Source organism: Bacillus sp. XF8, assembly GCF_017498755.1.
Classification (GTDB): Bacteria; Bacillota; Bacilli; order Bacillales; family Bacillaceae_G; genus Bacillus_A; species Bacillus_A bingmayongensis.
Genome location: NZ_JAGDQK010000019.1, coordinates 57672 through 173014 on the forward strand (window position 1 = coordinate 57672; position 115343 = coordinate 173014).

The 115343-nt window shown below is 34.0% G+C and carries 114 protein-coding genes, 7 pseudogenes and 3 other annotated features (1 of these 124 only partly in view); of the genes and pseudogenes, 86 read left to right on the top strand and 35 right to left on the bottom strand.

All coding sequences use genetic code 11. The annotated features are described in order from the left end of the window. Nucleotides 1-66: the 5' end (the start) of a sulfite exporter TauE/SafE family protein gene (locus tag J4P91_RS12490; RefSeq protein WP_207994378.1), read on the bottom strand. 834 nt of this gene lie to the left of the window's left edge; only the first 66 of its 900 coding nucleotides appear in the window; its start codon is at nucleotides 64-66; its stop codon lies off the left edge, out of view. Between the two features lie 212 nt (nucleotides 67-278). On the opposite strand from J4P91_RS12490, the gene J4P91_RS12495 reads away from it, so the two are divergent. The 5 genes from J4P91_RS12495 (at nucleotide 279) to J4P91_RS12515 (ending at nucleotide 3415) form a co-directional block, all read left to right on the top strand. Further along, nucleotides 279-1082 carry a VOC family protein gene (locus J4P91_RS12495; protein WP_207994379.1) on the top strand — a complete coding sequence of 268 codons (804 nt, stop codon included), beginning with the start codon at nucleotides 279-281 and terminating at the stop codon, nucleotides 1080-1082. 14 nt (nucleotides 1083-1096) lie between these two features. Further along, a complete protein-coding gene (locus J4P91_RS12500) occupies nucleotides 1097-2038 on the top strand; it encodes an aminoglycoside phosphotransferase family protein (protein WP_207994380.1) in 942 nt (313 codons plus the stop codon). Between the two features lie 14 nt (nucleotides 2039-2052). Continuing rightward, on the top strand, nucleotides 2053-2793 hold the full coding sequence (locus tag J4P91_RS12505) for a metallophosphoesterase family protein (RefSeq protein ID WP_207994381.1): 741 nt from the start codon (nucleotides 2053-2055) through the stop codon (nucleotides 2791-2793). 71 nt (nucleotides 2794-2864) lie between these two features. Continuing rightward, on the top strand, nucleotides 2865-3125 hold the full coding sequence (locus J4P91_RS12510; RefSeq protein ID WP_207994382.1) for a hypothetical protein: 261 nt from the start codon (nucleotides 2865-2867) through the stop codon (nucleotides 3123-3125). 92 nt (nucleotides 3126-3217) lie between these two features. Then, entirely contained in the window at nucleotides 3218-3415 is a 198-nt protein-coding gene (locus tag J4P91_RS12515; protein ID WP_207994383.1) for a hypothetical protein, read from the top strand. Between the two features lie 137 nt (nucleotides 3416-3552). On the opposite strand, the gene pdxR is transcribed toward J4P91_RS12515, so the two are convergent. Next, complete coding sequence (pdxR, locus tag J4P91_RS12520) at nucleotides 3553-4995, bottom strand: MocR-like pyridoxine biosynthesis transcription factor PdxR (protein ID WP_207994384.1); 1443 nt, start codon at nucleotides 4993-4995, stop codon at nucleotides 3553-3555. A gap of 127 nt (nucleotides 4996-5122) precedes the next feature. Here pdxR and J4P91_RS12525 point away from each other — a divergent pair, with 127 nt between their 5' ends. Next, entirely contained in the window at nucleotides 5123-6034 is a 912-nt protein-coding gene (locus J4P91_RS12525; protein WP_207994385.1) for a DMT family transporter, read from the top strand. Nucleotides 6035-6343: 309 nt separating this feature from the next. Here the strand turns inward: J4P91_RS12525 and J4P91_RS12530 are convergent, their stop codons facing one another. Together J4P91_RS12530 and J4P91_RS12535 are read right to left on the bottom strand one after the other, a co-directional pair. Then, nucleotides 6344-7321, bottom strand: coding sequence for an ornithine cyclodeaminase family protein (locus J4P91_RS12530; protein WP_207994386.1), 978 nt, complete (start codon nucleotides 7319-7321; stop codon nucleotides 6344-6346). A 54-nt stretch (nucleotides 7322-7375) separates the two neighbouring features. Further along, nucleotides 7376-8677 (bottom strand): annotated as a pseudogene (locus J4P91_RS12535) (MFS transporter). A 234-nt stretch (nucleotides 8678-8911) separates the two neighbouring features. On the opposite strand from J4P91_RS12535, the gene J4P91_RS12540 reads away from it, so the two are divergent. The 13 genes and pseudogenes from J4P91_RS12540 (at nucleotide 8912) to J4P91_RS12600 (ending at nucleotide 20265) form a co-directional block, all read left to right on the top strand. Beyond that, on the top strand, nucleotides 8912-9382 hold the full coding sequence (locus J4P91_RS12540; protein WP_207994387.1) for a GNAT family N-acetyltransferase: 471 nt from the start codon (nucleotides 8912-8914) through the stop codon (nucleotides 9380-9382). 31 nt (nucleotides 9383-9413) lie between these two features. Next, entirely contained in the window at nucleotides 9414-9986 is a 573-nt protein-coding gene (locus J4P91_RS12545) for a histidine phosphatase family protein (protein WP_207994388.1), read from the top strand. 254 nt (nucleotides 9987-10240) lie between these two features. Beyond that, complete coding sequence (locus J4P91_RS12550; protein WP_207994389.1) at nucleotides 10241-10546, top strand: hypothetical protein; 306 nt, start codon at nucleotides 10241-10243, stop codon at nucleotides 10544-10546. A 492-nt stretch (nucleotides 10547-11038) separates the two neighbouring features. Further along, nucleotides 11039-12076: an SDR family oxidoreductase gene (locus J4P91_RS12555; RefSeq protein ID WP_207994390.1), complete on the top strand. Its 1038-nt coding sequence runs from the start codon at nucleotides 11039-11041 to the stop codon at nucleotides 12074-12076. Nucleotides 12077-12223: 147 nt separating this feature from the next. After that, nucleotides 12224-12381 (top strand): annotated as a pseudogene (locus J4P91_RS28870) (tyrosine-type recombinase/integrase); the annotation flags it as partial. 239 nt (nucleotides 12382-12620) lie between these two features. After that, a complete protein-coding gene (locus tag J4P91_RS12560) occupies nucleotides 12621-13400 on the top strand; it encodes an alpha/beta fold hydrolase (protein WP_207994391.1) in 780 nt (259 codons plus the stop codon). Nucleotides 13401-14173: 773 nt separating this feature from the next. Next, complete coding sequence (locus tag J4P91_RS12565; RefSeq protein ID WP_207994392.1) at nucleotides 14174-14515, top strand: PadR family transcriptional regulator; 342 nt, start codon at nucleotides 14174-14176, stop codon at nucleotides 14513-14515. Continuing rightward, nucleotides 14512-15024: a hypothetical protein gene (locus tag J4P91_RS12570; protein ID WP_207994393.1), complete on the top strand. Its 513-nt coding sequence runs from the start codon at nucleotides 14512-14514 to the stop codon at nucleotides 15022-15024. The genes J4P91_RS12565 and J4P91_RS12570 overlap by 4 nt, the downstream gene beginning before the upstream one ends. 8 nt (nucleotides 15025-15032) lie before the next feature. Next, nucleotides 15033-16502, top strand: coding sequence for a serine hydrolase domain-containing protein (locus J4P91_RS12575; protein WP_207994394.1), 1470 nt, complete (start codon nucleotides 15033-15035; stop codon nucleotides 16500-16502). A 31-nt stretch (nucleotides 16503-16533) separates the two neighbouring features. Then, nucleotides 16534-17001, top strand: coding sequence for an NUDIX hydrolase (locus tag J4P91_RS12580; RefSeq protein ID WP_207994395.1), 468 nt, complete (start codon nucleotides 16534-16536; stop codon nucleotides 16999-17001). A gap of 163 nt (nucleotides 17002-17164) precedes the next feature. Then, nucleotides 17165-18148, top strand: a complete 984-nt coding sequence (locus tag J4P91_RS12585) for a DUF4003 domain-containing protein (RefSeq protein WP_207994396.1) — start codon at nucleotides 17165-17167, stop codon at nucleotides 18146-18148. Between the two features lie 220 nt (nucleotides 18149-18368). Then, on the top strand, nucleotides 18369-19826 hold the full coding sequence (gene tnpA, locus J4P91_RS12595) for an IS66 family insertion sequence element accessory protein TnpA (protein WP_243763831.1): 1458 nt from the start codon (nucleotides 18369-18371) through the stop codon (nucleotides 19824-19826). Between the two features lie 259 nt (nucleotides 19827-20085). Then, nucleotides 20086-20265 (top strand): hypothetical protein, encoded by a 180-nt coding sequence (locus J4P91_RS12600; protein ID WP_207994397.1) that lies wholly within the window; start codon nucleotides 20086-20088, stop codon nucleotides 20263-20265. A gap of 225 nt (nucleotides 20266-20490) precedes the next feature. Here J4P91_RS12600 and tet read toward each other — a convergent pair whose 3' ends face one another. Further along, complete coding sequence (tet, locus tag J4P91_RS12605; protein WP_207994398.1) at nucleotides 20491-22464, bottom strand: tetracycline resistance ribosomal protection protein; 1974 nt, start codon at nucleotides 22462-22464, stop codon at nucleotides 20491-20493. A gap of 573 nt (nucleotides 22465-23037) precedes the next feature. Here tet and J4P91_RS12610 point away from each other — a divergent pair. From J4P91_RS12610 to J4P91_RS12620, 3 genes are read left to right on the top strand one after another with little or no spacing between them, the layout of a single operon-like run. Further along, complete coding sequence (locus J4P91_RS12610; RefSeq protein ID WP_017151870.1) at nucleotides 23038-23466, top strand: MarR family winged helix-turn-helix transcriptional regulator; 429 nt, start codon at nucleotides 23038-23040, stop codon at nucleotides 23464-23466. A 29-nt stretch (nucleotides 23467-23495) separates the two neighbouring features. After that, entirely contained in the window at nucleotides 23496-24134 is a 639-nt protein-coding gene (locus J4P91_RS12615; protein WP_017151871.1) for a nitroreductase family protein, read from the top strand. Nucleotides 24135-24172: 38 nt separating this feature from the next. Further along, nucleotides 24173-24472 (top strand): putative quinol monooxygenase, encoded by a 300-nt coding sequence (locus J4P91_RS12620; protein ID WP_207994399.1) that lies wholly within the window; start codon nucleotides 24173-24175, stop codon nucleotides 24470-24472. Between the two features lie 61 nt (nucleotides 24473-24533). On the opposite strand, the gene J4P91_RS12625 is transcribed toward J4P91_RS12620, so the two are convergent. The 3 genes from J4P91_RS12625 to J4P91_RS12635 are packed head-to-tail and all read right to left on the bottom strand — an operon-like array spanning nucleotide 24534 to nucleotide 27698. Next, nucleotides 24534-25634, bottom strand: coding sequence for a DUF4018 domain-containing protein (locus tag J4P91_RS12625; protein ID WP_207994400.1), 1101 nt, complete (start codon nucleotides 25632-25634; stop codon nucleotides 24534-24536). Then, nucleotides 25609-26772, bottom strand: a complete 1164-nt coding sequence (locus J4P91_RS12630) for a DUF58 domain-containing protein (protein ID WP_207994401.1) — start codon at nucleotides 26770-26772, stop codon at nucleotides 25609-25611. Before J4P91_RS12630 ends, J4P91_RS12625 begins: the two co-directional genes overlap by 26 nt. Next, nucleotides 26769-27698 carry an AAA family ATPase gene (locus J4P91_RS12635; RefSeq protein WP_207994402.1) on the bottom strand — a complete coding sequence of 310 codons (930 nt, stop codon included), beginning with the start codon at nucleotides 27696-27698 and terminating at the stop codon, nucleotides 26769-26771. Before J4P91_RS12635 ends, J4P91_RS12630 begins: the two co-directional genes overlap by 4 nt. A gap of 215 nt (nucleotides 27699-27913) precedes the next feature. On the opposite strand from J4P91_RS12635, the gene J4P91_RS12640 reads away from it, so the two are divergent. Beyond that, entirely contained in the window at nucleotides 27914-28231 is a 318-nt protein-coding gene (locus J4P91_RS12640; protein WP_017151876.1) for a PadR family transcriptional regulator, read from the top strand. 7 nt (nucleotides 28232-28238) lie between these two features. After that, entirely contained in the window at nucleotides 28239-28772 is a 534-nt protein-coding gene (locus tag J4P91_RS12645) for a DUF2812 domain-containing protein (RefSeq protein ID WP_207994403.1), read from the top strand. A gap of 279 nt (nucleotides 28773-29051) precedes the next feature. Here the strand turns inward: J4P91_RS12645 and J4P91_RS12650 are convergent, their stop codons facing one another. Next, the gene (locus tag J4P91_RS12650; RefSeq protein WP_207994404.1) at nucleotides 29052-29297 is read right to left on the bottom strand and encodes a DNA alkylation repair protein; all 246 of its coding nucleotides are present in this window, start codon (nucleotides 29295-29297) and stop codon (nucleotides 29052-29054) included. Nucleotides 29298-29588: 291 nt separating this feature from the next. Here J4P91_RS12650 and J4P91_RS12655 point away from each other — a divergent pair, with 291 nt between their 5' ends. From J4P91_RS12655 to J4P91_RS12670, 5 genes are all read left to right on the top strand, one after another. After that, nucleotides 29589-29972 carry a VOC family protein gene (locus tag J4P91_RS12655; RefSeq protein ID WP_207994405.1) on the top strand — a complete coding sequence of 128 codons (384 nt, stop codon included), beginning with the start codon at nucleotides 29589-29591 and terminating at the stop codon, nucleotides 29970-29972. A gap of 14 nt (nucleotides 29973-29986) precedes the next feature. Then, the gene (locus J4P91_RS12660; protein ID WP_207994406.1) at nucleotides 29987-30529 is read left to right on the top strand and encodes a GNAT family N-acetyltransferase; all 543 of its coding nucleotides are present in this window, start codon (nucleotides 29987-29989) and stop codon (nucleotides 30527-30529) included. A gap of 4 nt (nucleotides 30530-30533) precedes the next feature. Then, nucleotides 30534-31112, top strand: a complete 579-nt coding sequence (locus J4P91_RS12665) for a kinase (RefSeq protein WP_207994407.1) — start codon at nucleotides 30534-30536, stop codon at nucleotides 31110-31112. A gap of 206 nt (nucleotides 31113-31318) precedes the next feature. Continuing rightward, complete coding sequence (locus J4P91_RS29410; protein WP_279538608.1) at nucleotides 31319-31441, top strand: hypothetical protein; 123 nt, start codon at nucleotides 31319-31321, stop codon at nucleotides 31439-31441. Nucleotides 31442-31448: 7 nt separating this feature from the next. Then, the gene (locus J4P91_RS12670; RefSeq protein ID WP_207994408.1) at nucleotides 31449-32012 is read left to right on the top strand and encodes a class I SAM-dependent methyltransferase; all 564 of its coding nucleotides are present in this window, start codon (nucleotides 31449-31451) and stop codon (nucleotides 32010-32012) included. 741 nt (nucleotides 32013-32753) lie between these two features. On the opposite strand, the gene J4P91_RS12675 is transcribed toward J4P91_RS12670, so the two are convergent. Beyond that, on the bottom strand, nucleotides 32754-33398 hold the full coding sequence (locus J4P91_RS12675) for an alpha/beta family hydrolase (protein ID WP_207994494.1): 645 nt from the start codon (nucleotides 33396-33398) through the stop codon (nucleotides 32754-32756). A 162-nt stretch (nucleotides 33399-33560) separates the two neighbouring features. Between J4P91_RS12675 and J4P91_RS12680 the strand changes: the two genes are divergently transcribed. The 5 genes and pseudogenes from J4P91_RS12680 to J4P91_RS12700 all read left to right on the top strand — a co-directional run bounded on the left by J4P91_RS12680 (nucleotide 33561) and on the right by J4P91_RS12700 (nucleotide 38233). Then, nucleotides 33561-34604, top strand: a complete 1044-nt coding sequence (locus J4P91_RS12680; protein WP_207994409.1) for an ArsR/SmtB family transcription factor — start codon at nucleotides 33561-33563, stop codon at nucleotides 34602-34604. A 57-nt stretch (nucleotides 34605-34661) separates the two neighbouring features. Beyond that, nucleotides 34662-35903, top strand: a pseudogene (locus J4P91_RS12685) (MFS transporter); the annotation flags it as partial. An 82-nt stretch (nucleotides 35904-35985) separates the two neighbouring features. Further along, the gene (locus J4P91_RS12690) at nucleotides 35986-36312 is read left to right on the top strand and encodes an antibiotic biosynthesis monooxygenase family protein (protein WP_207994411.1); all 327 of its coding nucleotides are present in this window, start codon (nucleotides 35986-35988) and stop codon (nucleotides 36310-36312) included. A 572-nt stretch (nucleotides 36313-36884) separates the two neighbouring features. Then, entirely contained in the window at nucleotides 36885-37409 is a 525-nt protein-coding gene (locus J4P91_RS12695) for an RNA polymerase sigma factor (protein ID WP_207994412.1), read from the top strand. Beyond that, complete coding sequence (locus J4P91_RS12700; protein WP_207994413.1) at nucleotides 37406-38233, top strand: SH3 domain-containing protein; 828 nt, start codon at nucleotides 37406-37408, stop codon at nucleotides 38231-38233. Before J4P91_RS12695 ends, J4P91_RS12700 begins: the two co-directional genes overlap by 4 nt. A gap of 33 nt (nucleotides 38234-38266) precedes the next feature. On the opposite strand, the gene J4P91_RS12705 is transcribed toward J4P91_RS12700, so the two are convergent. Next, on the bottom strand, nucleotides 38267-40024 hold the full coding sequence (locus J4P91_RS12705) for a peptidoglycan D,D-transpeptidase FtsI family protein (protein WP_207994414.1): 1758 nt from the start codon (nucleotides 40022-40024) through the stop codon (nucleotides 38267-38269). A gap of 134 nt (nucleotides 40025-40158) precedes the next feature. On the opposite strand from J4P91_RS12705, the gene bla reads away from it, so the two are divergent. From bla to J4P91_RS12720, 3 genes are all read left to right on the top strand, one after another. Next, a complete protein-coding gene (gene bla / locus J4P91_RS12710; protein WP_207994415.1) occupies nucleotides 40159-40947 on the top strand; it encodes a subclass B1 metallo-beta-lactamase in 789 nt (262 codons plus the stop codon). A 269-nt stretch (nucleotides 40948-41216) separates the two neighbouring features. Next, a complete protein-coding gene (locus J4P91_RS12715) occupies nucleotides 41217-43349 on the top strand; it encodes a peptidoglycan D,D-transpeptidase FtsI family protein (RefSeq protein WP_207994416.1) in 2133 nt (710 codons plus the stop codon). A 424-nt stretch (nucleotides 43350-43773) separates the two neighbouring features. After that, the gene (locus J4P91_RS12720) at nucleotides 43774-45753 is read left to right on the top strand and encodes a penicillin-binding transpeptidase domain-containing protein (RefSeq protein WP_207994417.1); all 1980 of its coding nucleotides are present in this window, start codon (nucleotides 43774-43776) and stop codon (nucleotides 45751-45753) included. A 220-nt stretch (nucleotides 45754-45973) separates the two neighbouring features. On the opposite strand, the gene J4P91_RS12725 is transcribed toward J4P91_RS12720, so the two are convergent. Further along, nucleotides 45974-46222, bottom strand: a complete 249-nt coding sequence (locus J4P91_RS12725) for a hypothetical protein (protein WP_207994418.1) — start codon at nucleotides 46220-46222, stop codon at nucleotides 45974-45976. A gap of 179 nt (nucleotides 46223-46401) precedes the next feature. Here J4P91_RS12725 and J4P91_RS12730 point away from each other — a divergent pair, with 179 nt between their 5' ends. The 3 genes from J4P91_RS12730 to J4P91_RS12740 all read left to right on the top strand — a co-directional run bounded on the left by J4P91_RS12730 (nucleotide 46402) and on the right by J4P91_RS12740 (nucleotide 49654). Beyond that, the gene (locus tag J4P91_RS12730; protein WP_207994419.1) at nucleotides 46402-46782 is read left to right on the top strand and encodes a GtrA family protein; all 381 of its coding nucleotides are present in this window, start codon (nucleotides 46402-46404) and stop codon (nucleotides 46780-46782) included. A gap of 38 nt (nucleotides 46783-46820) precedes the next feature. Further along, a complete protein-coding gene (locus J4P91_RS12735) occupies nucleotides 46821-47798 on the top strand; it encodes a glycosyltransferase family 2 protein (RefSeq protein WP_207994420.1) in 978 nt (325 codons plus the stop codon). Between the two features lie 176 nt (nucleotides 47799-47974). Continuing rightward, nucleotides 47975-49654 carry a DUF6044 family protein gene (locus J4P91_RS12740; RefSeq protein WP_207994421.1) on the top strand — a complete coding sequence of 560 codons (1680 nt, stop codon included), beginning with the start codon at nucleotides 47975-47977 and terminating at the stop codon, nucleotides 49652-49654. A gap of 269 nt (nucleotides 49655-49923) precedes the next feature. Here the strand turns inward: J4P91_RS12740 and lsrF are convergent, their stop codons facing one another. The 4 genes from lsrF to J4P91_RS12760 are packed head-to-tail and all read right to left on the bottom strand — an operon-like array spanning nucleotide 49924 to nucleotide 53613. Beyond that, nucleotides 49924-50706 (bottom strand): 3-hydroxy-5-phosphonooxypentane-2,4-dione thiolase, encoded by a 783-nt coding sequence (gene lsrF / locus J4P91_RS12745; RefSeq protein WP_207994422.1) that lies wholly within the window; start codon nucleotides 50704-50706, stop codon nucleotides 49924-49926. A gap of 6 nt (nucleotides 50707-50712) precedes the next feature. Further along, the gene (locus J4P91_RS12750) at nucleotides 50713-51075 is read right to left on the bottom strand and encodes a cupin domain-containing protein (RefSeq protein WP_207994423.1); all 363 of its coding nucleotides are present in this window, start codon (nucleotides 51073-51075) and stop codon (nucleotides 50713-50715) included. Between the two features lie 25 nt (nucleotides 51076-51100). After that, the gene (lsrK, locus tag J4P91_RS12755) at nucleotides 51101-52663 is read right to left on the bottom strand and encodes an autoinducer-2 kinase (protein WP_207994424.1); all 1563 of its coding nucleotides are present in this window, start codon (nucleotides 52661-52663) and stop codon (nucleotides 51101-51103) included. Further along, nucleotides 52663-53613: a sugar-binding transcriptional regulator gene (locus J4P91_RS12760; RefSeq protein ID WP_207994425.1), complete on the bottom strand. Its 951-nt coding sequence runs from the start codon at nucleotides 53611-53613 to the stop codon at nucleotides 52663-52665. The genes lsrK and J4P91_RS12760 overlap by 1 nt, the downstream gene beginning before the upstream one ends. Before the next feature lie 179 nt (nucleotides 53614-53792). On the opposite strand from J4P91_RS12760, the gene J4P91_RS12765 reads away from it, so the two are divergent. The 8 genes from J4P91_RS12765 (at nucleotide 53793) to J4P91_RS12800 (ending at nucleotide 62199) form a co-directional block, all read left to right on the top strand. Then, nucleotides 53793-55286: a sugar ABC transporter ATP-binding protein gene (locus J4P91_RS12765; protein WP_207994426.1), complete on the top strand. Its 1494-nt coding sequence runs from the start codon at nucleotides 53793-53795 to the stop codon at nucleotides 55284-55286. Then, nucleotides 55283-56260 (top strand): ABC transporter permease subunit, encoded by a 978-nt coding sequence (locus tag J4P91_RS12770; protein ID WP_207994427.1) that lies wholly within the window; start codon nucleotides 55283-55285, stop codon nucleotides 56258-56260. Before J4P91_RS12765 ends, J4P91_RS12770 begins: the two co-directional genes overlap by 4 nt. Continuing rightward, nucleotides 56257-57255, top strand: coding sequence for an ABC transporter permease (locus J4P91_RS12775; RefSeq protein ID WP_207994428.1), 999 nt, complete (start codon nucleotides 56257-56259; stop codon nucleotides 57253-57255). The genes J4P91_RS12770 and J4P91_RS12775 overlap by 4 nt, the downstream gene beginning before the upstream one ends. Next, entirely contained in the window at nucleotides 57252-58295 is a 1044-nt protein-coding gene (gene lsrB / locus J4P91_RS12780) for an autoinducer 2 ABC transporter substrate-binding protein LsrB (protein ID WP_207994429.1), read from the top strand. Before J4P91_RS12775 ends, lsrB begins: the two co-directional genes overlap by 4 nt. A gap of 332 nt (nucleotides 58296-58627) precedes the next feature. Beyond that, on the top strand, nucleotides 58628-59227 hold the full coding sequence (locus J4P91_RS12785) for a VOC family protein (RefSeq protein WP_207994430.1): 600 nt from the start codon (nucleotides 58628-58630) through the stop codon (nucleotides 59225-59227). Nucleotides 59228-59333: 106 nt separating this feature from the next. Continuing rightward, nucleotides 59334-60380: a DUF2332 domain-containing protein gene (locus tag J4P91_RS12790; RefSeq protein WP_207994431.1), complete on the top strand. Its 1047-nt coding sequence runs from the start codon at nucleotides 59334-59336 to the stop codon at nucleotides 60378-60380. 508 nt (nucleotides 60381-60888) lie between these two features. Next, on the top strand, nucleotides 60889-61269 hold the full coding sequence (locus tag J4P91_RS12795; protein WP_207994495.1) for a VOC family protein: 381 nt from the start codon (nucleotides 60889-60891) through the stop codon (nucleotides 61267-61269). A 177-nt stretch (nucleotides 61270-61446) separates the two neighbouring features. Beyond that, nucleotides 61447-62199 carry a phosphotransferase family protein gene (locus J4P91_RS12800; protein WP_207994432.1) on the top strand — a complete coding sequence of 251 codons (753 nt, stop codon included), beginning with the start codon at nucleotides 61447-61449 and terminating at the stop codon, nucleotides 62197-62199. A 148-nt stretch (nucleotides 62200-62347) separates the two neighbouring features. Here J4P91_RS12800 and J4P91_RS12805 read toward each other — a convergent pair whose 3' ends face one another. Beyond that, entirely contained in the window at nucleotides 62348-62728 is a 381-nt protein-coding gene (locus J4P91_RS12805) for a VOC family protein (RefSeq protein WP_207994433.1), read from the bottom strand. 312 nt (nucleotides 62729-63040) lie between these two features. Here J4P91_RS12805 and J4P91_RS12810 point away from each other — a divergent pair, with 312 nt between their 5' ends. Together J4P91_RS12810 and J4P91_RS12815 are read left to right on the top strand one after the other, a co-directional pair. Further along, nucleotides 63041-63532, top strand: a complete 492-nt coding sequence (locus J4P91_RS12810) for a nitroreductase (protein ID WP_207994434.1) — start codon at nucleotides 63041-63043, stop codon at nucleotides 63530-63532. 39 nt (nucleotides 63533-63571) lie between these two features. After that, a complete protein-coding gene (locus J4P91_RS12815) occupies nucleotides 63572-64138 on the top strand; it encodes a GNAT family N-acetyltransferase (protein WP_207994435.1) in 567 nt (188 codons plus the stop codon). Between the two features lie 167 nt (nucleotides 64139-64305). Here the strand turns inward: J4P91_RS12815 and J4P91_RS12820 are convergent, their stop codons facing one another. From J4P91_RS12820 to J4P91_RS12830, 3 genes are read right to left on the bottom strand one after another with little or no spacing between them, the layout of a single operon-like run. After that, on the bottom strand, nucleotides 64306-64767 hold the full coding sequence (locus J4P91_RS12820; protein ID WP_207994436.1) for a VOC family protein: 462 nt from the start codon (nucleotides 64765-64767) through the stop codon (nucleotides 64306-64308). Next, nucleotides 64764-65246 carry a GNAT family N-acetyltransferase gene (locus J4P91_RS12825; protein WP_207994496.1) on the bottom strand — a complete coding sequence of 161 codons (483 nt, stop codon included), beginning with the start codon at nucleotides 65244-65246 and terminating at the stop codon, nucleotides 64764-64766. The genes J4P91_RS12820 and J4P91_RS12825 overlap by 4 nt, the downstream gene beginning before the upstream one ends. Before the next feature lie 40 nt (nucleotides 65247-65286). Beyond that, the gene (locus tag J4P91_RS12830) at nucleotides 65287-65706 is read right to left on the bottom strand and encodes an SgcJ/EcaC family oxidoreductase (protein ID WP_207994437.1); all 420 of its coding nucleotides are present in this window, start codon (nucleotides 65704-65706) and stop codon (nucleotides 65287-65289) included. Between the two features lie 227 nt (nucleotides 65707-65933). Here J4P91_RS12830 and J4P91_RS12835 point away from each other — a divergent pair, with 227 nt between their 5' ends. Then, nucleotides 65934-66470, top strand: coding sequence for a GNAT family N-acetyltransferase (locus tag J4P91_RS12835; RefSeq protein WP_207994438.1), 537 nt, complete (start codon nucleotides 65934-65936; stop codon nucleotides 66468-66470). Nucleotides 66471-66490: 20 nt separating this feature from the next. Continuing rightward, nucleotides 66491-67015: a cysteine hydrolase family protein gene (locus J4P91_RS12840; RefSeq protein ID WP_207994497.1), complete on the top strand. Its 525-nt coding sequence runs from the start codon at nucleotides 66491-66493 to the stop codon at nucleotides 67013-67015. 131 nt (nucleotides 67016-67146) lie between these two features. On the opposite strand, the gene J4P91_RS12845 is transcribed toward J4P91_RS12840, so the two are convergent. After that, nucleotides 67147-67584: a YndM family protein gene (locus J4P91_RS12845; protein ID WP_207994439.1), complete on the bottom strand. Its 438-nt coding sequence runs from the start codon at nucleotides 67582-67584 to the stop codon at nucleotides 67147-67149. A gap of 186 nt (nucleotides 67585-67770) precedes the next feature. Between J4P91_RS12845 and J4P91_RS12850 the strand changes: the two genes are divergently transcribed. The 6 genes from J4P91_RS12850 to aroA all read left to right on the top strand — a co-directional run bounded on the left by J4P91_RS12850 (nucleotide 67771) and on the right by aroA (nucleotide 78121). Further along, a complete protein-coding gene (locus J4P91_RS12850) occupies nucleotides 67771-71259 on the top strand; it encodes a DUF4020 domain-containing protein (protein ID WP_207994440.1) in 3489 nt (1162 codons plus the stop codon). A gap of 121 nt (nucleotides 71260-71380) precedes the next feature. Continuing rightward, nucleotides 71381-71613 (top strand) — a binding site (T-box leader). Nucleotides 71614-71668: 55 nt separating this feature from the next. Next, nucleotides 71669-71902 (top strand) — a binding site (T-box leader). A gap of 139 nt (nucleotides 71903-72041) precedes the next feature. After that, on the top strand, nucleotides 72042-73118 hold the full coding sequence (locus J4P91_RS12855; RefSeq protein WP_017151923.1) for a bifunctional 3-deoxy-7-phosphoheptulonate synthase/chorismate mutase: 1077 nt from the start codon (nucleotides 72042-72044) through the stop codon (nucleotides 73116-73118). A gap of 9 nt (nucleotides 73119-73127) precedes the next feature. Then, nucleotides 73128-73363 (top strand) — a binding site (T-box leader). Between the two features lie 53 nt (nucleotides 73364-73416). After that, nucleotides 73417-74589 carry a chorismate synthase gene (aroC, locus tag J4P91_RS12860; protein ID WP_207994441.1) on the top strand — a complete coding sequence of 391 codons (1173 nt, stop codon included), beginning with the start codon at nucleotides 73417-73419 and terminating at the stop codon, nucleotides 74587-74589. A 15-nt stretch (nucleotides 74590-74604) separates the two neighbouring features. Then, nucleotides 74605-75705 carry a histidinol-phosphate transaminase gene (gene hisC, locus J4P91_RS12865; protein WP_207994442.1) on the top strand — a complete coding sequence of 367 codons (1101 nt, stop codon included), beginning with the start codon at nucleotides 74605-74607 and terminating at the stop codon, nucleotides 75703-75705. Continuing rightward, nucleotides 75698-76798 (top strand): prephenate dehydrogenase, encoded by a 1101-nt coding sequence (gene tyrA, locus J4P91_RS12870; RefSeq protein WP_207994443.1) that lies wholly within the window; start codon nucleotides 75698-75700, stop codon nucleotides 76796-76798. The genes hisC and tyrA overlap by 8 nt, the downstream gene beginning before the upstream one ends. An 18-nt stretch (nucleotides 76799-76816) precedes the next feature. Further along, a complete protein-coding gene (gene aroA / locus J4P91_RS12875; RefSeq protein WP_207994444.1) occupies nucleotides 76817-78121 on the top strand; it encodes a 3-phosphoshikimate 1-carboxyvinyltransferase in 1305 nt (434 codons plus the stop codon). 50 nt (nucleotides 78122-78171) lie between these two features. Here aroA and J4P91_RS12880 read toward each other — a convergent pair whose 3' ends face one another. Further along, on the bottom strand, nucleotides 78172-78579 hold the full coding sequence (locus tag J4P91_RS12880; protein WP_243763832.1) for a hypothetical protein: 408 nt from the start codon (nucleotides 78577-78579) through the stop codon (nucleotides 78172-78174). 466 nt (nucleotides 78580-79045) lie between these two features. Here J4P91_RS12880 and J4P91_RS12885 point away from each other — a divergent pair, with 466 nt between their 5' ends. The 3 genes from J4P91_RS12885 to ltaS all read left to right on the top strand — a co-directional run bounded on the left by J4P91_RS12885 (nucleotide 79046) and on the right by ltaS (nucleotide 84378). Further along, complete coding sequence (locus J4P91_RS12885; protein ID WP_207994446.1) at nucleotides 79046-80218, top strand: GNAT family N-acetyltransferase; 1173 nt, start codon at nucleotides 79046-79048, stop codon at nucleotides 80216-80218. 160 nt (nucleotides 80219-80378) lie between these two features. Further along, a complete protein-coding gene (locus J4P91_RS12890; protein ID WP_017151930.1) occupies nucleotides 80379-82004 on the top strand; it encodes an ABC-F family ATP-binding cassette domain-containing protein in 1626 nt (541 codons plus the stop codon). Nucleotides 82005-82413: 409 nt separating this feature from the next. After that, the gene (gene ltaS, locus J4P91_RS12895) at nucleotides 82414-84378 is read left to right on the top strand and encodes a lipoteichoic acid synthase (RefSeq protein ID WP_207994447.1); all 1965 of its coding nucleotides are present in this window, start codon (nucleotides 82414-82416) and stop codon (nucleotides 84376-84378) included. A 307-nt stretch (nucleotides 84379-84685) separates the two neighbouring features. Here ltaS and J4P91_RS12900 read toward each other — a convergent pair whose 3' ends face one another. Then, a complete protein-coding gene (locus J4P91_RS12900) occupies nucleotides 84686-85513 on the bottom strand; it encodes a peptidoglycan-N-acetylglucosamine deacetylase (RefSeq protein WP_207994448.1) in 828 nt (275 codons plus the stop codon). Between the two features lie 260 nt (nucleotides 85514-85773). Between J4P91_RS12900 and J4P91_RS12905 the strand changes: the two genes are divergently transcribed. From J4P91_RS12905 to J4P91_RS12950, 11 genes and pseudogenes are all read left to right on the top strand, one after another. Further along, complete coding sequence (locus J4P91_RS12905; protein WP_207994449.1) at nucleotides 85774-86448, top strand: hypothetical protein; 675 nt, start codon at nucleotides 85774-85776, stop codon at nucleotides 86446-86448. Between the two features lie 169 nt (nucleotides 86449-86617). Further along, nucleotides 86618-86802 (top strand): annotated as a pseudogene (locus J4P91_RS28875) (DNA alkylation repair protein); the annotation flags it as partial. Next, nucleotides 86799-87500 (top strand): nucleotidyltransferase domain-containing protein, encoded by a 702-nt coding sequence (locus J4P91_RS12910; protein WP_207994450.1) that lies wholly within the window; start codon nucleotides 86799-86801, stop codon nucleotides 87498-87500. The pseudogene J4P91_RS28875 and the gene J4P91_RS12910, both read left to right, overlap by 4 nt. Nucleotides 87501-87515: 15 nt before the next feature. Continuing rightward, nucleotides 87516-88064: a GNAT family N-acetyltransferase gene (locus tag J4P91_RS12915; protein WP_207994451.1), complete on the top strand. Its 549-nt coding sequence runs from the start codon at nucleotides 87516-87518 to the stop codon at nucleotides 88062-88064. Between the two features lie 77 nt (nucleotides 88065-88141). Continuing rightward, nucleotides 88142-89194 carry a DUF5105 domain-containing protein gene (locus J4P91_RS12920; RefSeq protein ID WP_207994452.1) on the top strand — a complete coding sequence of 351 codons (1053 nt, stop codon included), beginning with the start codon at nucleotides 88142-88144 and terminating at the stop codon, nucleotides 89192-89194. A 136-nt stretch (nucleotides 89195-89330) separates the two neighbouring features. Further along, a complete protein-coding gene (locus tag J4P91_RS12925) occupies nucleotides 89331-89831 on the top strand; it encodes a GNAT family N-acetyltransferase (protein WP_207994453.1) in 501 nt (166 codons plus the stop codon). A gap of 24 nt (nucleotides 89832-89855) precedes the next feature. Beyond that, nucleotides 89856-90800 carry an alpha/beta fold hydrolase gene (locus J4P91_RS12930; RefSeq protein WP_207994454.1) on the top strand — a complete coding sequence of 315 codons (945 nt, stop codon included), beginning with the start codon at nucleotides 89856-89858 and terminating at the stop codon, nucleotides 90798-90800. Beyond that, on the top strand, nucleotides 90797-91312 hold the full coding sequence (locus J4P91_RS12935) for a DinB family protein (protein WP_207994455.1): 516 nt from the start codon (nucleotides 90797-90799) through the stop codon (nucleotides 91310-91312). Before J4P91_RS12930 ends, J4P91_RS12935 begins: the two co-directional genes overlap by 4 nt. A gap of 102 nt (nucleotides 91313-91414) precedes the next feature. Then, nucleotides 91415-92353, top strand: coding sequence for a DMT family transporter (locus J4P91_RS12940; RefSeq protein WP_207994456.1), 939 nt, complete (start codon nucleotides 91415-91417; stop codon nucleotides 92351-92353). Between the two features lie 49 nt (nucleotides 92354-92402). Further along, nucleotides 92403-92804: a GNAT family N-acetyltransferase gene (locus tag J4P91_RS12945; RefSeq protein ID WP_207994457.1), complete on the top strand. Its 402-nt coding sequence runs from the start codon at nucleotides 92403-92405 to the stop codon at nucleotides 92802-92804. 129 nt (nucleotides 92805-92933) lie between these two features. Next, on the top strand, nucleotides 92934-94148 hold the full coding sequence (locus tag J4P91_RS12950; RefSeq protein ID WP_207994458.1) for a GNAT family N-acetyltransferase: 1215 nt from the start codon (nucleotides 92934-92936) through the stop codon (nucleotides 94146-94148). Nucleotides 94149-94237: 89 nt separating this feature from the next. On the opposite strand, the gene J4P91_RS12955 is transcribed toward J4P91_RS12950, so the two are convergent. Next, nucleotides 94238-94696 (bottom strand): hypothetical protein, encoded by a 459-nt coding sequence (locus tag J4P91_RS12955; protein WP_207994459.1) that lies wholly within the window; start codon nucleotides 94694-94696, stop codon nucleotides 94238-94240. Between the two features lie 501 nt (nucleotides 94697-95197). Here J4P91_RS12955 and J4P91_RS12965 point away from each other — a divergent pair. The 7 genes and pseudogenes from J4P91_RS12965 (at nucleotide 95198) to J4P91_RS28880 (ending at nucleotide 99131) form a co-directional block, all read left to right on the top strand. Continuing rightward, nucleotides 95198-96004 (top strand): AAC(3) family N-acetyltransferase, encoded by an 807-nt coding sequence (locus J4P91_RS12965; RefSeq protein WP_243763834.1) that lies wholly within the window; start codon nucleotides 95198-95200, stop codon nucleotides 96002-96004. Nucleotides 96005-96007: 3 nt separating this feature from the next. Beyond that, a complete protein-coding gene (locus tag J4P91_RS12970) occupies nucleotides 96008-96721 on the top strand; it encodes a phosphopantothenoylcysteine decarboxylase domain-containing protein (protein ID WP_207994460.1) in 714 nt (237 codons plus the stop codon). Nucleotides 96722-96731: 10 nt separating this feature from the next. Further along, complete coding sequence (locus J4P91_RS12975) at nucleotides 96732-97010, top strand: HAD family hydrolase (protein ID WP_207994461.1); 279 nt, start codon at nucleotides 96732-96734, stop codon at nucleotides 97008-97010. Then, on the top strand, nucleotides 96970-97443 hold the full coding sequence (locus J4P91_RS12980) for a tetratricopeptide repeat protein (protein ID WP_207994462.1): 474 nt from the start codon (nucleotides 96970-96972) through the stop codon (nucleotides 97441-97443). The genes J4P91_RS12975 and J4P91_RS12980 overlap by 41 nt, the downstream gene beginning before the upstream one ends. Before the next feature lie 14 nt (nucleotides 97444-97457). Further along, complete coding sequence (locus J4P91_RS12985; protein ID WP_207994463.1) at nucleotides 97458-98516, top strand: hypothetical protein; 1059 nt, start codon at nucleotides 97458-97460, stop codon at nucleotides 98514-98516. A 115-nt stretch (nucleotides 98517-98631) separates the two neighbouring features. Continuing rightward, nucleotides 98632-98895, top strand: a pseudogene (locus tag J4P91_RS12990) (alkanesulfonate monooxygenase); the annotation flags it as partial. A 143-nt stretch (nucleotides 98896-99038) separates the two neighbouring features. Next, nucleotides 99039-99131, top strand: a complete 93-nt coding sequence (locus J4P91_RS28880; RefSeq protein ID WP_001289320.1) for a putative holin-like toxin — start codon at nucleotides 99039-99041, stop codon at nucleotides 99129-99131. 249 nt (nucleotides 99132-99380) lie between these two features. Here the strand turns inward: J4P91_RS28880 and J4P91_RS12995 are convergent, their stop codons facing one another. After that, nucleotides 99381-100211 (bottom strand): HNH endonuclease, encoded by an 831-nt coding sequence (locus J4P91_RS12995; RefSeq protein ID WP_017151951.1) that lies wholly within the window; start codon nucleotides 100209-100211, stop codon nucleotides 99381-99383. 150 nt (nucleotides 100212-100361) lie between these two features. Between J4P91_RS12995 and J4P91_RS13000 the strand changes: the two genes are divergently transcribed. Then, the gene (locus tag J4P91_RS13000; protein ID WP_207994464.1) at nucleotides 100362-101447 is read left to right on the top strand and encodes an AI-2E family transporter; all 1086 of its coding nucleotides are present in this window, start codon (nucleotides 100362-100364) and stop codon (nucleotides 101445-101447) included. A 455-nt stretch (nucleotides 101448-101902) separates the two neighbouring features. Here J4P91_RS13000 and J4P91_RS13005 read toward each other — a convergent pair. From J4P91_RS13005 to J4P91_RS13025, 5 genes and pseudogenes are all read right to left on the bottom strand, one after another. After that, nucleotides 101903-102044, bottom strand: a pseudogene (locus J4P91_RS13005) (YrzI family small protein). A gap of 27 nt (nucleotides 102045-102071) precedes the next feature. After that, nucleotides 102072-102212, bottom strand: a complete 141-nt coding sequence (locus tag J4P91_RS13010; protein ID WP_017151953.1) for a YrzI family small protein — start codon at nucleotides 102210-102212, stop codon at nucleotides 102072-102074. A 29-nt stretch (nucleotides 102213-102241) separates the two neighbouring features. Then, on the bottom strand, nucleotides 102242-102385 hold the full coding sequence (locus J4P91_RS13015) for a YrzI family small protein (protein WP_207994465.1): 144 nt from the start codon (nucleotides 102383-102385) through the stop codon (nucleotides 102242-102244). A 30-nt stretch (nucleotides 102386-102415) separates the two neighbouring features. After that, a complete protein-coding gene (locus J4P91_RS13020) occupies nucleotides 102416-102559 on the bottom strand; it encodes a YrzI family small protein (RefSeq protein WP_016131497.1) in 144 nt (47 codons plus the stop codon). 27 nt (nucleotides 102560-102586) lie between these two features. Further along, the gene (locus J4P91_RS13025) at nucleotides 102587-102727 is read right to left on the bottom strand and encodes a YrzI family small protein (protein WP_017151955.1); all 141 of its coding nucleotides are present in this window, start codon (nucleotides 102725-102727) and stop codon (nucleotides 102587-102589) included. A gap of 473 nt (nucleotides 102728-103200) precedes the next feature. Here J4P91_RS13025 and J4P91_RS13030 point away from each other — a divergent pair, with 473 nt between their 5' ends. The 5 genes and pseudogenes from J4P91_RS13030 to helD all read left to right on the top strand — a co-directional run bounded on the left by J4P91_RS13030 (nucleotide 103201) and on the right by helD (nucleotide 108717). Next, complete coding sequence (locus J4P91_RS13030; RefSeq protein WP_207994499.1) at nucleotides 103201-103692, top strand: hypothetical protein; 492 nt, start codon at nucleotides 103201-103203, stop codon at nucleotides 103690-103692. 177 nt (nucleotides 103693-103869) lie between these two features. Then, nucleotides 103870-104074, top strand: a pseudogene (locus tag J4P91_RS13035) (GntR family transcriptional regulator); the annotation flags it as partial. A 204-nt stretch (nucleotides 104075-104278) separates the two neighbouring features. Beyond that, complete coding sequence (locus J4P91_RS13040; RefSeq protein ID WP_207994466.1) at nucleotides 104279-105466, top strand: RtcB family protein; 1188 nt, start codon at nucleotides 104279-104281, stop codon at nucleotides 105464-105466. Between the two features lie 175 nt (nucleotides 105467-105641). After that, nucleotides 105642-106148 carry a 2'-5' RNA ligase family protein gene (locus J4P91_RS13045; RefSeq protein WP_207994467.1) on the top strand — a complete coding sequence of 169 codons (507 nt, stop codon included), beginning with the start codon at nucleotides 105642-105644 and terminating at the stop codon, nucleotides 106146-106148. Between the two features lie 214 nt (nucleotides 106149-106362). After that, on the top strand, nucleotides 106363-108717 hold the full coding sequence (gene helD, locus J4P91_RS13050) for an RNA polymerase recycling motor HelD (RefSeq protein ID WP_207994468.1): 2355 nt from the start codon (nucleotides 106363-106365) through the stop codon (nucleotides 108715-108717). Between the two features lie 273 nt (nucleotides 108718-108990). On the opposite strand, the gene J4P91_RS13055 is transcribed toward helD, so the two are convergent. The 4 genes from J4P91_RS13055 to J4P91_RS13070 form a co-directional block, all read right to left on the bottom strand. Beyond that, complete coding sequence (locus tag J4P91_RS13055) at nucleotides 108991-109482, bottom strand: hypothetical protein (protein WP_207994469.1); 492 nt, start codon at nucleotides 109480-109482, stop codon at nucleotides 108991-108993. Nucleotides 109483-110045: 563 nt separating this feature from the next. Continuing rightward, nucleotides 110046-110867, bottom strand: a complete 822-nt coding sequence (gene coaW, locus J4P91_RS13060) for a type II pantothenate kinase (RefSeq protein WP_207994470.1) — start codon at nucleotides 110865-110867, stop codon at nucleotides 110046-110048. A 200-nt stretch (nucleotides 110868-111067) separates the two neighbouring features. Beyond that, nucleotides 111068-111475 (bottom strand): 3-hydroxyacyl-ACP dehydratase FabZ family protein, encoded by a 408-nt coding sequence (locus J4P91_RS13065; protein WP_207994471.1) that lies wholly within the window; start codon nucleotides 111473-111475, stop codon nucleotides 111068-111070. A 434-nt stretch (nucleotides 111476-111909) separates the two neighbouring features. Continuing rightward, the gene (locus J4P91_RS13070; protein WP_207994472.1) at nucleotides 111910-113109 is read right to left on the bottom strand and encodes an LL-diaminopimelate aminotransferase; all 1200 of its coding nucleotides are present in this window, start codon (nucleotides 113107-113109) and stop codon (nucleotides 111910-111912) included. Between the two features lie 221 nt (nucleotides 113110-113330). On the opposite strand from J4P91_RS13070, the gene pduL reads away from it, so the two are divergent. Beyond that, nucleotides 113331-113900 carry a phosphate propanoyltransferase gene (pduL, locus tag J4P91_RS13075; RefSeq protein ID WP_207994473.1) on the top strand — a complete coding sequence of 190 codons (570 nt, stop codon included), beginning with the start codon at nucleotides 113331-113333 and terminating at the stop codon, nucleotides 113898-113900. Nucleotides 113901-113932: 32 nt separating this feature from the next. Here the strand turns inward: pduL and J4P91_RS13080 are convergent, their stop codons facing one another. After that, nucleotides 113933-115135 carry an MFS transporter gene (locus J4P91_RS13080; protein WP_207994474.1) on the bottom strand — a complete coding sequence of 401 codons (1203 nt, stop codon included), beginning with the start codon at nucleotides 115133-115135 and terminating at the stop codon, nucleotides 113933-113935. Nucleotides 115136-115343 lie beyond the last annotated feature (208 nt).

Consider the following 115343-nt stretch of genomic DNA (forward strand, 5'->3'; position numbering starts at 1 on the left):
CCCAAGTGCCCCGTCAATGAGTTGAGCAAAAAAACCAATAATAGCAAAGACAATTAATTTCTGCATGTATAATCCCCCTGTAATAATAAATAAAAAAGGCTCTTTTCCCTAATGAGAAAAGAGCCTTTGGTTTTTCCAATCAGCTTTAATGTTAATTTTTTATTATTATAATGCATATTAATCTTATAAAGCAACTAGGTTTTAAAAGTTTTTTAATTGAATGAAATAACAGAACAATTATATAATAATAAGATGTAATGAAGAGGAGGGGGAAAACCATGTTAGCATTTGATCATCTCGTTCATGCTGTTAGATGTACACCACAAGAAGTTGAAAAACAAATGAGGGAACTTGGGTTTCATACTGTACAGGGCGGGGAACATACGAACTGGGGAACATGGAATAGTTTATGTTATTTTGACTTATCGTATATTGAATTTTTAGCAGTGCAACATGAGGATAAAGCAAAACAAGCGGATAATCCACTAGTCCGGGAAACGGTAGAGAAATTACAAGATGGAGAAGGCATGCTTCAAATTGCTCTTCGTACAGATTATATTGAAGAACTAGCTGTAAAACTCGTAGAAAAAGGATTACAAGTCAAAGGCCCATTTGAAGGAAAACGAATGAGAAATGACGGCCATCTTATAAAATGGAAAATGTTATTTGTGGAACAGGAAGAGAGTAGTCCGAAACTCCCTTTTTTTATACAGTGGGAAGAATCTGATGAGAGTAGAAGGTTAGATTTACAAGAGGTAGGCGTTATTGCCCCGCATAGCAACGAGGTAAAAGAAATTCAGACCATATACTATGCTGTGAAAAATGTACGTGAAACAGTAGAAAGATGGAAAGAGATACTCGAAGTACAAGTGACTTTACCTGAAAATCATAAAGAATGGAATGCGCTTTGTCAAAGTGTATTGCTTGAAAATATTAATGTGCAGTTTTGTGAACCTATTGGTGAAGGGCTGGTACAAAATCATTTAATAAACTATGGAGAACTTCCTTTTGCGGTTGAATTTCAAGGAGGGAATAAACAGAAGAATAGACAAGAAATTTTAGGAAGCCTGTACATATATTAATTGGGGTGATCTAGATGAAAGAGCTGTTAAGGGAGTTAGAACAACAATTGGATTGGCCTCCTATAGTAAAATGTACTCTTATTCCAAAAGGTTTTTCGTTTGATCAAAAGTATAAAATTGAATTAGAAAATGATGAACGTTATTTTATTAAAGTGTGTGATATTGCAACTCGTGAACGTAAACATGAAGAATATGAATATATGTGTCATTTCGAATCATTAAGTATACCAATGCCAAAACTACTTGATTTCGTAAATCTTGGTAAATTGAATCAATGTGTACAAGTGTTTGAATGGATTAGCGGAGAAAACGGTGAAGACATACTTGGCAAGTTGACTGAGAAAGAGCAATATACGGCTGGAAAAAGGGCAGGAGAAGTATTAAAGACCATTCATACAATGAAAAAAGATGATGTAGAAGAACCTTGGGAAGTGTATAGATGGAATAAATACGAGAGATACTTGCAAGCACTAGCAGAATATAAAGTGGATTTTATTGATTTGAACGCTGTTTTAGCTTTTGTGGAAAATCATAAGAGTTTACTACATAATCGTCCGACTGTCTTTTTGCATGATGATTTTCACCCAGCAAATATTATGATTCATCAAAATAAGTTTTGTTCAGTAATCGATTTTGCGAGATTTGATTTTGGGGATCCTATTCATGATTTTTATAAAATGGCTTTATTTACAACTGATATAAGTATACCGTTTGCAGTTGGACAAGTTCATGGGTATTGTGAAGGGAAGCCATCACTTCATTTTTGGAAATTATATGCATTGTATGCAGCGATGATTTTTCCAGCGGATATTGTGTGGGCAAATCGAGTCACACCTAATTTGCTAGATGGAATGAAAATGAGGTTAAGAAGGATTTTAGAAGAACATAATAGTTTTACATCCTATATCCCAAGTTGGTATAAATCTTTTAATGAAGATATAATAAATATAGAATAATTGGAGGTGCTCATATGGATAAAATAGCAGTTATTTCAGATATTCATGGTAATATTCCTGCGCTAGAGGCAGTTCTTGAAGATATTAAATTAAGAGGAATAGAACGGATTTTTTGCTTAGGTGATTTAGTAGGAAAAGGACCACAGTCTAGTGACGTAATTGAGAGAGTGCGGGAAGAATGTGAGCAGGTTGTCATGGGGAATTGGGATGATTTTATAACAAAACCTACTGAATTCGAGACATTACAGTGGCATCAAAGACAGCTCTCAGAAGAACATGCGGACTATTTAAGAGGGTTACCGTTTTCAATTGATTTTATCATGAGCGGGAAATTCATTAGAATGTTTCATGCTTCGCCTAGAAGTCTATATGAAAGAGTTCAACCGTATGCTTCAAGAGAAGAGCGCATAAGCATGTTTGAAAATAGTAATCTGACAGAAAATATGGAAGGTGAAAGAACACCGGATGTTGTCTGTTATGGAGATGTTCATCAAGCTTATGTCCAAAATTTTAGAGGAAAAACATTATGTAACGCAGGGAGCGTAGGAAATCCGCTCGAGATTACACAAGCTTCTTATTTAATTTTTGAAGGGCTATATAATCAAAAAGAAACAGCTAGTTTCTCGATTCAACTTGTTCGGGTTCCGTATGACATTGAACTGGCGATAAAGTTAGCGAAAGAAGCAGAAATGCCAGAGCTTGATGCTTATATCCAAGAGCTGACTACAGCTAAGTATCGTGGATTAAAAAAATAGACTGATGTATTTAGGATAGTGTGAAAAGCGCTACTAAGATAATGAATAATTTACAAGAGAGGTGAGTTTCTTTGTGGGAAGAAACAAATGCAGAAATTCTTGAAGTTATATTTTCAAGGTATGTTTTCGGCAATGAATTCACACAAGGAAATTATAGGAGAAGAGTAAAATTAACAATTCAATTTACCTTAAAAAACGGAGAAAAAGTGATTGCTACAAGGAAAGTAGGGACATTTGTAAAAAATAGATGGATGTTTGAAAGAGGAAAGTGGGTATCCATTTTATATAAAATGGATAATCCTAAAAAATTCAAATTAAAATATCATATTTAAAAGTGGGAATTACCATTCATTTGTATATGGTGTATGATTATTATATACATAGGGTTCTCCAGAAACTCCCTAGATAAATAGGAGGGAATAGTATGAATAAAAGGTTTAGAACATTAATGAAAATTACGCCTCCCCTAAGTGTGTTTTTTATCTTAATTGGCTTAACGATGGGAATATTAGGTGCGTTAGATCATGATTTAAAAACAATAACTGCATCACTATTTATCATTACGCAATCTGTACTTGCTATCATATATACGAAGTCTTTTAAAAAAATATGGGGGCAATAAGCTCAAAATGAAAAAGTGCAAGGAAATTCCTTGCACTTTTTCATTTTAATATTTTGTTCGTAATCCATTACGCTGAGAAGAGGGGAGATTTGTCGATCCATTACCCGTTCGAGAATAAGAAAGATTGTAAAAGGGATTTATTTTTCACAAACTTTAATAGCAGCGTGTAAACGAGAGATTCCCTCATCTATTTGATTGATATCTACTTTTCCGTATGATAAACGAATATAGCCATCCTTTGCTCCAAAAATACTACCGGGCATAAAGGCTACTTGCTGTTTTAAACTTTGCATAATAAGCTGTTTTTCGTTTATAGGCTCCTTTAATTTCCCCCAAATGTAAATCCCGCCACTTGGGTTTGAAAAAGAAATTTTATCCTGAAGATAGCAGTTTAAGGAATCGACAAGAATATCTCTTTTTTGTACTAGCTGTTTTCGTAATTGTGTCATATGCGTATCGAAAGAAACAGTCTCAAAAAATTGTTGCATAAGCCACTGAGGGAATATGCTCATTCCTAATTCCATTTGATGCCTTGCATCTGATAATCGCTCCACTACGGACTGCGGAGCAACAAGCCAACCAATCCGAAGACCTGGCGCAATCATTTTGGATAACGAATGAACATAAATGACAGTTCCGTTCTCATCAATGGATTTTAAAGTTGGACAAGGCTGTTTATTTTCTAATGTTAGTAGACTCGATGGGTCATCCTCAACAATTGGAATTCGCAGGTCTGCACATAGTGATAACAGTTTCTTTCTCCGATTTGGATGAAGCATTGTACCGGTTGGGTTTTGGAAATTCGGATTTAAAAAAATCATTTTAATCCGGTGCTTTCGATATAGTTCATGTACATCTTCCGGGTTAATTCCATACTCATCAACAGGCAATGGGAAAATTCGAATACCTGCAGATTGGAAGAGAGGTAAAGAGTAACAATGTGATGGACTTTCAAAAGCAACTGCATCACCTGGGTTTAATAAACATTGAACAATGAGGTGAAGCGCTTGCTGAGCGCCGGAAGTAATCATAATAGATTGCTCAGTTGCATCAATGTGTAAATGTTCCTTCATATACTTTGCTACAGCTTGTCGTAGTGGTAGATAGCCTTGCGGATGATCATAGCTAAGTGATTGTGTTAAAGGCTGTTTATGTAAAATTTCTTGCAACTGCTCATGGGGAAACAGATTACAACCAAGTTCTCCATTTGCGAAATCAATGATATTTTCATTTTGCTGTACTTGTTCTCGAATATGGCGAAGTAGTGGTAAATTCGGCAAAAAAGTACCACCTTCTATGAAACCTCTCCAATTTGGTGTGAATGTTGGAGAAACGCCCCACATATGTGTACTTACACGTGTGCCCTTTCCAGTTGTACTTTCCACAATTCCCATAGCACGTAGTTCATTATAAGCAGTTGTAACAGTACTTCGGTTTACAGTGAGTTGTAGAGCTAATTTTCGCTCTGAAGGGAGAAAACTACCAGGTGGAAGTTCTCCGTACATAATACGTCTTTCAATAAAATCAACAACTTGTTGGTAAATTGGAATCTTGCTATCAGTATCTAACTTCCATTCCATTTATAACGTCTCCTTATTCCTTATCTAGTTTTATTATAGCAAATTGGCTGGGTGAAAAAACAGCCAATTGGACGGTGTGATATCCAGCCAATTTTACTATGCTAAGGTAGTGGAAGGGGAGATTCGGATGAAACGATGGCAAATGGAATGGCTCCTAATATCAGTTGCTTTAGTATGGGGAGCAAATTATACAATTGGAAAATATGGAGTGGCGTATATGTCATCCATTCAATTTAATAGCTTACGATTTTTAGTTGCATCTCCGGTATTATTATTAATTACATTTTTAATAGAACGATCGTTACGTATTGAGAGAAAAGATTGGCTTAGATTAGTGGTCGTTGGGATTGTTGGAACTACATTATATCAAACGTTATTTATGTTATCTGTGAAATATACATCAGCTACAAATGCTTCACTATTAATTGCAATGTCACCAATTTTTACAGGGATTTTAGCAGTATTACACAAACAAGAACGCTTTTCGATGAAGATTCAAATTGGTTCTTTATTATCGTTTAGCGGGGCAGCACTTGTGTTATTAACAGGGCATACGAATCAATCTACATATGAGTATGCTTGGCTTGGAAATCTAATTGGATTAGTAGCTGCGATTGCTTGGGGCTGGTATCCAATACTTGCTCAGCCGCTTATTACAAAATATTCAGCGATGCGAGTGACATCTTGGTCTACATTAATTGGGATTGTACCACTCGTTATATATTGTTTATTCAACGTACATACATTAACATGGCCGACAGATTCACTAAGCTGGGGATCATTAGGGTACTCTATTATATTTGCTACAGTCTTTGGACTAGCGATGTGGTATGTTGGTATTAGTAAACTTGGTTCCACAAAAGTAATGGTGTATATGTATCTTGTCCCATTGTTTGCGGTTATTTTTGCGGCAGTAACTATTGGAGAAAGAATAAATATGACGCAATTGCTTGGCGGACTTGTTATATTTATCGGTTTATACGTTGTGAAAAAGGGAGCGGTAAAAAAGCCAGCTCTCAATTTGGAAAAAGTGAGTTAATGGTGAATGACCTCTTTCTACGCAAGAGGTCATTTTTATTTATGTAACAGTAGGGCTTGTTTCACAGCCCATTGTTGATGTTTGTGTATAAGTAGCTTTTGTGCTTGAGAATGAGAGAGCCATGATTGTATCATTATTTCTATACTGATTACAGAGCCAATACATCTACAGGTGTTTTTCAATAAATTTTAGTGAGAGTAATGTACTAAATTATTTGATGAGAATAAATGGAGTTAATATCGTGAAATAAAACCGCCTGGAAGGGCGGTTTTATTTCGTTATTTACAATCGATTAGAGCATAATACGAGTCACTTTACAGATAACTTTTCTGTATATTTTTGATAAATCGAACCAGCCACTACTGTATCTAAAAAGGCAACCCCTACAGATTTAAATAAAGTAATTTCATCAGAATGTGTCCGTCCTTGTTTATGCCCTAAAATAATGTCACCAAGCTCACTATATACATTAGAAAAATCCCATTCGTTTTGTTCACTCGCTATCAAGAAATCTCCAGCTTCGTGTTGAACACCTTCTAGTGTGTCTACAATAATTTTATCGCTGCGCTCTAATGTGGTGAAATCGAGTTCTTGCATATGAGGTTGATAAGAGCCAATTCCATTAATGTGAGTCCCGCGTTTTAAGTGTTTTCCGTTAAATACAGGAGTAGTGGAAGTTGTACTACAAATTACAATGTCCGCCATTGCAACAGCATCGTCGGCTGATTCTATAATCTCAATTGTTCCGTTCCAATTTGGATATAAGGAGAGTAAATGATTCTTAAATTCAAATGCTTTTTGTATTGTACGATTTACGAGAAGAATACGAGTTAAAGAACGAACTTCCATAACAGCTTGTATTTGCCCCAGTGCCTGGGCACCACAGCCAATGACAACGCAGACGCTAGAATCTTGGCGAGCGAAATGCTTTGTCGCAATACCGCTCATTGCTCCTGTACGAAGTGTTGTTAAATAAGATGCTTCAATTGTCGCAACATGATCACCAGTATTTGTTTCTGTTAAAACGATCAAGCTTTGTAATGCTTTTTTTCCTTTTCGGGTATTTTGAGGAAAGATACTAACGATTTTCGTAGATGCAAATTCGATTGGAGCTACATAAGAGGGCATATAAAGAGAGTTTGCCTCTTCTTGAGAGTGTTGTATATTCAGCCTTACGGGTGTTGTGATTTCATTGTTCTTATAATATTGAAATGCTTTTTCTACATCTTGCAAGCAATCTTTCATTTTATAAATGTCTTTTACCATTTTTTCTGTAATATGAATCATTTAGATTATCCTCCTTTTTAATAGAAAAGGGGGAGTTGAAAATCCCCCGATTGACTAGGCTTGTATATCTTGATTTTGTACATTCTCTGCAATCTGCTTCGTTGAAACTGCAGCGATAGCAATTAAAGAGATGCAGCAAGTTAGTACAATATATAAGGCGACTGGAATCCATGAATTGTTATACACATTCATTAAATAAGCAGCAATCATTGGAGCTGTCCCGCCAGCTAGTGCAGCGCCTAATTGATACCCTAACGTAACGCCAGTGTATCGAACTTGAGTGGAGAAGATTTCAGAGAATAATGTACCCAAAACAGCCGTTACAGGTGCCCATAAAATTCCTAAACCAATGACAGTTGCGATAATGATAGAAAAGGTTGTTCCTTGGTTTAGTAGTAAGAAATAGGGAAATGCATATAAAAGAATCGCAACGGTACCCCATATGTACATTTTCTTTCTTCCAATTGAATCTGAAAGTTTTCCCATAATAGGAATCATAATGGTAGTAATGAGCATAGCGATTGTAACGGCATTTAGGACAGTTGTATTCGGTAATTTCAGCTGTGATGTTCCATAGGAAACAATGAATGTCGAGAAAATATAGAAGGGACCTGTTTCAGCTACCTTTGCGCCTGTAGCAATTAGTACGGATTTCCAATGATGACGCAAAGTATCAGCAATAGGTAGCTTTGAAATATTTCCGCTTTCTTTTGCCTTTTTGAAATCGGGTGTTTCATCTAAACCATTTCGAATCCATAACCCTATGAATACCAATACTGCACTTAAAATAAACGGAATTCGCCATCCCCATGTCACAAAACTATCACCAGAAATCATTGTCATGAAAGATATAGCGGCAGTTCCGAGTAACATTCCAATTGTAACACCCGTTTGAGGAATACTACCAAAAAATCCTTTTCTTTCCTTCGGTGCATATTCTACTGCAAGGAGTAAAGCACCTCCCCATTCTCCGCCAATTCCTAATCCCTGGATAATTCTCAGTAATATTAAAAGAATAGGAGCTAGTATACCGATAGTTTCATATGAAGGGAGTAAGCCAATACATACTGTTGCTCCTCACATAAGAGATAGTGTTAACACCAGTGTCTTTTTTCGTCCAATTTTGTCACCAATATGACTGAAAATAATACCTCCAAGTGGACGGATAAAAAATGGAATACCAAAAGAAAGATAAGAAAGCATAAGTGCGACAAGGGGATCCTCGTTTACAAAAAATAATTTGTTAAATACAAGTGCGGCAGCAGTTCCATATAAGAAGAAATCAAACCATTCAATAGAACTACCAATCAAACTAGCTATTAATGCTTTTTTCTGGACAGAGCTTTGTTGATTCATCATTTCACCTCTTTTGTAATTTAAATATTCTAATTATTAAAAATATTTTATATAAAATTAATTCATATGTCAAAAGTTTAAGGTTGAAGGAGGTAGCATTGTAAGTAGCAAATATTATAAAGTGATGCTTTTCATTAGAATAGAATGGTTTTGAGTAATAGTGGGTATTCGTGTTCATCTAATAATTAGAAGTATAAATGAATTGGGAAATAATAGGATGAGAGGAAGAGAGAAATGAAAGTAAGACAAGTTCAAGAGGAAGATTATGTAACGATTCATTCCGTACTTAACGAGTGGTGGGGTGGGAGAAATATGGCTGATATGTTACCGAAACTTTTCTTCGTTCATTTCCGAGAGACGAGTTTTATTATTGAACAGGACGGAGAGACTCTAGGGTTTTTATGTGGTTTTTTCTCACAAACATATACTGATGAAGCATACGTTCATTTTATTGGAGTGAATCCAAAGTATCGAAGAAAAGGCATAGCTTCTACGCTATATTCTTATTTTTTCGATGCAGCTCGTGCAAATAATCGTCACATCGTAAAAGCGGTAACTTCTCCAGTAAATAAAAAATCAATTCAATTTCATCAAGATATTGGATTTGAAATTGAAACAGGTGATGGAGAAGTAGATGGAGTATCTGTACATACAAATTATGATGGGGAGGGTGGGAGTAGGGTATTGTTTGTGAAGAGGGTGTAGATGATTATAAACTATGTAAAGGAGGGGGATTATGAAAACTTTCATTTACATGGTGAGACATGGCGAATCACCAAAAACAGAAGGAAATGAAAGAACAAGAGGATTAACTGAAAAAGGGAAATTAGATACTCATCGAATAACTGATATATTACAAGGAAAGGGTATTGAAGTTTTTGTTTCAAGTCCATACAATCGATCAATCCTAACGATTCAGGAGTTAGCTAAACGTTTAGGACAAGAAGTTTTAGTATTTGAAGATCTAAAAGAGAGAATTTTTTCTACTGGAGACAAGCGAATATCTGATAAGGAATTATTGCCTTTGTTAAAGAAGTCGTTTTCTGATCCAAACTTTGCTTTAACGGGAGGGGAGTCTAATGCAGTTTGTCAGAACCGAGCTATAAAAATTTTAAAAGAATTATTAAAGACATATCGAGGACAGAAAGTAGTATTAGGCACTCATGGAGCTGTTATGACTTTGATGATGGGATATTATGACAGTCAGTACGATTTGAATTTTTTACTACATACATCAAAACCAGATATATACAGAATGGAATTTCATGGTCAGGAATTGGTGGAGGTTAAAAGGTTGTGGAAATGTTAACAGAGGTGTTTAATTTCCCCGCTATCTAAAATCTAGATTTGGATTGTTATCTATTAATTCCAAACTAAATTACATACTGTATTTTAATCCAATAATGGCTATTTTATATTATATTCATGCGAGTTCCTTGCTTTCTACTAACGAAACTAATAATAGTCATAGGAAAAAGATATTTGTATAATGGAATTGTCTTGAAACTATTACCACTCCTATTCGTAAACATAGTTACATTTATAAATTTTAGGAGATCAAAAATGTTAGCAATTTCATTAATTTTCATGGCTTTGGGAATTGTAATTATATTTGTGGGATATTCCTTACGGCGTAAAGGGAAAACTTCATTCATTGCAGGAAACAATGAAGTATTTGTTCCAAAAAATGAAAAGAAATTAGCAGAGCGAATAGGTTTAGTGATAATTTTATTTGGCTTGGAGACTGTATTGTTTCCAATAATATTTCAAGTCTTTAATGGAATTGAAGGATACCATTTTACAATATTAGTTTTTCTTCAAATATTAGTTGTATTTATTTTAATGTTAGTAGATCAGATGGAGAGATAAGATTAACCAAAAGGCAAAAGACCTTCGTAAAAGGAAGGTCTTTTATTTTTAGACTAATAACAATAAAATTTAACAAAGCCAATAAAATAGAAATTTAGACTGTTGAATAGTTTTTATTTAGTGAAAAGAATTTTTATTAAAATAAAGTATTAAACTAGAAAGTGAATTTTGAATTTTGATAATGATGTGTTATGTAAAACTGACACATTGAGTATTTTTAATAATTTAATACATTTTTATAGGAAAGAGATAAGTTTGTTTGCCAATTCCCTAAGTTCATTAAAATACGAAAAAACCTACTTTTTGATTGAAAGCAGGGCTTTGCTTATTAAAGCACTACACTATATTGAACAAAAGCAACATCATTTGTTTACAGTGCATGAATAAACAAGCATCAATTTTTTCATTATCCCCGTAACTTTTAAGATAGGAAAATCGTTATATAAAATGAATACTAAATTTATAGGTTATGAAAATGAATGGGGGAAAATTATGAAGGTCCTTATATTAGGAGGTACTCGTTTTTTAGGAAGGGCTTTAGTAGAAGAAGCATTGAAAAGAGGGCATGAAGTTACCTTATTTAATCGTGGCACGAATCAAGATGTATTTCCTGAAGTAGAACAGTTAATCGGCAATAGAGACAGTGATGTATCAGTCTTAGCAAATCGAAAATGGGATGTTGTAATGGACACATGTGGATTTGCTCCCCATCAAATTAAAAAAATTGCTGCTGTACTTGGAGACAACATCGAACATTATACATTCATATCAAGTATTTCTACTTATAAAGATTGGATTCCGCTTCATATTAAGGAAGACTATCATTTACAGCCTATGCCGCCTAGTGATAAGTTGAAAGCGGTTGAGGAAGGGGGAATCTCTCCTTATGAATATTATGGTGCGTTGAAAGTTTTATGTGAGAAAGAAGTAGAGAAACATTGGCCAAATCGTGTTTTGCATATACGAGCAGGGCTTCTTGTTGGACCATTTGACTATACGGACCGGCTCCCGTACTGGGTTCAACGTGTAGCGCAAGGTGGAAAAGTACTGGTGCCGGGACGTTCAGATCGTTCAGTTCAATTGATTGATATAAAAGATGTAGCAACTTGGGTGTTTGATATGTCAGAAAATAGAAAAGTAGGCACGTTTAATGTAACAGGACCGAATGGTGAATTGACGATAGAAGAACTATTAAATACTTGTAAAGCAGTAACAAATAGCGATGCCGAATTTGTATGGGCAGAAGAACAATTTCTATTTGAGCATAACGTACAGCCGTGGACGGAGATGCCTTTATGGATTCCTGAACACTTCCCGTTAGAAGGAGAAACAGAACCGTGGAAAGGTAGTTTTTTCATCAATATAGAAAAGGCTGTTAGTACTGGTCTTTCATTCAGGCCCATTGAAGATACCATTTATGATGTATATCAATGGGAGAAATCGAGGGAGGATACAGAACGAAAAGCAGGTATATCAAGAGAAAGAGAGGCGGAATTGCTAGAGGCTTGGTTTCAAAAGGAGAGATTGTGAAGAGGATACAATCGTATCCAACAGAAGGAAATTTAAACATAGTATCCTAAATTAGAGTACTCTAATTTAGGATTTTTTTATTTCGTGTTTTAACTATTAAATATATAGAGGTAATATTTATAGTAGTTAAAGTATTTAAGGTGGTGGAGAAATTTTAAGGAGTTTCTTCATCATATAAACAAAGGCAAATCTTATAAAAAAATATTTTAAAGTTCAGGGTTAAAAAGAAACTTGTAAAAGAGTTAGATTATAAGCAAGTTAAAGCGATATTAGATGCATGCCATACAAAACGAGATAAGTTACTTAATTATGCTAATACTTGGATTAAAAAAGCTTAAAACGGGAATGGCAAGGTATTTAATTCCTCATCTAAGTGAGGAGTACTTAGAGTAAGAAATAACTTTTCTTATCGAGCTAACGGACAGGATAGTTCAATAAGCCTTTCCTTTTACGTTTCTCTAACCTAATGTGATAGGTACTCACCTATGTTTACAAAAATGAATATCTTATTGTTGAAAACCGTTTTAAATAGGGAGGAATCTTCATGGGATACTTTGTTACTATAGAGCCAGGTGTGAATTTATATGTAGAAGATATTAACCCGGGGGGAAATAAGACCATCGTGTTTTTACATGGTTGGCCGTTAAGCCATAAACAGTTTGAATATCAGTTTAATGTTCTTCCTGCTATGGGTTACCGCTGTATTGGTTTAGACTGGAGGGGCTTTGGTAATTCGGATAAACCAATGAGTGGCTATACTTTTAACAGACTTGCAGATGATATCCGCAAAGTAGTTGATACACTTCAATTAAACAATTTTACTCTCGCGGGTCACTCTACCGGTGGGGCTATCGCAATTCGATATATGTCCCGTCACAACGGTTTTGGGGTATCAAAGCTTGTCCTTATTGATGCGGCGGCTCCAACTGGATTTACACCAGAAACGGCTAATGAATTTCTTAAGGAGACCCTAAATGACCGCCCAAAGATGATGCAGAGAGTAACAGATACCTTTTTCTTTCAGTATATAACTAAACCATTCTCGGACTGGTTTTTGCAAATGGGATTACAAGCAGCAAGTTGGTCGACAGCTGCTATTATAGTTACATTAAGAGATGAGAATCTGCATGCGGATCTTTCAAAAATTAATGTACCTACTTTAATCATTCACGGCATTCATGATAAAGTCATTCCATTTGCACAGGCCCTCGAGCTAAACCAAAAAATAAGAAATTCACAGCTAGTCCCGTTTCAATATAGTGGGCATGGCCCTTTCTGGGAAGAACGTCACAAGTTTAACCAGCTATTAACAAAATTTATTTAGTTGAAAATTAAAATTATTCAGATAAACAGATTGAAGGATTGCTTAATAGTCTTATCTTTTTATAGGTAGTAAAATTTTTGCTCTACTTAATAAGCTCGATTGATTGTTCAAACGATAAGGGGGCGATGCATTAATAAGGTATCGTCTTTTTTGGTTGATTAACGAAGCAGATTGTGAAGTATTGTTCTTAAAGTAACAGGTGTGTTAGTTCAACAAAACAAAGTAAAGAACACTAATCTAATTCATAAAGTGAAACTTTAATCAGTGGGGGTTTTCTTCATCCCCCACTGATTATTAGTTGAACCAATCGGGCTTTTACAGGCAGTTTATCTCCCACCTAACTTCTTTGCTTCCGCCGAATTTTGAGGTAGGAGTATTACTGCCTGTTAATGCGGGATAAAAAATTATTCCGATAAACATATTTAGTGATTATTTGTTTATTTAAAAAAGGATATATTATTATTTGGACGGGCTGCGTTGAAGACATGTAGTTAAAGTGGGAGGTTTGATTTTATAATATTTTTTCACTTTACTATTGATAAGATCCTTTATGCTTAGAAATAGCTTTTGCTAATTTAGGAGTTCCAAAAATCTGATATGATCGTGTAATAAAATATAAATTTCAAACAATTATTTTTGCCCCGTCTTAAAAGTAGACGGGGTTATATGTATTTGAGGGTTCGAAATCTAAATAATGTACTTATAATTCACAAAAGTAAATATTTTCTAAATATATACTTGAATGAAGTATATATTTTTGTTAAATTTATCCTATGGATAGAACAAGTTTAATTAAAGGTCATTTAGAGATGTGTGTGTTATCTATTTTGTCAAAGGAAAAAAGTTATGGATATGAAATTATGAAGGAGTTAGAAAAACACAATTTAAAACTGAAAGGAGTAGGAAGTATTTATCCCATTTTGACTAAGCTTAAAGATCAGGAATGGGTTCATACTTACCGTGAAATAACAGAAAGCGGTAAGGTTAGAGTTTATTATGAAATTAATGGAAAAGGGGAAGTGTATCTTCAGAAAAAAATCAACGAGTGGTTGGAGTTACAAAAGGATATAAAATCCCTACTGCAAAGTGGTTCGAAAGGAGAACATTTAGAATGAAAATGAAATTGAGCAAGGAGGAAACACAATTTTTAAACGAAATTCTCGAAGAGTTAAAACAATACAAAATAAGTTCAAAGAACAGAAAAATCATTAAGCAGCAGCTTTTAGAACATATTCAAGAATGCCGTGAACACGGCCAAGATAGTTTAAATGATTTAGGAGATACAACAATATTTATCAAAGATTTTTTAGAAATGAATGAAATAGATCTTCATTCTGAAATAAAACAGATACGAAAATCAAAAAATAGAATAGGAATTTTATTTGTGATTGGATTCCTTACTTCAATTGTTACCTACCTCACTTCACAACTCATATTATCTATGTTTTTAACAGAATCATTTAACCCACTATATACTAATAATTCGTTTGACTATAATATTTTGTATCAGATAGCGGATAATTCTTGGTGGAACTCTCTGTTAATGATTACTAGCATTTCTATTTCCGTACTAATTTTCACGCTGGTAGTGTTTTATATAAGAAAAGTAAATATAAGTAGGTGAAAGTTAATATGAAAATACTAAAATTTGTAGTCATTTTTATATGCTTATTATGGAATGTGGTTATTTTATTTGTACCAGCCTCGAAAGTCTCCGCAGAAAAAGATATTAAGAATACGATAGACAACTATGTAGAAACCTTTTTAGAAGAACATCAAATTCCAGGAGCCTCTATTGCTATTGTTCATGAAAATGATTTATTTTATGCTAAAGCATGGGGTGTAACGGGAGAAGATGAGGAAAAAGTGACCACTGAAACGCCCTTTACAATAGGATCGATAAGTAAATCATTAACAGGCCTAGCCATAATGAAATTAATTGAAGAAGGTACTGTTCACCTAGAAGATCCAGTCAAAAAATATATTCCATGGTTTACACTTAAAGATGAAGAAGCAACATCCAAAATAACAATTAAACATTTACTTACCCATTCAAGTGGAATCAGTACTTATTCGGGTTTATCAATATCAGATAAAGAATCTAAAGGTTTCAATGCTATAAAGGATAATGTAAAAAGTCTATCAAACGTTAAGCTTACTGCTTCACCTGGAGAAAAACATCAATATAGTAATGCAAATTTCTTAATTCTTGGTGCTCTCATTGAAAGAATTACCAATCAAACGTATTCTGAATACATGGAGCAACAAGTGTTTGTACCGTTAGGCATGAAAAATGCAGCAGCTGATAATGATACTGCGTATAAAAAAGGATATGTAGCTGGCTATCAGTCATGGTTTGGAATCCCTCGGAAAAGTTCGGTAACTTATGATAATGGAGGAGCACCATATGGGTACATAACGGCAAGTGCAGAAGATATGATTCAATACATTAAATTCCTTAGCCGACAAGAGAATGACAATTTTTTAACTGAAAACACGATGAATCTTTATGTATCATCGCATGTTCAAACGGGTGAAACCCGCTACTACGGCTTAGGGATAAGAATCACAAATCCAGATTCTGAGGAGAAAATGATCTGGCATTCAGGTTCAACCCCTGATTCACATGCAGAAATGTTTTTTATACCGAAAACGGGTTGGGGTGGCGTGATTCTCACCAATAAAAATCATATTCTGGAAGAAGAGGCGCTTTCCTATTTGAAGCAAGGTATTATAAATATAATAAATGGAGATGAACCTGTTGATATACCTTCAAATACTCCTATTATTCAATTGGTTACACTGGGGACAATATGCTTACTTTTTGTAATGCTCGTTTATCTGTCGGTAAAGATGAGATCAAAAAAAATTCGTAAAAGAAGTATATGGTATATTTCCGGTATCATTTTCTTAGTGCTATCTATTGCTACAATTCCGGCACTAATTTATAGTACGGATTCTCCATGGCATGCGATTTATGTGTTTTCTCCAGATTTAGCTTATTTATCAATTGGAGTAGTTATCCTGTTTGCACTTAATGGATTGTTTTCTATCATCATTGCTTATAAACAAAATTTACAAGTGAAGTATTTTAGCAGTTAAATATCAAATCGTATAAAGGGGAGACGGCGTAATGGATCTTACATTCAAATTAGAGGAAACTTGTTTTAACTATCGAGTTGGTGCACTATGCAAACATGATAATAAAATGTTAATGATTCAAGATGAAGGGGAAGATTTCTGGTATATACCAGGCGGACGAGTGCAGATGCTAGAGAGTAGTGAAGCGGCAGTGAAAAGAGAGCTTAGAGAAGAACTAGGAGTAGATGTTGATGTGAAAAGACTGCTATGGACGGCTGAAAATTTCTTTACATATGATACACGTCAGTTCCATGAAATTAGTTTTTATTATGAAGTGAACTTGCTTGAACTGCCTGCAAAGGGAGAGAATTCTTTCATTCTTGAAGAGGACGGCAGAAGGTATGTATTTCAATGGGTGCCAGTAGAGCGAATAAATGAATATAACTTGAAACCGGATTTTCTAAAAGATAAAGTGAATGATTTGCCTATTTATATTGAACATATTGTTAGGAATGAATAAAAGAGGTCGAAAGATGGGAATTGGGACTTTACTTATAAGTAGGGGATTATAGAAAATATACCAAGTAAAGTATAGGGTTCCAAAATCTGTATTAAAAATGATATTCCTAAATATAGAGTTATAGTATGATAGAAGAGAAGCACAAGAAAAATGGGGGAATACTATGATTACATTGCAGCAGAAGCTGGAGCAATACACACGTATATATGCACAGTTAAAAGGGGAACTAAAGTGGAAAACTAGTGATTCTCGGACAGGGATGATGATTGCTGCTATGTATGCAGGAAGCGATAAACCGTTTGATCTTGGACGTTTTTTAGAAATTAGTAGTTATGTTAAGGATCAGGTAGGGATATTTTCATACTTAAAGTCTTATCATCGCTTTGTGGTTGCGGCAACATTAGATATTCACTTTACGCATTACAAAAAAGCCTTTCAGCAGTTTCTAGACTTATATGAACGTTTGGTCGCTGGCGGCTTTAGCCGGAGTATATTTACTTATCTGGCAGCAGCTGTGCTTTTAACAGAAGACAATGGACAGCATGACACACGCATTCAGCGGTCGATGCAAGTATATAAACGCATGAAAGAGGATCACTTCTTTCTTACAGGCACAAATGATTACCCGCTCGCTGTTTTGCTAGCAGGGCAATCAGAGAAAGTAGAGACACTTATGGGCCGGGTGGAACGTCTCTATCAGAAGCTGGCGGCAGCTGGTATGCGGAAAGGGAATGATCTTCAATTTTTAAGTCATATTCTTTCTCTAAAGAAGGATGTCAGTGAAGATATTTTAGTAGCACGTTATACAAGCATATGGAACCTGCTAAAGCAAGAAAAGGTAAAAGTGAAGCAGATGCATTATCCGGCTGTCGGGCTACTAGCGTTGCTTGAGGGTGGAGAGAAAGAGGTTCATTCTCTTCGAGCATTCATTGAAAAATTGCAGGGTGATAAGCTATTCCGCTGGCATACGGCTGCAAATATTCTTATTGCGATCCAACTGTTCGTAAGTCAGAAAGGTACGGAAAGTCACGCTGCCAACACAGGATTACAAACAATGATAGAGGTCCTCATACAAGCGCAGCAGGCAGCTATGATAGCAGCAATTACCGCTTCCTCTACAGCAGCTTCTGCCAGCAGTAGTTCATAACGTGCAAATTGCTGTATGAATGCAAGTGAACCGTCGCTATTTTTAAGATTTTCTAAAAAGGGTTACATAAACCATACTTAACTAAGAAGTCGATTGTCTGCTGACAATCGACTTCTTAGTCTATGTTAAATTAATAAGGTAGGCGTCAAATATTCCCCACCTACTATTTGTAAATAGCCCATGAGATAATCTCCTTACATACTACATGTGGAGTTTTTTTATGAAAAGGCACCTATTAAAGAAAGAATGGGAAACTTATATTCAAGACTATAAAAACAGTGGATTATCAATAGTTTCCTGGTGTCAAAAACAGAACCTACCAGTTCATCAACTATATTACTGGCTGAAAAAATTATCACCTGAAACTGAAGATCAAAATTATAAAATCTTTTATTCTTTAAAAAACATAAACTTCAATAATACGAAAGATAATAAACAAAAATATATTTATAAAATTATAATATATTATATGGTGTTTTTTTCAATACTTTATACAAGAAACATTACAATTGTCAATTTTATTACAATCATTAGTTTTCGGTCGTTAGCACATTACAAAATGGAGGTTGTTAAAATGAGTGTAAACGTAGAACAAGTTAGGTTGGCAAATGATGAGGAAACTTATAGAAAATTAAACATTCATCCTACAGAACCGCAGCCAAAAGAGGATGGCATGCGCACAGACGGAAGGGAGGGTTCTTTTGAGTGGTGGTATACTGATGCCGAATTTGAGGACGGAACAACTGTAGTGACTACCTTTTACACCAAAAATCACTTTGATGTTCTTGGACCAGCATGGCCTACAGTCCATATTGATATTACACATCCTGATGGCACCAAAACCCTTATGTCTTCTCAAGAGGCTAAAGGCAGCAGGATTAACGCTAAAAAAGATATTTGTGATGTCAATATCAACAAATCCTATCTCAAATACCAAGATGGACAATATATCCTTCATTTTGAAGAAGGATATATTAAATATCATGCTGTAATGACGTCAAAATTACCGATGTGGCGTCCAAACACCGGTCATTGGTTCTACGGAGACCAAGATGAGCACTTCTTTGCATGGTTTATTGCTCAACCATCCGCGACAATCGAAGCTACTTTGACTATTGGTGATAAAATGATTCAATTAAATGGGAGTGGTTACCATGATCATAACTGGGGCAATATCGGCATGGAGAAATTGATGAATCATTGGTATTGGGGAAGAGCTAAAGTTGATGGTTTTGACATCATTGCTTGCGACATTATTGCTGAGAAGAATTATAACTACAAAAGGTTGCCTGTGTTTATGTTAGCTAAAGATGGAAAAATAATATCGGACGATCAATCTCTTACTAAAATTCAGAGAGAAAATATTATAGAACATCCCGAAACTAAAAAGTTTATGGATAACCATTTAATATACCTTCAACCTATTTCAAGTTTTGAGTCTTTTACAGTAGAATTTATTAGAAATAGGGATATTGTTTCAATAAGTTTATTAGACAATTTGGATTCTACTGAGGCTTTGATAGCCAAAAAGTCAGGGGCTAACCCTACCTATACTCGTATCTTAGGGGATGTTCACCTGACTCATGAATTGAATGGTGTGAAAAAAATTTATAAAGCTGAGGGTTTATGGGATCAAATGTTCTTCGGGAATAATAAATATGCTATCATCAACAATTAGCCAAGAGACAATTAATGGCTTCACTTTTCACTAATAATTTGTGAAAGATCAGCTTGTTTACAAAACCTTGTTTTTCGAGCTTATCTGGATAGAGCGCTCTTTTTATTTCCTGTTTGTGAAGTTTCGGAACACGAGTTGAAAGCATAATGGTTTCTACTATTATGCCAGTCATACTATGGGGGTAGTTCCCGAAGATAAAGTATCAAATTTCTATGAATATGATTAGGGCATTATCGAAGAATTAGATGAACCCATTAAAATGGATGTAAATTCAACTTTTGGCTTCTTTTCAAACGGAATGGGTGCTTATGTAGCAATTGATGGTGAGAATTGTATAAATGAAAATTCAACCTTGTGGTTTAAAAATAAGTCACCTAAGTACAATTTAAATTTCTGGGATGTTGTCGATGAATGGAAAGTAATTGGTTTTCAAGTATAATTTGATAATAAATTCTCTACTTAGTTACGCTACTTTAAACGCCCCGATAAAAGTGTCATATTGCTCATGAAATATTATAGAAACAGAGAATCTAAGGAATTAAACTTTCTTTAGATTCTCTGTTTTTTATTTTATATGCTCAAGTTGATAAATTTGTTTTCTTTTAACAATTAAATATAAAAGGATGTTGATTATGGGAACAACAGAGCATGCTAGTATCTTCACTTAGTAAGCACGAAGCACATGCAGTAAATAATCTTTTCGATTCAGTGGATTATAGTCTACTCGTTTTCGCGATGGGAATTTTGATTCGATTTTACTATACCCGCAAGGTCTAGCGATAAAGACACCTTCACCTTCCGTAAAAGAATGTAGGCCACGCTTAAAGTTCTCTGTTTTGGCCATTGGCAATGTTCCTGTTAAATGAAAGAAATCGTTATGCAGTACAGGTTCTGTGAAAGCAGCGTGTATTGCTGATAATTTATACATTGCAGTACTGATTGAATTTGCTGGCACTGTTAATTCAAATTCATTTACTGGTTCATATACGGTCGTTCCGGCTTGCTTTAAAGCATCCATTAAGACAAGAGGCGTTAGTTTTCTAAAATCACCAGCTGTCGTTACTGGACTTGCATAGCCGGTATGCGTTAATGTTACGACGATATCAGTGACTTTCCATCCATATAAGCCTTGTTTTAACGTTTGGAATACTGTGTCTTCAATCGCTTTATGAAATGCTAAAGGCAATGAACCTAGCTCGACTTCTAAGTTATAAGTGATACCAGAACCTGTTGTACCACGTTGAATGTGAAAACCAATTGTTGCATAGAAAGGGTTATCTTTTTCACCCATTATTTCTAATGCGTTTCCGACTCCAATTGGCTTTTCTATGCAAACAATTCTTGTATCTGAAAAAGAAACAGCCAAATTATATTTTTCCTTTAAAGTTGTTTCAATCACTTCTTTTTGAATTTCACCAAAAAGCCGAATATAGATTTCGTTGTGAATATCATCCTTTACTACTTTTATAAGTGGATCTTCTTCCGATAGTTCCACCAATGCTTGATATAGGTCATGATTTTTCTTTTTTGACCGTGCTTCAATTGCAGCTTCCATTTGAGGCTCTGCAAAGTGAATGTCTTTCATTTTATCTGACCATTCACCTATCACATCACCGATTCTAATGTTGCTAAGTCCCCATACTTTACAAAATTCTCCCGTGCCAGCGATAGGAGATTGCACAGCGTTTCCATTATGAAATATATGAAGCTTTTTTATTTTTTCTTTATGTGAAATGGTCTTAAAGTCACTTTGTTTTCGAGTGATATCAATATATTTTCTTACGTGTAAACAACCGGAGAATATTCGCACGTATGCAATTTTTTCTCCGGTAGGCACTCTTTCAATTTTAAAAACAATACCAGATAAAGGCGTATTTCTATCATCGTCACAATCATTTTGAGGAATCATTACTGAAATGCTTTCGAGTAACTCTGTGATTCCTATTCCAGTCATTGCTGAACCGAAAAAGATTGGATATACATTTGCATGCTGAATCTGATCACATAATTCATTTCTTAAAGCGTCTTCATGCAATACTTCGCCATTTACATAGGATTCAAGTAACGATTCATTATGTGATGCTAAAAGTTCAATATATTCATCATATACATGAGCATGTACTTTGTTTTGAAGAATATACGCATCTTTTGTTCCTTCATTTTTTACTTTATATAGTGGGAGTACTTGATTCGTAAGCATATCTCGTATTTGTTGAATGACTTTCGTTGTTTCAGCACCACTACGGTCGATTTTATTTATAAATAAAATCGTTGGAATACGTAGTTTTTGCAGAGTGTTCATTAAAATTTTAGTCTGCGCTTGAACACCTTCTACTGCAGATATCACTAAAATGGCTCCATCTAGAACGCAAAAAGATCGTTCTACCTCGGCAATGAAATCAGCATGACCAGGTGTATCTATTAAATTTACCTTTATATCATGTATGAAAAATGAAACAACAGAAGCCTTAATTGTGATGCCTCGTTGTTTTTCTAACTCCATCGAATCTGTTTGTGTGCTTCCTTTATCTACTTGACCAATTTCCTGAATTACATTAGTTTCATATAGAATACGCTCAGTCAAACTCGTCTTTCCAGCGTCTACATGCGCTACAATCCCTGTATTTATTGTTTTCATGTATTAAAATCCTCATTTCGTTTTTCATGTTCATTTCCTCATTTCTTGTAATAATAAATTGCCGCATTACAATCACTCTCCAGTCTTTTAAGGTATTTCTATTATAGGGAATTTTTTGTCATTTGTAATGTGGTAAAGTGCTGAATTTTGGGAAATTAACAGGTTGAGAATACTAATGCTGGTTGACATTAAAGTTTATATATACATGCAATTTATCCCGCATTAACTGGCAGTAAAGGTTCAGAGAAAAGCAAGGGTTAAATAAAGATGTCATTATTCAATTTTTAGGAGTAGCTATTGTAGGAATTGTAGAATCGTATTTCACGAATGAATTAAATGAACCATCTCGTGTCGTTGCAGAACAGGTGTGAATATTGTTAGAGAGAAATTTATAATTTGAGCGAAAGGATTAAACCTCTTTGTAAAAGCAAAGAGGTTTAATTTTTTATTGTCGACAAAAAATAAACAAAAACAAAATGATTGCATTATAAATTCTAATCGGGTATATTAATTGATGTATCAATTATTGATATGTCAATTGATTATATAATGCCTTTGCAAAGGAGGGGTAAATTGACAAGTTCATGCTCAAAGGAAGCGATTATTTTATATAAATTACACTTTCTTAATAAAGAAGTGAGTTCAAAGTTTGAAGGTTGTACAGGTATGAGCCAATCTAGGCTTGAGCTTATACTTCAGTTATATGAAGTAGATGAAATTAGTCAAAAAGCACTTCAAAAAGAAGTGAATATTGATAATGCAGCGATTACGCGGCATTTAAAGCAACTTGAAGCAAATGGAATGATTACAAGACGTAAAAATCCAGATGATAACAGGATTACTTTAGTCTCTCTTACGAAAGATGGCCGAAATAAAATTCATGCCTTTCAAGAGGAGAAAGAGCGTTTTGCAGCTTCAGCGCTAAAAGGTTTAAGTGAGGAAGAGCGTGATAACCTTTTAAATATGTTAAATCGCATTCAAGAAAATATAAAAGAAGTTTAAATATGAGATAACAAAAGGAGAATACACCTATGAGTAACGTAACAAAAACAAATGACTTTACAGAAATTCTGACAGGACGTCGTTCGATTCGTAAATACGATACATCTGTGAAAATTAGTAAAGAAGAAATGACAGAAATTCTGACAGAGGCAACACTTGCACCGTCTTCAGTTAATATGCAGCCATGGCGCTTTCTTGTGATTGATAGTGCGGAAGGAAAAGCAACACTTGCGCCGCTTGCTAAATTCAATCAGCTTCAAGTAGAAACATCATCAGCAATGATCGCTGTATTTGGTGATTTACAAAACTTTGATAACGCAGAAGAGATTTATGGTACAGCAGTTGAACGTGGTTACATGCCAGCTGAAGTGAAAGAAGATCAAATGGGGAAACTTTCAGCTTATTTCTCTACAGTTACACCAGAAGTGATGAAAGATACAGTTTTAATTGATGGTGGTCTTGCGGCTATGCAACTTATGTTGGCGGCTCGCGCTCATGGATACGACACATGTCCAATTGGTGGTTTTGAGAAAGATAAAATTGCAGAAGCTTTCGGATTAGAGAAAGACCGCTATGTACCAGTTATGTTGATTTCAATTGGAAAAGCAGCTGATAGTGGATACAAATCAGTTCGTTTACCGATTGATAAAATTGCTCAGTGGAAGTAATTTTGTAAAAGTACGTAGAAGATGAGAGGGGAAGTACCATGATCATTATTCACGCAGTATTTCAAGTAGACTTAGCAAAAAAACAAGCATTTGTAGAAGAAATTCAACCGTTAATTCGTGCTTCAAGAGAAGAAAGTGGCAATGTATCATATGATTTATTTCAAGATACTGAAAAAGAAAATGTGTATACAATGGTAGAAGTTTGGCAAGATGCAGAAGCAGTTGCTAGCCATAATGCAAGTGAACATTTTACTTCTTTCGTTAGTAAAGCAAATCAATTTTTAACGGCTCCTTTGGATATTAAAATGTATGAAGGACACGAAGTGAATAATAAATAAAGATCTTCACGCAATAAATGAAACCTCGATAACTCTAAAATAGAGTAATCAAGGTTTCATTTTATTTTTTCTTCTTTTTTAACGTCTTTTGATAGGCGTATAGTTTATTTACTTCTTCTTTAAATTGCCGGAAGAGTTCTTGATTTTCCTGATCAGCATATCGGACGGCGTTGTACGTTTCTATAATTGTACCGGATTGAATAGAGACACCTTCTTCTTTTCGAATTCGCTCCATCCACGCGTCAACCGTTTCACCACGATTTCTGTTTAAAGGTGGTTTCAACTTTTTTTCTAATTTGAAAATTTCTTTGCGAATGGTATTAGTAGGTGGACGTGTAACCCGTCTTTGTTTTTGTAAAATTCCCTCCTCTGCAATCATTGTGCTAGGGTTATAGAAAGAGATATTTCCTAAATGAAAGGATTTTCTTTTTTTGTAAAGCTTCCAAATTACAAACACGGCAAATAGACCAATCAAGCTAGCTGTAATGGATTGAGCAACTAAAGGGTTATAATTTTCACTTGGTGGTATGTTTGTACCGAAATCACCTAGTTTTTCGATTGCGTCTGTAGCATCATTCGGATTTGTAATAGATAATAAAGCTTCAATGCCATAGCCGAAACCAAGTGATACCCAATAGAAAAGGTACGAGAGTACGATGCGTATATAAGGAATCAAAGGCAAGAATAAAAGGCTAGCTGTACCTATTACTGCGATTGATAAAAAACGAATTAATTTTTGATTTTTGTTATAACTTGTAATCCAAAGTGACAGCAAAATAAATAGGGCAAATAATCCAAGTTCCCATGTAGAAGGTAGTTTCATCGCATGAAGAATAAAGGAGACAAGGAACCATAAAAATGCACCTAGCATTTTATGATAGGGTGTAATATCTTCTCTTGTATGTACGATAAAAAAGAAAAACGGAAGTAAGATGGAACCAACGATAGAAAAAATAGAAAATACATAACAAAGTATAATTTGTACGAAGAAGAGTACAAGCAAGGCGGTTCGTTTATTACTCTTTATTTTATTGATGAAAATAATGCAAATAAAACTAATAGTCAGGAAGAGTATGATGTGAACAATTTCTCCTCGTTCTGTTAGCATACAAAGAAGGAGTAACAAGAGAAAGTCATTAACGTAATGAAGCCATGTTTTCAAATTGTTCCACCATCCCTTCATCAGTGATGAGATACGTTTGCTGTGTCGTATTTGGTAAATTCGTTTTTTGTACTCCGACAAAAAACAGTATAGAAGAACGCTCTTTTTTCCTATTCAAATAGTGCAGGAAACTTTCACGAGGGAGTAAAGTGCTATCCTCTGAAATGCGGGCAAGTTCTTCTAATGCCTTCGCATATTGCACGTGACCTTCATTTAATGCGAGATGTAAAGGTCCTTCTTCAGTAAATACGCTAACAAATAATTCAAAAGGAATATTTTTCTCTGTTGCAAATTGACATAAATACGTTGTATAAGAAATAAGATCCTCGATATTCTCTTTCCAACCAAACCCGCGATCTGCCCCTAAGTAAAGAGATATTGTCCAGCTGTAATTTTTTATCGCTTCATATTGTTTCGCTTGTAAACTTTGCATTTTAGCGGACGCTTTCCAATGGATGCTTCGAAATGATTCTCTTTCATATTGCTTTATGCCAACAATAGAGGATTCATCATGAAAATAGGAAAAGTTTGTTTTATAAGTACCTATTGCCAGTTGGTGTATCTCCTGCAAACCTACAATACGCTTTAAAGTAGGGTAAACAATAATTTCAGTCTTTAATTTGTCTACTGTAGGTAGGTGAACTTGAATGATATGAAAGGGATCACCTATAATACATTCAAATTGCTCAATTTTAAAAACACCACGTTTTGTAGCAGTAAACGATAATTCCCATTTTTGCTCTGACTTTGCAGGTTGTGAAAAGCGAAAGGAAAATAAAGTTTTAGATATTTGCTCAACTCCAGTAGTTGGATGTGGAACTAAGGTTGGGTTAATATGTAAAAAACAAGTTCCATTTACTAAAGGAAGTTTTGCTTTATTTTGCAAATGAATCGATAAACTTCCCGTTTCATTGGGAAATAAGCGTGATGTTTGTTTTTTATCGATAATTTGAAAATGCTGATCTATGTAAGCTGTATATCGATAAATAAAATAAGCAAATAAATAGTAAAACAAAAATGGAAAAACTAAAAATGAACTAGGTACATAGAATGCTAGAAATAGAGCTATTGGAATCGTTAATTTAATAATATGATGCTGGAAAAATAATGGAACGGTTACAATGCGTGTATAATTCATGATTGCTCGATCTCCACAGGAACGTCTACGTCAGTTAAAATACTTTCAATTAACTTCTGTTTTGTCGTGCGCAGAGCACCCTCCATTGATAAAATGAGACGATGTTTCCATACGTAAGGAAGTAAGAATTGTATATCTTCAGGCGTACAGTATTCACGACCATGTAAAAAGGCTAATGCTTGTACCGCTCTGACTAAGGCAAGGGTTGCGCGCGGACTAACACCGTTGGCAATATAATCATGATTACGCGAAGCGTTGGCTAGTTGAATGATATAGTGCTCTAATGGTTCGGATACATATATTTCTTTTACTTTTTGTTGTACTTGTAAAATATCTTCTAAAGTGATAACAGAACGAATGCTATCTAAAGGTTTGTTATTTCGAAAACGGCGCATCATTTTTAGTTCGTCTTCTGGAGAAGGATAGCCAATTGAAATGGTCATTAAAAAACGATCTAGCTGTGCATCTGGAAGAGGGAAAGTCCCTTGTGATTCAATTGGATTTTGCGTTGCAATAACAAAAAAAGGTTTAGGAAGAAGGGTGGACTGCTTTTCGAGAGTCACTTGGCGCTCTTCCATCGCTTCTAATAAACTAGATTGCGTTCTAGGCATAGCACGGTTTATCTCATCTGCTAATAATATATTTGTCATGACTGGTCCGAATCTTAGCTCGAATTCACTCGTTTTAGGATTGAAATATTCAATTCCTGTCACGTCACTTGGTAGCACATCGGGAGTAAATTGAACACGAGAAAACCCGCCACCAATACTTTTTGCAATTGTTTTCGCAAGTAATGTTTTTCCTGTTCCAGGCACATCCTCAAGTAACACATGACCATCTGCAAGTAATGAAACAAGGAGTAAATCAACCACATTTTCTTTTCCGACAAACACCGAACTTATATTTTCTTTTAATCTACTTATCATAAGTATCATCCTTTCAAAGAGTAGGGAATTGTATTTGTTATATTTTAACAAATTTTTCTGAAAATTTATATAATAATATTTTTGTATAAAATAAATATTAAATTCTCCAAAAGTAACTTTTTTATTTGTATTTATTTGGAATACGATATACAATATCGATATACGATGTATCGTTAGTCGATATATCATATGTCGATGTATCGGAGGTAGTTATAATGAGTGTGAAAGCACAGAAATATATTCCATTAACAGAGGCAACGTATTATATTTTGTTGTCATTAGTAAAGCCTATGCATGGCTATGGGATTATGCAGATGGTAGAAGAAATGACGAATGGAGAAGTAAAACTCGGGCCTGGTACGTTATATGGAAACACAACAAAGTTATTGAAAGAAAAACTAATTGTTGAAGTAGCATCTACAGATAGAAAGAAATGTTATGTGTTAACCCCATTTGGTAGAGAAGTGTTAGAACTTGAATTTAAAAGGTTACAACGTTCTGTTCAAAATGGGAATAGTATTTTAGGGGAGTGAAGATAGTATGGAGATAAAGAAGACATTTAAATTTTTTGCGGCGTGGAACCTAGAAAAAGAAGAGGCGTATTTAAGAAAAATGCACCAAAAGGGCTGGGCGTTCCAAAACCGCAATTTTATGTACACATTCAAGAAAACGGAGCCGAAGGATGTTGTTTATAAAGCCGATTTCAAACTAGATAATCGAAACTCACAAATGAATCAAAAAGAATACATTGAAATATATGAGATGTCTGGCTGGAAGCATGTGACAAGCTTTACGAAATGGCACTATTTTTCTAAAGAAGTAGGTGATGAGAATGAATTACCGGAAATTTATTCTGGAAAAGAAACGAAGATTGAAAAAATGATGGATTTAATGAGATTCCTTGCACTTATCTTTGCTCTTATGATACCAGGTATGTATTTGAATTACTTAGGGCCTTCGGTCAATAGTCCTATTTGGATAAAACTTATTCTAGGGATTTGCGGGTGTATAGATGTATATGTATTAATAAGGTTATTTTGGAAGATACGAGAATTAAAAAAAGAAGTTTTGTAAATGACTTAGTTTGTTTCATTTCATTAAATGTTACTTCGAACGGGGGGTGATGAGTGTATATGATCATAGGATCCATTCATGCCACTACATATCATAATTGATTTACTTGTTCTTGGGCAATTGCCTGTATTTAAGGGGGAAGTAAATGTATAGTAAGTTGTAATAGTATATTGAGAATGAAAAACGTTGCAACGCGAGTAATTGATAGATAATCCAAAAGGTAATGAGATTTTTTATGTTACCTTTTGGATCGTAAAGGACGAATCAGGTTTTCAAGTGTTAAAATGATTGGTTTTGTGCAGGTTTAATAAACTGCTCTGGGTTTTCAACTAGTCCACATACAGCACATTGCACACGGTATGTAGGCCCTTGATAGTTCATATGAAAAGCATTCATTGTTTCGTTTGTGTATTCTTCTTCAATTTGTCCTGTTTGTGGGTTTAGTTTGACAGGTTTTACTTGTTGTTCAAGAATATTAAAGCGTGTACGGTTTGTTTTACAACTTGGACAAAGCATTGGTTCCATATGTATACACCTCCATTTGTAGCATTTGTTTATATGAGGAAATTTATGCAAAAGTAGTTCCATTTAATGGTTTCTTCTAAAAAGTTTCTCAATATAAATTATTGATTGTTATATTTAAAATTCAGAAAAAATAAAATATAATCAATGTATGAGCTGGTTATGTCCAAACCAATCTCCTGTTTTATGCCAATATGTTTAAGACCGAGAAATCGGTCTTCTTTTTTTGTTTAAACAAGGTTTTTCGGACTATTTGTCGAAAATTTAGATGTAGGTTTGAGAGGGGGAAGAATGATGAATGTAAAAATGAAATATATGATTTTATATGTAGAGAAATACGATGAATGTTTACGGTTTTATAAAGATCTTTTACATTTGCCAATAAAGGGTGAACATGGTACATACATTGAATTTGATACGGGAGTGACGATTTTAGCGTTGAATAGTAGAGAGGACGTACGAGAGTTAACGGGATTACCCATTCCAAAGGGTGCATTAGAATCCTCTCATTTTGAAATTGGATTTGTTGTAGAGGATGTGAACGAAACAATTTCGGAATTAAGAGGACAAGGTGTAAAAGTATTAGTGGAGCCAATCACAAAACCATGGGGGCAGACGATCGCTTATGTGTCTGATCCAGATGGTAATTACATCGAAATTTGCAGCTCATTAGAGTAGAGGGAGAAAAGAGAATGGGGTTTCCAATTTTAGAAACAGAGCGTTTAAAATTACGAGAATTAACACTATTAGACGCGGAAACAATGTTTCATTATTTTGAGAAGGAATCTGTTATTCGTTATTTTGGTATGGAGTCTTTTCAAAATATGGAACAGGTGAAACATACGATTCAGACATTTAGAAAAAGATATGAAGAGGGGAATGTTATTCGCTGGGGAATCGAATTAAAAGGAACAAATCAATTAATCGGTACATGTGGATTTCATTTAATCAATCAAAATCATAAAAGAGCCGAAATCGGTTATGAACTAGATGATACATATTGGGGAAAAGGCTATGCATCTGAGGCTTTGCAAGCAATTGTTACATATGGATTTGAAACCATGCAGTTCATCAGAATCGCCGCGGTTGTGTATACAGAAAATGAATCCTCACATCGTTTATTGAAAAGAGCTGGATTTCAAGAGGAAGGATTACTTCGAAAATATATGATTCAAAACAGTGTTGCTCATGATACCGTAATATATTCATTATTAAACGAAGAGTGGCGAGGATAATGGTTTGAAAGAGTTATTAGATCTTGTTTCACAAAATAAAAGTGAACGGTGGATTTTAGGTATAGATGGTTTAAGTCGTTCAGGTAAAACAACACTAGTCAAGCAGTTAGAAGGTGATATGAAAAAAGAAGGTATTCCGTTTTATATTTTTCATATCGATGATCATATTGTAGAGCACAATAAACGTTATGATACTGAATATGAAGAGTGGTATGAGTATTATCAATTACAATGGGACGTGGAATGGTTACAAAAGCATCTGTTTCAACAATTAAGGATGGAAAATCAGCTAAACCTTCCGTTCTATAATGATCAAACGGATTTGTGTGAAACGAAAGAGATAATCATCCCGAATCCTTGTACAATTATAATAGAAGGAGTTTTTCTTCAGCGAAAAGAGTGGCGGGAACACTTTGATTATATGGTGTATTTAAATTGCTCAAGAGAAGAAAGATTTCTCCGCGAAAGTGAGGAAACAAAAAGGAATCGCGCCAAGTTTGAGCGGAGATATTGGAAAGCAGAAGATTTTTATTTGAGGACGGAATTTCCGAAACAGAAGGCCGATTTGATTATAGGTGGATAAATCTTATGTTTATCAAGCTAAAATACTAGTTAATTTGCATATATCAAATTGTTTTTTATATAAAAATCTAGCTTAATGGATTACATGCTAGTAGAAAAACAAGAAACTGTACATTAAACTAACAATGCAGATGTTAGTAAATAAAGAGACAGCAACCGTTTAAGGAAAAGTGTTCTTGTAAATTGGGAGTTTAAGGGGAAAACAGAATGCTAGAAAATCGTGTTAGGTTGAATGACGGATTTCATTACGACGTTTTTTATATGAAAGAGAAAGAAAGAGTAGTTAGAATTTCTGATAAGAATAAAACAAATGAATTAAAGTTCTTATGAGGTGAAAATGATGGTAATAAAACAAAACGAAATTAAAGTAGTAGTTGGAGCTGGAGCATTTAACAATAATCCAGGTTGGATTCAAACTCAAGAAGATGAACTTAACTTATTAGTTGAAAATACCTGGGAAGAAAGATTTGAATATAATTCCATTTCAGCTATTTTAGCTGAGCATGTATGGGAACATCTTACTTTTGAAGAAGGTGTAAAAGCAGCTAAAATTTGTTATGAATTTTTAAAACCATCAGGTCATATTCGTTGTGGCGTCCCTGATGCATTTTTCCCAGATGAAACCTACCAAAATATAGTTAAAGTAGGCGGACCTGGACCTAAAGACCATCCAGCTGCAAGCCATAAAATAGTTCATAATTATAAAACATTAACTAAAATGTTTGAAACTGCTGGATTTGAAGTAGTTTTACTTGAATATTGTGATGAAAATGGGCAATTTTATTACAACGAATGGGATGCGAACGATGGTGTTATTTTCCGTTCAAAAAGGTATGATTCTAGAAATCAAGGAGATAAACTTGGTTTTCCATCGCTAATTGTTGATGCGATTAAACGGTAAGTAATTCAACTAACGCATGCGTTAGTTCTATAAGTTCATGAGTCGCAAATGCGGCTTTTTTTGTTTGTGCTGTAATTATTGCGGTAAAGATTCCTCCATTCAATAAGGGGTAGGACGCACATTTTAACGTTTTTATACGCTAAGGGATTCTCAAAACTCCATAACACGAGTTGAATTGAGAATTTGATTTAAAGATGAGTTTTGAGACACTATTTAAGCTCTTTTCAGCACCTTTTACATTGAAGTGCATTTGTCTCAAATGCCTACTGGTGATATCGCTTAGAGTAGTAAAATCAACGTAATACTTTTAGTTCGCTTCATTATAGCTTCTGTCATAATTGCTATTTTACAAGCTATCGTCACGGTTTATCTTCAGCCCGCTTTTAGTCAATTATGTATGATGTTTTATTTAGGACTAGCAATCTGTATTCCTAAACCTTTTTTATTAGGCTATTTTCTTTTTAACAACTCACCACGTAATGCTCTTTTTTTACAAGTCGTGAAATTATGATTTTATGCCTTTATGTATTTACGTTAACGATAGTAAAAAGTATTATTTTCATGAATCTGGAAATTGGATAAATGATTAAAGAATTAGCAGTATACCGTGATGAATTGGATTACTGTTGTAGATCGGAGTGAAAAAATAAACTACCTGTTCCCTATGCTGAATTGGGGCAGGTAGTTTATATTTTTTACTGGATGGCTATGACACAATTACTATCCTTTTATATATATATTTTAGCAATTCCTAACGGTTTCTTGAAGTTTTTCCATCACTCTTGAAACAACTGAAATTGAATGGGCTGTTTCAAATTCTCCAACATTTAAGGAGTGGTTTGCATTTTGGATAACATCAATCGTTACATTTGATTTACTTAATTGGTCAATTTGATTTGCGTTGTAATAATGGTCTTTATCCCCGATAACGAAAAGCCCTTGATGATGACTATTCAATATTGAGTCAAAAATCGAATCGAAATTTATTAGAGGGGTGAGTAAAATCATTTTTGACTTTAAGAATTCCTCTCTCTTCATTAAGTCATTTGCAATTGGAATTGTTCCGAGTGATTTTCCTAAAAAAATCGAATTACTGTATTGCCCATTTTTTAAAACATCTAAAATCACAGGATTAATATCATCCATCATTATTTTGGTTATTTCTTCAATCGTTTTTTTCATTGTTTGCTTATCATAGGAGTAATGAATATGGACAACATCGATTTTGTTTTGGAGCATTAACATCGTCGAATAATAAAACAAGGGTTTATCGTAATTGTAACCTGAACCTGAAAACATAAAGCAAATCGTTTTGAAACCCATTTCTATATGTGTATAACTAATCGCTCGGTCATTTGTTTGTATCTCCTTTTTAATTCCTTTCATCATGTTCCCCTCCGAAACTTTTATAATATTATAACATTAATTATATCTATAAATTGATAATATAATTTTGTTTTGTTAATTTATTTTAAAAATTCTAAAATCATAGAAGGTTAAATTCGATATTTGTAGAATTTGATACATAGCAAAATAAGGAGGGATAGAATGGAAGTATTGAATTTGACAAGTAGAAAAAGAGAGACATATGACGTTCAAGTAAAGTATTCAATCCTTTTTGAATGTGCACTCGGAATTGCGGCCATCACGAATACAGGGCTAATTGATACGCTAGAAAAATCTCCAAGTGAGTGGGAGGAGATCAGACAATTATTGTCAACGGAAATGATAGAGCATTTACATTTCGTGGAGAAACATAATACGTGGAAAGCGCTGCTGCAACTATTATATCAAGAAGATTTTACGGATTTACCTGCGTTTAACCAGTATATCAACTCGTTATCAAAAGAGGATTTCAAGTATATATGCATTCCGTTTGTTGGCCATAAATATCAAGAAATGAGAAAGAACGCAGCAAATGGAGAGATAGAAGCAGTCCGGGAGTTACAAGAAATCACAAGTAGTAATCCATTTTTTCCTGCTTATATTGCTTTCATATGTCAAGCGGATATAAAACAGCTGAAAGAACATCTCATCGCTGTTATGACAGGCTGGTATGAAGCTGTTATTGAACCTGAAATAGAAAAGCTATCACGCATACTAAAACAAGACTATGAAATGAAACGTGAAATGAATGAAAAGATGCAACCAGAAGAGTTTGTTGAATGGGCAACGGGCGGTGTTACATATTTTCCAGAGCCAAGTGTACATTATGTTCTGCTTATCCCGCAATATACGTATCGGCCCTGGAACATCGAAGCTGATATAGAAGATACAAAAATATTTCATTATCCAATTGCAAATGAAAGTATACATCCAGAAGATCCATATGAGCCAAGTTATTTTTTAGTTCATAAACATAAGGCACTTGGCGATGAAGCGAGGTTACGCATCGTAAAATTATTGTTTGAAAAGGACCGTACATTACAGGAGATAACGGAACAATTAAATCTTGGTAAATCGACCATTCATCATCATTTGAAAATTTTAAGATCAGCGAAGTTAGTTGATATTCAAGATGCAAAGTATGTTTTGAAAAAGAAAGCAGTAGAGGTTATATCGAAAGAGCTGGAAATCTATTTAAATCGTTAATTTACATCAAAAGGTAAAAATATTTTACCTTTCTAGAATACGCACAATAGGAGGAGAACTAAAAAGAAAAGTTGGTGCGAAATGAGGAAAAACATTTTAAGAAATCGATCGTTCTTCTTTATGTGGGTTGGTAGTGCGATTTCTGAATTAGGCGGCGCATTCGGTACACTATGTAATTCCATTCTTATTTATCAATTAACGGGCTCAAAAATGGCCTTAGGAAGTATGTGGCTACTTTACTTTATCCCATCGCTTCTTTTACAACTTGTCATTGGTCCTTTCATTGATAAGTGGAGCCGGAAACGGATTATGATTGTATCTCAGTGGACACGTGGATTAGCTTTTTTACTCCCTCTATTGATGATGACCGCTGGAAGTGTAGAGACGTGGCATATTTTTGTTGTACAAATCATAGTTGGTCTTATCACGCCACTTTATGTACCAGCAAATCAAGCAATTACACCAACAATTGTATCTAAGGAAGAGTTACAAACAGCGAACGCTTATATTGATGGTATGGTTCGTCTTATGATGTTTTTAGCTCCTGTCTTAGGGGGAATTGTTGTTGAGTTTATAGGAGTAAAGCTAACTTTATTTTTCGTTTGTTTTCTTCTATTTATAAGTGGTACTTTACTATTGTTTATCCAGGAACATAGAGTAGCTCAAACTGTTCGTAAAAGTTGGTTAAAGCAATCTATTGAAGGATTCGCATATTATTTCAAACAACCCATTATCGTTTGGTTAGGTGTTTTTCTCACATTTGTTCAATTTGGAGTCGGCGTAACGATGGTTATCAATCTTCCATATATAATTGATGAACTATCGGCAAGTTTTGCTGATTTTGGATATTTTATGGCAGGCTTTCCCCTTGGATATGTTATTGGCTCTATACTTGTTGGGAAAGTGCAGCATCGTAGTCGGCGTCTTCTCATGCTTGGGGCGTTATTAATAGGTGGCATAACCTACATTTCATTAGGTCTCAATCATAGCGTCATTATAGCGGTCATTATCGAAGTTGTAGCGGGTGTATGTATGGCGTTTTTTAATGTTCATAACACGACAATATGCCAGCAAACTGTGCCAAATGATATGATGGGGAAAGTATTTTCGGTACGCTTATTTTTAATAAGGGGTGCGATGCCACTAGGTGTTTTAATTGGAGGAATATTGAGTGAATTGTGGGGAGTAAGGGCGCTATATGTATTAATCGGATCTATCATATGTGTAACTTCTTTAGCTGGAATAGTGCTTCCGTATTTTAAATTTCTTGATGAATCCATTCAAGAAAAATCAGCTTAATCATTTTAATTGAAAGTAATTATCATAATCATTTATAATAAAGAAATACGAATATGATTTGTAAATAAAGGGAGTGGAATATATGTTTATTGAAACAAAAACAATTACAGTTAAAGAAGGGACTTCAGATCTTGTTGTTCAGCGTTTTTCTGGAGAAGGCATTATTGAAAAATTTGAAGGATTTATCGATTTAAGTGTTCTCGTTAAGAAAGCGAGAAGAGGAGACGAAGAAGTCGTTGTAATGATTCGCTGGGAATCTGAAGAGGCATGGAAAAACTGGGAGACAAGTGAAGAGCATTTAGCTGGTCATAGAGCAAGTCGTGGGAAACCGAAGCCAGATCATATTTTAAAATCAGAGCATGCTGTTTATTATGTGAAATCATCGAAGTCTGCGTATCAGAAGTCCTAATTAAAAAAGGAAATAAAAGATATAGAAGTGTCATAAAGTTTTTTAATATCAATGTCTTGTCTATAATATATGAAAAAAGTACATCACACGATCTGTAGTGGTGTACTTTTTTATTTAATTGGTAAGAGTAAATGTTTAAACAAACACAAATAATATGAAACATGTAAACAACATGAGAGAAAGTCCTTTGGGGACTCAATCTTAACTTGTTGGTGATAGGTATCGTTAGTATTTTTGAAAACTACGCTAAGCAAAATAGACATGAAATGATAATTCTATCCACATATAGGGTGAATGTACATACTTCCAAATGATACAACCTGTTGCACAGTAATGGTAGATTCTATACAAGTAATTGGATATGTGAGTACTTGAAAAAGAGATGCAATTCGTGTGTCAAATGTTAAAAGATTGCAGACAAGTATCTGGGATTTTGATGACAAAACTCTTAAGTATAATTTTTAATAGAAAATGGAACAAAAGAAGCTTTTGTCTTGTCTATATAATGGAGTCAATTATAAAAACATGAGGAAAGGTGTTTATGCTTATGCAAATAAGCTTAAGGTGTTGAGATGGAACATAAGGTTATTGAAAATTGCAATCATGACGAAATTGATTATGTTATAAGAGAGTACTGGCAAGTTGTATGGAATTATTCATTTATAATTACAAAAGATACACATTTATCAGATGATATAACGCAAGAGGTGTTTATAAAAGTATTTAAAAAGTGGGATTCATTTCGAAATGAGTCATCTGTTAGGACATGGTTATTAAAAATTACAAGGAATACAGCTTTAAATTATTTGAAGTCCTCTTATTTTAAGAGAATTTCTTTAGTAAGTTTCTTTCGGAATGATAAGGAATATCCTTCAGCAGAAAAACAATTTTTGCAAAAAGAAACTATGAATGAAGTTTGGGATATTGTATTAAAATTGCCACAAAAACATCGTGAAGTATTAATATTAGATGCAAAATATGAATTATCTTATGATGAAATTGCTGAAACATTAGGGGTGTCTATTGGAACTGTGAAATCTAGGCTGCATCGAGCTCGTGCACGAGTTTCAAAAATATTAGCGGAGGATGAATTATGAACAATGATAGAAAGCCGAATTGGTATAAAGAATTAAAAAGTGGGCCGATGAAACAGCCTCAAGACGAAGAGGAATTTATTTACAAAATAAAACAATCTATATACCAAAATAGGGAGAAAGATTATCCTAAATTTAGAAAGCCATTTCGTATAAAGACATTCACTGTCGCAGCTGTTCTAGTTTTTACGGCTGTGCTGTTTAACTTCCAACAATTCTGGCTTGGAAAAAATGAACCGCCTGTGCAAAGTAGTACTCAAATTGAAGTGAAGATGAAAGATGAATCCAATCAAGATCAATCACTAAAACAATTTATAGAGGAATTAAATCAAAACACGAGCTTAAAAAATAAGAACGATTTATATAGAGTACTGGATGAAGAATTTGTTTTTAAAGGAGAACAGTATAGTAAAAATGAATGGAAGTTTGATGATAGTATTTTTCATGATTTACAAGTAGCTCTTGCAATGGGGGGAGAATTTGTGAATGATACGAAAACAGTATATAAAATACCTAGTGGGTTGGCAGAAAGTAACCAAAAGAAGCAGGAACGTTTTTTATATGCTACTGTTGTTGGTGAAGAAACAAAAATTTTAACTCAACCAAAACAGGATTCACGCGTTTTATATCGGGTATCCAACGAAACTGTAAAAGCATGGATTCCGGAGAAAGTGAAGAATGATGGATATATAAAAATAACTACACTGAATGGTTATACTGGCTATGTAAAAGAAGATCATGTTTCAATAGATATCCAGTATTCTTTCGTTTTTGAAAAACAAAATGATGGTATGTGGAAAATAAAGAGTATAGATTCTATATGGTAAAAGAGAAGGGTTCAATAAAGTGAACCTTTCTCTTTATTTTTTAATTTCTTTTTGAAGAGTATGCCAATCCTTTAAAATTTCCGCTGCAACAAGGGCTGCACTATTTGTTTCAGAATTACCACCAGGAATAATGACAGAAACAGCAATTTGCGGATTTTTAGTAGGAGCATATGAAATAAATAGAGAATGATTGATAACTTTTTCTTGTTCGTTTGGCGAACCTGTTATTCCCGTTTTACCAGCAACATCAAAGGGCAAGCTTTTAATCTCTTGTATATTTTGACTCATTCCACTTTGTAAGACATTCCAAGAACTTGAAGGATAACGATTAGAACTTTCTAAAAGTGGTTTAAATTCTTTCGTTTTTTTATCGTCATTTTCCATAATAGCATGTACGATTTGAGGTTTGTATTTGTCTCCTTTATTTGCAAGAGTAGCTGCATAATGAGCGAGTTGGAGAGGAGTGTGCACTTCATTTGCGCCCCAAGAAGCATTCAATAGGGCAGAAATTCCACTCTCAAACTTACTAGATGCATGCAACTTATATTGTCCTTCTTCTTCAAAGGGTAAATCAATCCCCGTTTTGGAGCGAAGGCCGAATTGTTTTAAATAGTTTGTCCACAAGGTTGCTACTTTTTCTAAATTCCCATTATTTTTGTTGAATAATGGGATTGCTACTTTTGCTGTCATAAATGTATTTGATGAATTAATGATAGCTTGACTCGGTGTAATCTCACCAGTTGGAGTTCCAGCAGCATTGGTGATGTTATTTTGATTATTATACTGAAAGCGACCTTTATCTAAATACGTATCTTCAGGTTGAAAAAGTTTTTCGTTTAACCCAATTAATATAGTAAGCGGTTTTATAGTGGATGCCATATTTACATAGGAATCACCATACTTTAATTTTTGGATTGTTTTATTTTGAGAAAGTAATTTGATGTTTTCTTTTTCAGAAGATGATAAAGGTGTATTGAATATATTTGGATCAAAAATTGGCGAGTTAGCCATAGTTAATATTTCTCCAGTTTTAACATCTATCACGACAGCATAACCAGCAGTAGCATCGGGTGTTTTCTGAATTTGGGATCTTAGTGTTTCTTCTGTTTTTTGCTGAAGTTTATAGTCTAGTGCTAACTGAATATCCTTTCCTCTTTGAGGACTTTGTATGTTCCATAAGAACTTTTTGTTTTTTATTTTAAAAGTGAGAGTTTTTCCTGGTTTCCCTTTTAAATCGTTTTCATACTGAAGTTCAACTCCGTTTTTACCAACAGGAACATAATTAGAATCAGAGTTGTTTTTTTCATAGTCTACATACCCAATTACTTGTGAAGCAATTTCATGATGTGGATAAACACGCATCCACTCATTTTTTACTATTACATTTTGAAAGTTATTTTCGTTTATAAATGTGAACTCTTTATCATTTAAGTTTGAATGTAATCGTATTTCATTTTTATCATGATGTTTACAAGATTTTTGGAATTGTGAATGTATGTCATCTTCTGAAATTTTATGGTTAAACTTGGATGAAAACTGATTTAAAAAACTTGATATCTTTGCTACTTCTTGATTGGTTGGACAACCATTATTATAGACATAATACAAAGATTTTACTTTTTTATTTGTGGCTAGTATGACTCTATTTTGGTCAATAATTTTTCCTCTTTCAGCTGAAGAAGTTGTAATAGTAAACGATATAAAACTCGTTTTGAATAAAAACATCAAAACAACTCCTAAAATGAATAAAACCGCCAAAATTATCCACCTTTTCGATTTTTTATGTAACATAAAATCCTCCCTTACCAACATTCTATTCTATATTAAAATTTATTATTTTTTTTGTAAATGTGGGAACAACTTTATCATTTGGATTGTCTATTAAGTGTAATAGCACTTTTAGAGAAATGAAAGGAGCAATGATAATGAAAAAGAAAATGATATTAAAAGTAGGTCTATGCGCAATTATATTGGGGTTTAACCAATTTGCTAGTTCAATATTTCCTGTACAGGCTGCAGAAAAAGTAGAGCAAATAAAAAATAAAGATCAAGAGAAAGATGTATCCATTTCACAGTTGCAACCAAAGGTATGGATACATACAAGCATTGGGGAGGTAAATGGAACACGTATTCCTGCAAATGGTTTAATTCTTGAAACGTCTAAAGGACTCGTACTGATTGATACACCTTGGAATGATGCTCTTACAGAACAACTGCTTCAAATGCTGAAAAAGCAATTTCCTACAAAAGAGGTTACAGAAGCAATTGTGACACATGCTCATGACGATCGTATAGGAGGAATTAAAACGTTGACTAAAAAAGGCATCAAGGTACACAGTACGTCTTTAACTGCTGATTTAGCAAAGAAACAAGGTTTTGCTAAGCCTCTTGGAGACTTGAAGAAACGCGATAATATGCGATTTGGTGATATAAATGTGGAAACATTTTATCCAGGAAAAGGACATACACAAGATAACATTACAGTATGGTTACCAAAGTATAAAATCCTATTTGGAGGATGTTTAATAAAATCATTAGATACACAAGAGATTGTACGAACTCCAGGTTCATATGTATCTAATTGGTCAAAGGCAATTAAAAAAGTAGAAAAGAAATACAATGATATAAATATTATTGTGCCAGGACATGGAGATCCCGGAGATAACCGTTTATTTACTCATACATTGAATTTATTAAAAAATAACGAAAGTTAATGTGATATGACGGCCATTTAATATAAAGGAACGCTCTAACTCCTGTTTTAGATATATTGATAAAAAATAAGGGGAACTGTTTATGATTGAATGCAGTTTCTCTTATTCTTTATGTAAATAGAGGAACGATTCCATCTTCACCTATTCGTTGCATTCAATGAATGAAACGCTACTTTTTAGCTTTCTTTGTATGAAGAGCGGATAACGTATGCGAAAATTTGCATACAAAACTGTAATCTGAACGAAATTCATTAAAATATGGAGGATTTATGAAAAAACAAACAGGAAAGAAGCAGAAGACATCGATATCTATCCGATTAAACATTCTTTTTTTCTGCGTATTTATACTATTTTCGGCTATTATTGTTCAGCTAGGAAAAGTACAAATTGTTGACGGAGAGACTTATAAAAATCAAGTGGAAAAAAATGAGAATGCAACAATGAGTATTCCAGTTCCACGTGGGAAAATTTATGATCGAGAAGGGAAACCGGTTGTTGATAATAGAGCACTTCGTACGATTACGTATACAAGGTTTAAGGGAGTAAGCTCTGAAGACATTTTAAAAACTGCTAAAGATATTGCAAATATACTTGAAATATCAGAAGAAGACATAAATAAACTAACTGAAATAGATAAAAAAGATTTTTGGATGCAATTAAATAAGAAGCGTGCCAAAGCAAAGGTCACGAAGCAAGACGAGGAAGAATTAAGAGAAAAGGGTATAGAAGGGAAAGAGTTAGACAAGAGAATCGAAGAGTTAAGACGAAAGCGCATCACAGAAGAAGAATTAGCAGAACTCACGCCACAAGACTTAAAAGTGTTAGTTATTAAAAGTAAAATGAGTTCTGGTTATCAAATGACACCACAAATTATTAAAAAAGACGTGACAGAGCAAGAGTATACGAGGATAAGTGAAAACTTAGCAAAATTTCCAGGGATAGATGCGACAGTTGATTGGGAACGAAATTATGTAAATGGCAATCTATTTCGTTCGGTATTAGGGAATATAACAAGTGCTGAAGAAGGATTGCCAAAAGAACACTTAGATTCTTATTTGGTCCGCGGATATAATCGGAACGATCGCGTGGGAAAAAGTTATATTGAGCAACGATATGAAGATGTATTACATGGAACAAAAAAAGAAGTTAAAAATAATATTGATAAAGCAGGAAATGTTATTCAAACGGAAACAGTCTCTAAAGGAAAAAGTGGTAACAATTTAACTTTAACAATTGATATGGAGTTACAAAAGAAAGTAGAAGAAAGTATAGAAAAACATTTAAAAGCTTTTAAGAGTTCAGAACCATTACTGGATCGTGCTTTTGTTGTCATGATGGATCCAAAAACCGGACAACTTTTATCTATGGCTGGTAAGAGATTTGTAGAAAAAGATGGGAAAGCGGAAGTAGAAGATTTTGCTTTAGGCAACATGGTAACTTCTTATGAGTTAGGATCAGCTGTTAAAGGTGCTACTTTATTAACTGGATACCAAACAGGAGCTATACAACCTGGGACTCAATTTTATGACACACCTATGAAGTTTAAAGGTACGAGAGTTAAAAAATCATGGAATGTATCTGGATTTGGAAATATTAATGACTTAAGAGCTTTACAAGTATCATCTAATGTATACATGTTTCATACAGCGCTACAAATAGCTGGAGTGAATTATATACCAAATAGTTCATTGGACATTAAACAAGCGGCATTTGACACAATGCGTTATTATTTTAAACAATTTGGTTTAGGCGTCCCAACAGGAATCAATTTACCGAATGAAATAACTGGGCAAACAAGGCAGAAAGATAGCCAGCCTGGATTTTTATTAGATTATTCTATTGGGCAGTATGACACGTATACACCACTACAATTGGCACAATATATTTCAACCATTGCAAATGATGGATATCGAATGCAGCCTCAAATTGTCCAAGAGATTCGAGAACAAACAACAAAAAAAGAAGAGATTGGGAAAGTTGTACAATCTATAGAACCTGTTGTGTTAAATCGAGTGGATGTGAAATCGGAGTATATTGATCGAGTAAAAGAAGGCTTTAGATGGGTATTTCAAGAAGGCGATGGAACGGGTGTGAAATATTTCCAAAAGGCTCCATATAAACCAGCTGGGAAAACAGGAACAGCTCAAACAGTATATGGAGGAGATAGTGAAATTGGAAGGAATGAGAAGGGAGAACGTATTGAGTGTTACAATTTAACATTAGTTGGATATGCTCCATATGATAATCCGGAAATAGCATTTTCTGTAGTAGTGCCTTGGGTTCATAATGATAAAGGCGGTATTAATTCATTAATTGGAAAGGATATATTAGATATATACTTTGATTTGAAAAAGCAGCGTATGAATGGTGAAGCTACTAATATAGTGAATTCTAAGCAGTAACAGTAAAATTTAGTTCTCTATGGAGGAAGGTAATGATTACTAGAATCCAAATTATCTGGTTTATCACTTTTCGCAGGCCGTAAGACTCTCACCTGAAAATTCGGCGAAAGTAAAGAAGTTAGCCGGGGAATGGCTGCACGTAAAATCTTGATTGGTATGAGATTATTAAATTTTCATTTTATATAAGAGGTTTTTTGAATAAAAGAATGAAAGGAAATTTGTGGAATAGCAGCTAGTATAGTTGTTATTTCACATGTTTTTAATAATAACTTTGTTAACAAGATATAGAACATTATTAAATCTCAGATTCATATGAATCAGTAGAAAACGAGCGGATGTACATTATTTATAGCAAGTTACTTATGTAAAACGGATTATAAGAATTATTTAAGCTATTTTGATTTATTTAAAGGAGAAGTTTGAATTGAAAAAAATATGGGTACTACTTTTCTTTTGTTTCACATTTATATTGGTAGGATGCAATAAAGGCGAAACTTCAGAACAAGCATTTGAAACATATATAAAATTATGGAATGACAAAAAATTTGCAGATATGTATGATCACCTGTCAGAACACGCAAAAGAATCCATTTCAAAAAAAGAATTTACAGAGAAAAATGAAAAAATTTACGAAGGTATTGGAGTTGAGAATTTAAAAGTTAAAAGAAAGGAAGTAATTAAAGATAAAACGGAAAATAAGATCATTCTATTTAATGTGAGTATGGATACAGCAGGAGGAAAAATTTCTTTCTCGCATGAAGCAAAACTTGTGCAAGAAAAAGATGGAGATAAGAAATCTTGGAAAATAAATTGGACCCCAGACTTTATCTTTCCAGGGATGAAAAAAAATTATAAAGTCCGTCTGCAGACAGAGCAAGGAAAACGCGGTGAAATATATGATCGAAATGGAAAAGGGCTTGTAATGAATGGAAAGGCAACTGAAGTTGGAATTATTCCAGAAAAATTAGGAGATACTGCAACACAAACGAAAGAAACAATAGCGCAATTACTTAATATGTCTGTTGAAGAAGTCGACCAGAAGCTTACAGCGAAATGGATCAAACCAGATTCCTATGTACCAATTGGTATTTTACCAGAAGGACAAACACAAAGTGATTATATTTCGTTGGAAGGTGTTTCGTCTCGTCCGGTAAAAGTTCGTACATATCCATTAGGAGAAGCTGCAGCACACTTAACGGGATATATAGGAAAAGTAAATGCAGAAGAGTTAAAATTGCTTCAGAAAAATGGATATCAAGTAGATGATTTAGTAGGTAAGACAGGGTTAGAGAAAGTCTTAGAAAATAAATTGCGCGGTGAAAAGGGTGGACGCGTATTTATGGAAGATGAGAACGGAAAAGAGATTAAAAACTTAGCAAAAACAGAAGCAAGCGATGGAGAGAATGTTACATTAACAATTGATGCCTCAATTCAAGAAAAAATCTATAATGAAATGAAAAATGAAGCAGGATCTAGTGCAGCGATTAATCCAAAAACAGGTGAAACAATTGCACTTGTAAGTAGTCCTGCTTATAATCCAAATATAATAGTTAGAGGGGCATCAAAAGCGCAACGTGCAGTATGGAATAATGATTTGAAAAATCCAATGATAAACCGTTTCACACAGGCAGTTGTACCAGGATCTGTATTTAAAACAATTACAGGGGCAATCGGCCTGGAAGCAAACGTTATAAATCCAACGGAAGAATTTAAAATTGAAGGATTAAAGTGGACAAAAGACTCATCATGGGGAAATTATTATGTAACACGTGTGAAAGATGCTAGTCCAATTGATTTCGATCAGGCAATGAAGTACTCTGACAATATTTATTTTGCACAACAAGCTTTAAAAATAGGAAACGATCAGTATGAAAGCATGCTTAAGAAGTTCGGATTTCATGAAAAGTTGCCGATTGAATACGAATTTCCTATTTCAATCATTGCAAAAGATGGAATTAAAAGTGATATTCAACTGGCAGATACAGGATACGGTCAAGGACAAGTATTAATGACACCTCTTCATTTAGCTTTAACATATGCGCCAATTGTAAATGGAGGGAATATTCCATCTCCGCATCTGATTCAAAAAGAAGTGAAGAATTGGAAAGAGAATGTGATTTCTAAAGAAAGTCAAAGAATATTAAAAAGTGCGTTAATAAAAGTAATTAATGATTCTGATGGTGCCGGGAGAATTGCTAAGATTGATGACATGACTCTTGCTGGTAAAACAGGTACGGCAGAACTAAAAGAATCAAAAGAAGCAGATGGAAAAGAACTCGGATGGTTTGCAGCTTTCGATGCAAATGCGCCGAATATGATTGTTACAATGATGATTGAAGATGTGAAAGGAAGAGGGGGTAGTAATGTTCCGGGTGAAAAAATAAAACATATTTTTCAGAAGTGATACTTAAATTTAATCATTAAAAAAGAACCCTTTTAATAATTTTATTAAAAGTCAAGATATTTCTTAAAATGTATAATAATACATTTCTATTTCATGTCAGATATTATATGGAATAAAAAATGAAGGATAGATGAGCATAGTAAACATTGCTTTATCTATCCTTTTTTGTACTACAAATGACCTCATTTACTACAACAACTTGATTATTTACCACTACACACTATGGTTGACTTATTAAAAAATGTTTTAGTGTAGCCTTTTCATTTAACTTTTCAAGATATAAAGAGCCTTTTCTTAACATAAAGGTTTCTAACGTACATAAAACTAGAAAACCCAATAATAAAATCATATAATTATCTTTTTTTATATCTGTAAAATAAGTAAATATTAATACCGCAGCAAAAATTCCAAAGAGAGCATATATAAAACGTGTTGAAAAATTAGAAAATACTTTTAAAAGTGTAAACAACCTTGCCACCCCTTAATTTGTCCTCAGTTCCGATGTCATACAATTAGCCACTGCATATACTTAGTTTAAATAATAAATCGTTAAAGTAATCATCGATTTATACAAAAAACTTAAGATGGTTATTATACATATATTTACTGTATTTTTTATATCTTTTATAAAAATGAGGATACTACATTATGAAGAAATTTTTAAAGTTTAGCTTAATAGGAGTATTAAATACGCTTATCACAATTATTAGCTACATATTTCTCATTAAAATTGGTATGAATTACCTTATCGCTAACTGCTTTGCTTATTTAATTGGTGTTGCTAACAGCTATTATTGGAACAAAAATTGGGTTTTTGAATCGAAAAATAAAGATTTATCATTATTTTTTAAATTCCTAACTGTAAATTTAATTGTATTAACTTTTAATACAATTAGCCTGTTCATATTAGTTGATAAACTTTTCATAAATAAGTTTATCTCACAAATTTTTTCTATCGGTGTTGGTATGATTATGAACTTTTTCCTTAATAAACTTTGGACATTCAACAAACAAAACCATTTCCAATAAATTAATATATATATTGCTGCTACAAGGAGGATAAAAACTTGGAGAAACTTATTTCAATCATCGTTCCTATGTATTTTGAAGAAGAAGTAGCACAAGAGTGTTATAATTGCTTAAAGTCTGTTACGCTACAAAATAATATTAATTATGAATTTGTCTTTGTAAATGATGGTAGTACCGATCGGACAATGGAAATTTTAAAAGGTATTTCAGCCGAAGATCCTCGTGCTAAAATCGTAAACTTTGCTCGTAATTTTGGACATCAAATAGCTGTAACAGCAGGAATTGATGTTGCCAAAGGTGATGCTATCGTAATCATTGATGCTGATTTACAGGATCCACCTGAAGTCATCCCAGAACTTATTGCAAAATGGGAAGAAGGTTATGAGGTTGTTTATGCGAAAAGAAAACAGCGTAACGGAGAAACTTGGTTTAAACTTGTTACAGCTAAATATTTCTACCGCTTCTTAAATTACATGTCTGATATGGATATTCCTAAAGACACAGGTGACTTTCGCCTTATCGATCGTAAAGTAGCAGATGTATTCAAACAAATGACAGAACGAAATCGTTTCGTACGTGGAATGATGTCTTGGATTGGATTCCGCCAAACATATATTGAATACGAAAGAGAGGAACGTTTTGCGGGTGAAACGAAGTATCCATTAAAGAAAATGATTAAATTTGCTTCAGACGGTATTATCGCATTTTCTACAAAGCCACTAAGAATGGTTATGACTTTAGGTTTAATCTCTGTATTAATTTCTATTGCAGTTTTAATATATTCAGTTATCGTTAAAATTATTGGACAAGACATCCAAACTGGATGGGCTTCTCTTATGGTTGCCATCACATTCTTCAGCGGTATGCAACTGCTCGGTCTTGGTATTGTTGGTCAATATATCGCTCGTATTTATGACGAAAGTAAGAACCGACCAATTTATGTTGTAAAAGAGACTGTGAATATAGAAGAAGATGATGTAACTTTATACAATAAGGAAAAAACAAATATATCTTAAATATAATAAAAAGGATTGTAGCATGTGTATCTCACTGCCGTAATCCTTTTTATCATTTAGATAAGAATTTTCTTGTTTGTAAAAAATTGATAGCAACTTGATTACCAAGGGGATAATTTCTTTCGTTTCGGAAATTTTATAAGTAAACTTTTTAAGAATTTCTTGAGGTGTAGTGAATGTTTTCAATCCAGAACAACCAAGAAAAAAAATTACTTGTTTTTGCAGCAATTATACTTATTCTTTATTTGTTTCCTTTATTTATTCTTGGAGAAAATGCGCATATTCGCGTTCATGATAATCTTGATTCCAATTTGTCCTGGTATAAAGTTTTGGCAAGGAGCGGGGAGATAATAGGTCCGATTGATGCTACAATTCCACAGGTGATAAACAATCAATTATCAAGAAACGCATTTAGCACGGAATTTAGTGGTATTGTTTGGTTGTATGCTTTTTTTCCAAATATGGTTGCGTATGCATTAAGTCAGACGATTACAAGAGTGGTTGCTTTTATAGGGATGTATCTTCTTTTAAAACATCATTTTTTACCTAGAGAGGAATGGATGGTCATTTCGGTTGGAGTTTCATTGGCTTTTGCTCTTACTCCTTTTTGGCCGTCAGGAATGCTTAGTACTCTCGGAATGCCTCTTGCACTTTGGGCATTTTTAAATATTCGAAAAGGGGAAAGGTCGTGGAAGAACTATTTCGTACTCACTCTTATTCCTCTATATTCAAGTATTGTTTTAGGTTTTTTCTTCTTTTTAAGCGGGATGGGGATTCTTTGGTTAGTGGACGTAGTAATAAAGAAAGAATGGAACTTTCGTTTTCTTTTTTCAATTGTTTATATGACGCTCATATACATGATTGTAGAATATCGCTTAGTATCTTCCTTCTTCTTATCCACTGCACCTAACAGCAGAGATGAATATTTTCATGCAAGATTATCGTTATGGCGGTCTCTCCGTCTTACAGTGAAAAATTTTCTTTTAGGACATAACCATGTCATGACAGTCCATACATTTGTTATTTTACCTGTCATACTTATTGCGTTGTATTTTATCATTTTCAAGAGGCGATGGAAGCAAGAAAAAGTCTTTGTTTTTTTGTTCTGGTTTAACATAGCATTGTCAATTTGGTATGCTTTTTGGTTTTATAAAGGTTGGCTTCCATTAACAAAACGTTTTCACGTTTTGGATACGTTTAATTTTGCACGTTATCATTTTTTGCGCCCGTTAGTTATTTATGTTTTATTTGCTCTTGGATTAAAAGTTTTATGGTTACAAGGGAAAATATGGAGACACGCTGTGACAGGTTTTGTGATAGCTCAAATTATTTTGTTAAGCTTTTTTAATGAGGAAATTATTTTTCAAAGTAAACCTTCAGTAAAGGAATTTTTTGCAGAAAAACAATTTCAGGAGATAAAAGAGTATATCGGTTTACCTTTGGAGCAGTACCGTGTCGCTAGTATTGGTTTACATCCTGCTATCGCTCAGTACAACGGATTCTATACACTTGATACATATAACAATTTTTATCCGCTATCATATAAATATGAATTTCGAAAAATAATCGAGAAGGAACTAGCGAAAAATAAAACGATTCGTACGTATTTTGACGAGTGGGGTGGCCGCTGTTATATTTTCACCGATGAACTTGGAAAACACTATATGTTTAAGAAAAACTCGAAAAAACGCTTGGAAAATTTACAACTAAATATAGAGCATTTTAAAAAAATGGGTGGTCGATACATGTTTTCTGCTGTCCCTATTGAAAATGCAGTAGAAAACAATCTATCCCTTGAGAAAGTGTTTACATCAAAGACATCCGCTTGGAAAATTTATTTGTATAAAGCGATATAGATGAGTGAAATAGATTGCCTCTCTTGATGTAAATTCATAAAAACCAAACTAATATTTAGATGCAATATTAGTTTGGTTTTTACTATTTCTTTTAATAAAAATTTTTTTATGATATGAAACCTTATTATCAGTCTACATTTTATAGTGCAACATTTTTGTTGCTGTAAATAATTAACCCTATTGCATAGTTGTGGTAGTAAATGCGGTCATTTAGAGGTCTAATAAATAAAAAAGTACACCACTATATAAGTGATGTACTTAATTTTTATTTAATTTTTTACTTCATCATACAATTCTAGCCCTTCTCTCACATTTAAGCCATTTTTAACAATACCATGTATCGCTTGAATCATCGCAGCTGGATGTTCTGACTGCCAAATATTTCGGCCCATATCAACTCCAATTGCGCCTTCTTGCAATGCTTGATACGTAATTGTTAATGCGTCTTCAATCGAATCTAATTTTGGCCCACCTGCAATGACGACTGGAGAAGGGCATGTGCTCGTAATTTTTTCAAAGCCTTCACAGTAATACGTTTTAACAATATCGGCTCCCATTTCCACACATACGCGTGATGCGAGTGCTAGGAAGCGAGCTTCTCGTTTTTGAAGTTCCTTTGCTACAGCTGTAATACCGAGAACGGGTAAACCGTAATCATGTGCTTCAGAAACAACATTAGCTAAATTGGTAACAGTTTGTGTTTCATATTCTGAACCGACAAAAACAGAGACACCGACTCCGACTACATTTTGCCGCAGTGCTTCTTTAATGGGTGTAACAATTGTTTCATTTGCTAAATCTTTACCCACGACAGTTGCACCGCCTGAAACACGTAAAACCATTGGTGTTTTGCAGTTTTCAGGAATGCAGGAATTGAGTACACCACGCGTTAAAAAAAGGGAGTCTGTATAAGGGAGTAAATTCTTTACTGTTTCTAGTGGTTGTTCTAATCCATGAATTGGTCCTAAAAAGTAACCGTGGTCTATTGCTAACATAACTGCTTTTCCATCAGGCAGAATTGTGTTTAATCGATTTTGAAATCCCCAAGTCATAACAAATCACTCCTTCGTTAATTTTGGATTTTCTGTTTGTACAGTATCTTTTTCTTGTAAATGTGGTGACTTAATAAAAACTGCTTTAAAGATTTGATTTGAGCGGTTAATGAGATAGTGGGATTCGTGGGGGCGAACTTGTAAGACGTCACCTCGTTTTACAGGAACTCTTTCATTATCAATATAGAAATCAATTTCACCTTCTAGAGCATAAAATATTTCTTCACATGTAGTATGATAATGATTTTGAAACTCTTGCCCAGGCTGAATGACTACAACCCCAAGGTCAATGTTAGGGCCCTTTACTAAATATTTGGGACCGTTGTTACCAAAGCGATAGGAGAAGTCCTCTTCATTTACTTTGATCATATTGTTCACTCCTTTATGTAATGTGTTACAACGCACCTGGTGCAATCCACATATGTGATGTAAATCCTTCATCTGCTAGTAAGAGTTGTTTTTCATAGACTAGTTTCCATGTTTGATAGAATTGTTGGTATAGTTTATGATTTTCAGCATTCGGTTCATATATGTTTTCCCACTTTACAAATTTTTGAGAGGTTGCTTCCATAGAGTCATATATACAAGCACCGACTCCAGCGGCGATTGCTGTTCCTAAGGCTGCGGCTTCTTTTACAACTGGTACTTTGACAGGAATTCCGAGAACATCCGCAACAATTTGAGGCCATAGTTTCCCTTTGGCAGCACCGCCCGCAAATATCACTTCAGAAGGGAACGTTCCTGTTAATGATTCTATTAATTTTAAATTTCCAAGTGTTACAAATGCGGCGTTTTCTTCGATTGCGCGGAACATTTCTTTTTTTCCACATCGCTCAGCATCTAAACTTAAATTAATAAAAGAAGGTGCGGCGTGGCGCCAAGAAATATAATTCATTACATTTGAAAAGGTAGGAATAATGCCATACGATCCGACTGGTACATGTTTTGCTTGTTCCTCTAATAATTCATAAGCATCTACACCAAGTTTAATAGCAAGTCGTTTTTCTTCCTGACAAAAGGCATCTCGAAACCATCTCATTACAAGTCCAGGGAAAAAAGCGATTGTTTCATATTGCCAAAGTGTAGGGATAGCGTGGCAATTGACGCGAATTTGAGCATTTGGATCGGTTTTTGGATTTGTTATATTTACTTCTTGTTGCCAAAAGCTCCCTCCGCAAATAAATGTTTGATCAGGATGTACGACTCCCGAACCGAGTGAAGCCATTTGGGCATCTCCGCCCCCAGCAACTACTGGTATTCCTACATGTAACCCTGTTAGCTCTGCACTTTGTTTTGTTACATGGCCAATAACTGTACCTGCCTCATTTACGTTTGGAGCAAATGTTAAAGTTAGACCACATTCTTCAGCAATCGAATTCTCCCAAGTTCTATTTTGCAAATTTAAAATACCGGACGTACATCCATTTGAAGGGTCTATTTGCAGTACACCACTCAACTTATAGAGAATCCAATCGTTTAACATTGTAAAGGAATGGATGTTTTTGTATATATCCGATTGATGCTTTTTGACCCAAAGTAATCTAGGTAAAGCGCCTAATGCAAAGGTTTGCCCTGATTTTGCATATACATCTTTTTCAAGATTTGAACGAATTTGTTTTAACTCACTTACTTCAGAAGAAGCACGACCATCAACGTTTGCACATGCCCATATTTCTTGCCCATCTTTATCATATAAAACAAATCCTTCGCGCATACTCGTTGCACTGATGCCTTTAATAGAAGAAGGAGATATGTTACTTTTTTGGAGTACATCTTTCGTACACTCTTGAATGAGTTTCCAGTTCTCTATCACATCAAAATTCATAGAACCAGGATAACGAGAGTCTGATTTATGAACCCACTCTTTTTGACTCACAGCAAGCTGATTTCCTTGTAAATCAAAAAGGACAGCCCGGATACTACCGGTACCTGCGTCGTAAGCTAATAGAGAAGACATTAGGATTCACCTTCCTTTCTTAATAGAGAGAGGGCTGTTTCCTCATCGGTAATCAATGTATGAATGAATCCACCTTTTAAGGCCCCGTAAATTGCATCTATTTTTTCTTCACCTCCAGCTACACCGACTACATGTTTCATCTTTCGAAGGGTAGAAAGAGGTGTACCTATTAGCCGATCGTGATGTGGAAGTTCTAGCAATTCTCCATGTGTATTGTAAAATTGCCCTAGAATATCTCCAGCACCATTTTGACTTCGTATATAAGTCATTTCACGAAGCGTTATTTTATCTTCCTTTACAATCGTTGCATCATGAGATAAACCGCCAATACCGACCACTGCTGTATGTGCAAGCGAAGCGACATGTAGCATATCTTTGACTGCTGGTTCTGAAAGGATGCTCTGCGCCATTTCGGTTGTAGATGCCAAAAATGGTGTAGGAATGATATGGAGCTCTCCTTGTACGTGATTTATATAGCTTTGTTTCCTAGGAAGATAGTGATTTACGCCACCTGTAAGTGTAACGATAGAAGGTTGCATAGATGATTCGAAATGGATATTTTCTAGCATTTTTGATATCGTTTCTCCCCAGCCGATGCCAAGTAAATCTCCTTGTTGCAGATGTGTTTCTAAATATTGTGCGGCGGCTTTTCCTAAAGAATAGGGACGATTTTCCATTGGGGTAGGGATAATGAAAGAGTCTTTCAAATGAAATGTCTTAATCAGTTCACGTTCAATACTTAAACAATGTAAACCGGTACCTTTTACATGAAAGGTAACAATGCCCTCAGTACGTGCTTTATCTAATAACCGAACGACTTTATTTCGTGAAATATGAAGCAATGAAGCGATTTCTTGCTGCGTTAGATGATCTTTATAGTAATACCAGGCTACTTTTGTTAACAAGTTTTCTTCAAAGTTCAGCTGTGACATGCTCTTCATCCCTTTCAACAATTGACCGATGCTTAAACATATGTGTCGGATTTTTTGTTTATACCCATAGAGGGCGGAAATGTGTTCAAGAAAAATATGTTCTAGATATGAAAAAAGGGATATACAATGCTACAAAACAAGTAGAACAAAAAATCACTTTCTCAAAAATTGTTCTGTATAAAGGAGGGTGACAAGATGTGGAGAACGTGCCCTTATTAGAGGTGAAACAAATTAGTAAATCATTTTCAGACCAACTTGTATTAAAAGAGGTTACTTTGGAATTAGAACGTGGAGATGTATATGCTTTAGTAGGCGGAAATGGTGCTGGTAAATCAACATTGATGAAGATATTAACAGGTTTATACTCTTATGATGCTGGAGAAATGTATGTGAAAGGTGAGATACAAAGTTTTTCTAATCCAGCGGAAGCTCATCATAATGGTATTTATTTAATTCCACAAGAACCGTTAATTTTTCCTCATATGACAATTGAAGAAAATATATGTATCGGGATAAAAACAGAAAAAAAAGAGCTTCGTACAAAGATAAAAAAGTTGATAAAGAGTTTGGGATGGAGTATAAGGCTTAATGAGCTTGGAGGTTCATTATCAATTGCGCAGCAACAATTAGTAGAAATATTAAGGGGATTAATAAGAGAAGCTGAGATTCTTATTTTAGATGAGCCAACATCGACATTAACAACTCATGAAATAAAGAGTCTTTTTGTGTTGATGAAAAGCTTAAAGGAAAAGGGAATCGGGATGATTTATATTACGCATCGGTTTCCAGAAATCTTTGAAATTGCGAATAAAGTAGCTATTTTACGAGATGGAATAATTGTGAGGCAAGGAGATGTATCAGACTATACATATGACATGTTAATGGAGGGATTAGTGCCAAAAGATTATAAACAAGAGGAGCAGAAAGAGGCACCTCAAGAAACGATAAAACTTTCTCAACGAGTATTAGAGATAACAAATTTGTCGAGTTATGCATTTCATAATATATCACTAACCGTACATGCTGGAGAGATTGTCGGAATTGCCGGTGTTGTTGGATCGGGTAGAACGGAATTAGCAGAAGCTTTATATGGGCTCAGGCCTGTACTGTCGGGAGCTATTTTATTAGAAGGAAAGTCTGTTGCGAAGTATTCGACGAGTAGACGATTAGATGAAGGGATGGTATATGTTCCAGAGGATAGGGCTGGTAATGGTATCTTTTCAATTGCATCTGTTAAAGAAAATATAACGTCAGCGTCTTTACATCGACTCAGTACGTTTTTCTTAAACCACAAAAAAGAAAGCGCTTTAACAGAAGCGTATATTCATAAGTTTAGGATAGTCGTTTCCAGTAAGGATGAAAAAATGACATCTTTATCAGGGGGAAACCAACAAAAAGTTGTATTAGCTAAATATCTTGCTTGTGAACCTAAATTAATGATTCTTGATGAACCAACGCGCGGGATTGATGCGAAAGCAAGATTAGAAGTGTATGAGGCAATTCTAAGTTTAAAACAGTCAGGACTTGCAATTTTATTGATTTCCTCAGATGTAGAAGAAATTGTTCAATTAGCAAACCGTGTATATGTGATGAGGAATGGAAAACTTGTTTCTCATTTGGAGAAAGGAGAAGTTTGTATAGATGAAGTTACACGTCTCGCATATGGGGGAAGGGAAGGTGTAACGGAATGAAACGTTTTTCAAATCTATTTAAAATGCATGAAACATCCATTATCATTTTATTACTTATTTACATAGCCCTCGTAGGAATTATTAATCCTAGTTTTGTTCAGTTTAGTTCGCTTTCTTTAATTATGAAATCGAGTCTTATCTTAGTTACACTAGCTATTGGTCAATCGTTCGTAATATTTACTAAAAATATTGATGTTTCAGTCGGTTCTATTATGGGATTAAGTGCAGCGATTTGTGGGATGTTTTTGACAAATGGAAATAGCATTTTAATTTCAAGCATTGCTGCAATCTTGCTTGGAGCTGTCATTGGAATGATAAATGGCATTGGGGTTACGAAGTTTCGTGTGCCAGCAATTATTATGACATTAGGAATGTTAGGAATTATTAGAGGAACGATGTTGATCTATACAGGTGGCAAATGGATTGAAGATATTCCTCAGTCTTATAAACAGATGTCTTCTGTCATGATATTAGGGCTGCCTATTACAGTATGGATCATTTTGGCTATTTTACTATTATTATATATCTTTTTAACGAAAGCGCCTTTTGGAAGATATTTTTATGCTACCGGAGATAATGAAGATGGGGCACGACTCCTTGGAATACCGGTAGACAAGGTGAAAATATATGCATTTATTATTTCGGGAATAAGCGCAGGGATTGCAGGCTGCATATTTGTTATGAATATCGGTTTTGTGCCAAATCAAACTGGTACAGGAATTGAGTTGCAAGTAATTGCTGCCGCTGTTCTAGGTGGAATTCATCTAAAGGGTGGAACAGGTTCTGTATTTGGAGCAGCACTAGGGGCAATTTTTTTAGAAGTTATAAGTAGTTCACTAGTCTTTTTAAAAATACCTGCTTTTTGGAATAGTGCTATATCAGGATTTTTACTGTTACTTATTATTATATTAGACAGTACCTTAAAAAAATGGAAGGGAATAAGACAGTTGGAAGAAAGAAGGATGAATCTATGAAATATGCACGTGGATTTTTAAGATGGGAAGGTGTTCTTATTGTATTACTTATTATAGAGTTCATTCTCTTTGGTTTATTTAACAGTGATTTTTTTAATATAAGTAATTTACTTTTCAGTATGAATGACTTCATTTTTATTACGATTGCTGCAATTCCAATGACATTTGTAATTGTGACAGGTGGAATTGATGTATCTGTAGGATCGATTATGGGGCTTACCTCAATTCTGATTGGTGTACTATGGATGAATGGAATTCCGGTTATTTTAGCTGTAATTATTGCCTTATTTATCAGTTGTCTAGCAGGTTGTATCAACGGGCTGATTATTAAAACGACAGATGTAGAACCTCTTGTTGTTACACTTGGAACGATGTTTTTATATTCAGGAATTGCTCTTGTTATCTCGGGTGGCTCAAATGCCAGTGGATATGAAGGGATAAGTGGTTTACCGGATTCTTACGTGCAACTTGCAAATGGGAGTTTTATAGGAATTCCTAATTTAGTATGGTTACTTTTCGTTTTGACGGTTTTGTTTACACTCTTACTTCATCGAACAAGGTATGGACGTTATGTCATATTGACAGGTGCAAATGAAAAGGCAGCTAAGTATTCGGGTATTCGAACAAAAAAGATAGTAACTATTGCATATATTCTTTCCGGGTTAGGAGGTGGATTAGGAGGGGCTTTTCTAACAGCATATTTTGGCTCAGCTCGAGCTGATATTGGAAACGAGACAATTCTACCGGTTATTACGGCAGTGGTATTAGGCGGGACACTCATCACTGGGGGAAAAGGAAGTATTGTTGGAACAGTACTAGCAAGTATATTTATTGGCATGATGCAGTACGGTTTACAAATGACAGGTTTAACGAATGAACAATCAAATGTTGTTATTGGTATCATACTTATCCTCTCTGTTATTATTAGGCATTTCAAATTACAGCAATTCACTATGTGGAAAAGAAGGAAATTGCATAAGGGGGAAATGTCATGAAAAGAAAACTCGGGATCTTTATCATTATGTGCGTTTGTATTATCGGTTTAATCGCATGTTCTAGCAAAACAGCAGATAAGAAAACAGCAGATGATGTGAAATTTGCATTCATTCCGAAATTAACAGGGGTTGGATTCTTTACTTCAGGTGGTGAAGGGGCAAAAGAAATGGGAGATAAGTTAGGCGTGCAAGTGAAGTATGATGGACCTTCAGAGGCGAGTGTATCAGGCCAAGTGAAATATATAAATAATTTTATTAATCAAAACTATGATGCGTTGATGGTTTCATCTACATCGGTTGATGGACTTTCACAGTCATTACAGAGAGCAAAGAAAAAGGGAATGACAGTATTAACGTGGGATTCTGATGTGAATCCGAAAGATCGTTCATATTATATAAGCCAAGGAACGCCGGAGCAACTTGCAAATTTATTAATTCAAATGACTTCATCACAAATTGGAGATAAAGGAAAAGTCGCATTCTTCTATTCAAGTCCCACTGTAACAGATCAAAATCAGTGGGTAACAAAAGCAAAAGAAATTATAAAAGAAAAATATCCAAATTGGGAAATTGTAACGACGCAGTACGGAGAAAATAACGCACAAAAATCATTATCGGTTGGCGAAAGCATTTTAAAAACGTATCCAGATATTAATGCTGTCATTTGTCCGGATGCAACGGCACTTCCAGCTATGGCACAAGCTGCTGAAAACTTAAAAATGGATAAAAAAGTAGTTGTGACGGGATTTTCAACACCAAATGTAATGCGAGATTATGTAAAACGAGGAACTGTTCAGCAATTTGGATTATGGGATGTAAAACAACAAGGAGCACTTGCAACTTATGTTGCAAATGAAATTGTGGTAAAAGGGAAGAAATTAAAAGTTGGCGATAGCTTTGAAGTTCCGAATATTGGTAAAGTAAAAGTGGAACCGAATTCTATTCAAGGTTATGACTACGAAGCAGATGGAAATGGGATTATCGTATTGCCAGAGCGCGTTGTGTTTACGAAGGATAATATTGATAAGTACAATTTTTAATATAAAAAGTTCATTCCTCTGTATAAGGGAATGAACTTTTTATTGTTTTTGATAGAAGTTTCACTTTATCCCGCATTAACAGGCAGTAATACTCCCACCTCAAAATTCGGCGGAAGCAAAGAAGTTAGGTGGGAGATAAACTGCCTGTAAAAGCCCGATTGGTTCAACTAATAATCAGTGGGGGATGAAGAAAGCCCCCACTGATTAAAGTTTCACTTTATCCCACAAAAGTATGAAGGGATATATTATAGAATTCAGACTTTAGATAGAGGTAATGATAACGCTATGTTTATACAATTATATTATATATCGAATGCAGAGGAGAGTTGTAAATGTTATTTCATTATCATTATTGGACGCCTCACTTAGAAGAAATGGAGAACTTTTATAAAAATTATGGTTTTCGAATTTCTACAAGAATCGGAAAGTATAATGGAGAATTTCAGCAATTTGATCCTCCGTTAACATGGGATGACTTTCGGGATAAACAGATACTTTTTCGGATTATTGAAGCTAGAAAAGGTAAGATAAATATCACATTTGGCTATGGAAAAAAGGTTTCATTCGATCATATTGGTTTTCTTGTGTCAAAAGAGGAATGTGAAACGATTTGTAAGCAAGCGGAAAAACTACACTGGAAAGTAAATTGGGGGGAAAGAAGAACTTTTATTATAACGCCATACGGATTTCGGATTGAGATTCAAACAAATTTCGATGTAATTGATGATGGCGGGAGTATAGACGAGTTACAGAAAGTTATAATGACAACAAAGCAAACAGGGTTAGAACAGGACCTTTCTTTTCTATTTCAAAAAGAAATAAATAGTATTGAAACCATTCATGATAATAAAACGACATTGAAGCATGTGTATTTGAATTCTTTATACCAAAGGAAACAAAAAGACCCGAATGGTGTGGAAATATATGTATAAAATTCATTTGTGGTTTTAAGTAAGGTTGTTTGTAAAAATATACCACATTCAGGTTTTGTGTTAAAATTATTCAGAATATTGAAACTTAAGGTTGGGAGGAATATAAATGCTTACACCAGAACAAATCTCCAACTTATTTAAAAATTTTTCTATAAAAGAATGTAAAGGGTCAAGCGATTTATACGAGTATTTATCATTAAAAATTTCAGGAGATGAAGAACTTCTTGCACTAGCATCACATGCACAACTTGGTCAGCCAACCCCGAATTTATTACTGGGTGCTGTTCACTATTTGTTATTGAAAGGGAATAGTCATGTATTAAAACAATACTATGGTAGTCTCGTTTCCATTCCAGAAAAAAATCTAGACAAAGCTTTTCATCATTTTAAAGATTTTTGTCAAATTCATAATGAGAAGATTATCTCTATTTTAAAAACGAAGCTAGTTCAGACAAATGAAGTGAGAAGATGTACATATTTATACCCGAGCTTTTGTTATATGTTTAATAAGATTAATAAACCGCTAGCGTTAATTGAAATTGGGACAAGCGCTGGTTTACAGTTGTTTTGGGATCAATATAGTTATTCGTATGGAACAGGAGAGATATATGGCAATATACACTCTAACGTTCATTTGAAATCAGAAATAAAAGGGGGGAATCAACCACTTCTCTTACAAGAAAGTCCACCTGTTGTAGAAAGAATCGGACTAGATTTACATATAAATGATTTAAATAATGAGGAAGACTATTTATGGTTACGCTCACTTATTTGGCCAGAGCATAAAGAAAGGCTTGAAATGTTTGATCACGCAGCAGCTTGTTTAAAAGAACAATCTGTAAAACTGATAGAGGGGGATGGAGTAGCTCTTCTTTTAGAAATTGCAGAACAAATTCCAGAGGACTCCGTAATTTGTATTTTCCATACACATGTGGCGAATCAAATACCAGAGAGTGTAAAGCATAAATTAGTAGATAAAGTGAAAGAAATTGGTGCAAAACGCGATGTTTTCCATCTTTATAACAACATGTGGGATAGAGATCTTCATCTCGATTATTTTATAAATGGAAAAGAAAATAATGAAACTGTTGGAGAAACAGATGGTCATGCGCGGTGGTTTAGTTGGAAATTGGAAGATAAGTCGTTATGCTAGGCTTGTCTATATGATAACGCCAAAAGTAAAAGACAACTATCATTAGTTGTCTTTTTATTATTGAAATAAATGAATTTTCGTGTGAAATAAATTTTTTGCGAGAAACGGATGAATATAGTGTGAAAACTTTTTATAGAGCATGAGAGGGGAATGGGAATTGGATGAAATAGAACTAAAGGAATGGCTACAGAGAACGGATTAACAAGCCTTTCGGATTATTTTGTAGTGCAGTAGAAATATACATGAATAGAAAAGGGGCAATAGATTAAGATATGTAGGTTAAAATGAAGAGAGAATATAACAATACAGTTTACATAATGTTATTATGATCACAAATATTAAGTTGGCTATTATTTAAATACTAACACTCATCTCAAGATATTAAGAAAGAGAAAAAAACAGGTTGTTAAAATGTGTGAAGTGAAAGTTTAGTATAAAAGCACTTTAAAAAGAACGTTAGTTCGTATATACTAAATACAACTGAAGTAGAAGAAAGGAAGAGAAGATGCTGATTCATAAAGTCGGTCAAATTATGTTATATGTAAATAATCAAGATGAAGCTGTACGATTTTGGATAGAAAAAGTAGGTTTCCACTTAGTTGCTGATGAAAATAATGGTCAAGGATTTAGATGGATTGAAATTGCGCCAACAGAGAAAGCGGAAACGAGTATTGTTCTACATAATAAAGAATTAATTGCGAAGATGCAGCCTGAATTAAATCTTAGTACACCATCCATGTTGTTTTTCACTGAAGATATCGATAAGTTATATAAAGAGTTTGTAGAGAAAGAAATTACAGTAGGAGAAATTGTAAATATGCCGTCTGGCAGAGCGTTTAATTTTGCTGATCATGAGAAAAATTACTTTGCAATTATGAAGAAAAAGTAATTATCGATTTGAAATTATATCACGAGGTTTTGAAATTTGTTTAGATCCTGTATTACAGGATCTTTTTTATTTAGCTAAGGGCTGTTTTAGTAGCGGAAGGGTTTCATTATAATTACATCGAATTTATTAGGCGAAATGTAGGACATTATTGTAATTTATCTTAAGGAGAGGGAATACATGAACCTAGGTGATCCAATAGCTATAGGGAATACGGCAGAAATATATCTTTATGATAATAAAATTATAAAAGTATTTAAAGAGCATTTTCCAAATACAGAATCTTTATATGAAGCAAAAAAACAAGAATATGCTTATTCATGTGGACTTTACGTTCCAAATGTATTAGAAGTGACCGAAATAAAGGGTAGGCAAGCAATAATAATGGAATATGCAAAAGGAAAAACAATAGGTGATCTCTTAACTCATAACATGGAACGAGCGGAACATTATATAAGTATTTGCGTTAATGTACAACAAAAGGTGCATGCTGTTGTTGTTGATTCAGATTTACTTGAACGGATGTCAGAAAAGCTACATCGACAAATTGAATCGGTACAGAATCTAGATGAGAAACAAAAGGGTAAATTGTTAAGAAAATTGGATTCAATGGTATTTGAACCTAGGTTATGTCATGGAGATTTTCACCCATTTAATTTAATCATGAATAATGATAACGTGAAAATTATTGATTGGGTTGATGCTAGCTCGGGAGACATACGTGCAGATGTATATCGAACATATTTATTGTATGCCCAGTCTTCAGTCGAATTGGCTGAAATGTATTTAGGTTTATATTGCAAAAATGCTGATTTATCAAGGGATGAAGTTTTGGATTGGGCTCCTATAATTGCTGGGGCAAGATTGTCAGAAAAGGTATCTCCAGAAAACAGAGAACATCTAAAAAAGTTAGTAGACTGGTATTGTAATTAAGGAAATGATAGAACCAGCATTTCTGTAATGATCAAAATTTTAAACGCGACAGTATTAGATAGTAAAACCGTTCAAAATTTTTGAACGGCTTTTTTGGTGTTATTGTACTTCGTAATTAAAATATCAAATAATAAATAACTGTATTTTGCTAGATAGTTATCTCAATATGATTCCCTTCTGGATCACTTATTACGCTCTCATAATAGCCATCTCCAGTGAAACGTGGTCCATTTAATACAGGATATCCAGCTTCTTTTAATGTTTTTGTTAGTTGATTCACATTTTCTTCGCTACCAACAGAAAAAGCGATATGGGCGTATCCAATTAGGTTAGAACTAGGTTTGTCTTCTATTCCGTTCTGTCGCATAATTTCAAGACGTGCTCCAGATTCAAAGGTAATAAAATAAGATTCAAATTGTTTAGTTTTATTATGATATAAAGAATTTGCCTCTCCATTAAAGTACTGTGTATAGAAAGTACGCATGGCCTCTAAATCATTTACCCAAATGGCTATATGTTCAATTTTCATTATTTTCACCAGTCCTATTCTTACGTCAATTTATATAAATTTAGCCAAATATTTATGAGCTAAAAATCAGCGAAGTTGAAAAACAACGATTAGAGTTTCACTTTATGAAGTTTGAAATGATATGTCAAGAAATAAGAGTGGATGCTGTAAGAAAGTGATTTTAGCTATAGAAATGGGAAAATTATTTCGTTTTTTTATCAAATATTTATGTTAATTTTCTGATGTAGGAATACATAGGATTTTTAATAGAATGAGTTTTTGCATAAAAATTTAATGTTTTATGGTAATTACGAGTAAGGAGGGAGATAATTTATGGGTCAATATGAACAAATGTTGCTCGTTGGAATAATCATGTCTATTATACTATCGATTATGATTTTAGGATCATTATATTATAATCCTCGTTTATGGTTAAGTGATTATCCTAAAGATATTCAAAAAGCTGTTTTGCCAAAAACAATCGATGAAAAAAGACAAACTTTATACTTTGGAATTGTATATAATGTAATTCTTTTCGGAACACCATTGATTTCAACTTTTTTACTAAATCAACATGAAAAATTATTGTTTATAGATGCTTTTTTGCATTCTTTTGGAATTTTAATGATTTTTAACTTAGTTGATTTATTCATTATAGATTGGCTTATATTTTGCTGGATTACTCCGAGATTTGTTGTTATTCCTAGTACAGAAGGAATGAAGGGGTATAAAAATTATAAGATGCATCTAAGAGGGGCTATGATTGGTACGCCTTTCCTCATGATTGTTAGTTTATTCATTGCAGGAATTGCTATAAATATTTAGTACGTGGAATATATTATATTTTACTTAGAGGAGATAAGGATGGACATTTTAATTAGGAAACTAGAATTAGAAGATTTGAATGAATTTCCTGAAATTGATGATAGTTTTACGGTTGATTCTAAGCTAGTTCTTTCATTAGGAGCGAAGAATCAACGAATAGAATACACAGTACGAGAAATACCAAGCTATGAGAAAAATTATTCAGAAGATATATATAAAGAGGATCAAGAGGATGATCTAGATTATAGTGAATATGTTAATAATCCAGATAAAATAATTTTTTTGGCGTTTATGGATCACCAAATGATTGGAATGATTATATTAAAGAGGAACTGGAACAGTTTTGCTTACGTGGAAGATATAAAAGTGGATAAGCAGTATAGACAGCTTGGAGTTGGCAAAAGATTAATTGAGCTAGCAAAGCATTGGGCGCAAGCTTGTAAAATGCCAGGAATCATGCTGGAGACACAGAGCAATAACGTTAGAGCATGCAAGTTTTATGAGAGTTGTGGATTTGTTATAGGAGGCTTTGATTTTCTTGTATATAAAGGCAGTAATGAACAAAGTGATGAAGTTGCAATTTACTGGTATTTAAAATTTAAATAGTAACGAGTAAAAGAAGAGTAACTTTAAAAAATGTAAAGGTGCTCTTCTTTTTATTAAGGGTCTATTAAAATTTATTATTGATTTTTAATAAAAATTTAAAGGAAACCCAATCTATATAGGTTTCCCTATTCTTCGTTAAACTAACACCTCTTTAGTTGAATAGGGTGCTAATTTAATTCATTTAATTGTTCCCATTCACTTAAATACATACGCTTTGTAATATTTTTAGGATTTTCAAGTTTACATATAAATTCTAAACTGTTCCCATCAGGGTCATTAAAATGGATTTTGGCATGAGCAATGCCACTATGTGCTATAACAAATGGTTCAACTGGTTTAAATTCAAATGCTTCTCTAGGTTCAAAGCCTTTTTCATTCAACCAAGCAACTGAATTTTTTAACCCTTCTAAAGAAACTTGAAAAGCTATGTGTCTTATTGAAGGGTGATATTCAAGTTCTACTTTGTCTGTTTCCCATAATCCCAACCAGCTTTTATTTTTTTCAATCCATAAAAATACTACCTTATCTTCATGGCGATGGGAAAATTCCAAACCAAGTCCTTTGTAACATTCAATCGAACGCTTTAAATCGCTAATTGGTAAATGTGCTTCATATAATCCTATTATCATTTATAATCCCTCTTTAAAATTAAGGAATATGTCAATTCACCGTATGTGAAAATGTTATCATCAGTAAATCCAATTTTTTTGTAGAACTTGTGACCCGAATCATTTTCAGGATGTACAGTTAAGTGAATACGATGGCAAGTCGGGTGAGCATCCTTGATATGCTTAATTAATAATTTTATTGCTGCGGCTCCAAATCCTTTTCTTTGATATCCTTTGTCGATAAAAAAATGAAACAGCCAAAAGTCCTTTTGACAATCCGGTTCGTAGTGCAAATTAAAGAAACCAACCATTTTCTCGTTATGATAAACTCCAAAAGGTTCAATCATTCTATCATCCGGCCTAATATATGCTTTAGCAAGTGCAATAGCAACAGGTGGTGTAACTTCAGAAACAAACTTTTGTTGTTCAATATTTACAGAAAGATTAAGGGCTTCCCGCCAGTTTTTAGAAGTTATTCTTTTCAGATTTACGTGAGATATGAGTCGTCACCTCCAGTTTAAACAGGGGATATGGGAAGAGCTATTGAACAAGCGTATTTTGCCCAGCAGCAATTTTCCATGTTTCTTTTTCTTTGACCATCACATAAATAGCAAGACTGCCTTGCCCATCCTTTATTATTTCTCCTTCAAAGGTTGTTGGATATTGTCTAATATGTGCGATAGCTACGTCGGAACGTATAAATTTAATGCTTTCAACTGTATAACAAGCGTATGAATCACGAAGAGGTCCTGGTAAAAGAACTTTATGCGCTTCATGGATTTGCTTCCAACCTGAAAGCCGCTTGCCAAGCACATTGACCCATGTGGCATTTAAAGTAAAGTGGCGATCTAATTCATTTGCATCATGTGCATTAAATGCACTTTCCATTTCGGTGATTGTTTGTCGGATTTCATTTATTTCTTCTTGTTGGTGTTCTTTTGAATCATAACCTTTAGACATATTTATTCCTCCAATGTTGGTTTGATATCTATAGATTACTAAATTGAAGATTCTGTAACATCCAGCAATAGTAGCATTTTTGGGAAGTGAAACTTATACGAAGGTATGATAGCAATACGGCTTTATATACATATATTTAAATTTTTCTAATCATATGCACTAGCTAATAAGAGGAGTAAATTCAAGGAGTCTAGAATATTATAATGTTATGTATAGAGAGGTGAAATATGTTATTTCAAAAAGGAAGTTTATCGATTAGATATGTCATAGAAGATGATGTGAATACCATCTCAAAATGGTTAACAAATTCAGAAGTTTTACAGTATTACGAAGGCAGAGATAATCCGCAATCTCCAGAAAAAGTTCGCACTAACTTTGTTCATAGTCCAAAAGGGAAAGAAAAAAGATGTATAGTGGAGTATACTGAAGAACCGATTGGTTACATACAAATTTACCCGATAGATTCAGAATGGAAAAAGCTATATGGATATAGAAAAAATCAGAATATATGGGGCATGGACCAATTTATTGGTGAACCAATATATTGGAATAGAGGAATCGGTACAGAGCTCGTACAAGCTGCGATCACATATATCACCGATGAGTTAGGGGCAGAAGCAATTACGATGGATCCAAGAGTAAGTAACGAACGTGCAGTTCATTGTTATGAAAAATGTGGATTCCAAAAGGTGAAAATTTTAAAAGAACATGAGCTTCATGAAGGAGAATTAGAAGATTGCTGGATGATGGAGTTTAAAAAATAAGGGATGGGGAGCGATGTATGATGAAAAAAGCATTGTTAGTAATAGATGTTCAAGAAGGTATGTATACAGCAAATGGGCCAGTGCATAATGGGCAGGAATTATTAGAAAACTTACAAGAGATAATTCAAAAATGCCGCTTGCATGAGATTCCTGTTATATATGTACAGCATAATGGACCAAAAGGACACCCATTAGAAAAAGGAAAACCGGAATGGAATATTCATTCTGCCATTGCACCGAAAGAAGATGATATTATTATCGAAAAGGAAACACCAGATTCTTTCTATAAAACAGATCTTCGTAAAGTATTACAAGATAAGGAAATTGAACATGTAATTATGTCAGGAATGCAAACCGAATACTGCGTTGATACAACGACTCGTAGAGCTTTTAGTGAAGGGTACAAAGTAACTTTAATTAGCGATGCACATAGTACGTTTGACTCGGAACGATTGCGTGCGGAAGAAATTGTTAAGCACCATAATGCAGTACTGGGTGCATTTGCTGATGTTGTGGATTTCAAAAATATAAAGATAGAAGTATAAGATCGAATTGAAAAGTAGTAGTGACAACAGGTGGCGGAATGGTTCCACAATCTGTTTTGGAGCAATACTATTTAAAGAATAGTTAATGTAGAAAAAGGATGTCATTATACAGGTAATGACATCCTTCTTTTTTATTTTTTCTTTTCTTTATCTATGATGTTTTGTTCTTCAGCAAATTCAGTTCCATATGCGAATCGGCCATTCATATTAATTCTTTCACCTTTATGCCTTTCATGCGTATGAGAAAAACGATGGACAAATACTTCAGATAATGTAAAGACAATAGCGGATAGAATACTACCCCATGCGATCTGCATATAATTGTCCAATAAAATATTACCGAAAATCCACACACTTAAATATGTTAACAAAAAGTCAGCCATAATAGCAGCGGAATTGCCGATGCGGTTCAAAAGGATTTTATCAACAAACATATAAGAAACGATTGTTACAAACAGGCTAAAAGAAATAACATCAACAATTGTTGCATCGAAAAACAAATCCAGTCCAATAGCAAAAGCAATGATACACGATATAAATTTGATCAGCACAATTGTAAAATTGCTCAAAATGCACACCTCCTGTTTTTACATAGTTTTGGTATAAAACGAGAAGTTCATACATTTCTTATGGAAGTACATGAATGTAAATAAATTTTTTCATGTCAAACCTCTTGTCGAAATATTAAAAAAATAAATAAAAAATGTTATAGTAAAATGAGAGTGTATGACATTTTTAGGTAAGGGGGGATCCAAATGTGGATTACTTCAGAAGTAGAAATTCCAGATGAACTATTTGATAACCTTGAACAAGGAAGGCTTGTATTATTTGTCGGAGCAGGAGTTTCTATGAAAGGGAAATCAAACTTACCAAATTTCGATGATTTAGTTGATGAAATTGCGGAAGCTTTATATGTTGAAAAGCGTGAAAATACGGAACCACATGATTATTATCTTGGAAAAGTTGCGAAGACGAAAGATGTACATCAAGTTGCACAAGATCTTGTTGATGTGAAAAATTCGAAACCGAATCCATTACACTATGCAATTCCACGGCTTTTTTCAGATGATATTGATGTTCGCATCGTTACTACAAATTTTGATCAGCATTTTACAAGTGTAATTCGGGAAATGAATCGAGATATCAATATATATTATGCACCAGCACTTCCAACAGGTAGAGCGTTTAAAGGTTTAGCATATATACATGGCAATGTAGAACAAGAAAAAGAAAATTTAATATTAACGGATGGCGATTTTGGAAGGGCTTACTTAACAGAGGGATGGGCAAGAAGATTTTTAGTTGATTTATTTTCAAATTATACGGTGTTATTCATCGGATATAGTCATAATGATCCTGTCATGAAATATTTAGCAACGGGTTTACCGCCGAGTACAAGACGTTATGCATTTGTTGCACAAGGAGATAATACATATCATTGGGAGCATTTAGGAGTGAGGCCGATTGTTTATCCAAATAAGGCAAACAATCATCAAGCACTTGTTAAAGCAGTGAAGCGCTGGGCTGAATTAATGGGAGATAATTATATTACAAAAAGAATGCGGATTCGTGATATCGTGACAGTCCCGCCATCAGTTGAACAAGAGCAATTATCATATATAAAGCAATCAGTAAAAAAAATTGAAACACTTCGGTATTTTATAGAATTTGCTCGCGATTACGAGTGGGTAGAATGGTTAGAGGCAGAAGGGAAACTCCAAAATTTATTTTTGCTTTCCGCTATCAATAATGAAGAGGATGAATTGTTGGCTGAGTGGCTCGTCAAACAATTTCTTTTTAGTCATCAAAAAGAATTATTTCAGCTTATTTATAAAAATCACTCGAAAGTTTCTCCTTTGTTATGGCGAACCATTTGTACGTATTTAAACGAAACAAAAGAGCCAATTGAACCGCTATTATTCGCAAAATGGACATTACTTTTATTAGAAACAGCAGAAAAAAATAGCAGCTCTATAGAATTGGTTTCATATTTGTTACATAAATGTTCCTTTCCTGAACATAAAGAAATTTTCGTATTATTGTTGGCGTTTATTTTGGATGGGAAAATTAAATTAAAACGTGTCAGAAGATGGGAACACGATATGCGAGATTCAATTGAATTAGAGGAGACAAGTCGTTTACCAGTTCCCGTATATTCGTTTGTACAAAGAATTTGGGATGAAAGAATGAAGCCGCATATCGCGTATTTTGCCGATCCAATAATGGTCATGGGGTTAGAGAAAATCCAAATGTTATTTTTAAGACAGGCTGCACTGCAGAAAAAAGACGGTGTGACATATAATACAGTCGAATTTTCCGACCATGATTTACAGCCAAAAGATTTTACATTTTTAATTCGTATTGTAAAAGAATGTCTCACTTATTTATGTGAAAATAATAAGAGAAAGGCAAACTATTATATCGCTCAAATGATCGAAACAGATAGTATATTACAAAAGCGAATTGCGATAGCTGCGATGAGTAAAAATTCATTTGTAACTGACGATGAAAAAATCAAATGGCTGTTAGAACAAAAGTTACTCTTACATGTTACATATAGACATGAAGTATTTAAATTTTTAAAGAAGCATTATCTATTTGCTTCGGAGCAAAGAAAGCAAGAGGTGTTACAAAAGGTTATGAAACACCTTGTTAATGAGAGAGCTTTTGATGCTTGTCTTGTTATGGATTTGCTTTATACATGTGATCCAAATAGTAATTGTACAGTACAAGTATATAAAAAAATGAAACAAAAGCACCCTCATTTTTCCCCAGAACGTTACGGTGAAAAGCCAGTAGAGGATGCCGTGCAAAGTATTACATGTAACGTAACGGCCGATGGGCTATTACAGTTGAAAGACCATGAAATGATGAAACAGGTAAGGCTCTTTTCTCATGATGGTATTTTTGAACAACGTCATTTTTTAGAAATGTTATCAAAAGCATGTAAATTGAATACAGAATGGAGTATTTCGCTTGCATATCAATTAGTAGGGGAAGATAAGGTAAGCAATGAAGTATGGTTTGTGTGTATTAGGGCATGGAGAAATAATCGTAAGCTTACAAATCAACAAATACAAAAAATCATTCCGCTCTTGCAACAATTTGTAAGAAATACGTCTTTCCATTGGTTAATTAGCAGTTTTCTTTATGAAATCAGCAATCGATTAGAAGAATTTCAAGAGGATAGTATACGTGTTGTGAAGCGCTTTGCCTTTTCTTTATTTCCTCAAGTAATGAAAAGTGATCCGAATTTCAAGATAGAAGAGCATGATTTTTATAATGAGTCTATTCAACACCCTATTGGAAAGATGACATCAGTATTATTAAAGCTACTAGCATATGACCACTTATACGACCGAAATATTCACGAATACTTGTTTTTATTTGAAGAACAAATGAGAGTATTTTCACAGAGTACAAATGTCATGTTTGCACGATTAACTGCAGATATAACATTTTTATATCATATTGAGAAACAATGGTGTAGAAAAAATCTGTTACCATATCTCGATTTAAAAAAACAAGAAAAAGCAATAAAATATGCATGGGCAGGACTTTGCTATACACAAATAAATTTACCGTTATTTACAGAGATAAGGCGATATATTAAATATGCAGTCGAACATTTATATTTGTTGCATCCACATACAAAAGAAGTATTTTTAAAGTGGCTCAGCTTTGTATTTATTAAATGTGTATTATATTGGAATCAGCGAGCAGATTGGTTATATCCACTTTTTATACAGGAAACAGAAAATGAAAAAATTAAGTTTATGGAACATTTATGTTATTATGTGAAAACATTAAGTGCGAGAGAACAACATAAATTTTGGACAGCTTGGTTAGCTGGATTTTTAATTGAACGTCCAAAAATGAGTTCTATAACTGGTAGGGAATATGTCATGTTTTTACGTTTTGTATTATGTATGGATGAAGTTGCAGAAAAAGGGTTACAAACAATTCTTAGTCATTTCTCGTCACCATCAGTATGTTACGATCAAGCAGAAATGAAACAACTACTTTTGGATATCTTGGAAAAGAAAAAGAACATACAATATCATGTAGAAGCCTATGGCGAGTTGTTTTTTTCGTTATTACAACACCTGCATGAGGCAAATTCTTTTGAAAGTGAAATCATTGAGATTAAACAATTACTAACAGAGTACCAGGTAGAAAATGACTTACTAATATCTATTCAAAACGAAATGATTCGTATTGGGATTGTAATCGCAAATGGATAAGGATAATTATAGGGAAAGAGTGGATTTTTTAAAAATAAAATAAAAAGGTGTTGACAGTATTTAAAAAAGCATTCTATAATACGAATCATAACTTATTCAATTTCAAAAACATTTGAATAAACAAAGTGCAATGAAGGGATCACAGTAGTGAGGATCTTACTGTAACAGAGAGCTGATGGTTGGTGTGAATCAGTACAGGGATAATCATGAATTACAGTCTTGGAGCATCTTTTTCGTAGTAAAGATATATGTTCTTTATGAAGGAAAAGCGGTCAAATGATCGTTAACAGTGAAGAGAGGTAGACGAAATAAGTTTACAACTAGGGTGGTACCGCGATAAATATCGTCCCTACTGATTGGATCAGTAGGGACTTTTTGTATTTTTGTGGTCCAACTTGAAAATGGAATATTACATGCGATGAAAGGAAAAGGAGTAGTAGTTGTTTCCCTGTAACAGAGAGCTGGTGGTTGGTGTGAACCAGTACAAAGACAAGTGCGAATTACAGTCCTGGAGCATCTTTTTCGTAGTAAAGATAATAGTCTTTATGAAGGGAAAGACGGTCAAATGATCGTTAACAGTGAAGAGAGGTAGACGAAATAAGTCTGCAACTAGGGTGGTACCGCGATAAATATCGTCCCTACTGAGTAGATCAGTAGGGATTTTTTGTACACAGAAAAGGCGGTAACGATCCCATAATAAGTTTGTATAACTCATTGATTCAGAAAATAGGGAATTTTTATTCTCTTACTATACTTTTAAAACATTAGAGGAGGACTTTAAAATGGCAAATCATGAATTAGAACAATTACGTAAACAGGTGGATAAAATCAATTTACAGTTACTAGAACTATTAAATGAAAGAGGTAAAATTGTTCAAAAGATTGGAGAACAAAAACAAGTGCAAGGTACGAAACGTTTTGACCCAGTTCGTGAGCGCGAAGTACTGGATATGATCGCGGAACATAATGAAGGACCATTCGAAACTTCAACAGTTCAGCACATTTTCAAAACGATTTTCAAAGCGAGCTTAGAATTGCAAGAAGATGACAACCGTAAAGCATTACTTGTTTCACGTAAAAAGAAAAAAGAAAATACAATCGTTGATGTAAAAGGTGAATTATTAGGAAATGGAACGCAAACATTCATCATGGGTCCATGTGCGGTAGAAAGCCTAGAGCAAGTTCGCCAAGTTGGGCAAGCGATGAAAGAACAAGGATTAAAATTAATGCGCGGCGGTGCTTTCAAACCGAGAACATCACCATACGATTTCCAAGGATTAGGGGTTGAAGGCTTACAAATTTTACGTCAAGTAGCTGATGAATTCGACTTAGCGATTATCAGTGAAATCTTAAATCCAAACGATGTAGAAATGGCCCTTGATTACGTTGATGTCATTCAAGTTGGGGCACGAAACATGCAAAACTTCGATTTATTAAGAGCTGTAGGTAAAGTAAATAAACCTGTATTATTAAAACGTGGTTTAGCAGCGACAATTGACGAGTTCATCAATGCAGCTGAATACATCATCGCGCAAGGAAATGATCAAATTATACTATGTGAGCGCGGTATCCGCACATACGAAAGAGCGACGCGTAATACATTAGATATTTCAGCCGTACCAATTTTAAAGAAAGAAACACATTTACCAGTTGTTGTGGACGTAACACATTCTACAGGGCGCAGAGATTTATTATTGCCAACTGCAAAAGCAGCACTAGCAATCGGAGCAGACGCAGTCATGGCAGAAGTACATCCGGACCCAGCAGTTGCATTATCTGATTCTGCACAGCAAATGGATATTCCGGAGTTCCATAAATTCATGGAAGAGTTAAAAGGATTCAAAAATAAATTATCTTAATTTCATATTAAATATGCGTAGAAAGGGAAACAGTAGTGCTTATCTCCCTGTTTATAGAGAGCTGATGGATGGTGAGAATCAGTACAAAGATAAGCATGAATTACAGCCCTAGAGCATCTTTTTCGTAGTAAAGATAATAGTCTTTATGAAGGGAAAGACGGTCTCATAGATCGTTAAAAATGATAAGAGGTAGACGAAAAATAGTCTACAATTAGGGTGGTACCGCGATAATAATCGTCCCTACTGAGCGCTCAGTAGGGACTTTTTTGTACAAAAAAATAATAAAGGGGTAAGAGAAATGAGATATATTACAGCCGGAGAATCACATGGTCCGCAGTTAACTGTTATTTTGGAAGGTGTACCTGCAGGACTATCGTTACAAGCAGAACATATTAATAAGGAATTACTAAGAAGACAAAAAGGGCATGGTCGCGGGAGACGCATGCAAATTGAAACAGATACAGTAGAAATTGTAAGTGGTGTGCGCCACGGAATGACACTTGGTTCACCAATTACATTAATCGTAAAAAATGATGATTTTAAACATTGGACGAAAGTAATGGGAGCTGAACCGATTTCGGAGCAAGAAAGTAAAGAAATGAAACGCACGATTACAAAACCACGTCCAGGACATGCAGATTTAAACGGTGCAATTAAATATGGTCACCGTGATATACGAAATGTTTTAGAACGTTCTTCTGCACGGGAGACAACTGTAAGAGTAGCTGCTGGCGCGGTTGCAAAACAAATTTTAAAAGAATTAGGTGTACAAATTGCAGGGCATGTTCTTGAAATTGGCGGGATAAAAGCAAATCGTGTAGGCCAATTGCCAATAGAAGAGATCCAAACAATTACAGAAAATTCACCTGTTCGTTGTCTAGATAAAGAAGTAGAGCAAAAAATGATGGATGCAATTGATACTGCGAAAAGCAGTGGAGATTCAATTGGTGGAATTGTAGAAGTAATGGCAGAAGGGATGCCAATCGGCGTTGGGAGTTATGTACATTATGACCGAAAATTAGATGCAAAACTTGCAGGAGCAATTATGAGTATTAATGCTTTTAAAGGCGCTGAAATTGGAATTGGGTTTGAGGCGGCAAGGCAGCCTGGAAGTTCGGTACATGATGAAATCATATGGGATGAAGGAAAAGGATATGCAAGAAAAACAAATAACGCAGGTGGATTAGAAGGTGGTATGACAACAGGAATGCCAATTGTTGTAAGAGGTGTTATGAAGCCAATTCCTACATTATATAAACCACTTGCAAGTGTAGATATTGATACGAAAGAAGCATTCCAAGCAAGTATTGAACGATCTGATAGCTGTGCAGTTCCAGCAGCAAGTGTTGTTGCAGAGGCTGTTGTTGCATGGGAGCTTGCTGATGCATTAGTTGAACAATTCGGAAAAGATCGCATGGAATTAATCGAACAAAATATTATGCAGCATAACAAGTATGCAAAAGAATTTTAAAAAGGATGGATACAGATGAAGGTAAAAGAGCAATTATCATCATTACAGCCATATAAACCCGGTAAATCAGCACAGCAAATGAAAGAAGTATATGGCGATCATTCATTTGTAAAATTAGCATCAAATGAAAATCCATTTGGTTGTTCACCGCGCGTTATGGAAGAATTACAAAAAGCGTGGCATGAACATGCCTTATATCCTGATGGAGGAGCTGTAGAACTTCGCCAATCAATTGCAGAAAAACTACAAGTTCAAAAGGATCAAATTATATGTGGAAGTGGACTCGATGAAGTCATTCAAATTATAAGCCGTACAGTGCTTTGCGTAGGCGATAATATTGTAACAGCAGGAGAAACTTTCCCGCAATATCGTCATCATGCAGTGATTGAAGGTTGCGAAGTGAAAGAAATTCCACTGCAAAATGGATCATACAACTTAGAGGAAATTGCAGCAGCAATAGATGAAAAAACAAAAATTGTTTGGATTTGTAATCCGAATAATCCGACGGGCACATATATTGATGAGCGAAGATTAAATGAATTTATAAATAGAGTGCATGACAGTGCGCTAATTGTAATCGATGAAGCGTACTATGAATATGTCACGGCGAAAGACTTTCCAGAAACAATACCGTTATTGAGAAACCATAAAAACCTTCTTATATTACGAACATTTTCTAAAGCATATGGTTTAGCATCATTTCGCGTAGGATATGCAGTTGGGCAGGAAGAATTGATTGAGAAATTAAATGTTGTTCGTTTGCCATTTAATGTTTCTTCACTTGCGCAAAGAGCAGCAACAATCGCTTGTCATGATGCAGAATTCATAAAGGAAGTAGTTCATGTGAATCGAGAAGGATTAGAGCGATATGAAAGCTTTTGTAACGAGAATAAGATACCGTTTTATTCTTCTCAAACAAACTTTATCTTTTTGCCAGTAGATGATGCACAAGAGATTTATGATAAATGTGCACATGCAGGCTTTATTATTCGTCCGTTTCCGAACGGTGTTCGCATTACAATTGGGACGAGTGAACAGAATGAGGGAGTGATTTCAGTGTTAAAACAGCACTTTATAAATAGAAAAAATAAGTTTCGAGATGAGACAAATGTGTAAAAAAGTTTTATTAATTGGTACAGGGTTAATTGGTGGTTCTCTCGCATTAGCGATTAGAAGAGAACATGAAGTGATGATTACTGGCTATGATATTCATAGTGAACAAGTGGAGCGTGCGAAAGAACTTCACGTAATTGATGAAATTGCAAGAGATTTACAAACTGCTTGTGAGGAGGCAGAATTAATCATTTTTGCTTCCCCAGTTGAAGAAACAACAAAGTTACTGCGTCAGCTTTCATTATATGACTTACGTGAAGATGTAATTGTTACAGATGTAGGAAGTACAAAAGGGAAAATCATGAATGAAGCAGAAGCTTTATTACCAGAAGGAATCTCTTTCATTGGGGGTCATCCGATGGCAGGTTCGCACAAAACCGGAGTTGAAAGTGCAAAAGCACACTTGTTTGAAAATGCATTTTACATTTTAACACCATTGAGTTATGTGGCAAATCATCGAGTGGAACAACTAAAAGAATGGTTAAGAGGAACAGGTTCTCATTTTCTTGTATTGAATACGGAAGAACATGATTATGTAACAGGAATTGTAAGTCATTTTCCGCATTTAATTGCCGCGGGCCTAGTGAAACAAGTTGAAAAGCATGCAGGGGATAATCCACTCATTCATCAACTTGCTGCTGGTGGATTCAAAGATATTACACGGATTGCATCAAGTAGTCCTAAAATGTGGAGTGATATTGTAAAACAAAATCGAAATCATTTATTACAGCTACTAGAAGAGTGGATATTAGAAATGAAAGAGTTACACAAAACGGTTGCTAATGGCGATGCGGATGAGCTGCAGAACTATTTTGCAAACGCCAAAGAATACCGTGATTCTTTACCAGTTCGTAAAAGCGGAGCAATTCCAGCTTATCATGACTTATATGTCGACGTTTTAGATAAAGTAGGGGCATTGGCTCATATTACGAGTATTTTAGCTCATAAAGAAATTAGTATTACAAATCTGCAAATTATAGAAGCACGTGAAGGATTACTTGGTGTGCTTCGCATTAGTTTCCAAAGAGAAGAGGATCGTCAAAAAGCAACGGTCGCACTACAAAAAGAAGAATTTCAAACATATGAAACAATGTAATAAGGAGGGGGCTGAAAGATGAAAGAACAAGTTATACAAACTGTAAAAAACGGATTAAAAGGTACTATTACAATCCCTGGAGATAAATCTATCTCACACCGTGCCGTTATGTTTGGAGCAATTGCGCAAGGGAAAACAACAATTAAAGGTTTTCTGCCTGGTGCAGATTGTTTAAGTACAATTTCTTGTTTTAGAGAAATGGGAGTAGAAATTTCACAAAATAGTGATGAGGTAGTTGTCATTGGAAAAGGATTAGAAGGGTTACAAGAACCTAAAAATATTTTAGATGTTGGTAATTCAGGTACAACGATTCGGTTAATGTCTGGGATACTTGCAAATACGCCTTTCCATTCCTGTATCCAAGGGGATTCGTCAATTGGAAAAAGACCAATGAAACGTGTAACGAATCCGCTTGGGCTTATGGGAGCAAAAATTGACGGTAGAGAAGAAGGAACATTTACGCCACTTACAATACGAGGTGGAAATTTAAAAGCAATCGACTATACTTCACCTGTAGCAAGCGCACAAGTAAAATCAGCAATTTTACTTGCAGGACTGACCGCAGAAGGTGTAACAACTGTTACAGAACCTCAAATTTCACGAGATCATACAGAAAGGATGCTTGAGGCATTTGGGGTTACGGTAACACGTGAGGGAAAAACAGTGAAGATTGCGGGTGGACAAAAATTAGTAGGGACTGATATACAAGTACCTGGTGATGTTTCTTCAGCAGCATTTTTCTTAGCCGCAGGAGCCATTGTCCCAAATAGTAAACTTGTACTACAAAATGTTGGAATGAATCCAACTCGTACAGGAATTATCGATGTTCTTACTAAAATGGGTGCTAAATTAGAAATACATCCTATTCATAATGATGCGTCAGAACCAGCTGCGAATATTACGATTGAAACGTCCTCACTTAAAGGAATTGAAATTGGTGGAGATATAATACCAAGACTTATTGATGAAATTCCAATCATTGCGCTTGCAGCAACACAAGCAGAAGGAATTACGGTTATTAAGGATGCACATGAATTGAAAGTAAAAGAAACAAACCGAATCGATACAGTTGTAGCAGAATTAACAAAGCTGGGAGCACATATCGAAGCAACGGATGATGGAATGGTTATTTACGGTAAGTCTTCGTTAAAGGGGAATAAAGTAAATAGTCATGGTGATCACCGAATCGGTATGATGCTTGCGATTGCGGGCTCTATAGCTGAGGGTAAAACAGCACTCGAAGATGCAGAGGCTGTTGGAGTTTCGTATCCTACATTCTTTCAGGAACTGAGCAAACTACAAACAGAATTGGAAAAGGCATAAAGTAAAACGTCTATAACAATAGTAAGGACATTTGTTATAGACGTTTTTGATTAAGTTGCCGGAGATGGAAATCTCGCTCCTTCAAAACGTGTAATGCTATTAAGTAAATTGATTGTACCAGCTACATTAGATATAAAAAACACCTCAACAATATCCTCGCATTTTAACTCAGTTATAGTAGAAACGGATATGATATTTTTTATCTCGATATTTGCTCCAAAGAAATCATTATCAGCAGCCACCTCATGACCATTTACTTGAATACTTATTCTTCCTCTGTAGGCCTCATTGAAATTACTAGGTGCGAAAAGAACACTTGCAGTCAATGAATAAACACCTTTTGTTTCAGGAATGAACATAGATGCAGCGGAGTTAAATTCATTTGCTAAATCAAATTGGATATTAGGGTATAAAACTTTAACTGTAGTATTGGCAGGTACTCGTTGAAGTGTAGACATGTTGATGGCTCTAAACGCTGATGGCCTTGTAGACTCGGAATTTTCTCCTCTAAGACTTCTATTTCTGCTTCGAGAAAGGAAGTCTCTAGTTGCATTCAATCTATTTAATTTATCGTAATAAGAGCTCATAAGTATTTTTCTTCCTTTCTTTAATTATCCTGCTATTTGCGGGCAGTAAGACGCCCACCTCAAGATTCAGAGAGTAACAAGGAAGAGAGGTGGGGGATCAAATGTCCGTAAAGGTTTGATTGATGAGGTTTAATAATCAGTGGGAGATGACGAAAACCCTACTGATTAAAGTTTTATTTTTATATGGTATACAGGGGACATGATAAAAGTGATTAGTAGGTACAGCTTTTTGTTTTATATCAAAATATTTATATATTCCATCGACCTTTCTAATTTTTTTGATAGGATTTTATCTGTATGAGTACGAATGTAATAAAGGGAATAGGAGGAGATATTTATGAAAGTAGTTGAATTAGCAAAGCACCAATATAGAGAAGCGATTGCCTTATCTGAATATGCCTTTCAATATAAAGTGCCAGAAGATCAAATTGAAAAGCGCCTTACACTAATGAAAGAACACCACCAATTGTTTGGAATTTTGGAAGGGGATCAACTCGCAGCGAAATTGCATCTTCTTCCTCTAGAAATAAATATTGGTGATGAAATTTTTAAAATGGGTGGAATTGCAGGGGTAGCGACATACCCAGAGTATAGACGGAGTGGACATGTAAAAGAACTACTAAAGCATGTGCTACAAAAAATGAAACAAGATGGATTTAGCGTATCTATGTTACATCCATTTGCAGTTTCATTTTACAGAAAGTATGGATGGGAACTATTTGCAAACCGTTTAATCTGTTCAATGACGAAGAATGATTTAGTGATGCAAAACCACGTAAAAGGGAATATAAGACGTTTTAACAAAGATAATCATCCAAATGAAATTGAGGCAATATATGAAACGTTTGCGAAACGTTTTGCGGGGATGCTAATCCGAAGTAAAGATTGGTGGATTCATGCACTTTATCATGATTTAACAGTAGCTGTTTATTATAATGAAGAAAATGAAGCTACTGGTTATATGTTTTACAAAATAAATGATTCAAAAATGACAGTAGAAGAATTTGTTCCGCTAAATAACGAAGCTAGAAATGGACTTTGGAATTTTATTTGTCAACATGACTCCATGATAAAAGAACTTAAGATGATACTAAGTGAAACAGAGCCATTACTTTATACTTTACAAGAGCCTCGGGTAAAGGTTGAAGTTACTCCCTATTTTATGGCTCGAATTGTAGACGTGAAGCAGTTTTTAAATCAATATTCATTGGTTTGGAGTAACCAACAAAATGAAATCATTTTACATATTTCTGATTCATTTGCACCATGGAATAATGTGACGGTTCAATTACAGAACAAAGAAATAGTAATTATGAATAAAGAAGAAACAGAAAAACAAAACAGTGGAGGAATTCATTTAAATATAAATGATTTATCAGCAATGGTATTCGGATATAAGCGCCCGCTAGAGCTATACGAAATTGGCACTCTTTCAGGAACAGAGGAAGAAGTAAAAGAGCTTGAACATTTGATACCATTACATAGGCCATTTCTTTATGATTTCTTTTAAGTGCTTTTATTTTGTTGAAATATAGCTTGATTATTTTGGGGATTAGAATAGAAATTTTCGGTTGTTGAAATAGAAAGATGATTAGATATACCTTTAGATGGCTAAATATGTTATAGTAAGTGAAGTATGCATATAAAAGTATCAAAATTGGAGGAACCACATGATTACAGTTAGTAACGTAGGATTGCGCTTTGCGGACAGAAAATTATTTGAAGATGTTAACATAAAATTCACACCAGGTAACTGCTACGGTTTAATCGGAGCAAACGGTGCTGGTAAATCAACATTTCTAAAGATTTTATCTGGAGAAATTGACCCATCAACAGGCGATGTACATATTACGCCGGGTGAGCGTTTAGCAGTATTAAAACAGAACCACTTCGAATATGAAGAGTTTCCTGTATTAGAAACAGTAATTATGGGTCACACACGTCTTTACAAAGTAATGCAAGAAAAAAATGCGATTTACATGAAAGAGGATTTCAGTGATGAAGACGGTATGCGCGCGGCAGAACTTGAAGGTGAGTTTGCTGAGCTAAACGGTTGGGAAGCTGAATCTGAAGCTGCAATCCTTTTAAAAGGATTAGGCATTGGAGAAGATCTTCATGATAAAAAGATGTCTGAGTTAACAGGGGCAGAGAAAGTAAAAGTATTACTTGCTCAAGCATTATTCGGTCAACCTGACATTCTATTATTAGATGAGCCTACCAACCACTTAGACTTAAAAGCGATTCAATGGTTAGAGAACTTCTTAATGAACTTTGAAAATACTGTTATCGTTGTATCCCATGACCGTCACTTCTTAAATAAAGTATGTACGCACATGGCGGATCTTGATTTCGGTAAAATTCAATTATATGTTGGTAACTATGACTTCTGGTATGAATCAAGCCAATTAGCACTAAAACTAACACAAGATGCAAATAAGAAAAAAGAAGAGAAAGTAAAAGAGTTGCAAAACTTCATCGCACGTTTTAGTTCAAACGCATCTAAAGCGAAGCAAGCGACTTCTCGTAAAAAATTATTAGATAAAATTACATTAGATGATATTAAACCATCATCACGCCGTTATCCATTCGTCGGCTTCACACCAGAGCGTGAGGTAGGGAATGATTTATTAACTGTTGAAGGTCTTTCAAAAACGATTGATGGAGAAAAGGTATTAGATAATGTGTACTTTACTTTAAATAAAGGTGATAAAGTTGCATTTATCGGGCGTAATGATATTGCGATGACAACATTATTTAAAATTCTTATGGGTGAAATGGAGCCAGATAGTGGTTCATTTAAGTGGGGCGTTACAACATCTCAAGCTTACTTCCCAAGAGACAACTCTAAGTACTTCGAGAACAGTGAATATAACTTAGTTGAATGGTTACGTCAGTTCTCCCCACAAGATGAAACAGAAAGCTTCTTACGTGGTTTCTTAGGTCGTATGCTCTTCTCAGGTGAAGAAGTAAAGAAAAATGTTTCTGTATTGTCAGGTGGAGAAAAAGTTCGTTGTATGCTTTCTAAAATGATGTTAAGCGGAGCAAACGTATTAACACTTGATGATCCAACGAACCACTTAGACCTTGAGTCTATTACAGCATTAAATAACGGTTTAATCGCATTTAAAGGAACATTGCTATTTACATCTCATGACCATCAGTTCGTACAAACAATTGCAAACCGTATTATCGAAGTTACGCCAAATGGTGTAATCGATAAAGAAGCAACATACGATGAGTTCTTAGAAAATGAAGAACTTCAAAAACAAGTAGATGCAATGTATCAAGGAAAATAATATATTTGATAAACCCCTTGCTCTAGGATTGAAGAGCAAGGGGTTTATTTTTTGTAAATATTCAATTGTAGGTACTATTTTGTTAACATGAATAAATTAGTAACAACAAATCCAATTGGTAATTTTGGAAATAAGAATGTTTGCGAAGTAGAGTATAAAGGTTTATAGTAATTGTGTCTTGTTACACGGAGGGTTAACGGTGAAAAATGTTACAAATGTATTTCATTAAATATATATCTAGGTCAACATATCTCATAAGAAATAGTTGAATAAATAAAAGCTTCAACTTATAATTACTAATATTCTTCACATGGTTAAAGAGTTTAGAAGGCTATTTGGAGAAGACATATTGAAAAAGAGAGAAAGACTTATAAAAAATAAGCCTTGGATGATTAAAAGAGGTGGAGAGATGAAACAATTATTGTTAAAGAGCAGACGTGTTTTAAGTAATCATTTTGGTTTTTTCATATTTGCGGTTGTGTTATTCTGGTTGAAAACATATGCAGCATATGTGACAGAATTTAACTTGGGAATATCGAATACAATCCAAAAGTTCTTGCTATTTTTCAACCCGTTAAGCTCAGCTGTCCTATTTTTAGGACTTGCATTATTTGCAAAAGGAAAACGATCTTATATTTGGCTAATTATTATTAATTTGTTAATGACAGCTCTGTTATACGCAAACGTAGTGTATTACCGCTTTTTTAGCGATTTTATTACGTTCCCGACATTAACACAAACAAATAACTTTGGAGATTTAGGTGGAAGTATTTTTGCATTATTACAACCGTATGACCCACTGTATTTCTTAGATACAATTATTTTACTTGCGTTAGTAATAACAAAGGTTGCTAATCCAAAACCAATTCGTGTTGCAAAATATAAATTGTCCCTTGTATTTATCTCAGCAATTTTAATTTTCAGTGTTAATTTAGGTTTAGCGGAATCTGATCGTCCTGAATTACTGACAAGAACATTTGACAGAAACTACATTGTAAAATATTTAGGCGCATACAACTATACAATTTATGATGGTATTCAAAGCATGAAAGCAACAACAGAACGAGCGTTAGCTGATGGAGATAGTATGACAGGTGTTCGAAACTATATCACATCAAACTATGCAAGCCCAAACCCAGATTATTTTGGTAAGGGAAAAGGTATGAACGTCATCTACATTCACTTAGAATCGTTCCAAAATTTCTTGATTGATTACAAATTGAATGGGCAAGAAGTTACACCATTTTTAAATTCATTCACGAAAGATGCGAACACGTTGTATTTTGATAATTTCTTCCATCAAACTGGACAAGGTAAAACATCTGATGCGGAGTTTATGTTAGAAAACTCAATGTTTGGATTACCACAAGGTTCTGTATTTACAACGAAATCTCATAATACGTATCAAGCGGCACCAGCTATTTTAGGGCAACAAGGGTACACATCTGCAGTATTCCACGGAAACTATAAAACATTCTGGAATCGCGATGATGTTTATAAATCATTTGGTTTTAATAAATTCTTTGATGCGACATATTATGATATGAATGATAATGATGTTGTAAACTATGGCTTGAAAGATAAACCGTTCTTTAATGAATCAATTCCATTGTTACAAACATTAAAGCAACCGTTCTATGCGAAATTTATTACGTTATCAAATCATTTCCCTTATCCAATCGATAAGCAAGAAGCAACGATTGAACCAGCAAAAACAGGTGATTCATCTGTAGATACGTATTTCCAAACAGCACGTTATTTAGATGAAGCTGTAAAAAGTTTTATGGATTACTTGAAACAGTCTGGTTTATATGATAACTCTATTATTGTTATGTATGGAGATCATTACGGTATTTCAGATAACCATAATGCCGCAATGTCACAAATAATGGGTAAAGAAATGAATTCATTTGAAAATGCACAATTGCAACGCGTACCATTAATTATTCGCGTACCAGGTATGCAGGGGGGAGTTCAGCATCAATATGGTGGAGAAATTGATGTACTTCCAACGTTACTACATTTACTAGGTACGGATACAAAGAATTATATCCAATTTGGTACGGATTTATTATCGCCAGAGCATAAACAAGTTGTTGCATTCCGTAACGGTAACTACGTAAGTCCGGCCGTTACTGCACTGAACGGAAAGTATTATGATACAAATACAGGAAAACCAGTAGAAATGACGGATGAGATTAAACAAAATGAACAAATGGTTGAGCAGAAACTTAAATTTTCTGATCAAGTAGTAAATGGAGATTTATTACGATTCTATACACCGGAAGGATTTACACCAGTAGATCGTTCGAAATATAATTATAATCATCTTGATAAAAATAAAACGAAAGTAAAAACTACGCAAGAAGGTTAAACGAATAAATTAACGTTAGTCTCCTTATAAGGATAAATATCCTTGTGAGGAGACTTTTTTATTTTGGAAACATACAGTAATTTCACATACCGTATTGATAGAGTATAATAAATGTATCAAAAGAGTACAATTATTGCACAATGCAGGAACAAAAATTTGGACTTAATTTTATGGGTGAAACAAGATACTATATTAGTAGAAAGTGATTGAAACAATCTAATTGCAAAATTAATAACCTCTATTTTCTAAACGGATAAAAAGAAAAAAAAGACTTGATTTTCCTATCACAGAAATCAAGTCTTTTCTATTACATACGCTTATCGTGCCAGAAGTTTAATGGGAAATGTTCATCTTCTTGATAACTTTCCAGTTCATAACCTTTTTCTTTTAGACCTTTAATGATCCCAGGGACTGCTTTTACTGATTGTGGGTGAATATCGTGCATTAACACGACTTCTGTCGGATTTGTAGCACCAGCAAGAACATTTTGGACAATTTGTGCTGAGGCAGCATCGACTGGCATTTTATTATATTTCCAGTCTAAAGAGTCAATTGTCCAGTCCCAAACTTTCAAGCCATTTTCAACAACTTTATTGCGGAGCGCTTCATTTAATCCTGGCATTGATCCGTAAGATGGACGAGTTAATATAGGTGATTTTCCGATAACCCCAGCGATTAAGCTTTGATCTTCTTTCATTTCATCTACATAATGTCCCTCTGTATAAAGCTTTTTGTAGTTATGTGTCATGCTGTGCATGCCAACATAATGTCCTTCATCAAATTCACGTTTTACAAGATCAGGAAATGCTTTAACATTTGCTCCAATAAGGAAAAATGTAGCTTTCGCATCTTCTTTTTTTAGCATTTCTAGAAGCTCAGCAGTGTATTTACCAGGACCATCATCAAATGTTAAGTAAGCGACTTTTCTAACTTGCCCGTTATATTGCTTTGGAGCTTCTTTTGGGGTTAGAGCAGTTTGAATTTCACTTACAAGTTGAACGGATTTTGTTTCATCTTCCGTACTTGCTAAAGCAATATTAGTTGATCCATAAACAGCTTCGTATAAAAATAATACCCCGACGCAAATCAACAATGCTCTCTTTACTAAGGTTGTCATCCTAATTCTATTGTGCATAATTCTCCTTCTCTCTATAATAGTTCTACTCTACTATATTAGCAATTTTAGGTAGGTAAATGCAAAAAAAGATTGTTACAAGTACAAAAATTTGTAAAAAAGATGTAAGATTTTGTTGTTTTTACTGCGAGAATTATTCTTGTTTAGCAGGTTTTTTAAAATAAAAAAAGAAATGGATAATAACAATAATTCATTAATTTTAGAATCTAGATTTCATAATTTTACATATGCATTTAAAAAATGAAAAAGGTGTGATAAAAGTGAAAAAAATAGCTTGTTTACATGCTCATCATTCAAATATTGCATACATAGAAAGTGTATTTGTATCACTTGAGGTGGAATTGCTACATTTTGTAGATCCCATATTGTCGAAGAGGATGGAAAGTGAAAAGGGATTTGGAAGGACACAAGCTCAAAGCAAGTTGAAAGATCAGTTGAAATGGATATCAGAAGGTGATATAGACGCAGTTTTAATTACTTGTACAAATTATATCACGCTAATACAGGAGGAAGAGTTTTCAATTGCAAAACCGATATTGAAAATTGATGAACCATTCTTTGAAATGCTTTGTAATATTCAAGGGCCGCAAACAATATTATTTACAAATCCTAGTACTGCCCCTGGGACGGTAGAACGTCTGAATCGATATGCACAGCAAAGACAGAAATCTATAGATATTAAACCAATGATTATAAAAGATACTTTTGAATTAATTATGCAAGGACGTAAAGAAGAATATGATGATAGAGTGAGTAAATATATATATCAGATAATGAAAGATGAAAATCAAGCTGTTTCGGTTGCTCAATTATCAATGGTAGATGCTGCTAGAAAAATTGAGAATAGATTAAATAAAGTAATTGTTAATCCACTAGATGCTTTGGTTGAATACAGTATAGATCAATTGAAATTAAAGAAAAGATTTCTTCGTTAATTAGGAAAGGTGTTTCATTGAATCATTTCATAAAAAAGTACATGTAAATGATTCTTGCTTTTTAAGTATAAATAATTTCACATACCGTATTTAAAAATAAAAACTAGGAAAATGATAAATAATGTCGAATATATCGTAAGTGCTTATTTAAGGCAAGGAGAAATAATATAAAAAAGAAGCAATAGATAGCGCTCTTATTGCGATTGGAATTTGGAATAATAAACTGGAGCAAATCGCAATCGCAGTTGCACGCATGGTGCTACTTCATGTAAGACACCTGAAGCGGAGGCATATATTAAAAAAGCATACGATAGAGAAATAAACAAAGAAAATGAAAGTAGGAGAACCGCATGAAAGCAATTGAAGCTGCACAAAAAATAATTGAATCTCAATTTCTAAATTGTGATGTTGCTTTATTAGGAGGAAGTGTTGCAAGGGGAGAAGAAACAAAAACATCGGATCTTGATATTGTAATCATTGATAGCAATCTATCAAAGTGTTATCGCGAATCTTTTATGAGCAATGGGTGGCCAGTTGAAGTGTTTGTACATAACTTTACAACATATAAAGAATATTTTAAAAGTGATTGTAAGCGTGGAAAACCTACTTTACCACAATTAGTTTCAGAGGGAATCATTTTAAAAGGGGAGTTAGAAACTGTAACAAGTTTAAAACAGGAAGCGCAGCAATTAATAGATCAAGGTCCTGAAAAGTGGTCAGAAGGGCTTATCAGACAGAAACGGTACTTTCTTACGGATGCATTAGACGATTTTATTGGGGCAACAAAGAGGGATGAAGAATTGTTTATTGCGAACCTTCTTGCAGATTTAGTTCATGAATTTGTACTTAGAGTAAACGGGCAATGGGTTGGGAATTCTAAATGGTTTATTCGAGTGTTAAGAAAATATGATTCATCATTTGCAGAGCAATTTGTTGAAGCTTTTGATCATTTTTATAGAACTGGAGAGAAGAAGAAACTGATTGCTTTTGTCGAGAAAACTTTAGAAAACTATGGAGGCAGGTTGTTTGAGGGATTTTCTGTAGGGAAATAAAAGGGAGATGGAACAATGAATATACCAGTTATTCAATTAAGGGAACTTACATTAGACGATGTAGAAGATCGATATCAATGGTCATTGGATAAAAAAGTAACAAAATTTTTAGTTGTACCAGACCAATACCCACCATTTACGCGTGATGAGACAAAAAAATGGATTGAGATGTGTATGACAAGGGAAAATGGGTATGAACAACGAGCTATCCTTACTGAAGGTGGTGTGCATATCGGCTGGGTTGATCTAAAAAAATTTGATAAAACGAATAAAAATGCCGAATTAGGAATTGCAATTGGGAATAAAGAATATTGGGGACGCGGATATGGGATTGCGGCGCTATATAGCATGTTACAAATTGGATTTTATGAATTCGGTCTAGAGAAAGTGTGGCTACGTGTTGATGCGGATAACATAAAAGCGATAAAAAGTTATAAAAAAGCTGGGTTTGTTTGTGAAGGAATTATGAGAAAAGATAGAGTACGAAATGGAACGTTTATTGATAGATATCGGTTTAGTATATTGAGAGATGAATATAAAAATAATATAAATTTTAAAATTTAAGGTACACAAATTGTCATATTATGGTTTATAATTGAAATTAGTTTTTGTTTTTTATTTTACAAAGGGGAGTGGCATAATTGAGTAGCAAAAAATTTATGGCAATTTGTTGTACAACTATTTTAGCAGCAGGAATTCTAAGTGGTTGTAACTCAAAAAAAACAGAGTCAAAATCAGAGGCACCAAAAGTAAGTGAAGTAGGGGATACAAGTAAATTAGAAGATGTAGAAATGACATTGGAAAGTGCAGAATTTATCTTGCCTGATCAATACGCTAAACCAGAAAATGATCACGTATTAAAAGTAGAAGTGACGGTAAAAAATAAAGGGGATAAATCATTGAATATTGCTTCAAATGATTTCGCTCTATATCATGATGATCAGAAAATGAAACCATATTTTGGAGCAGATGACTACTTTAATGCGGGAGAGCTTGATAAAGGTAAGTCGATTACTGGAAATATATTTTTTGATGTAACAGATGGTGAAAAGTACGAGCTAGTATATAAAAAGTTTGTAGCAGATTCAAAAAAGAATAAAGAGGAAAAAATAACATATAAGATTGATGGTGAAAAACTAGCTGAAAAAGCAAAAGACCTACAAAAACCTGCGGAAGCGTTAAATGCCTACATAAATGCAGCGTTTTATGACAAAGATGTGGACAAGTTAAAAACTTTAACTGGGGAAGATAGTACTCAATTTTCAACTGATTTTGAAAAAGCGTTTAAACAAACAATGGAAAGCGAAATCGGTAAACAAGTGAATGACGATTTATTGAAAAGTTTATTAGGAAAGATAAAGTTAGCTATTCAAAAAAATGTAAAGTATGAAACGAATGTACTTTCAAATAAAAATGGGAAAGCAAAGGTTGAAATAAAAGCAAAACCAATTGATATTAGTGCATTAGAGTCTAAGATGGAAAGTGAAATGATGAACTATGCTTCAACAAATCCAAATGCCACAGATGAACAAATTCTTAATCAGGTATTTGTTATTTATGAAAAATTGTTACAGGAGGTAACAGCTTCTAGTATAGAAGAAAAAGTTGAGGTTGAAATGGAGAAGCATGGTAAAAACCAATGGAAATTAAATCCTACATCTACTGAAGGTATGGATCGTGTTTTTATGAAATAATGTATTAATCAATGAATTACACATATTACTAGAATAGGGTAATCAATTAAAGATGATGTAGAGAGAAAACAAAAATATGGATTAAACCTGCTAATATAGCAGGTTTTTCTTTTTAATTATGAAAGGGTGTTTAAAGATGATTCGAATTTTATATGATCTTGATGCAGTACAATATTGGAATTTACGCTTACAAGCACTACTAATAAATCCAGAAGCATTCGTGACAACTTATGAAGAAGCAATACAACAAGAAAATCCAGTTGAACAGGTTTCTCAAAATTTAAATTCAAAAACTAGTTACACATTTGGTGCTTTTAATGAAGAGAATCAACTACTAGGTGTAGTAACGTTATTAACGGAACAAAAAACAGCATATAAGCATAAGGGGCATCTTGTTGCTATGTATGTAGATCATCAAAGTAGAGGGAAAGGCTTAGCAAAAGGCTTAATTCGAGCGTTAATTGAAAAAGCAAGAGAACTAAAAATAGAGCAAATTAGTTTAGGGGTTGTTTCAGATAATGTAGCAGCAAAAAAACTGTATCAATCAATGGGCTTTACAACGTATGGTATAGAAAAAAAAGCATTAAAAATGAACGGCGTATATCGCGATGACGAACATATGGTTTTATTTCTCTAAAAGAATTTTTAGAAGGGGAAGATGATGTTTAAAAACAAGAAGCGTATTGCTTTGTTTATCGTGTCAATTGTTTTTGTAGCAAGTGCACTGTACCAAGTTATTTGTGCAAATAATTATACAGAAGTACCTGGTAAGATAATTGAAGTTAACAATCATGATATGCACATTTTTACAACAGGAAAACGTGAAGATAAACCAACGATAGTTATGACAGCAGGAAGCGGAACGACTACACCGTATGCAGATTTTTATCCACTGTATAATAAGTTAGAAAAAGAAAATAGAGTAGTTGTGTATGAGCGACCTGGCTACGGATATAGTGAAAAAACAGAGAGAAGTAGGGATATTGATACAGTTGTAAGCGAATTGCATTCATTATTAATAGAGTCTGATGAGAAACCTCCCTTTATATTAGTAGGACATTCAATGGGAGCATTAGAAAGTATTCGGTATGCACAATTATATCCAAATGAAATTGCTGGATTAGTTTTTATCGATGGAATTAGTCCAGAATACGCGCAGAATTTTGAAATGGATATAGGTATGAAAGTTAGTTGGTACACAATGAATATAGCTAAAAATATCGGACTATTGCGTGCATTATCGTTGTTTGGAATCATGGATAATGTATTTATAGATATCCCTAATTTACCGAAAGAATTACAGGAACTTAAAGTTTCGATGGCTCTTAAAAATACAAACAATCGAAATATGAAAGAAGAATTAAATTGGATGAGTAAAAACGGTAAAAAGATAATAGAAAATGGGAATTTAGGAACCCTGCCAGTATTACAATTTTCCGCAACAAATAATGGCTATGAAAATTGGGAGAAAACACAGAATGAACTGTTAAAAATATCTTCACGAACGGAACAGATTATATTTCCAAGTACAAATCATTATATTCATCATGAACAGGCAAATAAGATCAATGAAAAGCTAAAGAGTTGGATGGGAGAATTACAATGAAAGATTTATATTTAGAAAGGGACATGAACCCGCACGTTGCAATATTATATGCTACTATAAGTGACACATTTAAAAGATTAAGAGATCTAGTAGAGCATGTAGGAAAAGAAGAATTATATTACAAAGGGCCCGCTAATGATGAGAATAGCATTCGCCAATTACTTCAGCATTTAGCAGTTGTAGATTTACACTGGGTATATCGCTTGAAAGGTGCGCAGGTTCCATTAGTATTACAAGAAAAATATGGTCCTATGCTTGATGAAAAAGGAGAATTACCTAAAATAACAAAAGGTACTTTGCGGGAGATAATGCAAGACTATCAAGACGTTCAAAATATGTTTTACGATGAATGTATGAAACTAACAGAAGTAGACTTGCTGCGGGAAGTAGATTATGAGAATGGTGAAACTGCTACGATTAGGTGGGGAATATGGCATATAGCTGATCATAATCGGTATCATCAAGCTCATATAAGTCGATTACGGAAATTGTACCAGTATAATTTGAAGTAAATGTATAAAGATACTATTTGTAGTGTGAAATTTATGAATTTTATTTTAAATTAATAGTGTTCTGTTATATAGTAGAAGAAAAACTGTATAAGGGGTTTTAGGATGAAAGCAATTGCAGCGGGGGTATTGGCATCGTTTTTCTTTGCCTTTACATTTATTTTAAACCGAGCGATGGACTTACAAGGGGGAAGCTGGATTTGGAGTGCATCGTTACGATATTACTTTATGGTTCCGCTACTTTTAATTATTGTCATGTATAGGGGAAACTTAAAGCAACTCTTTCAATATATGAAGAGTAATCCAAAAGAGTGGTTGTTATGGAGTATTATTGGTTTTGGTCTTTTTTACGCACCGCTTAGTTTTGCGGGTGCATTTGGACCGGGGTGGCTTGTAGCTTCCACATGGCAAATTACGATTATAGCAGGGATTTTATTAACGCCATTATTTGCAACGAATACACTACATAAAAAAATTCCAATGAAAGAATTGATGATGTCTGCTGTCATCTTATTTGGTGTTATTCTTATGCAAGTAGAACATGCTTCTTCTTTAGGGATTCGTGAAACCGTTTTATGTGTGGTTCCTGTAATCGTTGCAGCATTTGCTTATCCACTTGGAAATCGAAAAATGATGCAAGTATGTAAAGGTGAGTTAGATGTCTTTCAACGAGTTCTTGGAATGACACTAGCAAGTTTACCATTTTGGTTTTTATTATCGGGCTATGAAGTTTCCACAAGTGGGTTACCATCAAGTGACCAAGTTTTTCAATGCTTTATCGTGGCAATTAGTTCAGGTTTAATTGCTACTGTATTATTTTTCTTTGCAACCGATCTTGTAAAGGATGATCCACAAAAATTAGCCACTGTAGAAGCGACACAATCAGGTGAAGTATTATTTGCATTACTAGGAGAATTAATTTGGCTATCTGCTCCGTTTCCATCATCATTATCATGGATTGGAATGAGTTTAGTTGTGGTTGGTATGATATTGCATAGCTATGTTGCCGTGGTTATGAAAAAGGAAGAAAAAATTAGTGCATAAAAAGATGATCAATTTGATCATCTTTTTATGTTGCAAGGGAGAGATTAGTATGTTGAAGGGTGTACAAAGTAGCGCAAATGAGTATATTAGTAAGTTATTGAAATATGCAGTTGGACCCCAGGAAGTAAGTCCACAAAAAGCAATAAGATTCTATGAAGAAAATAGAAATACTACACTATATCAGTATAAGGAACTAGGTTGTATTGGTATGGAATTCTTTGCTGAAAAACAAGCCAGAATATGCCATATAGCAGTTTTACCAGATAATCGCAATAAAGGCGTTGCTTTTGAAATGATAAAGAAAGTGATATACATGCATGAATTAACGTATATAGAAGCAGAAACAGATTGTGAAGCAGTAGAATTTTACAGAAATTGCGGATTTACTATTACAAGTTTGGGAGAGAAGTATCCAGGTGTAGAAAGGTTTCACTGTTATTGGGTGAAATAATAGGAATGTTAATGTGAGAGTGCAGTCTTTATGATGCTATATGCTTGTTTTCATTAACTTTTGTATATACTAACTAAATGATAAAAATAATATGATATTTTAGTTTATGTTACAAAGGAGCATATGAAAATGAATGAGAGGTATTATAAAGGTTTGATTATGAGGCCTATTAAAGAAAGTGAAGTAGATCAGTTTTCAAACTTAATGAAATATGTGTTTCAAGTTTCTAAAAAGATGATTAATGATGAAGAGAAGATGGTACAAAAGAAAAGCCATCAATTAAAACCAGGGACTGCTTTAGGATGGTTTGATAATAATAAATTAATTTCGCAAATTGTTGTTTTACCTTTTCAAGTGAATATTCATGGCGTAATTTATGAAATGGGAGGCGTTACTGGGGTTGGCACATATCCAGAGTATGCAGGGCATGGATTAATGAATTCGCTAATGAAAGAAAGTTTGAAAACGATGAGAGAAAACGGACAATATATTTCGTATTTGTTTCCTTATTCAATTCCTTATTATCGAAAAAAGGGTTGGGAAATTATATCTGATATTATCGAATATCAAATTAAAGATACACAACTTCCAAAGTATCGTGGCAACATTATGGGACGGGTTAGAAGGGTAGGACTGAAGAGTAAAGAAAAAGAAGAAATCTATCATGCGTTTGCAAGAAAAACAAATGGGGCAATGATTCGAAATCCCATTGCGTGGGAAGAGCGATTTCGCGAAGAAACAATTGATTTGCAATTAGCAGTGTACTATACAGATGAGGATTTACCCGAAGGATATTTATTTTATCGTGTCCTTGAGGAGAAATTTTATATAGAAGAAATGATTTACTTAAATGAAGAGGCGAGAAGGGGATTATGGAATTTCATTAGTGCACACTTTTCAATGGTGTATTATGTAAAAGGAAAAACATGCGTTCATGAACCGGTTGCTTTCTTACTTGAAGATAGTGAAATAAAACAAACAATCGCACCGTACTACATGGGAAGGGTTGTTGATGTAGTTGGTTTTTTAAAGCAATATCCATTTAAAGATGCAGAAATAGAAAAATTAGTCTTACATATAGATGATCCTATATTGGAGTGGAATAAAGGAACCTTTATTTTAGAATGGGATGATGAGAAACGGTTACGAATCACATATGAGAAAGAAAAAAATGATATTGATGGGATAACTTTAACGATTCAAACATTAACAACAATGTTATTAAGTTATAAAAGTCCTGCATTTTTATATGACATAGGAAGGATAAAGGGAAGTCCTGATTTAATAGAGGTACTTGAGAATGTAATTCCGGATTCACCACCATGCTTTTTTGATTATTTTTAAAATTATAGTAATTTTAAATAAAAATGCTCCTTTATGCAGTTGATTGATTTATTTTCGACCGCATAGAAGGAGCATTTGTTCTATAAGTTTTATTTTTTGTCTTGTTGTGATGTTGTATTTTCAGTCTGTTTTATTTCAAAAATCTTTTTACCATCTTCATTTACAATGTCCACAGTGTCTCTCAATTTATTAACACCAATATACATAACGGGACTTTTATCTGTACCTTTCTCTTGTTCCACATGTAATACAATAACTGATTTGTTCTTTTTATCTATTACTTCTTTTACTGTGATTTTATCATTCTTATATTTTTCTCCAAAAGCTAAAAATATCATCATTTTTCCTTCGCTTATTCTTTCTGTTGAATAATGAACCATTGTTGGATCTTCTTGTGCTTTTTCATATAGATTTGTTGGGCCGAAGCCACCTTCACCGTATCTAGATTTTTCTAAAACCCAATAATTTTCATAGTCACTTGTAAAAAGAGTACATCCACTTAATCCGATAATCCCTAATATGAAAAAACTCAATATGTATTTTTTCATTGTAGCCCCCATTAATTTGATTAATTTAAACAATTATACCATAAATTAACTTTTTGTTTATTTTTTGTTCCGCTAAGCTCATTGTAACAATACCTGGTATAGCAATGCTGAATACAAATATCCAGTTGAACATATGGTGTCATCTCCCTTGAAAATAGACTAAGAAAGACCTTTTATGTATTTTGACGCTATGCAAGGTTGTGATAGTCCTCCATAATTCTTCTTTTTATAGACTGACTAGTCGGTTTTGTTGCATAATATTTACCATAATAATACAAGTGTATATGGAGCAGTGGTCTAGGATGCAAAAGAAAGTGACAGTAGTACTGGGGATAAATCAGTTTAATATTAAATTTGCTTAAGTCAGTATTAACAAAATTTTTTAGGAGCTCTCTTTGTTGTTTGGATTAAAAATTGAGAAAAATATGATAATATATTGATGAGATTTAAAATTCAATTTGATAGTTTATAAGCGTGAGAGAACTTTATGGGGGAGTAATCATGAAAATCAATGACATAGTAGCGGAAACACACTTACCAAATACAATTGAAACCATATCGAATGATTTACAAGCATTAGGACTTAAAAAAGGAATGACAGTGATTGTTCATTCATCTCTAAGTTCAATTGGCTGGGTATCTGGCGGAGCTGTTGCGGTAGTAGAAGCTTTAATGAATGTAATTACAGAAGAGGGCACAATCATTATGCCAACGCAAACATCAGATTTGTCTGATCCGAAAAACTGGGTAAGGCCACCCGTTCCAGAAAATTGGTGGCAAATTATCCGAGATAACGTCCCAGCGTTTCATCCGGATGTAACCCCAACACGAGCGATGGGAAAAGTTGTAGAGTGTTTCCGTACATATCCAAATGTAAAACGTAGTAATCACCCATTAAATAGTTTTGCTGCTTTGGGGAAAAATGCAGAAGCGATTATATCAGATCATTCACTTTCAATTAGTTTTGGAGAGCACTCACCACTAAAGAAAATATATGATTTAGATGGATATGTATTGTTGATAGGTGTAGGCTATGATTCTAACACATCAGTTCATTTATCTGAAATCCGTACAGGGGCACGTGAGCTAGTGAAAGTTGGAGCGCCAATTATAGAAGATGGTACAAGATTATGGAAAGAATTCGATGAAATGGACTATGATTCTGACTTGTTTGTTGAGATTGGAAAAGAGTTTGAACATACAATCGCTGTAACAATTGGTAAAGTTGGAAATGCAACGTGTAGATTAATGAAACAACGAGAAATTGTTGACTTTGGTGTACAATGGTTTCGTTCGAAAAATAAGTAAGGGATGGTTATGATGAAGGGGAAAAAGATTTTAATTACAAGTGGTGGCTGTTTAGAGAAATGGGATCAAGTACGCGGTCATACAAATTTAGCAAAAGGTACAATTGGGAGAATGCTTGCTGAAGAAGCGATGTCAAAAGGTGCGCATGTCATTTATTTACATGGTTATTTTGCTGAAAAACCGAATCCTATAAACGCTCAATTAGAGTTGCATCCATTCGAAGGTATTATTGATTTACAAGATAAAATGAAAAGTATCATTACACATGAGAAAATCGATGGAGTGATTATGGCCGCTGCTGGGTCAGATTGGATTGTGGAAAAAATCTGTGATCAAGAAGGAAATACGCTTGATATGAATGGAAAGATTTCAAGTGATGTAGCGCCAATTATTCATTTTCAAAAAGCACCTAAAATATTAAAACAAATTAAACAATGGGATCCGGAAACGGTATTAGTCGGATTCAAACTTGAAAGCGATGTCAATGGGGCGGAGCTAATTCAACGTGCAAGTGAAAGAATGGGGCAGGCGAAAGCGAATCTTATGATAGCAAATTCTCCGCATTCGTTATATTCGCATGCAGCTATTCATCATGTAATTGAGGAAGATGGAAATGTTTGTTTATGTGAAGGAAAAGATGAAACAGCGAAAGAGATTGTAAACAGGTTAGAATATTTATGGAATCGCGTAGAAGAGGGGAGCTTGAGTCGTTTATAAAAAGGGAGAGGTGTTCAGGCTTTTTGAAAATGCTGTATTAAATTGGTGTAAGAAACGTGGGATTAATGCAAAACAAGTAATGGCGTTTGGCGATGATTGGAATGATATTGGTTTATTTAAAGAATGCGGTTATCCAATTGCGATGAGCATTACTATTTTCGAGTTGGAAGAATTAGCAATAGAGGTAACGAATAGTAATAAGCAAGATAGTGTAGCACATATTCTGGAACAGATAAGGAATGAACCGTATGGAACAGTTACTAAAGCAAGCGATTCAATTTCGGGATGAAAAGAAATATGAAGAATCAAGAGACATTTTAATTGGTTTAGCGAACTCAACCCAAGATCCAGAAATTTTCTACCAATGTGCATGGACACACGATGCGATGGGACTTGAAACAGAAGCTGTTCCATACTACGAAAAAGCAATTTCCAATGGACTTACTGGGGAGTCACTCTGCGGTGCATACATTGGGCTTGGGAGTACATATCGCTCTATCGGTGAATATGATAAAGCGATTGTTACGTTAGAGGATGGACTTAAACAGTTTCCAGATAATGATGCAATGAAAGTCTTTCTTTCAATAGCGAAATATAACGTAAAAGCGTATGAAGAAGCAATGAAATTATTGATTGAAACTGTTGTAAAACTAGAAAACGTAAAAGAGTATGAAGGGGCTATTTTGTTTTATAAAGATCATTTGCATAAGATTTTCAAATAAAAAGGAGGGAGTGCATGAGTGATTCCATTTCGCGTAAAAGAAGAAATATGTCGATTTGCTTTATAGCTTTAATTGTAATATCAAATTATCTAGCATATACACTTCCTATTGTACCCGCTGTACCGAAGGAGATGGTACTAGGCTCTTTGTTCGATTTTCTTATTGTCATTCCAGTCATTACGTATTTCTTTATCATACGTAAAAGCTATTCGTTAACTTATATATTTCCAGTTGTAATAGCAGGCTATATTGCTGCAAGATTCGTTATTCCAAGCGATTATTTACAGTCGTTTTCTTTTGTTTCTTATATTTTAGTTGCAGGGGAAATTGCTTTTTTATGTTTAGAGCTATTTATATTGTATAAGATTGCGAGAAAACTACCTCAGGTTATTAAGATGTATAAAGAATATAAATTAGAATTTCCAATTTTCTCATATGCAATTGATAAAGCATTCGATGCCGTACTAACAAGAAACGTAGCGGTAAATGTTATTGTATCAGAATGTAAATTACTATACTATGCTTTGTTTTCTTGGCGTACAAAATCTTTAGAAAATAAAAGCACTTTTACATATCATAAAAAAACAGGGGCAATTGCATTTTATATCATGTTAATTCATGCAACATTAATTGAAAGTATTGGATTTCATTATTTACTTCATCAATGGAATCCGGTCTTAGCTTGGATTTTACTCGTTTTAAACATATATGGAATTGTATATTTTATAGCTGAGATACAGGCAATTCGCAAAAACCCATATATCTTGACAGCACAAGAAATTATTATTCAAGTTGGATTAGGTAAGAAAATTGTTGTACCATTTGCTCAAATAGAAGAAATTACATTTTATAAAGGTGATGTATTAACTAAAGAAGAAGAAAAAGAAGTATTTGAAGCAACTATAATGGAATTTATTAAAGAACCAGCTACATTTGAAATAAAGTTAAAAGCACCATTAAAAGCACAATTACTATATGGATTTTCTAAGACAGTGAATCGTGTACATGTAAATGCGGATGATGAGCGAAAATTCTATGAAGCGATTGTTGAAAAATTAGAACAAGATAGATGATGTAAATATAGGTAGAAAGTAGTATCGGGTGATGAAGTACATGTGCAAAAGAAGCTGCTAATTTTGTGAAATTAGCAGCTTCTTTTGATTCAACAGGTAGCGAAGTCTTTTGTGAAATCTATGGTATGGAATTGGATTAGTACGTGGTGGAGCAGGAACTGCACTAGTAGGAGATCCAAATACTGTAGCTGAGAGAATAAAAGGATACGAAGCTTTAGGTATAGATACATTTGTTTTATCAGGATATCCACACTTAGAAGAAGCTTATCAAGTGGCAGAATTATTATTTCCACTCTTGCCTCTATTAAACAATGAGACGAAGCAAAAAGATAAAATTGTTGGAGAAATGATAGCGGACGCATATGCATTAGAAAAATAGAAAGAAAAGAATAAACCAGCAGGCTAGAAGCTTGCTGGTTTTCATCGTAAACGATTAAAAAATATGGTAAAATTAAGAGGTAACTTATGGTATGGTTGGTTGTTCAATTATCACTTCTCCGGATAGAAGGGAGGTGATAATAAGTGAGTGAAATTGCGTTATTACTGCAAGGCGGATTATTTCTCGTTGCATTGTTAACGTTTGTTGTCGTATTGATTGACAAGCTCAAAAAATAACAACCCACCTATGCCAATAGAATGTGGGTTGTCTCGTTTGTAAGAAACAAATAGGATAAATGAACAATCCAATCTGCTAAGTTACATGGACTGGTGTGTAGCCGCACACTAGTCTTTTTTATTTATATACAATTTATAATTGTTTTATGTGATTGTATTGTTCTTTTCATACTCATTATAACATAGTGTCTTTTCATCAAGAAAGGAGACCGTATGTTCTTGTTTTGAATTGTTTTTATTTAACTATGATTAAATACGAGTAGTTTTTGTACTCTTTTGTTTAAATAATTCATCCATGTATTGTTTTAAATTCTCAATATAGAATTCTTGCTTTTCTACATCGTTCACTCCAACAATTGGAGATGGAAGTTGATATTTTTTTCTAGAAAGATGGACAACAATATCAAAAATATCAAATAGACGAATGAAGCAGAATAGACCATCTTTGTCACTTAATAAAATAAAGTAGTGATTATCACTAGTTGTATTAAGGGTATTCCACAATGAGCTTTTACTTAAATCACGAACAATGCTTCGTTCTTTTAATTCGATAAAGTCAACATTAGATATAATAGTAGAAATATCAATCGCATCTGGATCATTAAAGTAACCGTCAATTGTATGTACTGCGAATGTATAAGCCATTTTTAAAATACTCATTTTATATTTACGGTTATCTAAAAGTAATTCACGTTGAATTGAGCTTGCTACTTTCGTTACGCGTTCTTCTTTCCAAATTTCATTATGTAATGAAATATCATGTTTTTTACATAGTTTCATAATTAACTCGTTAGAATAGTATATTTCGTCGTTTGTTTCAACTTCTTCAGTTTCTGCTGCAGCTAATTCTTGACCATATTCATTCGTATAAAGAGGAGAATCAATTTGTTGTTTCATTTGTTCGATTTTATATTGAATTAGTTTATGCCGAATTAATGGTCGATCAACGTTTGTTGTGAGATGTTCATAACAAGTATCACAAATTGAATTTGTAAAATAATATCCACATAAAATCTCTGGGATGACATGCTGTTCACTAAGTTCTTTCGTTTCTTTTCTGCAAATAATACATTGCGTCATTTTTATCACCTTTTACCTACAAATTTGTATGTAATCTCATTGTAGTGTATTTATTAGCATTTTGGAACATTGAAGATGAAAATAGCGTGTAAAATTCACTGATGTTTTGATACAATATAGGGAAGTGCTAGTTTAAAGGAGGCCATTTTTTTGAAATCGAAAGTGCACTTTTGGACATTGGAAGTGCTAATGGTTGTGGGAATTATATTTATTTGCACAAAAATATCATTTTTATTTCAACCCATTGGCATATTTATTTCAACGTTATTTTTCCCAATTTTAATCGCTTTGTTTTTATACTTCATATTTAATCCTGTGTTAGTATTTTTAGAGGCGAAAAAAGTTCCTAGAAATTTAGCGATATTATTGTTATATGTTTTTATCATTACACTAACTGCAGTCTCTATTGGTGTAGTCGTTCCGACGATTTCACAGCAGCTAATGGATTTAGCGAAAAACATGCCAACATATATTAAAGAGGGAAAGGTATACATACAAGAATTATCCCATCATAGGCTATTTGAATGGCTTGCTACACAAGACTATGTTTCAATTGAGACGATTGAAAAAAATGCAATTGAGTATTTAAAAGAAATACCAAACACGATAACGTCGAGTGCAACGGCTTTATTTGGTATTATTACAAACGTTGCATTAGTTGTATTTACAGTACCATTTATCTTGTTTTACATGTTTAAAGATGGTCATGCATTCCCAGGGAAAGCTGTTAGTTTTTTACCAGAATCGTATCGTGAAGAAGGACTTCATATTATAAAAGAAACAGGCGAAACGTTGTCTGCCTATATTCAGGGACAAGCGCTCGTTTGTATATTCGTCGGTGCATTTACATTTATCGGATATGTCATTATTGATTTGCCCTATGCTTTCGTTTTGGGTATTATAGCGGCATTTACAAATATTATCCCGAATTTAGGTCCTTTTATTGGGGCAGCACCAGCTGTAATTGTTGGATTATTTGTATCCCCAGTGCAAGCAGTTTGGGTAATCGTTGTCGTAACCATTGTACAACAATTTGAGAGTAACATTATTTCACCGCGTATTATGAGTTCGAAATTAAATATCCATCCTTTGACGATTATCGTATTAATTTTGGGTGTGGGTAATTTTGCTGGAATTATTGGAATGATTTTGGCAGTACCAGTATACGCTGTGACAAAAACTGTTGTTTCAAACTTGGTGAGATTATTTAAGACAAAAAGAAGTAACCGGAAATAGAAGAAATTTATATGACCCAAGAAAGATTCATCACTTTTAAAGTGGTGGATTTTTTTATTTTTACAGAAGAAATTTATAGTGTGTTAAGGCTTAGTGATGTAATAAATGTAACTATATGATGAAATAACGGATCAAATAATGGTATGGTGCATAGACCACAAAGAACCTGTAAAAAAAGAATATGACCCAAATCAATTTAGATAAGAAATAATGAAGAAGGGAATATAATTTCCCCTTCTTCTAATACAAATAAACTCTTAGAATACATACTTGTTTTGTAGTTTATTTATATAATTTTTATCAATATAATTGCTGTAATACATATACCTTACGAATTTATGGTGGCTAGATACTGAATAAGCTAAGTGGAGTCTACCTCAATTATCCAAATCATTTCTTTACAGCGTGCCATTAACATCTTAATCCTCTCCTCTCATTATATTTAAGTTATATCATTATAGATGCGTATAATATTTACTTCTACGATCTCGGATGTCATCCATAATCTTTTTATATTGCTGTTCTCGCAAAATTTCAGATTCCGATAAACGCTTTTTTCTGAATCGTAATGGTTAAAAAGAAAATATGAAACTTCATAAGTGAATTCCTCCTTTCGTAAAGGAATTATAGGTGACTACAATAAGGGAGTTGACGTTCTTTCACTTCATCCATAGCGTTTTGAATTTGTTTTTCGTGTAACATTTCAAACTCAGAAAATTTGTTTTTGTGAATGGTAATCGTTAAAAAGAATACTCGGAATTTCATCAGGTAATTGCTCCTTTTTATATAAATTTTTAGTACATATGGTTGTAATAAGAAACTTGACGTTCTTTCGTTTTGTCCATCATTTTTTGAATTTGCTGTTCATGTAAAATCTCAGTCTCAGAAAATTTATTTTTGTGAATCGTAATGGTTAAAAAGAATACTCGAAATTTCATCAGATGATTGCTCCTTTTGTAAATTATTTTTTAATACATTTGATTATAATAAGAACTCTTGCGATCTTTTACTTCGTCCATAATCTCTTTTAATTGTTGTTTACGTAAAATCTCAGTTTCAGATAAAGATTTTTTCTGAAGAGTAATCGTAAAAAAGAAAATATGAAAAGTCATAAATGAATTCCTCCTTTCGTAAAGGAATTACAGGTGACTACTGTAAGGACTTTGGCGCTCCTTTACTTCATTCATAGCCTTTTGAATGTGTTGATCGTGCAAAATTTCAGCTTCAGAAAATGAATTTCTTTGAATGGTAATCGTTAAAAAGAATACTCGAAAAGTCATTGGATATTTGCTCCTTTCTTTAATAAATCGTGTAAGAGACTAAAAAATCGCACAAAAAAGCCACGGGAGGATACAGTTCTCCTGTGGCAGGGCATGAAAAAGCCACAAGAAAGTATACGACCTCCTGTGGCGAATTTGTTAGTTAAAGAAAATAGGAAACGATTTTTTAATTCTCCATTAGGTTGGTCGAATTCATATTTAATTGTAAAACAGATGCGGCATGTAATTTTAATTTCATCATTTCATTCGACCTCCTTTTAGAATATTTTTCTTACGTTAGTAAGTATATACAATTAATGGATAATTGTAAACATAAAAAATGAAAATTTTTAATTTTGATGAAAGTGCGTATATTTCGAAAGGTGATTTTAATAAAGTGACGTATTCATTATGGGAAAAGTGAAACGTGTTTTTGTAAGTATTCTTGTAGATTCATTAGAAAATTAAGCTGAGCGGAGAGATGGACGATGAAAGTGGAGTTGTTTTATAAGGTGGCCTATCACCGAGTGTATGACCATTATTTACCTAAATTACTGCAAACAATTGGGCACTTAAATGCAGAAGAGTTGTGGAAACAGGGAGAGTCAGCGAATTCTATCGGTGGTATTGTACTTCATATTTGTGAGCATGTAAAAAGAAATAGCATTCGTTATTTGAATCCGAATATACATTTTGAAAAAGGGATTGAAGAGTATTTTCCAATTATGTATTTTAGTCCAGAAAAGTTATATAAAACTGTACAAGAGACATTTGATGAATGGAAAAAAGAGTACGTTAAAGCTTGTAATGAAAATACTCATATAGACATGCATAGCTTGTTTCATTTAGTTGAGCATACAAGTTATCATTTAGGACAGGTGGTAGATCGAACAAAATTATTAAAGGGTAGGAAGATGAATTTCTGTCAAAATGGTTTAAACGAAAAGAATTTGAGGTTATGTATAGAAAATACAAGAGTTTTATAAATAGTTTATAGAGAAGTATCATCCTTTAAGGTATGATACTTCTTTTTTTGAAAGAATTTATGGAAAAATATTGAATAGAAATATATTCTTGTAATATGGTTAATTACACGAGTAATAAACCTATGAACCGAAAGTATGAATCCAACACTTGAATCAAATAAGTTAATATACATATAAATTGTAGAAACCATCGAAGTAGATATTTTGAAGGGAATACTACTTGAAGAAGAACTGACTCCATCAACAAATCAAATTTGCAAAGATGCTACAAATCACTTTAGAGACAACGATGAAAGGAGTAAATCTATTAGTCGATGAAGGATTTTATATAAAAAAGAGAGGGACTGGAATGTTTGTTGCAAAGGGAACAAAGGATGCTATTTGGGTGGAAAAAATATAAAGTGAAACTTTAATCAGTGGGGGGGTATTCATCCCCCACTGATTACCGGCCCTCACCAATCGGGCTTTTACGGGTAGTTGATCCCCCGTCTAACTTCTTTGCTTCCGCTGAATTTTGAGGTGGGGGCCTTACTGCCCGTTAATGCGGGATAAAAATTTATTTTTGTTAAGAAAGGGCGACTGTGACATGCTTAAATTTCAAGGGAAATATAACGAAGCAAAAGTGTTCACAAACAATATTGAAGAGACTGCAGCAGGACAAATCATTGATCTTTGTAACCAGGAATTTGTGAAAGGAAGCAAAATTCGCATTATGCCTGATACACATGCTGGGGCAGGATGCACAATTGGAACAACAATGACAATTCACGATAAAATCGTACCTAACCTGGTAGGAGTAGATATTGGTTGTGGAATGGAAGTTGTGGTAATTAATAAGAAAAAAGATGAAATTAATTTTGATTATTTAGATGAAACCATTCGTAAATTTGTACCAAGTGGTTTTAACATTCGGGATAGTAGGCATAAATTTTCGAAGTTAATTGATTTTCGAGATGTAAGAGCACCGTTCGCATTACAACGTGCTCAAAAAAGTATTGGTACGCTCGGTGGAGGAAATCATTTTATTGAGCTTAATGAAGATGAAAAGAAAAATATATATATTGTAATTCATAGTGGATCACGTAACTTAGGTAAACAAGTTGCAGAATACTACCAAAATTTCGCTTATGAGCAACTGATGAATGTGAAATCGATTAAAGATGAGATTGTTGAAACTTTGAAAGTAGAAGGTAGAGAATCAGAAATTCAAGGTGCATTAAAACAAATTAAGAAACCTGAGATTCGTAAAGAATTAGCATATTTAGAAGGTCAAGACTTTAAAGATTATATGAATGACATGAAGATTGCTCAAAAGTATGCTGAGTTAAATCGAAAAGCCATGATTGATGAGATTGTAACAAGAATGGGTTGGAGAGTAGTGGATCAATTTACTACAATTCATAACTATATAGATATGGACAATATGATTCTAAGAAAAGGTGCTATCTCAGCTCAAAAAGGAGAGCGTATAATTATTCCAATCAACATGAGAGATGGATCGATTATTGCCTTTGGGAAAGGAAACCCCGACTGGAATTTCTCTGGGCCACATGGAGCAGGACGTATCATGAGTCGTAAGAAAGCCAAAGAAGTGCTAAATTTAGAAGATTTTCAGAATACAATGACTGACGTTTGGACGACCTCTGTTGTTCAAAGTACTTTAGATGAAGCCCCAATGGTATATAAACCTATGGATGAAATTGTTGGAAATACTAAAGACGCAATTGATATCAAACATATTATTAAGCCAATTTATAATTATAAAGCTAATTAGCCATTTGTTAAATTTGTATGGGAAATATAAAATTCAGCATTTAGATTATTTCAAAAGGGCATGTAAATGTGGATGGGAAATGAAAATTGAAATAGAGCGCTAAACAATTTAGAAAAGTTTTTCGTGAATTTTCATAGAATTGATGTTCTTGTCTTAATTGAAGGGAGAAGAGGAAATGCGCACTATATTACTTTTTCTAGAGGGGATACAAATAGATGAAATTGAAGCAATTAGAAAAAAGCATGATCCTTTATTCGGATTAATTCAACCACATATTACACTTGTATTTCCTTTTGAAAGTGCAATTTCTAATGATGAACTCAGGACACATATAGCCCGAAAATTGGAAGGGGTTCATCCAATAGAAATTGAGCTTATTGATTGCATAAGTCATGAAGGTAATTATTTGCTCCTGCGTGTTGAAAAAGGAAGGGAACAGGTAAGAAAGTTACATGATGAGTTATACAAAGGACCTTTAGCGGAATTTTTGCGAAGTGATATACCCTATATACCACACGTTACAGTTGGGCGAAAAGAAAATGAAAAACTGGCAATGAAAATTGCGGAGAAAATGCCGAAATTAAGCATGAGATTGCAATGTATAATTGAAAAACTAACTGTTGAACGTATTGGAGAAGGTGGAGAATCGATAATAGAATTTGAAATACAACTTCAAAAATAAAAAAGAGATACTATTTAGTATCTCTTTTTTGATTGCTTTTTCATATATATGTGTTAAAATGGAAAAACGCTCATTGTTTATTTTTTATAAAAACTCAATAATTATCCAATTTAATTATAACAAATCAATTGCTTGTTTGTCAAACTTTTTATTGAATTTTTTTATTGCATAAAACAATGAGCATCAGAACGATCAGTTGATAAGGAGTGGCGATATGGAAAAAACAGGTCAAGAATGGAAACAGGAACAACATCGTGTGAAAGAAGTAGTGGGGAAGATTGAAAAACATATTGATACATTAGAGCAATACGCAAGTGCATCAATCAAAGATGTTGTTCAGATTCGAAAACATTTTTGGGACGATGTAACAGTGAACGTTGATAATACAGAAGAGGCTATTGAAACAGCAGCAAGCATTAAACAACAAGCAGAGTTATTATCTGAACGAGAGCAAAGTCATCGCCAGGCTTATAATCAACTAAAAGGTTTAAAAAGATTACAACAATCACCATATTTCGGAAGGATAGATTTTTTAGAAGACGGTGAAAAAAGTGAGGATGCTATTTATCTTGGTATTCACTCATTCTACGATGAAAATACAGAGCAATTCCTTGTATATGACTGGCGAGCCCCTATATCAAGTTTGTATTATGACTATTCTGTAGGAAGAGCAAAATACGTGGCACCTAAAGAGACAATTTCGGGTGAAATGACATTAAAAAGGCAATATGTTATTCGGAATGGTCAAATTATAAGTATGTTTGATACAGGAGTTACGATTGGCGATAAATTACTACAAGAAGTATTAGGAAATAACGCTAATACACAAATGAAAAGCATTGTTTCAACAATTCAAAAGGAACAAAACCAAATTATCCGGAATGAAAAAAGTCGTTTACTTGTTGTGCAAGGAGCTGCAGGAAGCGGTAAAACATCGGCAGCGCTTCAACGCGTCGCATATTTATTATATCGTTATCGAGATACATTACATGCTGATCAAATCGTTCTTTTTTCTCCGAACTCGATGTTTAATAGTTATGTATCTACGGTATTACCGGAACTTGGTGAAGACAATATGAAGCAAACGACATTTCAAGAATACTTAGAGCGTCATATTGATAAGAAGTTTGAATTAGAAGATCCATTTACACAAATGGAATATGTACTGACAAGAATGGAAGAAAAGAGTTATGAAACACGATTAGAAGGAATTAAATATAAAGCAAGCTCGGATTTTATTGAAGTAGTAGATCAGTATGTGTCTTATTTAAAACGAGAAGGTATGTTATTTAAAGATATAAAATTTAGAGGGGAAGTATTAATTTCTAAAGAACAAATGAAAGAAAAATTTTACGAATTTGATTCTTCGGTGCGAATTCCGAATCGAATAAAGTTGATTTCTGAGTGGTTGTTAAAGGAGCTGAAGGAACAAGAAAAAATAGAGAGAAAAGAACTTTGGGTGGAAGAAGAAGTCCAGCTATTAGATAAAGAAACATACGCAAAAGTTCATCAGAAATTACAGCAAAAACAAGAATATTCCGATGGTACGTTTGATGATTTTGAACGTGAACAAAATATGTTAGCGGCTATCGTTGTGAAAGAACATTTTAAGCCGCTCCGAAGACGTGTGAAAAAATTACAATTTATTCATACACCAGCATTGTATCTACAGTTATTTAAAGATCCCGAGTTTGCTAAGCAACTTGTAGAAGAAAATAAATTACCACGAAGATGGAATGAGATATGTGAAGAAACAATTGAAAAAATACAAGGTTTTTATATGTCATATGAGGATGCAACACCTTATTTATATATGAAAGATCAACTGGAAGAATTGCAAAGAAATACATCAGTGCAGCACATATTTATTGATGAAGCACAGGATTATTCTGCATTTCAATATACATTTTTGAAACGAATATTTCCTCATACAAAAATGACAATACTAGGCGATTTTAATCAGACTATTTATGAACATGCATCAGAGAATGAATTTTCACAATTAAATGCATTGTATGGGGAAGAGCTGAGTGAAAGGATCGTTCTTAAGCGTAGTTATCGCTCCACAAAACAAATTATTGAATTTACGAAGCAGTTGATTACAGATGGGCATGAAATTGAACCGTTTCAGCGTGAAGGCAAACAACCGATTATAACGGAAGTGAAAGAAGGGAAAGAGCATCATAAAAAGATTGTGGATCAAATCGAACAGTTGAAGCAAAGTGGACACAAAACAATTGCAGTAATTTGTAAAACAGCGGAAGAAAGTGAAGAAGCGTATCATGCTTTACAAACATCATTACAAGTTCGTCTCATTAAGAAAGAAACGAGTTCGTTTGATACAGGTATTTTGATTATCCCATCGTATTTATCGAAAGGGGTAGAGTTTGATGCGGTTATCATCTATGATGCATCAAAGAAAAAATATAGTAAAGAGAGTGAACGTAAATTATTTTATACTGCTTGTACGCGTGCGATGCATGAGTTATGCATTTATTCTGTAGGGGAAATGAATGCATTTTTACAGTCTGTTCATGTAACTAAAACACATTCATCGGTTGTGGAATAAGACTAGGGTGATTAATTAATTTCTTCTTTTACTAACGGGTGCGTTTCTACAATAAGTGGAGACGCATTTTTCTTATTGTGCTAACGGGGCAGGTTAATTGAAAAAGCCTTTTATAATAGTAGTACAATCTTTTCTTTTATAAGCCAAAATAACGAACATACTTCGTATGAAGTTTCTGGACCCCAGCACAAAGCACAAAAAACTCGCCAAAAATGGACGAGTTTTTTGTGTTAGAACAATTATTTGCGAAACAGACATTTTCTATAATAACCTTTAACACCAAACTATGATTCTATAGGGTGTGGTTTGGGCCGGGATACTTTTTGTGGCAGGTCCATAGATAACAATTAGATTTCGGTTTGTAGGGTTTCTTGAGTAGGGTTGCCCATTTGTTAATACTATTTGGGTATATGGAGATATATTTAATTGTAATCGTCCATCACTACTTTTCAGTTGACTATCAAAATAATCTACTTTTACATTCTGATAAGCGATATCTTTTACCATTACAAGTGCTCGGTATTGTGGCGGGTATATAAGAGGAACAGGTGCATTCCCATCATAATATCCAGTCACTTTATCTCCTACTGACACCACTACATGGTCTACAAAGTAAGTTGTGGGTGAAACGACGAAGTTTACTATAGTCCCCAATCCGTTTTCTACAGACATTAATTTATAGCAGCCTTCTTCTTCGGCATTTTGCCCTACAATGAAATCACTAATCATAGTGACGGTCCCATGAAAAGAATTAAAATTTATCATTTTCATACCTCCATTGATTTAAGGCAGGCGGTGTACCAATAATCCCCCGAAAAAACAGTAAGTAATTACTTTGTGTACAATATGTAGGTCAAAACCTATATGACTGTGTGGATGCCCATAGAGGTTAGGAAAATGTGATATATAGTGAGAGTAAGGGCTCAATTGTTCCATAAAACCAGGTAAGAGCTAACAATTTTGTAAGGTTTACAGGGGTGATTACGAAGAAATTGCTATTAGTTGGTGTAGAGGTATGCCAACTAATACACAACAATCAAATATTTAACTAACAGGTGCGTTAGTTAAAGAAGACGTACAAAAGGAACAAAAAAATTGGTTCTTTTCTTTTTTAATGATATGCATTTTATTGAGTTTCTTTCCTTTGTAAGTCTTAGTAAAAAAACCTTGCTTTTTGATAAAAGTAAGGTTTTTTTATTGAATCATATATTATGAAAATAATCAATTGAAAATAGTATATAGACCAATACAAGTACAAACAAAGATTGCAGCTACTATGATTTTCGATGTCTTTTTCAATTTTGATTAATGTTTTCTTAATAATAAATTTATTTTGTTGTACGCAATAAAGCCCCAATAGCCCCGCAAAAACCGTGATCTTGTAAGAAGATAGGTTTTTTATTTTGATACACAGTATAATTACCTATAATTCCTTGCAGATGTGTATTGTTTGATAGTGTAGATCCAATATAAACGATATGATCCATATCTTTTGCTTCTGCAAATTGAAGGCTTAGTGCAGTAACTACTTCACCAACAAGGCCTTGAAGGGTGGCGAGTAAATCGGACTTGTTATAATCCGCTCCGCTGATAGCAGCTTTTCCGAAATTACTGGCTGTTAAATTGCTATCAATAGGGGAGAGAACGCCACTATAAATATCTCCAACTGTAATATCAAGATTCCGCCTAGTTCCTAGTTTTGTATGCTGAATTACTTCTTCAAAACGATCGATGTTTGTTAATAGTTTTGATAACCCCATGATAGTGCCTCCGCCTATACCTGTTCCTCCAGCGCGAATATACTTGTTGTTATGGACATAATGAATCGACGTACCTGTACCGATATTTGTTAAAACAAAGTTATTTATGGAATGCTTTTCTGTGTCAATGAGATAATGAACACCTGCAAGCGTAGCATCAAATTCGGCTAGGCACTCTATTTTATATTTTTCTAAAAATAATGTTTGTAACTGCTCAGCTCTACCACCAGTTATAGACAGTCTATTTATATATTTATTGTCATTTAACCAATCTTTAATTTTGTTTTGTTCATGAGAGTAAAATTTTTTAAAATGTAATTCATTGTCTTCGTTAAAATAAGCAATTTTTGTTAGTGTTCCACCAGCATCAATACCAACCGCTTTTTCCATTGTTATGCTCCTTATAACAGTATAGTTATAGATTGTTTTTTATATTGAAAGGTTACAGGTGAATCTTTATCCCGCTATTCGCGGGGAGTAAGACTCCCACCTCAAGATTTAGAGAAAAGCAAGGGAGATAGGTGAGGTCTAACCATCGGTAGGAGATAAAGAAACCCCTACTGATGGAAGTTTCACTTTATTACAGTATTTTAATTGGACATATAAATTAATAGTTTTTCTACTTTGACAATCGTTTCCCCATTTACAGAAGCTAATCCTTTGCCAAGAATAAATCCACGTTTGTTCCGTACAACTTCATAATGTAGGTCTAACTTGTCTCCAGGTCCTGCAGTTCCTATAAACTCTACTCCATCTAATGAAGAGAGAAATCCTAGTCCGTTGGATGCCTTTGTTCCAACAAAGGCACCGAGTTGCGCAAGAGCTTCTACAATTAACATATGCGGCATTGTTATCTGAGTATCATTCATAAACCATTCATGATTTGTAATCAATTTATACCCAGTGACTGATTTTTCGGGTTCAATTTCCGTGATTCCATCAATCATTAAAAATGGATAACGATGAGGAAGAGTATCTTTAATATTTGTAGTATCCATATGTAACCTCCTAATTTATATTACGTATGTAATTTCCAAGCGGGAATAAGGGAATCGAATTTGAACACATAACTTAAGAAAATATGAAAAATAATGTAGTAAAAAAGTGTTAATCCGTATGTAGATAACCAAAGTATACCATCCCACTGCAGAAAAGAAAGCAATAGAGTGATTCCGATTGGGAAAGGTATGACAATAATAAGCCACATCGGTGAATTCAATTTTTCAGTAAGAGCGCCTGCTGAAACAACTGCAAGGCCAATAAAAAAAGGTTGCTACAATTCTAAACGGTTGAACAATGTGTAATCAGATAAGAAATAAGAAAATCCAGTAATTGAAACAGCAACGATAAAACAAATCCAATATTTGATACGGATCCATCCTTTCCAATAAAAATAATAATCCCCTGCTAAAGATAAGCAGGGGAAGAGTAATTAATTTCTGACTAAAGTAACTGCTTCTTCTTGGGAGAAGATTCCACTATTCTTAATGTTTTCAACTACTTGTTGTAATACTTTTTTATCTTGAACGAGTGCAATTCGAACGAATCCTTCACCATGCGGCCCAAAAGCATGACCTGGTGTTACAACGACATTCGCACGGTCCATTAATGCATAAGCGAAGTCTAATGAAGTCCAACCATTGGGTATTTCAGCCCATATGAACATACTACCAGCTGGTTTATCAACGTGCCAACCGAAAGAGGCAAAGCCATCAACTAAAGTATCTCTTCGCTCTTGATAGATGGTACGATTTTTTTCACAGTATGCGTCACCTTGACGAAGAGCAACTGCAGCAGCTTTTTGAATTGGTAAGAATACACCATAGTCTGTGTTCGATTTAAATTGTGTTAATGCACCTACAATTTCTGCGTTTCCAATCATATACCCGATGCGGCTACCAGCTAAGCTGTAGCTTTTTGATAAAGAATTAATTTCAACGCCAACTTCTTTCGCGCCAGGAACAGATAAGAAACTGATTGGTTTCTTTCCATCGTAATAAAATTCTGCATAGGCGAAATCATGCACTACAATGATATTGTGTTGTTTTGCGAAGGCGATGACTTCTTTGAAGAAATCTTCATGTGCCATTGCTGGAACTGGGTTTCCAGGGAAGTTTAATATCATCATTTTTGCTTGTTTAGCAATTTCCTTAGGAATGTCTTGTAAGTTAGGTAAAAAGTCATTTTCTTTTTTTAAAGGCATGAAGTAAGGCTGTGCACCTGCCATTTGAATGCCTGTTTCATATGCTGTATATCCAGGATCAGGTACTAAAATAAGGTCACCTGGATTTGCAAAAACCATAGGTAAGTGAACGAGTCCATCTTGGGAACCCATCAACAATAAAACTTCATTGTTTGGATCTAATTTGACATTGTGGTTATTGTTGTAATATTCAGTTACTGATTCGTGAAACTCTTGAATACCAGTTAAAGTATAACCGTAATTTTCTTTGCCGCTTGCGGTATGTACCATAGCTTCTCTTACAATATCAGCAGGAGGCATATCTGGATTGCCGATACTTAAATCAATCATTTTGTGACCTGCTGCAATTTTTTCTTTTTTATAGGCTGCTAATTCACTAAATATAGAAGATTGAAATGCTTTCATTCTGGTTGCTAACGTATAAGTCATCAAAACCCCTCCTAAAAACTGTGTTTTCATTTCTGTAGTTTGTGTATTCTTTTATTATTCTGAAAACACATAATTATATTTTATCACTTTTTAATAAAAATATAAAACTAAGTTTTTAAGCTGCAATTTTTTATATGTAGTTCAAAACATTGTCGTGTAAATAGAAAAAGAAGGTAATACTAAAAATATGAATTTGATAATGAGATAAAGAGGTGCTTAAGATGAAACAGATTCCAATTGGCGTATCAAATCGGCATATCCACCTGACAAACGAAGATTTAGAAAAACTTTTTGGAGAAGGATACGAGCTAACGGTTGCAAAAAAACTTTCACAACCAGGAGAGTTTGCAGCGAAAGAAACAGTAACGATTAAGACTGAAAAAGCAGAAATCTCAAAGGTCCGTATTCTTGGTCCTATTCGGAAGTTTACACAGGTTGAAATTTCAAAAACAGATGCACGTAAGTTAGGAGTGGATGCTCCGATTCGAGCATCAGGTAATATTGATGGAACACCAGGAATTACTCTTATTGGTCCAAAGGGTTCTTTGGAAATTGAAAAAGGGGTAATCATCGCTGAGCGCCATATACATATGACGTCTCAAGACGCTGAGAAATTTCAAGTGAAAGATGGACAATATGTAAGTGTTAAAGTAGAAGGAGATAGAGGATTGATTTTTAATCAAGTGTTAATTCGTGTGAAAGATTCGTACGCGTTAGATATGCATATTGATACAGATGAAGCCAATAGTGGAAATATAACAACAGGAGACTTAGGTCAGATCTTACAATAAGAGAAAAATCCATCTCAATTTTGAGATGGATTTTACATGTTCGATACTTGGGAAGTATTTTTACTTGTCTGCTTTTGTTTTGATAAAGACATAAAAATAATGAATAATGAAATTACGCCAAAAATAAGCACCATATACTGCAACCCAATTGTATCTAAGAAGAATCCCGTTCCAAGTAAGACGATTTGGAACATTACCCTTTCAAACATATTACGGAATGAGAAAAGACGTCCATGATAACTTTTTTCAACTTTTGTTTGGAAAATTGTTGACATGATAGGGAAGAAACAGCCAACGCTAAATCCAAATAGACCAAATGATACAAGTGCCATCCATTTCACATCACTAAAGAACAGTGAGAGATGTGCAAAAGCAGTACAGAAGGCGAAGAAATAAAGTAATTTCTCAGGTGGGAAATGATCAGATAAACGCTTAATTACAAAAGCTCCTAACATAAAAGCCACACCTTCAATTGTATAAATAAACCCTTTAATTGTCGGATCATGTTGCATTTCGCTAATATTAATAACCATTAAATTGAAACCAGCGATGAACAAAAGGGGAATAATACTTAAAATAAGTGCCCGAAATGCCACGGGGATTCCTTTTAATATCCGAAATACTTCCATAAAGCTATTATCTTTCGCTGCTTTTTTACTTGATGTATTTGATTTTTGATCTTCAAATTTCAGGAAAAAAGTCGAAAGGAATAGTAAAGCGTATGCTGCCATTGAGAATGCGTACATGTACTGTAAGCTCATAACGACAAGAAGAACACCACCTAGTGAGGTTCCAGCAATACGAGCAATTGTTCCAATATTCATATGTACACCATTCATATGTAAAAGTTCATGTTCACGAACAATAAGCGGGATAACAGATTGCAATGCAGGAAAATAAAAGGCTGCTGAAATTTGAAGGGCAATCATAAAAGCAATCATAAAGGCGATACTTTCATATTGAATAGCAAAGAACATAAAGATAACACTGATAACACGACCGAAACCAGCATAAAGAAGGACTTTCTTTTTTTCGTATTGATCGATAACACGACCAGCCATCGGACCAACAAGAACACCAGCTAATAATCCGATAAATAAAATAACCGACTTCATAAAATCAGAAGGTACATATTTCTGCATAAACTCTAGATTGCCAAGAATTCCAAGCCACAAACCGAGCCCGGCAATAAACTCACCGATTAGAACAATCCAGACATTTTTATTACGCCACATAACAAAACCTCACAGTCTTTTAAAATAGAAAAAATCGTATATAAAGCCTCCTTTTTAATACATGAATTACAAACGTCTTTTTTAGAGTCAGAGTCTATATTACGTGTTTGATAATGAAAGTTCAATCTTTTTGATTTGGGTAAAACTTTGTTTTTATAAGGGTGAAAATTAAAGTTTACACATTAGAAAATAAATTGGAATAATTTTA

Bases quoted from the DNA above. Each gene is read 5' to 3' on its own strand.
- J4P91_RS12495 (WP_207994379.1), top strand. From the start codon at position 279: ATGTTAGCATTTGATCATCTCGTTCATGCTGTTAGATGTACACCACAA.
- J4P91_RS12500 (WP_207994380.1), top strand. From the start codon at position 1,097: ATGAAAGAGCTGTTAAGGGAGTTAGAACAACAATTGGATTGGCCTCCT.
- J4P91_RS12505 (WP_207994381.1), top strand. From the start codon at position 2,053: ATGGATAAAATAGCAGTTATTTCAGATATTCATGGTAATATTCCTGCG.
- J4P91_RS12515 (WP_207994383.1), top strand. From the start codon at position 3,218: ATGAATAAAAGGTTTAGAACATTAATGAAAATTACGCCTCCCCTAAGT.
- pdxR (WP_207994384.1), bottom strand. From the start codon at position 4,995: ATGGAATGGAAGTTAGATACTGATAGCAAGATTCCAATTTACCAACAA.
- J4P91_RS12525 (WP_207994385.1), top strand. From the start codon at position 5,123: ATGAAACGATGGCAAATGGAATGGCTCCTAATATCAGTTGCTTTAGTA.
- J4P91_RS12530 (WP_207994386.1), bottom strand. From the start codon at position 7,321: ATGATTCATATTACAGAAAAAATGGTAAAAGACATTTATAAAATGAAA.
- J4P91_RS12540 (WP_207994387.1), top strand. From the start codon at position 8,912: ATGAAAGTAAGACAAGTTCAAGAGGAAGATTATGTAACGATTCATTCC.
- J4P91_RS12545 (WP_207994388.1), top strand. From the start codon at position 9,414: ATGAAAACTTTCATTTACATGGTGAGACATGGCGAATCACCAAAAACA.
- J4P91_RS12550 (WP_207994389.1), top strand. From the start codon at position 10,241: ATGTTAGCAATTTCATTAATTTTCATGGCTTTGGGAATTGTAATTATA.
- J4P91_RS12555 (WP_207994390.1), top strand. From the start codon at position 11,039: ATGAAGGTCCTTATATTAGGAGGTACTCGTTTTTTAGGAAGGGCTTTA.
- J4P91_RS12560 (WP_207994391.1), top strand. From the start codon at position 12,621: ATGGGATACTTTGTTACTATAGAGCCAGGTGTGAATTTATATGTAGAA.
- J4P91_RS12565 (WP_207994392.1), top strand. From the start codon at position 14,174: ATGGATAGAACAAGTTTAATTAAAGGTCATTTAGAGATGTGTGTGTTA.
- J4P91_RS12570 (WP_207994393.1), top strand. From the start codon at position 14,512: ATGAAAATGAAATTGAGCAAGGAGGAAACACAATTTTTAAACGAAATT.
- J4P91_RS12575 (WP_207994394.1), top strand. From the start codon at position 15,033: ATGAAAATACTAAAATTTGTAGTCATTTTTATATGCTTATTATGGAAT.
- J4P91_RS12580 (WP_207994395.1), top strand. From the start codon at position 16,534: ATGGATCTTACATTCAAATTAGAGGAAACTTGTTTTAACTATCGAGTT.
- J4P91_RS12585 (WP_207994396.1), top strand. From the start codon at position 17,165: ATGATTACATTGCAGCAGAAGCTGGAGCAATACACACGTATATATGCA.
- tnpA (WP_243763831.1), top strand. From the start codon at position 18,369: ATGAAAAGGCACCTATTAAAGAAAGAATGGGAAACTTATATTCAAGAC.
- J4P91_RS12600 (WP_207994397.1), top strand. From the start codon at position 20,086: ATGGATGTAAATTCAACTTTTGGCTTCTTTTCAAACGGAATGGGTGCT.
- tet (WP_207994398.1), bottom strand. From the start codon at position 22,464: ATGAAAACAATAAATACAGGGATTGTAGCGCATGTAGACGCTGGAAAG.
- J4P91_RS12615 (WP_017151871.1), top strand. From the start codon at position 23,496: ATGAGTAACGTAACAAAAACAAATGACTTTACAGAAATTCTGACAGGA.
- J4P91_RS12620 (WP_207994399.1), top strand. From the start codon at position 24,173: ATGATCATTATTCACGCAGTATTTCAAGTAGACTTAGCAAAAAAACAA.
- J4P91_RS12630 (WP_207994401.1), bottom strand. From the start codon at position 26,772: ATGAATTATACACGCATTGTAACCGTTCCATTATTTTTCCAGCATCAT.
- J4P91_RS12635 (WP_207994402.1), bottom strand. From the start codon at position 27,698: ATGATAAGTAGATTAAAAGAAAATATAAGTTCGGTGTTTGTCGGAAAA.
- J4P91_RS12640 (WP_017151876.1), top strand. From the start codon at position 27,914: ATGAGTGTGAAAGCACAGAAATATATTCCATTAACAGAGGCAACGTAT.
- J4P91_RS12645 (WP_207994403.1), top strand. From the start codon at position 28,239: ATGGAGATAAAGAAGACATTTAAATTTTTTGCGGCGTGGAACCTAGAA.
- J4P91_RS12650 (WP_207994404.1), bottom strand. From the start codon at position 29,297: ATGGAACCAATGCTTTGTCCAAGTTGTAAAACAAACCGTACACGCTTT.
- J4P91_RS12655 (WP_207994405.1), top strand. From the start codon at position 29,589: ATGAATGTAAAAATGAAATATATGATTTTATATGTAGAGAAATACGAT.
- J4P91_RS12660 (WP_207994406.1), top strand. From the start codon at position 29,987: ATGGGGTTTCCAATTTTAGAAACAGAGCGTTTAAAATTACGAGAATTA.
- J4P91_RS29410 (WP_279538608.1), top strand. From the start codon at position 31,319: ATGCTAGAAAATCGTGTTAGGTTGAATGACGGATTTCATTACGACGTT.
- J4P91_RS12670 (WP_207994408.1), top strand. From the start codon at position 31,449: ATGATGGTAATAAAACAAAACGAAATTAAAGTAGTAGTTGGAGCTGGA.
- J4P91_RS12675 (WP_207994494.1), bottom strand. From the start codon at position 33,398: ATGAAAGGAATTAAAAAGGAGATACAAACAAATGACCGAGCGATTAGT.
- J4P91_RS12680 (WP_207994409.1), top strand. From the start codon at position 33,561: ATGGAAGTATTGAATTTGACAAGTAGAAAAAGAGAGACATATGACGTT.
- J4P91_RS12690 (WP_207994411.1), top strand. From the start codon at position 35,986: ATGTTTATTGAAACAAAAACAATTACAGTTAAAGAAGGGACTTCAGAT.
- J4P91_RS12695 (WP_207994412.1), top strand. From the start codon at position 36,885: ATGGAACATAAGGTTATTGAAAATTGCAATCATGACGAAATTGATTAT.
- J4P91_RS12700 (WP_207994413.1), top strand. From the start codon at position 37,406: ATGAACAATGATAGAAAGCCGAATTGGTATAAAGAATTAAAAAGTGGG.
- J4P91_RS12705 (WP_207994414.1), bottom strand. From the start codon at position 40,024: ATGTTACATAAAAAATCGAAAAGGTGGATAATTTTGGCGGTTTTATTC.
- bla (WP_207994415.1), top strand. From the start codon at position 40,159: ATGAAAAAGAAAATGATATTAAAAGTAGGTCTATGCGCAATTATATTG.
- J4P91_RS12715 (WP_207994416.1), top strand. From the start codon at position 41,217: ATGAAAAAACAAACAGGAAAGAAGCAGAAGACATCGATATCTATCCGA.
- J4P91_RS12730 (WP_207994419.1), top strand. From the start codon at position 46,402: ATGAAGAAATTTTTAAAGTTTAGCTTAATAGGAGTATTAAATACGCTT.
- J4P91_RS12740 (WP_207994421.1), top strand. From the start codon at position 47,975: ATGTTTTCAATCCAGAACAACCAAGAAAAAAAATTACTTGTTTTTGCA.
- lsrF (WP_207994422.1), bottom strand. From the start codon at position 50,706: ATGACTTGGGGATTTCAAAATCGATTAAACACAATTCTGCCTGATGGA.
- J4P91_RS12750 (WP_207994423.1), bottom strand. From the start codon at position 51,075: ATGATCAAAGTAAATGAAGAGGACTTCTCCTATCGCTTTGGTAACAAC.
- lsrK (WP_207994424.1), bottom strand. From the start codon at position 52,663: ATGTCTTCTCTATTAGCTTACGACGCAGGTACCGGTAGTATCCGGGCT.
- J4P91_RS12770 (WP_207994427.1), top strand. From the start codon at position 55,283: ATGAAACGTTTTTCAAATCTATTTAAAATGCATGAAACATCCATTATC.
- J4P91_RS12775 (WP_207994428.1), top strand. From the start codon at position 56,257: ATGAAATATGCACGTGGATTTTTAAGATGGGAAGGTGTTCTTATTGTA.
- lsrB (WP_207994429.1), top strand. From the start codon at position 57,252: ATGAAAAGAAAACTCGGGATCTTTATCATTATGTGCGTTTGTATTATC.
- J4P91_RS12785 (WP_207994430.1), top strand. From the start codon at position 58,628: ATGTTATTTCATTATCATTATTGGACGCCTCACTTAGAAGAAATGGAG.
- J4P91_RS12790 (WP_207994431.1), top strand. From the start codon at position 59,334: ATGCTTACACCAGAACAAATCTCCAACTTATTTAAAAATTTTTCTATA.
- J4P91_RS12800 (WP_207994432.1), top strand. From the start codon at position 61,447: ATGAACCTAGGTGATCCAATAGCTATAGGGAATACGGCAGAAATATAT.
- J4P91_RS12805 (WP_207994433.1), bottom strand. From the start codon at position 62,728: ATGAAAATTGAACATATAGCCATTTGGGTAAATGATTTAGAGGCCATG.
- J4P91_RS12810 (WP_207994434.1), top strand. From the start codon at position 63,041: ATGGGTCAATATGAACAAATGTTGCTCGTTGGAATAATCATGTCTATT.
- J4P91_RS12815 (WP_207994435.1), top strand. From the start codon at position 63,572: ATGGACATTTTAATTAGGAAACTAGAATTAGAAGATTTGAATGAATTT.
- J4P91_RS12820 (WP_207994436.1), bottom strand. From the start codon at position 64,767: ATGATAATAGGATTATATGAAGCACATTTACCAATTAGCGATTTAAAG.
- J4P91_RS12830 (WP_207994437.1), bottom strand. From the start codon at position 65,706: ATGTCTAAAGGTTATGATTCAAAAGAACACCAACAAGAAGAAATAAAT.
- J4P91_RS12835 (WP_207994438.1), top strand. From the start codon at position 65,934: ATGTTATTTCAAAAAGGAAGTTTATCGATTAGATATGTCATAGAAGAT.
- J4P91_RS12840 (WP_207994497.1), top strand. From the start codon at position 66,491: ATGAAAAAAGCATTGTTAGTAATAGATGTTCAAGAAGGTATGTATACA.
- J4P91_RS12850 (WP_207994440.1), top strand. From the start codon at position 67,771: ATGTGGATTACTTCAGAAGTAGAAATTCCAGATGAACTATTTGATAAC.
- J4P91_RS12855 (WP_017151923.1), top strand. From the start codon at position 72,042: ATGGCAAATCATGAATTAGAACAATTACGTAAACAGGTGGATAAAATC.
- aroC (WP_207994441.1), top strand. From the start codon at position 73,417: ATGAGATATATTACAGCCGGAGAATCACATGGTCCGCAGTTAACTGTT.
- hisC (WP_207994442.1), top strand. From the start codon at position 74,605: ATGAAGGTAAAAGAGCAATTATCATCATTACAGCCATATAAACCCGGT.
- tyrA (WP_207994443.1), top strand. From the start codon at position 75,698: ATGTGTAAAAAAGTTTTATTAATTGGTACAGGGTTAATTGGTGGTTCT.
- aroA (WP_207994444.1), top strand. From the start codon at position 76,817: ATGAAAGAACAAGTTATACAAACTGTAAAAAACGGATTAAAAGGTACT.
- J4P91_RS12880 (WP_243763832.1), bottom strand. From the start codon at position 78,579: ATGTCTACACTTCAACGAGTACCTGCCAATACTACAGTTAAAGTTTTA.
- J4P91_RS12885 (WP_207994446.1), top strand. From the start codon at position 79,046: ATGAAAGTAGTTGAATTAGCAAAGCACCAATATAGAGAAGCGATTGCC.
- J4P91_RS12890 (WP_017151930.1), top strand. From the start codon at position 80,379: ATGATTACAGTTAGTAACGTAGGATTGCGCTTTGCGGACAGAAAATTA.
- ltaS (WP_207994447.1), top strand. From the start codon at position 82,414: ATGAAACAATTATTGTTAAAGAGCAGACGTGTTTTAAGTAATCATTTT.
- J4P91_RS12900 (WP_207994448.1), bottom strand. From the start codon at position 85,513: ATGCACAATAGAATTAGGATGACAACCTTAGTAAAGAGAGCATTGTTG.
- J4P91_RS12910 (WP_207994450.1), top strand. From the start codon at position 86,799: ATGAAAGCAATTGAAGCTGCACAAAAAATAATTGAATCTCAATTTCTA.
- J4P91_RS12915 (WP_207994451.1), top strand. From the start codon at position 87,516: ATGAATATACCAGTTATTCAATTAAGGGAACTTACATTAGACGATGTA.
- J4P91_RS12925 (WP_207994453.1), top strand. From the start codon at position 89,331: ATGATTCGAATTTTATATGATCTTGATGCAGTACAATATTGGAATTTA.
- J4P91_RS12930 (WP_207994454.1), top strand. From the start codon at position 89,856: ATGTTTAAAAACAAGAAGCGTATTGCTTTGTTTATCGTGTCAATTGTT.
- J4P91_RS12935 (WP_207994455.1), top strand. From the start codon at position 90,797: ATGAAAGATTTATATTTAGAAAGGGACATGAACCCGCACGTTGCAATA.
- J4P91_RS12940 (WP_207994456.1), top strand. From the start codon at position 91,415: ATGAAAGCAATTGCAGCGGGGGTATTGGCATCGTTTTTCTTTGCCTTT.
- J4P91_RS12945 (WP_207994457.1), top strand. From the start codon at position 92,403: ATGTTGAAGGGTGTACAAAGTAGCGCAAATGAGTATATTAGTAAGTTA.
- J4P91_RS12950 (WP_207994458.1), top strand. From the start codon at position 92,934: ATGAATGAGAGGTATTATAAAGGTTTGATTATGAGGCCTATTAAAGAA.
- J4P91_RS12955 (WP_207994459.1), bottom strand. From the start codon at position 94,696: ATGAAAAAATACATATTGAGTTTTTTCATATTAGGGATTATCGGATTA.
- J4P91_RS12965 (WP_243763834.1), top strand. From the start codon at position 95,198: ATGAAAATCAATGACATAGTAGCGGAAACACACTTACCAAATACAATT.
- J4P91_RS12970 (WP_207994460.1), top strand. From the start codon at position 96,008: ATGGTTATGATGAAGGGGAAAAAGATTTTAATTACAAGTGGTGGCTGT.
- J4P91_RS12980 (WP_207994462.1), top strand. From the start codon at position 96,970: ATGGAACAGTTACTAAAGCAAGCGATTCAATTTCGGGATGAAAAGAAA.
- J4P91_RS12985 (WP_207994463.1), top strand. From the start codon at position 97,458: ATGAGTGATTCCATTTCGCGTAAAAGAAGAAATATGTCGATTTGCTTT.
- J4P91_RS12995 (WP_017151951.1), bottom strand. From the start codon at position 100,211: ATGACGCAATGTATTATTTGCAGAAAAGAAACGAAAGAACTTAGTGAA.
- J4P91_RS13010 (WP_017151953.1), bottom strand. From the start codon at position 102,212: ATGAAATTCCGAGTATTCTTTTTAACGATTACCATTCACAAAAACAAA.
- J4P91_RS13015 (WP_207994465.1), bottom strand. From the start codon at position 102,385: ATGAAATTTCGAGTATTCTTTTTAACCATTACGATTCACAAAAATAAA.
- J4P91_RS13020 (WP_016131497.1), bottom strand. From the start codon at position 102,559: ATGACTTTTCATATTTTCTTTTTTACGATTACTCTTCAGAAAAAATCT.
- J4P91_RS13025 (WP_017151955.1), bottom strand. From the start codon at position 102,727: ATGACTTTTCGAGTATTCTTTTTAACGATTACCATTCAAAGAAATTCA.
- J4P91_RS13040 (WP_207994466.1), top strand. From the start codon at position 104,279: ATGCTTAAATTTCAAGGGAAATATAACGAAGCAAAAGTGTTCACAAAC.
- J4P91_RS13045 (WP_207994467.1), top strand. From the start codon at position 105,642: ATGCGCACTATATTACTTTTTCTAGAGGGGATACAAATAGATGAAATT.
- helD (WP_207994468.1), top strand. From the start codon at position 106,363: ATGGAAAAAACAGGTCAAGAATGGAAACAGGAACAACATCGTGTGAAA.
- J4P91_RS13055 (WP_207994469.1), bottom strand. From the start codon at position 109,482: ATGATAAATTTTAATTCTTTTCATGGGACCGTCACTATGATTAGTGAT.
- coaW (WP_207994470.1), bottom strand. From the start codon at position 110,867: ATGGAAAAAGCGGTTGGTATTGATGCTGGTGGAACACTAACAAAAATT.
- J4P91_RS13065 (WP_207994471.1), bottom strand. From the start codon at position 111,475: ATGGATACTACAAATATTAAAGATACTCTTCCTCATCGTTATCCATTT.
- J4P91_RS13070 (WP_207994472.1), bottom strand. From the start codon at position 113,109: ATGACTTATACGTTAGCAACCAGAATGAAAGCATTTCAATCTTCTATA.
- pduL (WP_207994473.1), top strand. From the start codon at position 113,331: ATGAAACAGATTCCAATTGGCGTATCAAATCGGCATATCCACCTGACA.
- J4P91_RS13080 (WP_207994474.1), bottom strand. From the start codon at position 115,135: ATGTGGCGTAATAAAAATGTCTGGATTGTTCTAATCGGTGAGTTTATT.